General features: G+C 63.6%; 98 protein-coding genes and 1 tRNA gene (2 of these 99 only partly in view). 62 read left to right on the forward strand and 37 right to left on the reverse strand.

Features of this window, described 5'->3' with window-relative positions:
- Both U1R88_RS01585 and U1R88_RS01590 read left to right on the forward strand, forming a co-directional pair.
- A protein-coding gene (locus tag U1R88_RS01585; RefSeq protein WP_322429692.1) for a polyamine ABC transporter substrate-binding protein crosses the window boundary here: on the forward strand, positions 1-616 show its 3' portion. Its footprint begins 461 nt before the window's first position; the window shows 616 of its 1,077 coding nt (coding positions 462-1,077); the start codon falls outside the window, past its left edge; the stop codon is at positions 614-616.
- Positions 617-644: 28 nt separating this feature from the next.
- Positions 645-1,499, forward strand: coding sequence for a MurR/RpiR family transcriptional regulator (locus U1R88_RS01590; protein ID WP_322429693.1), 855 nt, complete (start codon positions 645-647; stop codon positions 1,497-1,499).
- 141 nt (positions 1,500-1,640) lie between these two features.
- Here the strand turns inward: U1R88_RS01590 and parE are convergent, their stop codons facing one another.
- Entirely contained in the window at positions 1,641-3,740 is a 2,100-nt protein-coding gene (gene parE / locus U1R88_RS01595) for a DNA topoisomerase IV subunit B (RefSeq protein WP_322429694.1), read from the reverse strand.
- 377 nt (positions 3,741-4,117) lie between these two features.
- Here parE and U1R88_RS01600 point away from each other — a divergent pair, with 377 nt between their 5' ends.
- The 4 genes from U1R88_RS01600 to U1R88_RS01615 all read left to right on the forward strand — a co-directional run bounded on the left by U1R88_RS01600 (position 4,118) and on the right by U1R88_RS01615 (position 7,036).
- The gene (locus tag U1R88_RS01600; protein WP_322429695.1) at positions 4,118-5,020 is read left to right on the forward strand and encodes a cell envelope integrity EipB family protein; all 903 of its coding nucleotides are present in this window, start codon (positions 4,118-4,120) and stop codon (positions 5,018-5,020) included.
- A gap of 103 nt (positions 5,021-5,123) precedes the next feature.
- Positions 5,124-5,936 carry a phosphatase PAP2 family protein gene (locus U1R88_RS01605; protein WP_322429696.1) on the forward strand — a complete coding sequence of 271 codons (813 nt, stop codon included), beginning with the start codon at positions 5,124-5,126 and terminating at the stop codon, positions 5,934-5,936.
- 13 nt (positions 5,937-5,949) lie between these two features.
- Positions 5,950-6,699, forward strand: coding sequence for a glycosyltransferase family 2 protein (locus U1R88_RS01610; protein ID WP_322429697.1), 750 nt, complete (start codon positions 5,950-5,952; stop codon positions 6,697-6,699).
- Positions 6,689-7,036 carry a lipid-A-disaccharide synthase N-terminal domain-containing protein gene (locus U1R88_RS01615; RefSeq protein WP_068295489.1) on the forward strand — a complete coding sequence of 116 codons (348 nt, stop codon included), beginning with the start codon at positions 6,689-6,691 and terminating at the stop codon, positions 7,034-7,036. Before U1R88_RS01610 ends, U1R88_RS01615 begins: the two co-directional genes overlap by 11 nt.
- Before the next feature lie 241 nt (positions 7,037-7,277).
- Here the strand turns inward: U1R88_RS01615 and metC are convergent, their stop codons facing one another.
- On the reverse strand, positions 7,278-8,468 hold the full coding sequence (gene metC / locus U1R88_RS01620) for a cystathionine beta-lyase (protein ID WP_322429698.1): 1,191 nt from the start codon (positions 8,466-8,468) through the stop codon (positions 7,278-7,280).
- Positions 8,469-9,192: 724 nt separating this feature from the next.
- Here metC and U1R88_RS01625 point away from each other — a divergent pair.
- From U1R88_RS01625 to pip, 7 genes are all read left to right on the forward strand, one after another.
- Positions 9,193-10,206 (forward strand): amino acid ABC transporter substrate-binding protein, encoded by a 1,014-nt coding sequence (locus U1R88_RS01625; RefSeq protein WP_068295485.1) that lies wholly within the window; start codon positions 9,193-9,195, stop codon positions 10,204-10,206.
- Between the two features lie 110 nt (positions 10,207-10,316).
- A complete protein-coding gene (locus U1R88_RS01630; protein WP_068295483.1) occupies positions 10,317-11,330 on the forward strand; it encodes an amino acid ABC transporter substrate-binding protein in 1,014 nt (337 codons plus the stop codon).
- Between the two features lie 113 nt (positions 11,331-11,443).
- Complete coding sequence (locus U1R88_RS01635; RefSeq protein ID WP_322429699.1) at positions 11,444-12,457, forward strand: amino acid ABC transporter substrate-binding protein; 1,014 nt, start codon at positions 11,444-11,446, stop codon at positions 12,455-12,457.
- A 206-nt stretch (positions 12,458-12,663) separates the two neighbouring features.
- Positions 12,664-13,854 (forward strand): amino acid ABC transporter permease, encoded by a 1,191-nt coding sequence (locus U1R88_RS01640; protein ID WP_322429700.1) that lies wholly within the window; start codon positions 12,664-12,666, stop codon positions 13,852-13,854.
- Between the two features lie 4 nt (positions 13,855-13,858).
- The gene (locus U1R88_RS01645) at positions 13,859-15,016 is read left to right on the forward strand and encodes an amino acid ABC transporter permease (protein WP_322429701.1); all 1,158 of its coding nucleotides are present in this window, start codon (positions 13,859-13,861) and stop codon (positions 15,014-15,016) included.
- Positions 15,017-15,024: 8 nt separating this feature from the next.
- Positions 15,025-15,795 carry an amino acid ABC transporter ATP-binding protein gene (locus U1R88_RS01650; RefSeq protein WP_068295475.1) on the forward strand — a complete coding sequence of 257 codons (771 nt, stop codon included), beginning with the start codon at positions 15,025-15,027 and terminating at the stop codon, positions 15,793-15,795.
- A 237-nt stretch (positions 15,796-16,032) separates the two neighbouring features.
- Entirely contained in the window at positions 16,033-17,034 is a 1,002-nt protein-coding gene (pip, locus tag U1R88_RS01655) for a prolyl aminopeptidase (protein ID WP_322429702.1), read from the forward strand.
- A gap of 13 nt (positions 17,035-17,047) precedes the next feature.
- On the opposite strand, the gene galE is transcribed toward pip, so the two are convergent.
- Positions 17,048-18,028 (reverse strand): UDP-glucose 4-epimerase GalE, encoded by a 981-nt coding sequence (gene galE / locus U1R88_RS01660; protein WP_322430482.1) that lies wholly within the window; start codon positions 18,026-18,028, stop codon positions 17,048-17,050.
- Positions 18,029-18,263: 235 nt separating this feature from the next.
- Here galE and U1R88_RS01665 point away from each other — a divergent pair, with 235 nt between their 5' ends.
- The 3 genes from U1R88_RS01665 to U1R88_RS01675 all read left to right on the forward strand — a co-directional run bounded on the left by U1R88_RS01665 (position 18,264) and on the right by U1R88_RS01675 (position 21,740).
- Positions 18,264-19,544, forward strand: a complete 1,281-nt coding sequence (locus tag U1R88_RS01665) for a DUF3422 domain-containing protein (protein WP_322429703.1) — start codon at positions 18,264-18,266, stop codon at positions 19,542-19,544.
- A gap of 1,262 nt (positions 19,545-20,806) precedes the next feature.
- Positions 20,807-21,310 carry an ABZJ_00895 family protein gene (locus U1R88_RS01670; RefSeq protein WP_322429704.1) on the forward strand — a complete coding sequence of 168 codons (504 nt, stop codon included), beginning with the start codon at positions 20,807-20,809 and terminating at the stop codon, positions 21,308-21,310.
- 181 nt (positions 21,311-21,491) lie between these two features.
- Positions 21,492-21,740, forward strand: coding sequence for a hypothetical protein (locus tag U1R88_RS01675; RefSeq protein WP_322429705.1), 249 nt, complete (start codon positions 21,492-21,494; stop codon positions 21,738-21,740).
- Positions 21,741-22,161: 421 nt separating this feature from the next.
- On the opposite strand, the gene U1R88_RS01680 is transcribed toward U1R88_RS01675, so the two are convergent.
- Together U1R88_RS01680 and U1R88_RS01685 are read right to left on the reverse strand one after the other, a co-directional pair.
- Complete coding sequence (locus tag U1R88_RS01680; protein ID WP_322429706.1) at positions 22,162-23,166, reverse strand: cupin-like domain-containing protein; 1,005 nt, start codon at positions 23,164-23,166, stop codon at positions 22,162-22,164.
- Positions 23,167-23,786: 620 nt separating this feature from the next.
- Positions 23,787-23,862 (reverse strand) — tRNA-Lys (locus U1R88_RS01685).
- 178 nt (positions 23,863-24,040) lie between these two features.
- On the opposite strand from U1R88_RS01685, the gene U1R88_RS01690 reads away from it, so the two are divergent.
- Entirely contained in the window at positions 24,041-26,356 is a 2,316-nt protein-coding gene (locus U1R88_RS01690) for a xanthine dehydrogenase family protein molybdopterin-binding subunit (protein ID WP_322429707.1), read from the forward strand.
- Between the two features lie 132 nt (positions 26,357-26,488).
- Here U1R88_RS01690 and U1R88_RS01695 read toward each other — a convergent pair whose 3' ends face one another.
- Both U1R88_RS01695 and U1R88_RS01700 read right to left on the reverse strand, forming a co-directional pair.
- The gene (locus tag U1R88_RS01695; protein ID WP_322429708.1) at positions 26,489-26,917 is read right to left on the reverse strand and encodes a VOC family protein; all 429 of its coding nucleotides are present in this window, start codon (positions 26,915-26,917) and stop codon (positions 26,489-26,491) included.
- 70 nt (positions 26,918-26,987) lie between these two features.
- A complete protein-coding gene (locus tag U1R88_RS01700; protein ID WP_425545373.1) occupies positions 26,988-27,686 on the reverse strand; it encodes an AraC family transcriptional regulator in 699 nt (232 codons plus the stop codon).
- 363 nt (positions 27,687-28,049) lie between these two features.
- Here U1R88_RS01700 and U1R88_RS01705 point away from each other — a divergent pair, with 363 nt between their 5' ends.
- Entirely contained in the window at positions 28,050-28,661 is a 612-nt protein-coding gene (locus U1R88_RS01705) for a helix-turn-helix domain-containing protein (RefSeq protein WP_068298698.1), read from the forward strand.
- Here U1R88_RS01705 and U1R88_RS01710 read toward each other — a convergent pair.
- The 4 genes from U1R88_RS01710 to U1R88_RS01725 all read right to left on the reverse strand — a co-directional run bounded on the left by U1R88_RS01710 (position 28,651) and on the right by U1R88_RS01725 (position 32,515).
- A complete protein-coding gene (locus U1R88_RS01710; RefSeq protein WP_322429710.1) occupies positions 28,651-29,757 on the reverse strand; it encodes an S-adenosylmethionine:tRNA ribosyltransferase-isomerase in 1,107 nt (368 codons plus the stop codon). The genes U1R88_RS01705 and U1R88_RS01710 overlap by 11 nt on opposite strands.
- Positions 29,754-30,473 carry an SDR family NAD(P)-dependent oxidoreductase gene (locus tag U1R88_RS01715; protein ID WP_322429711.1) on the reverse strand — a complete coding sequence of 240 codons (720 nt, stop codon included), beginning with the start codon at positions 30,471-30,473 and terminating at the stop codon, positions 29,754-29,756. The genes U1R88_RS01710 and U1R88_RS01715 overlap by 4 nt, the downstream gene beginning before the upstream one ends.
- Positions 30,474-30,576: 103 nt before the next feature.
- Positions 30,577-31,662 carry a DNA polymerase IV gene (dinB, locus tag U1R88_RS01720; protein ID WP_322429712.1) on the reverse strand — a complete coding sequence of 362 codons (1,086 nt, stop codon included), beginning with the start codon at positions 31,660-31,662 and terminating at the stop codon, positions 30,577-30,579.
- 241 nt (positions 31,663-31,903) lie between these two features.
- Positions 31,904-32,515, reverse strand: coding sequence for a TetR/AcrR family transcriptional regulator (locus tag U1R88_RS01725; RefSeq protein WP_322429713.1), 612 nt, complete (start codon positions 32,513-32,515; stop codon positions 31,904-31,906).
- Between the two features lie 172 nt (positions 32,516-32,687).
- Here U1R88_RS01725 and U1R88_RS01730 point away from each other — a divergent pair, with 172 nt between their 5' ends.
- Positions 32,688-34,211: an FAD-dependent monooxygenase gene (locus U1R88_RS01730; RefSeq protein WP_322429714.1), complete on the forward strand. Its 1,524-nt coding sequence runs from the start codon at positions 32,688-32,690 to the stop codon at positions 34,209-34,211.
- Between the two features lie 36 nt (positions 34,212-34,247).
- Here the strand turns inward: U1R88_RS01730 and U1R88_RS01735 are convergent, their stop codons facing one another.
- On the reverse strand, positions 34,248-35,657 hold the full coding sequence (locus U1R88_RS01735) for a helix-turn-helix domain-containing protein (protein WP_322429715.1): 1,410 nt from the start codon (positions 35,655-35,657) through the stop codon (positions 34,248-34,250).
- 172 nt (positions 35,658-35,829) lie between these two features.
- Between U1R88_RS01735 and U1R88_RS01740 the strand changes: the two genes are divergently transcribed.
- Positions 35,830-36,063 (forward strand): hypothetical protein, encoded by a 234-nt coding sequence (locus tag U1R88_RS01740; protein ID WP_068298726.1) that lies wholly within the window; start codon positions 35,830-35,832, stop codon positions 36,061-36,063.
- An 87-nt stretch (positions 36,064-36,150) separates the two neighbouring features.
- Entirely contained in the window at positions 36,151-37,449 is a 1,299-nt protein-coding gene (aceA, locus tag U1R88_RS01745; RefSeq protein WP_322429716.1) for an isocitrate lyase, read from the forward strand.
- Between the two features lie 151 nt (positions 37,450-37,600).
- Here the strand turns inward: aceA and U1R88_RS01750 are convergent, their stop codons facing one another.
- Both U1R88_RS01750 and U1R88_RS01755 read right to left on the reverse strand, forming a co-directional pair.
- Positions 37,601-38,974, reverse strand: a complete 1,374-nt coding sequence (locus U1R88_RS01750) for a sigma-54-dependent transcriptional regulator (RefSeq protein WP_322429717.1) — start codon at positions 38,972-38,974, stop codon at positions 37,601-37,603.
- Between the two features lie 166 nt (positions 38,975-39,140).
- On the reverse strand, positions 39,141-40,973 hold the full coding sequence (locus U1R88_RS01755) for a sensor histidine kinase (RefSeq protein WP_322429719.1): 1,833 nt from the start codon (positions 40,971-40,973) through the stop codon (positions 39,141-39,143).
- A 245-nt stretch (positions 40,974-41,218) separates the two neighbouring features.
- Between U1R88_RS01755 and U1R88_RS01760 the strand changes: the two genes are divergently transcribed.
- On the forward strand, positions 41,219-42,541 hold the full coding sequence (locus U1R88_RS01760; RefSeq protein WP_068298826.1) for a dicarboxylate/amino acid:cation symporter: 1,323 nt from the start codon (positions 41,219-41,221) through the stop codon (positions 42,539-42,541).
- A 95-nt stretch (positions 42,542-42,636) separates the two neighbouring features.
- Here the strand turns inward: U1R88_RS01760 and U1R88_RS01765 are convergent, their stop codons facing one another.
- Positions 42,637-43,695 carry an Ntn hydrolase family protein gene (locus U1R88_RS01765; protein WP_322429720.1) on the reverse strand — a complete coding sequence of 353 codons (1,059 nt, stop codon included), beginning with the start codon at positions 43,693-43,695 and terminating at the stop codon, positions 42,637-42,639.
- A gap of 449 nt (positions 43,696-44,144) precedes the next feature.
- Here U1R88_RS01765 and U1R88_RS01770 point away from each other — a divergent pair, with 449 nt between their 5' ends.
- Positions 44,145-45,428 (forward strand): OmpP1/FadL family transporter, encoded by a 1,284-nt coding sequence (locus U1R88_RS01770; RefSeq protein ID WP_322429721.1) that lies wholly within the window; start codon positions 44,145-44,147, stop codon positions 45,426-45,428.
- 152 nt (positions 45,429-45,580) lie between these two features.
- On the opposite strand, the gene U1R88_RS01775 is transcribed toward U1R88_RS01770, so the two are convergent.
- Together U1R88_RS01775 and U1R88_RS01780 are read right to left on the reverse strand one after the other, a co-directional pair.
- Positions 45,581-46,429: a fumarylacetoacetate hydrolase family protein gene (locus U1R88_RS01775; protein ID WP_322429722.1), complete on the reverse strand. Its 849-nt coding sequence runs from the start codon at positions 46,427-46,429 to the stop codon at positions 45,581-45,583.
- 447 nt (positions 46,430-46,876) lie between these two features.
- On the reverse strand, positions 46,877-47,302 hold the full coding sequence (locus U1R88_RS01780) for a DUF2852 domain-containing protein (protein WP_322429723.1): 426 nt from the start codon (positions 47,300-47,302) through the stop codon (positions 46,877-46,879).
- Positions 47,303-47,539: 237 nt separating this feature from the next.
- Between U1R88_RS01780 and U1R88_RS01785 the strand changes: the two genes are divergently transcribed.
- The 3 genes from U1R88_RS01785 to U1R88_RS01795 all read left to right on the forward strand — a co-directional run bounded on the left by U1R88_RS01785 (position 47,540) and on the right by U1R88_RS01795 (position 50,588).
- Positions 47,540-48,400, forward strand: coding sequence for an undecaprenyl-diphosphate phosphatase (locus U1R88_RS01785; protein ID WP_322429724.1), 861 nt, complete (start codon positions 47,540-47,542; stop codon positions 48,398-48,400).
- A gap of 298 nt (positions 48,401-48,698) precedes the next feature.
- Positions 48,699-49,514, forward strand: a complete 816-nt coding sequence (locus U1R88_RS01790) for a UDP-2,3-diacylglucosamine diphosphatase (RefSeq protein WP_322429725.1) — start codon at positions 48,699-48,701, stop codon at positions 49,512-49,514.
- A gap of 9 nt (positions 49,515-49,523) precedes the next feature.
- Complete coding sequence (locus U1R88_RS01795; protein ID WP_322429726.1) at positions 49,524-50,588, forward strand: glycosyltransferase family 4 protein; 1,065 nt, start codon at positions 49,524-49,526, stop codon at positions 50,586-50,588.
- A 52-nt stretch (positions 50,589-50,640) separates the two neighbouring features.
- Here the strand turns inward: U1R88_RS01795 and U1R88_RS01800 are convergent, their stop codons facing one another.
- Together U1R88_RS01800 and U1R88_RS01805 are read right to left on the reverse strand one after the other, a co-directional pair.
- Positions 50,641-51,282, reverse strand: a complete 642-nt coding sequence (locus tag U1R88_RS01800; protein WP_322429727.1) for a LysE family translocator — start codon at positions 51,280-51,282, stop codon at positions 50,641-50,643.
- A gap of 194 nt (positions 51,283-51,476) precedes the next feature.
- A complete protein-coding gene (locus U1R88_RS01805; protein WP_322429728.1) occupies positions 51,477-58,631 on the reverse strand; it encodes an apolipoprotein A-IV repeat region-like domain-containing protein in 7,155 nt (2,384 codons plus the stop codon).
- Here U1R88_RS01805 and U1R88_RS01810 point away from each other — a divergent pair.
- From U1R88_RS01810 to dgcA, 3 genes are read left to right on the forward strand one after another with little or no spacing between them, the layout of a single operon-like run.
- A complete protein-coding gene (locus U1R88_RS01810) occupies positions 58,621-59,022 on the forward strand; it encodes a hypothetical protein (RefSeq protein WP_322429729.1) in 402 nt (133 codons plus the stop codon). The two genes, U1R88_RS01805 and U1R88_RS01810, sit on opposite strands and share 11 nt — an antisense overlap.
- Positions 59,023-59,030: 8 nt before the next feature.
- Positions 59,031-59,351, forward strand: a complete 321-nt coding sequence (locus tag U1R88_RS01815; RefSeq protein WP_068298777.1) for a 2Fe-2S iron-sulfur cluster-binding protein — start codon at positions 59,031-59,033, stop codon at positions 59,349-59,351.
- An 8-nt stretch (positions 59,352-59,359) separates the two neighbouring features.
- The gene (gene dgcA / locus U1R88_RS01820; RefSeq protein WP_322429730.1) at positions 59,360-60,343 is read left to right on the forward strand and encodes an N-acetyl-D-Glu racemase DgcA; all 984 of its coding nucleotides are present in this window, start codon (positions 59,360-59,362) and stop codon (positions 60,341-60,343) included.
- Here the strand turns inward: dgcA and U1R88_RS01825 are convergent.
- Positions 60,313-61,515, reverse strand: a complete 1,203-nt coding sequence (locus U1R88_RS01825; protein ID WP_322429731.1) for an MFS transporter — start codon at positions 61,513-61,515, stop codon at positions 60,313-60,315. The genes dgcA and U1R88_RS01825 overlap by 31 nt on opposite strands.
- 127 nt (positions 61,516-61,642) lie before the next feature.
- Between U1R88_RS01825 and U1R88_RS01830 the strand changes: the two genes are divergently transcribed.
- A complete protein-coding gene (locus U1R88_RS01830; protein WP_322429732.1) occupies positions 61,643-62,932 on the forward strand; it encodes a hypothetical protein in 1,290 nt (429 codons plus the stop codon).
- Between the two features lie 103 nt (positions 62,933-63,035).
- Here the strand turns inward: U1R88_RS01830 and U1R88_RS01835 are convergent, their stop codons facing one another.
- The 4 genes from U1R88_RS01835 to U1R88_RS01850 are packed head-to-tail and all read right to left on the reverse strand — an operon-like array spanning position 63,036 to position 67,144.
- Positions 63,036-63,662: an ABC-type transport auxiliary lipoprotein family protein gene (locus tag U1R88_RS01835; RefSeq protein WP_322429733.1), complete on the reverse strand. Its 627-nt coding sequence runs from the start codon at positions 63,660-63,662 to the stop codon at positions 63,036-63,038.
- Between the two features lie 16 nt (positions 63,663-63,678).
- Complete coding sequence (locus tag U1R88_RS01840) at positions 63,679-65,256, reverse strand: MlaD family protein (RefSeq protein ID WP_322429734.1); 1,578 nt, start codon at positions 65,254-65,256, stop codon at positions 63,679-63,681.
- 56 nt (positions 65,257-65,312) lie between these two features.
- Positions 65,313-66,119 (reverse strand): ABC transporter ATP-binding protein, encoded by an 807-nt coding sequence (locus U1R88_RS01845; protein ID WP_156771811.1) that lies wholly within the window; start codon positions 66,117-66,119, stop codon positions 65,313-65,315.
- A gap of 2 nt (positions 66,120-66,121) precedes the next feature.
- Positions 66,122-67,144: an MlaE family ABC transporter permease gene (locus U1R88_RS01850; RefSeq protein WP_082980220.1), complete on the reverse strand. Its 1,023-nt coding sequence runs from the start codon at positions 67,142-67,144 to the stop codon at positions 66,122-66,124.
- Between the two features lie 294 nt (positions 67,145-67,438).
- Here U1R88_RS01850 and dgcN point away from each other — a divergent pair, with 294 nt between their 5' ends.
- The 3 genes from dgcN (at position 67,439) to U1R88_RS01865 (ending at position 69,763) form a co-directional block, all read left to right on the forward strand.
- Entirely contained in the window at positions 67,439-68,446 is a 1,008-nt protein-coding gene (gene dgcN, locus U1R88_RS01855) for an N-acetyltransferase DgcN (RefSeq protein WP_322429735.1), read from the forward strand.
- A 50-nt stretch (positions 68,447-68,496) separates the two neighbouring features.
- Positions 68,497-69,183, forward strand: coding sequence for a fumarylacetoacetate hydrolase family protein (locus tag U1R88_RS01860; protein ID WP_322429736.1), 687 nt, complete (start codon positions 68,497-68,499; stop codon positions 69,181-69,183).
- A gap of 85 nt (positions 69,184-69,268) precedes the next feature.
- Positions 69,269-69,763 carry a DUF3237 domain-containing protein gene (locus tag U1R88_RS01865; RefSeq protein ID WP_322429737.1) on the forward strand — a complete coding sequence of 165 codons (495 nt, stop codon included), beginning with the start codon at positions 69,269-69,271 and terminating at the stop codon, positions 69,761-69,763.
- A 62-nt stretch (positions 69,764-69,825) separates the two neighbouring features.
- Here the strand turns inward: U1R88_RS01865 and U1R88_RS01870 are convergent, their stop codons facing one another.
- A complete protein-coding gene (locus tag U1R88_RS01870; protein WP_322429738.1) occupies positions 69,826-70,707 on the reverse strand; it encodes an AraC family transcriptional regulator in 882 nt (293 codons plus the stop codon).
- Positions 70,708-70,943: 236 nt separating this feature from the next.
- Here U1R88_RS01870 and U1R88_RS01875 point away from each other — a divergent pair, with 236 nt between their 5' ends.
- Both U1R88_RS01875 and U1R88_RS01880 read left to right on the forward strand, forming a co-directional pair.
- Entirely contained in the window at positions 70,944-71,975 is a 1,032-nt protein-coding gene (locus U1R88_RS01875; protein ID WP_311940320.1) for an NAD(P)/FAD-dependent oxidoreductase, read from the forward strand.
- 159 nt (positions 71,976-72,134) lie between these two features.
- A complete protein-coding gene (locus U1R88_RS01880; RefSeq protein WP_068298815.1) occupies positions 72,135-72,659 on the forward strand; it encodes a universal stress protein in 525 nt (174 codons plus the stop codon).
- A 113-nt stretch (positions 72,660-72,772) separates the two neighbouring features.
- Here the strand turns inward: U1R88_RS01880 and U1R88_RS01885 are convergent, their stop codons facing one another.
- A complete protein-coding gene (locus U1R88_RS01885; protein WP_322429739.1) occupies positions 72,773-74,029 on the reverse strand; it encodes a hypothetical protein in 1,257 nt (418 codons plus the stop codon).
- 296 nt (positions 74,030-74,325) lie between these two features.
- Between U1R88_RS01885 and U1R88_RS01890 the strand changes: the two genes are divergently transcribed.
- The 4 genes from U1R88_RS01890 (at position 74,326) to U1R88_RS01905 (ending at position 77,399) form a co-directional block, all read left to right on the forward strand.
- Positions 74,326-75,483: a caspase family protein gene (locus U1R88_RS01890; RefSeq protein WP_322429740.1), complete on the forward strand. Its 1,158-nt coding sequence runs from the start codon at positions 74,326-74,328 to the stop codon at positions 75,481-75,483.
- 20 nt (positions 75,484-75,503) lie between these two features.
- A complete protein-coding gene (locus U1R88_RS01895) occupies positions 75,504-76,268 on the forward strand; it encodes a M15 family metallopeptidase (RefSeq protein ID WP_162275151.1) in 765 nt (254 codons plus the stop codon).
- 7 nt (positions 76,269-76,275) lie between these two features.
- The gene (locus U1R88_RS01900) at positions 76,276-76,785 is read left to right on the forward strand and encodes a SixA phosphatase family protein (RefSeq protein WP_322429741.1); all 510 of its coding nucleotides are present in this window, start codon (positions 76,276-76,278) and stop codon (positions 76,783-76,785) included.
- A 155-nt stretch (positions 76,786-76,940) separates the two neighbouring features.
- A complete protein-coding gene (locus tag U1R88_RS01905) occupies positions 76,941-77,399 on the forward strand; it encodes a YccF domain-containing protein (protein WP_322429742.1) in 459 nt (152 codons plus the stop codon).
- A 36-nt stretch (positions 77,400-77,435) separates the two neighbouring features.
- On the opposite strand, the gene U1R88_RS01910 is transcribed toward U1R88_RS01905, so the two are convergent.
- Positions 77,436-78,557 (reverse strand): aminotransferase, encoded by a 1,122-nt coding sequence (locus U1R88_RS01910; protein ID WP_322429743.1) that lies wholly within the window; start codon positions 78,555-78,557, stop codon positions 77,436-77,438.
- Between the two features lie 81 nt (positions 78,558-78,638).
- On the opposite strand from U1R88_RS01910, the gene U1R88_RS01915 reads away from it, so the two are divergent.
- The 9 genes from U1R88_RS01915 (at position 78,639) to U1R88_RS01955 (ending at position 85,363) form a co-directional block, all read left to right on the forward strand.
- Positions 78,639-79,181: an XRE family transcriptional regulator gene (locus U1R88_RS01915; RefSeq protein ID WP_068290971.1), complete on the forward strand. Its 543-nt coding sequence runs from the start codon at positions 78,639-78,641 to the stop codon at positions 79,179-79,181.
- A 199-nt stretch (positions 79,182-79,380) separates the two neighbouring features.
- Positions 79,381-80,856 carry a YcjX family GTP-binding protein gene (locus U1R88_RS01920; RefSeq protein WP_322429744.1) on the forward strand — a complete coding sequence of 492 codons (1,476 nt, stop codon included), beginning with the start codon at positions 79,381-79,383 and terminating at the stop codon, positions 80,854-80,856.
- Between the two features lie 4 nt (positions 80,857-80,860).
- The gene (locus U1R88_RS01925) at positions 80,861-81,886 is read left to right on the forward strand and encodes a YcjF family protein (RefSeq protein ID WP_068290969.1); all 1,026 of its coding nucleotides are present in this window, start codon (positions 80,861-80,863) and stop codon (positions 81,884-81,886) included.
- Positions 81,887-82,001: 115 nt separating this feature from the next.
- Entirely contained in the window at positions 82,002-82,421 is a 420-nt protein-coding gene (gene dksA, locus U1R88_RS01930) for an RNA polymerase-binding protein DksA (protein ID WP_068290966.1), read from the forward strand.
- A 307-nt stretch (positions 82,422-82,728) separates the two neighbouring features.
- Positions 82,729-83,157, forward strand: a complete 429-nt coding sequence (locus U1R88_RS01935; RefSeq protein ID WP_322429745.1) for a hypothetical protein — start codon at positions 82,729-82,731, stop codon at positions 83,155-83,157.
- Between the two features lie 71 nt (positions 83,158-83,228).
- Positions 83,229-83,714, forward strand: a complete 486-nt coding sequence (locus tag U1R88_RS01940) for a copper chaperone PCu(A)C (RefSeq protein ID WP_322429746.1) — start codon at positions 83,229-83,231, stop codon at positions 83,712-83,714.
- 14 nt (positions 83,715-83,728) lie between these two features.
- Entirely contained in the window at positions 83,729-84,325 is a 597-nt protein-coding gene (locus tag U1R88_RS01945) for an SCO family protein (protein ID WP_322429747.1), read from the forward strand.
- A complete protein-coding gene (locus tag U1R88_RS01950) occupies positions 84,322-84,768 on the forward strand; it encodes a c-type cytochrome (protein ID WP_322429748.1) in 447 nt (148 codons plus the stop codon). The genes U1R88_RS01945 and U1R88_RS01950 overlap by 4 nt, the downstream gene beginning before the upstream one ends.
- Positions 84,769-84,934: 166 nt before the next feature.
- Positions 84,935-85,363 carry a CBS domain-containing protein gene (locus U1R88_RS01955; RefSeq protein ID WP_322429749.1) on the forward strand — a complete coding sequence of 143 codons (429 nt, stop codon included), beginning with the start codon at positions 84,935-84,937 and terminating at the stop codon, positions 85,361-85,363.
- A gap of 108 nt (positions 85,364-85,471) precedes the next feature.
- On the opposite strand, the gene U1R88_RS01960 is transcribed toward U1R88_RS01955, so the two are convergent.
- Complete coding sequence (locus U1R88_RS01960) at positions 85,472-86,401, reverse strand: LysR substrate-binding domain-containing protein (RefSeq protein ID WP_322429750.1); 930 nt, start codon at positions 86,399-86,401, stop codon at positions 85,472-85,474.
- Between the two features lie 117 nt (positions 86,402-86,518).
- Here U1R88_RS01960 and U1R88_RS01965 point away from each other — a divergent pair, with 117 nt between their 5' ends.
- From U1R88_RS01965 to U1R88_RS01975, 3 genes are read left to right on the forward strand one after another with little or no spacing between them, the layout of a single operon-like run.
- A complete protein-coding gene (locus tag U1R88_RS01965) occupies positions 86,519-86,914 on the forward strand; it encodes a tautomerase family protein (protein WP_322429751.1) in 396 nt (131 codons plus the stop codon).
- Positions 86,911-87,309 (forward strand): cupin domain-containing protein, encoded by a 399-nt coding sequence (locus U1R88_RS01970; RefSeq protein WP_322429752.1) that lies wholly within the window; start codon positions 86,911-86,913, stop codon positions 87,307-87,309. The genes U1R88_RS01965 and U1R88_RS01970 overlap by 4 nt, the downstream gene beginning before the upstream one ends.
- Positions 87,310-87,320: 11 nt before the next feature.
- Positions 87,321-87,899, forward strand: coding sequence for a DUF4865 family protein (locus tag U1R88_RS01975; RefSeq protein ID WP_322429753.1), 579 nt, complete (start codon positions 87,321-87,323; stop codon positions 87,897-87,899).
- Positions 87,900-87,961: 62 nt separating this feature from the next.
- Here the strand turns inward: U1R88_RS01975 and U1R88_RS01980 are convergent, their stop codons facing one another.
- Positions 87,962-88,972: a patatin-like phospholipase family protein gene (locus tag U1R88_RS01980; RefSeq protein ID WP_322429754.1), complete on the reverse strand. Its 1,011-nt coding sequence runs from the start codon at positions 88,970-88,972 to the stop codon at positions 87,962-87,964.
- A gap of 178 nt (positions 88,973-89,150) precedes the next feature.
- On the opposite strand from U1R88_RS01980, the gene parC reads away from it, so the two are divergent.
- Positions 89,151-91,400 carry a DNA topoisomerase IV subunit A gene (parC, locus tag U1R88_RS01985; RefSeq protein ID WP_068290918.1) on the forward strand — a complete coding sequence of 750 codons (2,250 nt, stop codon included), beginning with the start codon at positions 89,151-89,153 and terminating at the stop codon, positions 91,398-91,400.
- A 77-nt stretch (positions 91,401-91,477) separates the two neighbouring features.
- On the opposite strand, the gene U1R88_RS01990 is transcribed toward parC, so the two are convergent.
- On the reverse strand, positions 91,478-92,596 hold the full coding sequence (locus U1R88_RS01990; protein WP_322429755.1) for a glycosyltransferase family 61 protein: 1,119 nt from the start codon (positions 92,594-92,596) through the stop codon (positions 91,478-91,480).
- Between the two features lie 526 nt (positions 92,597-93,122).
- On the opposite strand from U1R88_RS01990, the gene U1R88_RS01995 reads away from it, so the two are divergent.
- The 4 genes from U1R88_RS01995 to U1R88_RS02010 all read left to right on the forward strand — a co-directional run bounded on the left by U1R88_RS01995 (position 93,123) and on the right by U1R88_RS02010 (position 96,183).
- Positions 93,123-93,632, forward strand: coding sequence for a L,D-transpeptidase (locus U1R88_RS01995; protein WP_425545385.1), 510 nt, complete (start codon positions 93,123-93,125; stop codon positions 93,630-93,632).
- 131 nt (positions 93,633-93,763) lie between these two features.
- Positions 93,764-94,294 (forward strand): CDP-alcohol phosphatidyltransferase family protein, encoded by a 531-nt coding sequence (locus U1R88_RS02000; RefSeq protein ID WP_322429757.1) that lies wholly within the window; start codon positions 93,764-93,766, stop codon positions 94,292-94,294.
- Positions 94,295-94,393: 99 nt separating this feature from the next.
- Positions 94,394-95,497 carry an AI-2E family transporter gene (locus U1R88_RS02005; protein ID WP_322429758.1) on the forward strand — a complete coding sequence of 368 codons (1,104 nt, stop codon included), beginning with the start codon at positions 94,394-94,396 and terminating at the stop codon, positions 95,495-95,497.
- A complete protein-coding gene (locus U1R88_RS02010) occupies positions 95,494-96,183 on the forward strand; it encodes a P-loop NTPase family protein (RefSeq protein WP_322429759.1) in 690 nt (229 codons plus the stop codon). The genes U1R88_RS02005 and U1R88_RS02010 overlap by 4 nt, the downstream gene beginning before the upstream one ends.
- A 44-nt stretch (positions 96,184-96,227) precedes the next feature.
- Here U1R88_RS02010 and U1R88_RS02015 read toward each other — a convergent pair whose 3' ends face one another.
- Positions 96,228-98,096, reverse strand: coding sequence for a hypothetical protein (locus U1R88_RS02015; protein ID WP_322429760.1), 1,869 nt, complete (start codon positions 98,094-98,096; stop codon positions 96,228-96,230).
- 348 nt (positions 98,097-98,444) lie between these two features.
- On the opposite strand from U1R88_RS02015, the gene U1R88_RS02020 reads away from it, so the two are divergent.
- Both U1R88_RS02020 and U1R88_RS02025 read left to right on the forward strand, forming a co-directional pair.
- On the forward strand, positions 98,445-100,631 hold the full coding sequence (locus U1R88_RS02020; RefSeq protein WP_322430483.1) for an RNA degradosome polyphosphate kinase: 2,187 nt from the start codon (positions 98,445-98,447) through the stop codon (positions 100,629-100,631).
- Between the two features lie 73 nt (positions 100,632-100,704).
- Positions 100,705-102,222: a Ppx/GppA family phosphatase gene (locus U1R88_RS02025; protein ID WP_425545386.1), complete on the forward strand. Its 1,518-nt coding sequence runs from the start codon at positions 100,705-100,707 to the stop codon at positions 102,220-102,222.
- 86 nt (positions 102,223-102,308) lie between these two features.
- Here the strand turns inward: U1R88_RS02025 and U1R88_RS02030 are convergent, their stop codons facing one another.
- Both U1R88_RS02030 and rnd read right to left on the reverse strand, forming a co-directional pair.
- Positions 102,309-103,565, reverse strand: a complete 1,257-nt coding sequence (locus U1R88_RS02030; RefSeq protein ID WP_322429762.1) for a D-amino acid dehydrogenase — start codon at positions 103,563-103,565, stop codon at positions 102,309-102,311.
- A gap of 101 nt (positions 103,566-103,666) precedes the next feature.
- Positions 103,667-104,839 (reverse strand): ribonuclease D, encoded by a 1,173-nt coding sequence (rnd, locus tag U1R88_RS02035; RefSeq protein WP_322429763.1) that lies wholly within the window; start codon positions 104,837-104,839, stop codon positions 103,667-103,669.
- Between the two features lie 258 nt (positions 104,840-105,097).
- Here rnd and aspS point away from each other — a divergent pair, with 258 nt between their 5' ends.
- Both aspS and U1R88_RS02045 read left to right on the forward strand, forming a co-directional pair.
- Positions 105,098-106,915 carry an aspartate--tRNA ligase gene (aspS, locus tag U1R88_RS02040; protein ID WP_322429764.1) on the forward strand — a complete coding sequence of 606 codons (1,818 nt, stop codon included), beginning with the start codon at positions 105,098-105,100 and terminating at the stop codon, positions 106,913-106,915.
- 192 nt (positions 106,916-107,107) lie between these two features.
- Positions 107,108-109,429 carry an NADP-dependent malic enzyme gene (locus tag U1R88_RS02045; protein ID WP_322429765.1) on the forward strand — a complete coding sequence of 774 codons (2,322 nt, stop codon included), beginning with the start codon at positions 107,108-107,110 and terminating at the stop codon, positions 109,427-109,429.
- Positions 109,430-109,473: 44 nt separating this feature from the next.
- Here U1R88_RS02045 and U1R88_RS02050 read toward each other — a convergent pair whose 3' ends face one another.
- Both U1R88_RS02050 and U1R88_RS02055 read right to left on the reverse strand, forming a co-directional pair.
- Entirely contained in the window at positions 109,474-110,010 is a 537-nt protein-coding gene (locus U1R88_RS02050) for a DUF1697 domain-containing protein (protein ID WP_322429766.1), read from the reverse strand.
- Between the two features lie 62 nt (positions 110,011-110,072).
- Complete coding sequence (locus tag U1R88_RS02055) at positions 110,073-110,972, reverse strand: sugar kinase (RefSeq protein WP_311938077.1); 900 nt, start codon at positions 110,970-110,972, stop codon at positions 110,073-110,075.
- Between the two features lie 376 nt (positions 110,973-111,348).
- On the opposite strand from U1R88_RS02055, the gene U1R88_RS02060 reads away from it, so the two are divergent.
- Both U1R88_RS02060 and cls read left to right on the forward strand, forming a co-directional pair.
- Positions 111,349-111,630 (forward strand): YMGG-like glycine zipper-containing protein, encoded by a 282-nt coding sequence (locus U1R88_RS02060; RefSeq protein WP_105862901.1) that lies wholly within the window; start codon positions 111,349-111,351, stop codon positions 111,628-111,630.
- Between the two features lie 187 nt (positions 111,631-111,817).
- On the forward strand, positions 111,818-113,269 hold the full coding sequence (gene cls, locus U1R88_RS02065) for a cardiolipin synthase (RefSeq protein ID WP_322429767.1): 1,452 nt from the start codon (positions 111,818-111,820) through the stop codon (positions 113,267-113,269).
- On the opposite strand, the gene U1R88_RS02070 is transcribed toward cls, so the two are convergent.
- Both U1R88_RS02070 and U1R88_RS02075 read right to left on the reverse strand, forming a co-directional pair.
- Complete coding sequence (locus tag U1R88_RS02070) at positions 113,253-114,440, reverse strand: MFS transporter (protein ID WP_322429768.1); 1,188 nt, start codon at positions 114,438-114,440, stop codon at positions 113,253-113,255. The two genes, cls and U1R88_RS02070, sit on opposite strands and share 17 nt — an antisense overlap.
- Positions 114,433-115,026, reverse strand: partial view of a DeoR/GlpR family DNA-binding transcription regulator gene (locus U1R88_RS02075; protein WP_322429769.1) — the 3' portion only. 192 nt of this gene lie beyond the right edge of the window; the window shows 594 of its 786 coding nt (coding positions 193-786); the start codon falls outside the window, past its right edge; the stop codon is at positions 114,433-114,435. Before U1R88_RS02075 ends, U1R88_RS02070 begins: the two co-directional genes overlap by 8 nt.

Genomic DNA, 115,026 nt, shown 5'->3' on the forward strand with positions numbered 1-115,026 from the left:
CAAGGATGTCACCGGCTGGAAGGATCTCATCGCCACCGTGAAGGCGAAGGGCCTGAAATTCACCTTGCTCGACGACATGCGCGAAGTGCTCGCGGTCGGACTGATCCTCAACGGCCACAAGGTCAACTCGACCGATCCGGCCGAATTGCAGCAGGCGGCCGAGACGGTGATCGCCATGAAGCCGCAGGTTGCCGCCTTTACCTACGACGCCCGCCCGATGGTGGGGGCGGGCGATGTCGCCGCGGCGCATTTCTTCATCGGCGCGATGATCGATGTGTTCGGCAATCCCAAGGATCTCGGCTTCGTGATCCCGGAGGAGGGGGCCACCATGTATCAGGAAGACATCTGCGTCCTCAAATCGGCGCCGAACAAGCAGAATGCCATCAAGTTCCTGCAGTTCTACACTCGGCCCGAGATCGCGGCGCTGAATGTCTCGCAGCAGACCAACGGCACGCCCAATCTGCCGGCCCGGCAATTGACCCCCGACAACATCAAGAATAGCAAGGAAATCAATCCGCCGCAGGAAACCATGCAGAGGCTGCAGATCTTCCAGGATCTCGGCCCGGGCATCCGCCAGCTGGACCGCGTCTGGACCAAGGTCAAGACGGCCCAGTGAGGCCGACGACACGCCCTGGGGAGGTGATGTGGCGCAACGTATCCTCAAGCTCCTGCAAGACGAGGCCTTGCGGCGGTCGAAATCCGACAAGCTGATCGCCAACTATCTCGAACGGAACATCGCCGATCTTCCGTTCGAGACGGCCAAGTCGATCGCCGAACGTCTCGAACTCTCGCCGATGACGGTGGGGCGCTATCTTAGGCGCATGGGGTTCGACGGCCTCGACCAGCTCAAGCGCGAATTGCGGCGCGGCAGCTCCAATCCGGCTTGGCAGGTGAAGGGGCCTGTCGACCGGCTGCGCGAGGATATTAGCGGCGGCAAGCTGCTGGCCGGCCTGATCCAGCAGCAGATCGACAATCTCGGCATGATCTATGGCCTGACGACCTCGCCCGAATGGCACCAGACCATCGAGGCCCTGGTCGGCGCCAGCGAGGTCTATGTCGCCGCCTACCAGAATGTGCGGGGCATCGCTCAGTATTTCGCCAGCCAGCTTTCCTATACGCGTCCGCGCGTGCAGTTCGTGGATGGGTTGAACGGCACCTATGCCGAACTGCTCGATGGTTCGGTGAGCGGCAGGCTGCTCTTCCTGCATGATGTCCGTCGCTTCGCCTCCAAGGCACGGCCCCTGGCGATCGAGGCGCGCCGCGCGGGCGTGAAGGTGGTGCTGATCACGGACGAGTTCTGCCCCTGGGGTGCGGAGGTATCCGACATCTGCCTGGTGGTGCCCGGATCCCACGGCCCGCTCTGGGACGGGGCGGCGACGATCACGGCCGTGCTCGACCTGATGCTGAGCAATATCATCGTCGTGCTGGGCGAGGAGGTCAGCGAACGCGTCGAGGCGCTGACCCGCCTCCAGGACGTCTTCGGCGATTTCGAGACCTGAGCCTCGCCGCAGCGAATGTCCGGGGGAGCGGATGTCTCATCCGCTCGTGGAAACACTTCGTTTGCAGAGAAAAGGCGGACGGGACGTTCGCGCACCCGGAGAAGTGCTGCCCCGCCGGGAGCACTCCAGTGCTACTCGGTCTCAGATATCCACCAGTTCGCCGGCGAAGGCGGCCTGTTCCTGGATGAAGGCAAAACGGGCTTCGGGCTTGTTGCCCATCAGCCGTTCGACGGAAATCGAGGTCTCCGCGCGTTCCTCGTCGATCACCGTGACCTTGAGAAGCGTGCGCTTCTTGGGGTCCATGGTGGTTTCCTTCAACTGCGCCGGCATCATCTCGCCCAAGCCCTTGAAGCGGCCGATCTCGATCTTCTGATTGGGCTTGAAGGCCGATTTCACCAATTCATCCTTGTGGGCATCGTCACGCGCATAGAGCGATTTGGTGCCTTGGGTCAGGCGATAGAGGGGCGGGGCGGCGAGATAGAGGTGGCCCCGCTCGATCAGGCGCGGCATCTGGCGCCAGAAGAAGGTGATCAGCAGCGAGGCGATATGGGCGCCGTCGACGTCGGCGTCCGTCATGATGATGATCTTCTCGTAGCGCAGATCATCATCGCGGTACTGGGTGCCCATGCCGCAGCCGAGCGCCTGTCCCAGGTCCTGCAGTTGCTGGTTCTGGGCGAGCTTGTCCTTGCCGGCATTGGCGACGTTGAGGATCTTGCCGCGCAAAGGCAGCACCGCCTGGTTGGAACGGTCGCGCGCCTGCTTGGCTGAGCCGCCGGCGGAATCGCCTTCGACGATAAACAATTCAGAGCCTTGCGCGGCGTTGTTCGAGCAATCCGCGAGCTTTCCGGGTAGGCGCAGCTTGCGCGTGGCGGTCTTGCGGGCCACGTCTTTCTCGGCCCGGCGGCGCAGGCGCTCCTCGGCACGTTCCACCACGAAATCGAGCAGCTTGGCGGCCTGGGAGGGCATGGAGGCCAGCCAATGGTCGAAGGCATCCTTCAGGGCCTGCTCGACGATGCGGCTGGCTTCCGTGGTCACCAGCTTGGCCTTGGTCTGGGACGAGAATTCGGGTTCGCGGATGAACACCGAGAGCATGGCCGCCGTGCAGGCCATCACGTCTTCGGTGGTGAGCTGGTTGGCGCGCTTGATGCCGATACGCTCGGCGTGGTCCTTCAGGCCGCGCAGCAGGGCGATGCGCAGGCCCGCCTCATGGGTGCCGCCTTCGCGGGTGGGCACCGTGTTGCAATAGGAGGAGACATAGCCCTCGTCCTCGGCGAACCAGCCGATGGCCCATTCCACCGAACCATGTCCCTCCGGCTTGGGTACGCGGCCGGAGAACATCTGCTCGGTGACGAGTTCGAGGCCCTCGCTGGCCGAGCGCAGATAGTCCTCCAGGCCGCGCGGGAACTTGAAGCTCTCCTCGGCCGGCACGTCGCTATGGCCGACCAGCAGTTCGGCTGCGCATTTCCAGCGGATCTCGACGCCGCGGAAAAGATAGGCTTTCGAGCGCGCCATCTTGAACAGGCGCTTGGGATCGAAGGCGATACCGTGCTTGAAGATCTCGATGTCCGGCTTGAAGCGCACCCGGGTGCCGCGGCGGTTGGGGGCGGCACCGATATGCTCGACGGGGCCGAGCGGCACGCCGCGGGCAAAACGCTGGCGGTGGAGTTCGCGCCCGCGCGCCACTTCCACCTCCATGAGTTCCGACAGGGCGGTCACCGCGGTGACGCCGATGCCGTGGAGACCGCCGGAGGTCTGGTAGGCGTCGGAGTTGAACTTGCCGCCTGAATGCGGCCTGGTCATCACGACCTGGAGGGTCGACTCGTCCGGAAATTGGGGATGGGGCTCGACCGGGATGCCGCGCCCATTGTCGGTGATCGAGACGAAGCCGTCGGCGGTGAGCTCGACATCGATGAAGGTGGCATGGCCGGCCACCGCCTCGTCCATCGAATTGTCGATCACTTCGGCGAACAAATGGTGCAGGCCGTCGCCTTCCGGCCCGGTCGAGCCGATATACATGCCGGGACGCATGCGAATGGCTTCGATGCCCTCGAGCACGCGGATGGAGGAGGCGCCATAGCCATCTTCGCCGCCTTTCGCCGCGGCGGGCTTAGGAGCAAGTCCAGCCTTCAAGGCGGCGGCAATCGACTGGGTCGATGGTCGCTTCGCATTATCGGCCTTGTCGGCGCTCGTCTTTGATTGGGCGGGCTTGTCGCTCCCGAACAGATCGGAGGTATCACTCATGCAGTCGGTATCTCGCACAATGCGTTTCGCTGAGCGGGTTATCCTTGATCGAATCGCGGGTTCGATCAGGGATAACCCGCAAGATTTCGGACATTTGCAGAGTTGTTGCGCTTCACTCACGAGTGAGTGAAGCGCCCCCCCCCCCCCCCCCCCCCCCCCCCCCCCCCCCCACAACTCTGCTTGGCGATTCGCAGTTCGGCTCATTATGGCATGTTCGTATCGCAGCCGCGAACGGATCGTAAACGGTGTTGTTGATGAATGTGGAATGGCACGTTTTTTGGGCCTAATTCCGTCATGATTGACAGGCTCTTTGAGCATTGTGGCATCAGGGCGTGCCACTTATGGTAATGCCGATTTTTGAAACGGAAATTTGCTTCATGCGGATGACACTTCCGGTCCATCCAAGGATCGTGCTTCTTCCGGCCGTGCTCTTCCTGGCTGTGCCGGGGATGGCCTCGGCACAGGACAGCGTAGCGCCCCAGAAGGTGGCGGCGAGCGCTGCGATCCCCGCGGCGGCGACCGTTCCCTTCGTCGCGCACCGGGCCGTTTACGATCTCAATCTCGACCACCGCAAGGACCAGTCGAGCGTCGACAGCATGCGCGGGCGCATCGTGTATGATTTCTCGGGCAATGCCTGCAGCGGCTACGCGCTCAATTTTCGGCAGGTCACCGAAATCGGCTTGAGCGGCGGCGGCGTCAACACCTCAGATCTGCGCTCCACCACATTCGAGGACGAGAAGGGGCGCAATTTCCGCTTCAATTCGCAGAATTTCACCAACCAGAAGCTGGATGGCAGCGTCGATGGCCAAGCCAGCCGGGCCGAGAGCGGGGCGGTCGGTGTCGCGCTGAAGAAGCCCAAATCCACCAAATTCGATCTATCCGAACGGGTTCTCTTCCCGACCGGCCAGATGAAGGCGATCGTCATGGCGGCGCGAGCCGGCGAGCACGTGTTCGAGAGCCAGGTCTATGACGGATCGGATGGCGGCCAGAAGATCTACAACACGCTCGCGGTGATCGGTGCCAAGATCGGCCCCGACAAGCCGCGCGAAGGCGTCGAGGCCAAGGCCAAGCAACTCGACGGCGTCGATCGCTGGCCGGTGACGATCTCCTATTTCGACCCGACCAAGAAGGCCGTCGGCGAGGAGACACCCGTCTACACCATGTCCTTCGAACTCTATGCCGATGGCATTTCAGGTAGCCTGACCCTGGATTATGGTGATTTTCGCCTGAAGGGAACGATGGTGTCGCTCGATTTCCTGCCGCAGACGGAATGCAAGTGAGCGACATGATGCGGTGGGCCGGTCTTCGGGCCGGCACGGACGGCGCCAGCCGTGCCAAGCTTGCGTCTTCGCTCGATGGTGCTGCACAGACCGGCACTGCGTCATGAGAAACGCCATTCGTCAATGGTCGCATACGCACAATTGGCGCGCGCTCGGCCAGCGGCTGCGGGCGCCGGCGCGCGTGCCGGCACGGCCGCTGTTCGGACGGGTGGCGACGCCCGCCGCCATCGCCTTTGGCGGCGTACTGGTCATCGCCCTGATGGTGCTCGCCGATCCGGCTTCCTTGCACATCTTGCCCGAATGGCCTCGCCTTGTGGTGCGGCTGGCACGTTTCGTTACCTATCTCGGTGATTCCGGCCTTTATCTCATTCCGCTCGGCGTGGCGCTTGTCCTGCTCGCCGTTGTCGATCTGGAGTTGCCGCCGCGGCTCGATGCCGCCCTGCGCCAGCTCTGGCTGCAGCTTGCCTTCGCCTTTGTCGCCATCGCCGGAACCGGGCTCGCCGTGAATGTCGTCAAGCGCGCGATCGGCCGCGTCAGGCCCCTGCATGTCGAGGCAGGCTCGAGCTGGAGTTTCGAGCCCTTTTCCTGGCGCGCCGCCAATGCCAGCTTCCCCTCCGGCCATGCCACCACGGCCTGGACGGTGGCTGCGGTAATCATCCTCCTCTGTGGGGCGCGCTGGCGCCCCTGGCTGTTCGCGCTGGGCGGGCTGGTCTGTCTCAGCCGCGTGATCCTCGGTGCCCATTATCCCGCCGATGTGGTTGCCGGCGCCCTGTTCGGCTGGTTCGCCACCTTCTGGTTCGCCGACTTTCTGGGCCGTCGCGGTCTTGTTTTCCGGCAAAACCACGACGGTGCTCTTGCGTTGCGGGGGCAAGACGCGGCAAAGACGCTGATCGAGGCGTGGCGAGCGCGCCGCTGAGGTTCGACTCTTCATGTCATCACAAGACAATGCGCCTGAGATCAGCGTCATCGTTCCGGTCCGCAACGAGGCCGGCAATGTCGAGCCGCTGATCCGGGAGATCGCCGCGGCCCTGGCCGGGCGCCGTTTCGAGATCGTCTATGTCGACGATGGTTCGAGCGATGCGACTCCGACAGAACTGGCCAGGTTGAAGGGCGAACTGCCCTACCTGCGCAGCCTGCGCCACGAGGCATCCTGCGGCCAGTCCTGCGCCGTGCGCACGGGCATTCGCCATGCCCGCGGCCGCCTGATGGTCACCATCGATGGCGACGGCCAGAACAACCCGGCCTATATTCCCGCCCTGGTCGACGCCCTGATCGCTGGCGGCGCCGCGACCGGCATGGTTGCGGGGCAACGGCTCGGGCGCAAGGACACCGGCTTCAAGCGCTGGCAGTCGCGTACCGCCAACAAGGTGCGGGCCTCTGTTCTCAAGGACGGCACGCGCGACACCGGCTGCGGCCTCAAGGCCATCCGCCGCGACGTCTATCTGGCCCTGCCTTATTTCGATGCGCTGCATCGCTTCATGCCGGCCCTGGTCAAGCGCGAGGGCTTCGAGGTCGGCCATGTCGACGTGGTCGACCGGCCCCGGCTGACCGGCGTTTCCAATTACGGTTTCTTCGACAGGCTCTGGGTCGGCATCCTCGATCTCGTCGGCGTGTGGTGGCTCATCCGCCGGCGCAAGCGCGTGCCCGATGTCAGCGGAGGGGGACAGAATGCTGATTGAGTTGTCGAACGCCCTCGGCGGCTATCTCCACAATGTCTTCTACACCAATTTCGACTTCTGGCTGATCCTCGGCCTGTTCGCGCAGGCCCTGTTCACTGCCCGCTTCGTCATCCAGTGGTGGGTGAGCGAGCGGGCGGGCAAGAGCGTCATCCCCTTCAGTTTCTGGATCCTGTCGATCGGCGGCGGCGGCCTGCTCTTCCTCTATGCCTTGGTCAGGGCCGACCTCGTCTATATCATCGGCCAGGGCTCGGGCCTGGCGATCTATATCCGCAACGTCTCGCTGGTGCTGAAGGAAAAGCGCGAGGCAAGGGAGCAGGGGCAAGGCGCCTCGAGCTAGGACGGCGGCTGTATCGGTGCCAGGACGTTATCGTCGCAGCAAAAGGCGCGGCAGTGCCGCAGTGCAATTCACTGGAGCGTCTATGTGGTTGCTCGGCCTTAGTCATGGCCGGGCTTGACCTGGCAATCTGGTGCGAAAGCCAGCATTCCGCGTGCGGCTTCTGGATAGCCGGGCTTGGCCCGGCTATGATAATTCGGAGCGTTTCCTTCTTGAATGAACCGCAATGCAGCGGAGCTGCGTCCTATCCCCTTGCGGCCCTGAACCGCGCCAGGCCCGCGTCGAGATCGGCGATCAGGTCGGCGACATCTTCCAGGCCGATATGAAGGCGCACGCAGGGGCCACCCGGATCCCAGCTGGTGGCGCTGCGATAGGTCTTGCAGTCGAAGGGGATGGCAAGGCTCTCGTAACCGCCCCAGGAATAGCCGAGCCCGAAGAATTTGAGATCGTCCAGGAAGGCACCGATGGCCTCCAGCGGTGCCGGCTGCAGCACGATGGAGAACAGGCCGGATGAGCCCTTGAAATCGCGCTTCCAGATGGCGTGGCCCGGATCGCCCTCCAGCGCAGGATGCAGCACGCGCTGCACCTCGGGGCGCTTGGCCAGCCATTTCGCTATCCGTAGCGCGCTTTCCTGATGCTGGCGCAGGCGCACGCCCATGGTGCGCAGCCCCCGCATCGCCAGATAGATGTCGTCGGGCGCGACGCATTGACCTGAATCGCCGTGGAAGCCCTTCAGCGCCGGCCAAGCCTTGCGCGAGGCCGAGACCACGCCGAACATCGCATCGGAATGGCCAACGATATATTTGGTGCCGGCCTGGATCGAAAGGTCGACGCCATGCCCGAAGGCGTCGAAGAACAGGGGGGTGGCCCAGGTATTGTCGAGCAGTACGGTGGCACCGTGCCGGTGCGCGACCTCGGCGATCGCAGGCACGTCCTGCATCTCGAAGCTCTGCGATCCCGGGGCTTCCAGATAAACCGCCTTCGTATTCGGGCGGAGGAGCATTTCGATGCCGGCGCCGATCAGCGGATCATAATAGGTCGTCTCGATGCCGAAACGGCCGAGCACCTTGTCGCAGAGCTGCCGGGTGGGCTGATAGGTGGAATCGACCATCAGCAAATGGTCACCGGCCGAGAGGCAGGAGAGCAGGGCAGTCGACACGGCCGATAGGCCCGAGGGACACAGCACCACGCCGGCGCTGCCGTCGAGCGTCTTCAGCGCCTCTTCCAGGGCGTCGCTGGTCGGATTGCCGCGGCGACCATAGCTGTAGCGCGGCGTGTGGTCGATGAGATCCTTCGTCGTCGGGGCGAGAACGGTGGAGCCGTGATAGACGGGCGGATTGACGAAGCCGTGATATTCGGATGGTTCGCGCCCGCCGATAACCAGACGCGTATTTTCACCGAAAGTCGCGATCTCGTCCTTGCTGATCTTCTTCATGATAGATTCGATTGGGTCCTGAAACGGTTACATTCGACCCCGGCCGCCCCTGCGTCAATCTCGAAGGTCGCGACATCTTCCACAGACCAGTTTTGTGAATATTCGGCCGCTTTTCGCGAATTCCGCTTGACGTGGGCAGCCAAAGCGCTTGCAATCGGCGGCAAGGCACGGGTCGTAACCGGCGAGAACAAGCTGGGCGCTTTTGCCGCGGGACAGATCGATACGGGGGACCTTGCAATGACCGCTTCAGCACGCACGGCCGGCAGGTCGTTTCTCATCTCCGGCGAGGCATGTCCGGATCGTTGAGCTCGTCATCATACCTCCTCGACGGAACGCCCGTTCCTCCCGGCCATCGCCGGGAACGCTCGAAACATCCATTCGCGAACGCAGGAAGAGGTGGCGGCAGTTCAAAAAATCACGACGTTTAGCAGTCTGGCGATGGTTTCGGACCTCGCCCTGTCGTCGATAACAAAGATGTGGTTCAAAATGCGTTCCGTCTAGGCGTGTTTTGTCCTAAAGCGTTGAGGGATTTGGCGGATACGCCGAAGATCGCCACGACGCGTCGAAACAAAGAACCGAAGTCAGAGGGCGCTCGCGATAGAACGTGCTTTGAGCTTTGGAAACGTCAAACAAGCCCGGTGAGCTGGCCGGTTCTGACGCCGCAGCCAGCCGTCCAAGGGCATTCTCGTTACACTGACAACGAAGCGAACAGGGGCCTCCATCCATGAGAAAGACACTTCTTACCGCGGTAGCCGGTGCGGCGCTGGCGTTGAGCGGGTTCGGCGCGCACGCCGATACGCTCGATACCATCAAGCAGCGCGGCCAGGTGATCTGCGGCGTCAACACCGGACTGCCGGGCTTCGCCGCGCCCAATGAGAAGGGCGAATGGACCGGCCTCGACGTCGACTATTGCCGCGCGATCGCCGCAGCCGTGCTGGGCGACGCGACCAAGGCCAAATTCGTGCCGGTCTCCACCAAGGACCGCTTCACCGCGCTGCAGTCCGGCGAGATCGACGTGCTCAACCGCAACTCGACCTGGACGCTCGGCCGCGACACCGCCGGCATGCTCTTCGCCGGCGTGAATTTCTATGACGGCCAAGGCTTCCTGGTGAAGAAGTCACTCGGCGTCAAATCGGCGACCGAACTCTCGGGAGCCTCGATCTGCGCCCAGCAGGGCTCGACCGGCCAGCTCACGATCTCCGACTACATGCGGACCCACAACCTCCCCTACAACATCGTCAGCTTCGATACGCCGGAAGAAGCGGCAAGGGCCTATGAGGGCGGGCGCTGCGACGTCAACACCGACGACGCCTCCGGCCTCTATGCGGTGCGCGTCAAGATGGCCAATCCCGACGACCATGTCGTGCTTCCCGAAATCATCTCGAAGGAGCCCCTGGCCGCGGCCGTGCGCCAGGGCGACGATAAATGGTACAATGTGGTCAAATGGGTGCACTACGCCATGCTTTCGGCTGAAGAGGCCGGCGTGACCCAGGCCAATGTCGACGAGATGGTCAAGTCCGACAAGCCGGACATCAAGCGCCTGCTCGGCACCGAGGGTGACTTCGGCAAGCAACTCGGCCTCGACAACCAGTGGGCCTACCGGATCGTCAAGCAGGTCGGCAATTACGGCGAGAGCTTCGACCGCAATCTCGGCCCCAAGACCGTGCTGAAGATCGATCGCGGCCTCAACAATCTGTGGACCAAGGGGGGCCTGCAATACGCCCCGCCGATCCGTTGAGAATTGCGGAATAAGTCCTGAGGGACCGTTGCGGAGCGGAATTCGGAGGGCGGTTGACAGCGCTTCTCCGGCCCCGCTCCAAATCAGCCACTGACGAAGGGATTTCATTCATGAAGAAGCAATTTTCTCTGGCGATTGCGGGTGCGTTTGTCGCCTTGGGGGTTGCGGCCGCGAATGCCGGTACGCTCGATACTATCAAGCAGCGCGGCCAGCTCATCTGCGGCTCGAATGCCGGCCTTGCCGGCTTCGGCATCCCCAATGAACAAGGCAAATGGGCGGGCTTCGACGTCGACTATTGCCGCGCTCTTGCGGCCGCCGTGTTGGGAGACGCCGAGAAGACCAAATATGTGCCGCTCTCGGCAAAGGACCGCTTCACGGCGTTGCAGTCCTCCGAAATCGACGTGCTGCCGCGCAACACGACCTGGACCCTGTCGCGCGAGACCGGCGGCTTCCTGTTCGCCGCCACCAATTACTATGACGGCCAGGCCTTCATGGTGAAGAAGTCGCTGGGCGTGGCGTCGGCCAAGGACCTCGACGGCGCTACGATCTGCGTGCAGCAGGGCACGACCCAGGAACTGAACCTCTCCGACTATTTCCGGAGCCTCGGAAAGAAGTATCAGATCTTGACAGTCGCCACGATCGGTGAGGCGCAAAACGCCTATGAAGGCGGGCGCTGCGATGCCTTCACGTCGGATTCGTCCCAGCTCTACGGCGTGCGCCTCGCCCTGAAGAACCCGGACGAGCATGTCGTGCTGCCGGAGATCATCTCCAAGGAGCCGCTGGCGATCGCGGTCCGCCAGGGCGACGACCAGTGGTTCAACATCGCCAAATGGGTCTACTATGCCCTGGTCCAGGCCGAGGAATCCGGCGTGACCCAGGCCAATGTCGACGAGATGCTCAAGTCGGACAAGCCGGACATCAAGCGCCTGCTCGGCACCGAGGGCGATTTCGGCAAGCAGCTCGGCCTCGACAACCAGTGGGCCTATCGCGCGATCAAGCAGGTCGGCAATTACGGCGAGATCTTCGATCGCAACCTCGGCTCCCAATCCAAGCTGAAGATCGAGCGCGGCCTCAACGCCTTGTGGACCAACAAGGGCCTGCAATACGCCCCGCCGATCCGTTGAAATCGACAAGATCTGCCCCGGAGATTTGTCTCCGGGGCGAAAACGCAGACATGGCGGCACGGCACTTCGGTGGCGGTGCTGTTGAGCCGGACCGGGATCGAAGGGGGACATTGATGAGGCAACAACTCTGCGCGGCGACCGTTGGCGTCTTCGCCGCTTTGAGTGTTTCCATGGCAGGTGCGGCTACGCTCGACACGGTCAAGCAGCGCGGCCAGTTGATCTGCGGCGCCCATCAGGGCCTGGCGGGCTTCAGCATCCCGAACGAGCTGGGCAAATGGGCGGGCTTCGACGTCGATTACTGCCGAGCCCTCGCGGCTGCCGTGCTGGGCGATGCCGACAAGACCAAGTTCGTGCCTCTGTCCGCCAAGGATCGCTTCACGGCCTTGCAGGCCTCCGAAATCGATGTCTTGCCGCGCAACACGACCTGGACCCTGACACGCGAGACCGGCGGCTTCCTGTTCGCCGCCACCAACTACTATGACGGCCAGGGCTTCATGGTGAAGAAGTCGCTAGGCGTGAAATCGACCAAGGAGCTCGACGGCGCTACGGTCTGCGTGCAGCAGGGCACGTCGCACGAGCTCAATCTTTCCGACTATTTTCGCAGCATCGGCAAGCCCTACCAGATCCTGACGCTGGCCACGATCGGCGAGGCGCAGAATGCCTATGAGTCCGGCCGCTGCGACACCTTCACCACCGATGCCTCCGGGCTCTATGGCGTACGCCTGGCCCTGAAGAACCCGGACGAGCATGTGGTGCTGCCGGAGATCATCTCCAAGGAACCGCTGGGAATCGCGGTCCGCCAGGGCGATGATCAATGGTTCAACGTGGTCAAATGGGTCTATTTCGCGCTGCTTCAGGCCGAGGAGTCCGGCGTGACCCAGGCCAATGTCGACGAGATGCTGAAGTCGGACAAGCCGGACATCAAGCGCCTGCTCGGCACCGAGGGCGATTTCGGCAAGCAGCTCGGCCTCGACAACCAGTGGGCTTATCGCGTCATCAAGCAGGTCGGCAATTATGGCGAGGTGTTCGATCGCAATCTCGGCGCGAAGTCGCCGCTGAAGATCGAGCGCGGTCTCAATGCCCTGTGGACGAACAAGGGGCTGCAATACGCGCCGCCGATCCGTTGAGGCGGAACGGTTCCGGCAAGACGCGTTCCGTGTTGGCGGGGTGGTTTTCTGAGGCGTTTGGCGATCGGGCGAAGGCAGCCAAGATCGCAACGACGCATCAAGGCAGAAGGTGGAGCGGATGAATATTCAGCCTTGAATGCACTCTGCTCCAGAGGAATCCGTAGAAAAAGGGTGAGGACTATCTGCGTGTTGGGGAGAATGAGACAATGACGTTGGCAGTCGACCGGGGAGACGGCGGCGGGCGTACCCACTGGTTCAACAATCCGAAGTTACGGGCGGTTGTCTTCCAGATCTTGCTGCTGGCAATCGTCTTGCTCATCATCTTGACGGGCGCTTGGAACGCCGTCGAAAACCTGGCCAGGCAGGGCCGTACTCTCGGCTTCGATTTCCTGGGACGCACGGCGAGCTTCGATATCGGCCAGACCCCGATCGAATATACCTCGCTGTCCACCAATGGCCGGGCGCTGCTGGTCGGCATCACCAACACGCTGATCGTCGCCGCCCTCGGCATCATCCTCGCGACGATCCTGGGCTTCATCATCGGCGTGGCCCGGCTGTCCAGCAACTGGATCGTCGCCAAGATCGCCATGGTCTATATCGAGGTCGTCCGCAACATCCCGCTGCTGCTGCAGCTGCTGTTCTGGTACGGCGCCGTGCTCAAGCCCCTGCCGGGCGTGCGCCAGTCGATCACTTTCGGCGAGAGCATCTTTCTCAACAATCGCGGCATCTTCTTTCCGGCGGCCATGCCGCAGGCGGGTTCCGGCCTGGTCGGCGGTGCCTTCCTGGTCGGCGTTCTCGGGGCCATCGGCTTCGCCATCTGGGGCAAGCGCAAGCAGATGGAGACCGGCAAGCGGCCACCGGTGCTGCTGGTCAATCTGGCGCTGGTCGTCGGCCTGCCGCTGCTGGCCTTCCTCGCGGCTGGCATGCCCTTCACCATGGATTACCCCAAGGTCGGCGGCTTCAACGTCACCGGCGGCTTCCGGCTACAGCCCGAATTCGTGGCGTTGCTTCTGGGCCTGAGCATCTACACGGCTGCCTTCATCGCCGAGACGGTGCGCTCGGGCATCCGCGGCGTGCCGCATGGCCAGACGGAAGCTTCCGGTGCTCTCGGCCTGCGCTCGAGCCACAATCTGCGCCTGGTGGTGATCCCGCAGGCCATGCGCATCATCGTGCCGCCGCTCGCCAGCCAGTATCTCAACCTGACCAAGAACTCGTCACTGGCGGTGGCCATCGGTTATCCCGATCTGGTGCAGGTGTTTTCCGGCACAGTGCTCAACAATACCAACCAGGCGATCGAGTGCATCGGCATCACCATGGCGGTCTATCTGATCATCAGCCTGTCGATTGCGGGCTTCATGAACTGGTTCAACAAGCGCGTTGCGCTGGTGGAGAGGTAGGGCCATGAGCGACGCAACTTCCCCCGCCGGCAGCCCGGCCTTCGTCTCGACCAAGACCTTCGAGCCGCAGCCGCCGCCGGCTGCGACCACCGGCGTACTCGGCTGGCTGAAAAAGAACCTGTTCTCGTCCGTCACCAACTCCATCCTCACCGTTCTGGCAGTGCTGCTGGTGATCTGGGTGCTGCCGGGCGTCCTGCGCTTCATGATCTTCGATGCCGTCTGGACCGGCACCGACCGCAATGCCTGCCTCGAGGCCAATGTCGGGCGGCATGTCGGTGCCTGCTGGCCCTTCGTCGAGACGCGCCTGCAATATTTCATCTATGGCCAATATCCGGTCGACGAGCGCTGGCGCGTCAACCTCACGGGCCTGTTGGCCGCCATCGGCGTCCTCTGGCTGCTCTGGCCAAGGATCGGAGCGAAGGGCTGGGGCATCCTCTACTTCTTCGTCGTCTTCCCGCTGCTGGCCTTCTGGCTGCTGGTGGGGGGCTTCTTCGGGCTGGTGCATGTCCCCACCAATCTGTGGGGCGGCATTCTCGTGACGCTGGTGATCGCTGTGGTCGGCATCGTGGCGTCCCTGCCGCTCGGCGTACTCCTGGCACTCGGGCGGCGCTCGAGCATGCCGATCGCCCGTACCATCTCGGTGATGTATATCGAGTTCTGGCGCGGCGTGCCGCTGATCACGGTGCTGTTCATGGCCAACGTCATGCTGCCGCTGTTCCTGCCCGAAGGCTGGCGCCCGGATTCGCTGCTGCGCGTGCTTGTCGGCGTGGCGCTGTTCTGGTCGGCCTATATGGCGGAAGTGGTGCGCGGCGGCCTGCAGGCCATTCCCAAGGGCCAGTATGAAGGGGCCCAGGCCCTGGGCCTGAACTATTCCTACATGCTGATCTTCATCATCCTGCCGCAGGCCCTGCGCCTGGTGATCCCCAGCATCGTCAACACCTTCATCGCCCTGTTCAAGGACACCACGCTGGTGGCCATCGTGGGCATTTTCGATTTCCTGAAGACGATCGAGGCGTCCATTCCCGATCCGAACTGGGCGACGCCCGTGACCTACTATACGGGCTATGCATTCGCCGCTATCTTCTTCTGGATCTGCTGTTTCTCGATGTCGCGCTACTCGCAGGGCTTGGAGCGTCGTCTCGATACCGGTTACAAACGTTGAGGGGAAAAATGGCTAACGCCGCTCAAAACACTGCTGGGGAACTCAGCCCGATCGCCGTTCAGATCACCGATATGAACAAGTGGTATGGTGAGTTCAACGTTCTCAAGAACATCAACCTCACCGTGAAGCGGGGCGAGCGCATCGTGATCTGCGGGCCGTCGGGCTCGGGCAAATCGACGATGATCCGCTGCATCAATCGCCTGGAGGAACATCAGAAGGGTTCGATCGTCGTCGACGGCATCGAGCTTACCAACGACCTCAAGCGCATCGACGAGGTGCGCCGCGAGGTCGGCATGGTGTTCCAGCACTTCAACCTGTTCCCGCACCTGACCGTGCTGGAAAACTGCACGCTTGCCCCGATCTGGGTGCGCAAGATGTCGAAGGCCGACGCCACCGAAAAGGCGATGCACTTCCTCAAGCGCGTCAAGATTCCCGAGCAGGCCAACAAATATCCGGGCCAGCTTTCGGGCGGCCAGCAACAGCGCGTGGCGATTGCCCGGGCTCTGTGCATGAATCCCAAGATCATGCTGTTCGACGAGCCGACCTCGGCTCTCGATCCGGAAATGGTGAAGGAAGTGCTCGACACCATGGTCGGTCTTGCCAATGACGGCATGACCATGCTGTGTGTCACCCATGAAATGGGCTTCGCCCGCCAGGTCGCCGACCGCGTGATCTTCATGGATGCCGGACAGATCGTCGAGAGCAACGAGCCGAACGCCTTCTTCTCCAATCCCCAGCACGAGCGCACAAAGCTCTTCCTCAGCCAGATTCTGCACTGAGGATCACAGCGCGGCCGGCTTCGCCGTCGGCCGCAGCCACTTCCGCTGGCTGGCTTCCCCGGAGCAAAGCGCGTTCAAGTGTGAACCCCCCTTTGCTCCAACTGCGCGTTCCGACGCGTGTTTGCGATTCGAGGTGCCCCCGGGAAATCGCAAAACGCTACAGGAGCCAGCCATTTGCATTGTCGGGGCTTCTCCTCGACTATCGGCACAAACACTTCAGTACGCAGGAATTTCATCATGGCGTTTGATCGCTCGAGCGAGCCCGATGGCACGCCGAGGCGCGGGCTTTATCCCGAAATCGAGGCTTATCGCTCTGGCATGCTCGATGTCGGCGACGGCCATTCCATCTATTGGGAACTGGCCGGCAATCCGGAAGGCCTGCCGGTAGCCTTTCTGCATGGTGGTCCGGGCGCTGGCTGTTCGGCCAAGCACCGGCGCCTGTTCGATCCGCGCCATTGGAATATCCTGCTGTTCGATCAGCGCGGCTGCGGCCGCTCCCGCCCGCACGCCAGTCTCGACGCCAACACCACCTGGCATCTCGTCGCCGACATGGAGCGCCTGCGCAAGGAGGTGCTGAAGGTCGAGCGTTGGGGCCTGTTCGGCGGCTCCTGGGGTTCGACCCTGGCGCTGGCCTATGCGCAGAGCCATCCTCAGACGGTGCAGGCACTCATGCTGCGCGGCATCTTCACCCTGCGCCGCATGGAACTCGACTGGTATTATCGGGAAGGGGCTTCCTATTTCTTCCCGGACAAGTGGGAAGCCTTCCGCAAGGACCTGCCGCAGGATGCCTGGGCCGATCCGATCCTGACCTATCACCGCCGCTTGACGGGCGACGACGCGGCAGCTCGCCTGGCCGCGGCCCGATCCTGGAGCGTGTGGGAGGGGGAGACCTCGACCCTGATGCCGGAAGGGCTGGCCACGGGACACGCCCAGGAACAGTTTGCCCTGGCCTTCGCGCGTATCGAAAACCATTATTTCGTGCATGGCGGCTGGATGGAGGAGGGCCAGTTGCTGCGCGACGCTGGCAAGCTCGCCGACATTCCCGGCACTATCGTGCAGGGGCGCTACGACGTGGTCTGTCCGCCGGTCACGGCCTGGGAATTGGCCAAGCGCTGGCCCAAGGCGGAATTGCAGATGGTGGAGGATTCCGGCCATTCCTTCTCCGAGCCGGGCACGCTGCATCGCCTGGTCGAGGCCACAGACAAATATGCCCGCCTGCTGGGAGCGGCGGCGGGCTGAGGCTCCTCCCGCCTCAGCCCGGCGACTTCTCGATCCAGGCTGCGGCGCTGGCGATGATACCGTGGAGGTCGCTATTGGCCGGAGTCCAGCCCAGCGCATCGGCTGCCCTGTCGATATTCGCATAGAGGGCGGCCGGGTCGCCGCTACGGCGGGGGTGAGGCTCGACCGGTACGGGGTGCCCGGTAGCGGTTTCGACCGCATTCAGCAGTTCCCGTACGGTGGCACCGCGGCCACTGCCCAGATTGAGCGTGAGGCTGCCGCGTCCCGCCTGCAGGTGATCGAGGGCCCGCAGATGCGCATCGGCAATATCGATGACGTGGACATAGTCGCGCATGGCGGTGCCATCGGCCGTGGCATAGTCCGTACCGAATAGCCTGAAGGCGGGGCCGAGGCCCAAGGCAGCCCGGATGGCCTTGGGTATGGCGAGGCTGCTCGTCGCATGCGGCTCGCCGATCTCGCAGTCGGGGTCGGCGCCGGCCGCGTTGAAATAGCGCAGCGTCACACTCCGCAATCCATAGGCCGAGTCGTAGTGGCGGAGCGCCTGCTCACCGATGAGCTTGGAGGTGCCATAGGGGCTGACAGGCGCCGTGGGAGAGGTTTCGGTGACCGGAAGGGCGGGGGCGTCGCCATAGACGGCGCAGGTCGAGGAGAAGATGATCGGGCAATTGCCATTGTGCCGGGCTGCCTCGATCACGGCGAGCGTGCCTGCGACATTGGCCTCATAGCAGGGCGAGGGATCGGTGACTGACGACCCCACATTCGCGTAGGCGGCAAGATGCATGACCGCTTCGGGGCGATGGCGAGCGAAAACGCCGGCAAGCCAGTCCGCATCGGTAATGTCGCCCTGTTCGAGCGGCCCCCAGCGTACATGGCCTTCTCTGCCGTTCGAGAGATCGTCGCAGGCGACGGGGCTGTACCCGGATGAAGCCAGGGTCTTGCAGACATGGCTGCCGATATAGCCGGCGCCCCCGGTGACCAAGATGATACTCACGATGGCTCTCGTGCTCCTGACGGGCGATTGCGACATGCCGGTGTAAGGGCCTCAACCGTCGATGAGAAGCAAAGAATGGCCGTGCCGCGTCAAATGGAGGCGGGCGAGTGCACTTGTTCAGCCTTTCGCACTGCAACGCTGGCGTGTATTTCCTGCGGGTACAGGTGGGGTAAACCAGCAAATACTGGCCCGGAAATTGCTTCGAAAGGCTCGGCGCAATGGAATTGGAGAAATCACGATGACGGCGATCGGCGTCTCGGAAGCGAGCGAGCCCCCGTTTGTCGACCATCAGGGGCGAGCGGCCATCTATGCCGAGTTGCATGCCCGGCCGACTGAACCGATCGCAACCTCGGCCCGCATCCGCAGGATCGCCTTCATGCCGGCGGATGCCGGACCTTCGTTGGAGGAGGTGGCGCGGCGCTTCGCCCTTTTCGCTGGCCAGCCCGTGCTGCCCTTCGACGATGCACGTACACGCCACATCAAGGTGGAACGGGGAGGGCGCAAGGCCACCTTCGAACTCCACAACGAATTCGCGACCCTGACCTGGCAGTCCGATCTCACCGACCGCGAGCCCTGGCCGGAGGATATCGGCCTGGATTGCTTTGCGGGGCTGCAGCGGGTCAGCGCTACGCGTGTCGACCTGACAGAAACCCATACGATCACGGAAGCGGCGCTGGTCGGCTTCAACCCGATCAGCCTGTGCTATTCCGAGCTTTATGACGGCCGGGCCCAGGTCGCGACCGATTTCAATCGTGATCGCGACGGCTTCACCCGCTACGAACTCGCGGCCGGCCAGTGCAACGTCTTGCGCCGTGGCGTGCTTGTGCGCCGGCTTCTGGAGATTGAGACCTACAGCAATTTCGTCCTGCTCGGCCTGCCGGTGGCTCGGGCGCTCGGCTCCACGATCCGCCAGTTCGAGGGGGCTGTCAGCCAGGTGATGGGACGCGTCGGCCATACCCATTCGACCAGGGAGAACCGGGAGGCGCTGGAGAGCATCCATGCGCTGTCGGCAGAGGTTGGCCGCAGTATCGAGGAAACCAGTTTCCGTTTCGCGGCAAGCCAGGCTTATGCGGCCGTGCTCGATACCCGCCTGCGGCAGCTCGTCGAGCGACCGATCGGCGAGTTCACCACCATCGACCGCTATCTGACCAATCGGACCACACCGGCGGTAGCCACCTGCCTGGCGACGGAAAAGCGCCTGCAGGCGGTGGCAATGAAACTGGAGCGCTCGGCGGAACTCTTGAATGCCCATATCAGCCTGAGCCTGGAAACCCAGAACCAGACGATTCTCGATACCATCTCGCGCACGTCGGAAAGCCAATATCGTCTGCAGGAGACGGTGGAGGGGCTCTCCATCATCGCGATCTCCTACTATGCCCTTGCCATCATCGGCTACATGATCGAGGGCGTCAGCCATATCTGGCATGTCGACAAGGCCATTGCCATGCTGTGCGCGGCGCCGGTGGTGCTGTTCTTGGTCTGGTGCGGCATCAAGAGCCTGCGCAAGCGCGCCGCCTGAAGGGCCTATTCGAACCGTCCAAAAGGGTAAAAAGAGGCCTCGCCAGGCCCTTGGGTAACTCTGTTGCCGGTCGATGAGCGGGCCATTCGGCCGTATCGGTCGTTTTCGAGGCGGTGTGCCGGCCCCCGTCAGCCGTTGGGAATGCATTGGCCGGCGTGATTGGGACGCTGCGACGGCGGGCATACGTCAATGGTTTTGTGATGCTCCGATGTCTGGCCGACCGAGGCACTCGACACCATGCGTCGGGGATCGAACGCATCGCGACTGGCGTCGTTGATGGAGCGGTTGGGTACGCATCTGCGCCACTGATTGAAATGGAAGCCTGGAGCGCAAGCGGGGGCCGTTGCAGGAGCGTTCGCCATGGGCGCTTCTTGAGCGGCAAGCCCGGTGGGCGCAAGCACTACCAGGCACATCAACGCGGCGGGCAGCAGGAGGGGGGCTCTGGCGATCATGGAGCGGGCTCGGGTCTGATGGAGATGTGTCGAGATGCACTGCATGGACCAGTGAGATGATCCATGCGCGGCTTAGCCTGTGCCGCGGCACGGGGTTGTGCGTTTTCGCACAGGACGCGCATTGTCTCGCTCACTTCTTCCTGTTCTGGGATCAGGACAGACGGGCTCGTGTCCTCCTCGAGAGGAAGCTCAATCGCGGTTGCATCACGCAAAGGATGGATCGCCCAAAAAGGGGGGAGGCCCGGGGAGGACGCCTTGCTGAGGTTGTCATCCGGGCCTCCGGGTTCCCGGGGTGGGAACGCCCGTGAGTTAGACCGTTGAAACTTAGATAAGAATTAGACGTCAGACGCAGCTGGGCCATACATAGGTATTGGGGGTGCATACTTTAATATAGACGATATTCCTAATCTGTGCGCATGGCGAAGAACACCTGGAACACAGACGAAGCCCAAGGACATGATCCCATGGCACAATGGCCAGTTTAGCTATATCGCATCCCCGTCTCACCCTTCGGGTCATTGATCGATTGTTGTCGGCCACCCTCCGACATCGCCTCGATGACATCATTGCATCCGAAGATCCTGGCCCGGCAGGTCGTCTAGCGCCGGGCTTTTTCTTTGGCTGCATGCATCATTCGGGTGGACGCCTCGACCCGGCGTTTTGTGGGAGCAAAGGTGACCGGGAGTTTCGCCTGGAACTGCCTAGTCCGAACGTACAACTCATAACAGCAAGGAGAATCAGCTAGAGGGGCGGTCGAATGCGGGCTGAAAACAGCTTGCTGAGTTTCGTTTGAGCCTGGGGGGCTTGTGAGTGGATAGTTACGTTCCGGCGACCAATACCGTTTCATTCGGAGCAGTCGTCTTTCGCTTTTCATGGATATATGTTCTTGCGGCGATCGCCGTCGTGGTCATTGCCTTCTTGCTGGAAGCCTTCTTGCATATCGACATGAGCAAGAATTCCTTCCTGGGCGTGCTGCCCTTGATGACGGCGGGCTCGGGAACCGGGAAATACTATGCAACCCGCACCGGCATGAAGCCCAGGGGCGTCAAGGCCTGGTTGATAGCGCTTGTCGGCTTCGTGATATCGCTGGCCTTCAATCTGGCTGTGATCTTCGGCTTCATTGCCTTGACCGACAGTTGGCAGGAACTGGGCAGCCTCGGCTCGTTCCGCCTGCGCGGCGACGAGCAATGGCTGGTGCCCTTGGCGCTTGGTGGATTGTTCCTGCTCTTTGTGGCCCTGACGCGGCTGTTTCTGTGGATGGGAGCCAATCCCGTCGTGAAGAAAATGCGCAAGGACGCCACCAGCGCGTTCTGAAGCAAAACGCAGGTCGCCCCTCCGACCCGAAGGCCGGAGGGGCAGGTCGCCCTCTTCAACGGAAGTGGCGAAGGAGTGTTGTAGTCGTGGAGGAGCGGCAGGTGTGAATGCCGGACTTGCGTGATCGACATAGCTGCGTCGCAAACATCGGACTATGTTACGCAAGGGCATAGGAGATCTGATGTTCAAACTGTTTTACGACATGTCGATGCTTGCTTTTGAATCGCAGCAGGCCATTTGGCTGCGTACGCTTCGGCTGGCGCAGGGTGGAAGCCGCGCCGAGCGCGAGGCCAAGCTGATGATCAGCGAGAAAGTCGTTGCCGCGCAGAACGCCGCTGGCAAGCTGATGACGGGTGCGGCACCTGGTGCTGTGGTTCGAGACTATCGGCGCAAGGTTCGATCCAATGTGAAGCGTTTATCCAAGCCGTGACAGCCGGCGTTGGCAGCAGGGCGCAGAGATGGGTAGCAAGCGGTTTCTTCATCAGGAAATTGGCAGCGTGAATGCCGGAGACGCAGCGCGCCGAGTTCTATCACGCTCCCGTCACACCATTTGGTCTAATCATCGCATGTTGTCGGCCGTCCCAATACCGGCCCGATACGTCGCATCCGATCTTGGCCCGGCAGGTAGCGTATCGCCGGGCTTTTTCTTTGGCAGCGAATGGCAGGACCGGGGCCACCGTGCCCGCGTGGCTCTCATGTCACGCGCGTATCACGTGATATGAAATTTATCACCATCGGCTCGCGATTCAGCGAGACAGCAACCTCCTTGGCCCGGCGTTCCGACAGCGCCGGGTTTTCTTTTGGCGGTTCCGCCGATCGGTTGAAGCTCGACCGGAAGGCACGTCGACTTCTCAGGCGCTGCCTCGATGACCGGAAACTTTCTTCAGGAATTGCATGGGCGATTTCAGCCGGGTCATCGGAGAATAGACGATATCCTGGAAGGTCTTGGGATTGGGCATTTCAAGGGCTGAGACCAGCTTGGCCTTGAGGGCATCCCGCCTGGGGGAGTAACCGGGTGGTCTCGGCTTCAGCCGGAGCTGGCGCAGCATGAAATTGGCCTGATAGATTCTGGCTCGTTGCTCCAACGGACGCATGCAGAAGGAAATGCTCAGGCTTACCGAGACGTTGTTGCCGTTCTTGACCCAGTGGGGCGCCACAGGCGGATGATGCACGGCTTCGCCGGGCGTCAGCTTGAAGATCTGGCCGTGGCTCTGCAGTTCGGGCTTGTAGCTCGGCGTATTGTAGCTGCTGGCATAGAAGCGTTCGAGCTCGATTTCCGGCAGAACCTCGCGGTCTCCGGGATCGAACAGACAGACATCCTTCTCGCCCTGAATCTGGAACAGGAAGTTGGATTCGTGGTCGATATGGAAGGGGGTAGAGATCCCCGGTGAGGTCAGAATCACGGTCAAGGTCGCCCAGGTCACCTCCTGGCGGAACGGACGATCGGCATAGATCCCGATTTCGTCGATGAGTCGGGCGAGAACCTGGGCATAGTCGCGATTATAGTCCTGCGTCCGCGAAAGCCTGATCCAGGAGCCTCCCTCGCCGAGGCGTTCGATCACTTCCGTCAATCGATCGTGCTGCGTAGCCTCGGTGAATTTGCTGCTGATCGATTCCTTTCTCAAATCGAGAGCGAGAAAATCGGCTGCATTGCCACTCCCGATGATGCTGCGGGCAGTTTTGACGATCTCGGAGATCTCGAACAAGCCACTCCGGCAAAGTGTATGATGAACTTTGAAAGGTCGAACGTTGTAATTTTCTTTAAATGTTCGTTCGCTGGTTTCGAGTATGTGATCTATGTCGTCACAAATTGATGGCGGTCCTCTCTCTATTTTATTTTCGAAGGCGATGTTCATGATCAGTAACTCGCTCTTTCTGGAATGCCCCCAGTCCAGTAATGCTGATAATATCACCTGTATGAAATTTTATAAGGAGTAGGAGATAGGCAAATATTAATTCTTTAGGAGGGTGAACGTCATGCCTGCGTCATCATCTGAGATGATTAGTTTCGAAGATTGTCGCGTTGAGATCGATTTATCTCCGATATGAAGGATAGTCGGGAATTCAGATCGTGATGACGCCTGAATTCTGACCGATATACATTACGTCGCGGCATCATGTAGTTATTTTCGGCGGGCGCAATATTCATCGAGAATGGAACGGCCAGAACTATGGATGTCGTAATCGCCGGCCGCGAGTCCGGCATGTTTTCAAACAAGCTCCCAGGACAGCGCGCCGACTTTCTGTTGGGCAACGCCGCCATCATCCGGGCTCGATGACGGCATCATTCGCCGGCATCTTCCACCTCCAGGAGTTTGGTACGAGCCGCAAGCCGGCGGCCATCGCCGCGCGATCTCTGCACGTCCTGCATGGCAGGAGGGAAAACGGAGGTGCCGCGTGGGACGACTGGATTTGAAACGAAAGAAGGCGCCCCAGAGGGCGCCTTGCTTTTCGTCAGCGATATCAGGAGTTTCGATGGTGGGCGCACTAGGGCTCGAACCTAGGACCCGCTGATTAAGAGTCAGCTGCTCTACCAACTGAGCTATGCGCCCATCGAAACCACCGAAGCGCGACGCGGTGCCGCGTTCGATGGCGGCGATGTAGCAAAGCTCTTTGTGTGTGTCTAGCGTGTGACGGAAAAATTCTTCAGCTTTTTTGAAATTGCGCTCCGGCGTGCTATTCGAAGGCTCTATTCAAAAGCGCCATTCATTAAATCGCCGGAGGTCCCGTATGCCGCCCACCAAATTTGGCGTTGGCCAGGCCGTGCGCCGCAAGGAGGACCAGTCCTTCATTACGGGCACGGGCCGTTATGTCGACGACGAATCGCGTTCCGGCGTGCTCAGGGCCTATGTCCTGCGCTCTCCCTATGCCCATGCCCGCTTCAGCATCGGTGATCTCTCCGACGCTGCGGCGATGCCGGGGGTTAAGCTGATTCTCACGGCGACCGATCTCGATGGGCTCGGGGACCTGCCCTGCCTGGCCTTGATGAAGAACGCCGACGGCTCGCCGCAGCGCCCGCAGCCCTATCCGCTTTTGGCGCGGGACGTGGTGCGCCATGTCGGCGATGCGGTGGCCTTCGTGGTCGCCGATTCGCTTATCGAAGCCCGTGACGCCGCCGAGGCGATTCCAGTCGATTACGAATCGCTCGACGCCATCGTCGGTTCGGTGGCTGCCCTGGAACCGGGCGCACCGCTGGTCTGGCCCGACCATGGCTCGAACCTGGCGTTCGATGCTCAGATCGGCAACACCAAGAAAGTGGCCAAGGCCTTCGACAAGGCGGCCCGCGTGGTGTCCCTGGACGTAGTCAACAACCGCCTGGTCGCCAATTACATGGAAACCCGCGGCTGTCTGGCCGAATGGGACGGCAAGCGCTTCACCCTGACGGTCGGCAGCCAGGGCGTGCACTCCATCCGCGATACGCTCGCCAACCATGTCTTCAAGGTCGAGCCCGACAAGGTGCATGTGAAGACCGGCGATGTTGGCGGCGGCTTCGGCACCAAGGCCTTCATGTATCGCGAATATCCGCTCTCGCTGGAGGCGGCGCGGCGCCTGGGCAAGCCGGTGAAGTGGTTCGCCGACAGGGCCGAGCATTTCCTCGCCGACACCCAGGGGCGCGACAATATCAGCCGCATCGAGGCGGCGCTGGACCGGCGCTCGCGCATCCTGGCGGTGAGGATCGACATCATTGGCGATCTCGGCGCCTATCTTTCGCAGTTCGGGCCCTTCATTCCCTGGCTCGGCGCCCTGATGGCGACCGGCGCCTATGCGATATCGGCCATGGACGTCAGGGTGCGCGGCGTCTTCACCAACACGCTGCCGGTCGATGCCTATCGCGGTGCCGGCCGGCCGGAGGCTGCCTATCTCATCGAGCGGCTGATGGACGCCATTGCCTTCGAGACCGGGCTTTCGGTCGATACGGTGCGCTCGCGCAATTTCGTCAAGCCGGAACAGATGCCGTTCAAGGCGCCCACTGGCCGCACCTATGATTCGGGTGAGTTCGAGGGCCATATGCGCAAGGCGATGGAGGTTGCCGGCTGGGGTGATTTCAAGGGCCGCTGGCAGGCCTCGAAGAAGGCCGGCAAATTCCGCGGCATTGGCATGTCCACCTATATCGAGGCCTGCGCCGACGGCCCGAAGGAAGCCGCCAGCGTCACGCTCGAAAAGGACGGTACCGCCACCGTGCTGATCGGCACGCAGACCAACGGGCAGGGGCACCTGACGGCCTACGCCCAGTTCGTCTCGCAATATCTCGACCTGCCGCTGGAGCGAATCAATGTGATCCAGGGCGATTCCGACCTGATCAAGACGGGCGGCGGCACCGGCGGCTCGCGCTCGATCCCGGTGGGCGGCGCGTCCGTAGCCCGGGCCAGCCAGACCCTGGCGGAGAAGCTGAAAACGCTCGCCTCCGATGAACTCGAGGCCGGCATCGCCGATCTCGAAATCGTCGACGGCCGCGTGCGCGTGGTCGGCACCGACAAGGCCATCGACTTCGCAGCGCTCGCCCGCCTGCCCAAGGCGACGCCCGATCTGCTCAGCGCCGAGACAGACTATCAGCCCGGCGAGGCGACCTATCCGAACGGCACGCATGTCTGCGAGCTGGAGATCGATCCCCAGACCGGCGTCACCGCGATCCTCGGCTACACCATCGTCGACGATTTCGGCATGGTGGTGAACCCGCTGCTGCTTGAGGGACAGGTGCATGGCGGCGTGGTGCAGGGTATCGGCCAGGCCTTGCTGGAGCGCACGGTCTATTCGGAAGACGGCCAGTTGCTTACGGCTTCGCTCACCGACTACGCCCTGCCGCGGGCCGACGATCTGCCCTTCATCCATTTCGAGACGCGCAACATCCCCTGCAAGAACAATCCGCTCGGCGTCAAGGGAGCCGGCGAGGCCGGCACCATCGGCGCTGCCCCGGCGGTGATGAATGCGGTGATCGATGCCCTCAGGCGCGGAGTCGGCGTCACCAAGCTCGACATGCCGGCGACGCCCGAGGTGGTGTGGCGCACGATCCAGGACGCGCAGGCCAGGAAGCTGGCGGCCGAATAGGATGAAAGCAGCCGCGGCGCCGGACCCGATTTCAGCAGGGTCCGGCGCCGCAGGCCATCGTCGTCGCTGCGCGCTTGCCGAAAGCCGCTATCCACTTTCCGGCAGCTTTCGCGACTGCCGTGCCCCTGCTTTTCAGGGGGAGGCGGGCTCGGATGCCTTCGGCCAATAGGTGCCGAAAGCCCAGATATTGCCTTCCGGATCACGGCAGATGAATTCGCGGCTGCCATAGTCGCGATCGACAGGTTCTTCCTCGATCTTTGCCCCAGCGGCCTTGGCGCGCTCATGGGCGGCATCGGCGTCGTCGACGGCGATATAGATCGACTTGCCGCCGCCCGATCCCGGCGAGCCGACGATCTTGCAGAAATTGTCGTCGCGCGCCGTGCCGAGCATGATCATCGAGGAGCCGAGAGCAAGCTGGGCGTGGTCGACGATGTCGCCATCGCCGTAGCAGGCGTGCAGGGTGAAGCCGAAGGCCTGCTGCAGCCAGTCGATCATGGCGCGTGCATTGGCATAGCGCAGGGCCGGGTAGAGGCGGGGGGCTTCGGTTGACGATGGCGCCATGGGAAATGTCTCCGTTTGTGGACCGGAGCCGAGTGTGTTCCCGAGGGCGATGGGCGGTCTTGAAGAAATGTTACGCGCCGGGGCGCCACGCCGCCGGCGAACAGCCGGCCAGCGCGGTAAATTCGCGAGTGAGATGCGCCTGATCGGTATAACCGCAAGCCGCCGCGATATCGGCCCAACCCGCTGCCGTGTCCTTGGCGGCAAGGGCCTGCGCGGCGTTGAAGCGGATGATGCGAGAGACAGATTTCGGAGGCAGTCCGATTTCTTCACGGAAGCTCGCGACCAGGCGCCGGCGGCTCCAATCGAGTTTTTCCGCCAGTCTGCCGATGCGGACGTCGCCGCCTTTGCGCATGAGCTGGCGGAACGCCCAGCCGATGGCGGGGTTGGCCTGCGAAGCCTGCCCGAGGCGCGTCCCCACGAAACGCTCGGCGAGATCGAGGCGCGCTTGCCAGGAATTCAGGTCCGCGAGACGCCGGGCGAATTGGCCGATGCCGGCATCGGCCAGATCATCCAGCGCGACCATGCTGTCGGCCAGCTCGCTCATTGGCAGCCCGAAGAACAGCCGGCCGCCGGGCGGCGTGAAATTGATCTGGATGCATTCGGCCGCACCATCAGAATCCATGATGATGGGGCCTGCGAACAGGCCGGCAGCAAAGCTGCCATAGCTGTCTGCCAGGGTTGGCGCCCTGCCGAGACCGATATGGAAAGGGCTGCCGAAATTGATGATCAGCGGCACGGCCAGCGAGGCAGCCTCGGTGAGGCGCTGCATGGCAGCGCCGTTCTCCCGATAGCCGTAGATCCCGCTGACCAGCCCGCTCAGCCGAGAGGGCGGAGGCCGGTACCAAAAGACAGGCTCGCCCGAACTATTTTGCCCGTGCCCCATCGTCGATCCTGGTCGATCCTGCAGCCCGCCTGCAGGCAATCGAGCGCGCGATCTTAGGACGATCTGGCTCGCAGGGGGAGTCTTGGCCCGGGTCTAGAGCCTGTCATGGACCGTGGAGAGCTCATTGGGCGATGGACATGTATCCGAACCCGCCTATGTTTCCTATCAAAAGGCTTTTCTCCCGCACGGCTTGGCCGTATTGTCCGCCAGAACAAACGATCGTTCGTCATAACAAACGAAAGGCTGGCAATGAGTGGGTTGGACAGGCGGGGTGAACTCGATGCGGGCGCGGTTGCGCTATCGGGGCAACTCGGCAAGACGGTCCAGCGTCTGCGCAAGGCCTATAATCTCTCGCTGTCGGAACTGGCCGAGCAGTCGGGCGTCGCCAAGTCGATCATCAGTCAGATCGAGCGCAACGAGACCAACCCCACTTTGGCGACGATCTGGCGTCTGTCCCAGGCTCTCGACGTTTCGATCGAAAGAGTGCTGGGTTCGAGCGACGACGAGCCCTTCATCGAGAAGACCACCCGTGTCGATACGCCCGTGATTATTTCGGACGATGGCAAGTGCCGTCTGGCGGTGGTCGGCTGGCTGAAGACGGTGGAATGGTTGCAATGGTATGACTTCAGGGCCGAGCCGGGCGGGGTGCTCGAAAGCGACGCCCATCAGCGCGGCTCGGTCGAATGCCTGTCGATCCTGGCCGGCGTGGTCGAGGTTGACGTGGCCGGCGTGCGCGAACGGGCGGAGCCCGGCGAGACGCTCCGCTATCGCTGTGACCGCCAGCATGCCATCCGCGTGGTCGGCGACGAGCCCGTCCACGCCACCATGGTCTGCTTCATGAAGGCGGCCCTCATGGAGTAGGGGCCGCCCTTGCCCATAGGGAGGCTGCCGTAAGGCGCCCCGGCTGAACTGCGCCCCGTTCTTTTCGCTCCGGCGTCCGGCGCTCGATCAGCACGGAATCGCCGAATTCGTGGGCGCGATAGTTCCAAGCTTCCAGCATCAGGCAGACGCGGTCGAGCGTTAGGTCGTCGGCAAAGGCGCGCAGCAGTTCGAAATGGCTTTCGCCCGGCTGATGGACGCCGCTGAGAATGGCATCGACGAGACGAAGTCTCGATTTCGGCCCGATTCGACCCTGTGCCACGCCGTCGCCGGCCTTGAGGCCGCAGGGGGCTGAGGCGGCATGTTCGAGCGCCCGCACCACGCTGGTGCCGATGGCGATCACACGTCCGCCGGCGGCTTTCGTGCGCGCGATCGCGGCTGCCGTCGCCGCCGGGATGCGATAGGGCTCGTCGAAGGGAAGGCGCAGATCCATGACCGCATCGCCCGTCGAGGAAATGCCGGCGGCGTGCGTCAGGCTGGCAAAGCCGACACCGCGCCGTCGCCAGGCGGCGATCGTGCGCCAATCGAGCGCAAAACCGGCCGAGGGCGGTTCAAACGCCAAGGGTTCGGCCGCGATCGCCGTCCTCATGTCCCAAAGCGCCAGAGGCTCGGGCACATGGGCATATTGGATCGGTCGCCCATGCCGGGCCAGCCCGGCGAGGATACGCTCCGAGGGACCAGAGAAACGCAGCGTTACCAGACGGGGATAACCGTGCAGGCGTTCGACCTCGGCCATCAGCGGGCCAAGCTCGAGCTTGTCGCCGGCGAACAACTGGGGTGGCGCAGGGCGGTCCTCGGTGCGCATGCGGTGGTCACCCGCCCCGAAGACGACGGCGATGAAACGGCTGGGGTTGCCGGCCGCAACCCAGGCGGCAAGCCGGACCTCGATTGCCCTGCCGCTGTCGACATGGCTGCCGGCAAGGCTGGCGGGCAGGGTGGCTGCATCATTGGCGACGACCAGATCGCCGGAGCTGAATAGCAGCGACAAGGCACTGCGCGACAAATGACGGATCTTGCCGGTGTCGGAGACGGCGAGCAGCCGTGCAGCGCCTGGTTCGGGATTGTCGGCGGCGATCATGGCCGGGTCTCCAGGGTCAAGGCGAGGCGCGGTTGATCCAGGCCCAGGGTGCGTATGATGTCGGCTGCCGCTTCTTCCGGGCGCTTGAGCGCGGATCTGTCGGCCTCCGGAACGGCTTGCGCATGCAGGGGCGTGTCCATGTCGCCGGGATCGATGGCAAGGAAGCGCACGCCTTCTTCGCGCGCTTCCTCGGCCCAGATGGCGGTGAGATGCTGCAGCGCAGCCTTGCTGGCGCCATAGGCGCCCCAGCCGGCACAAGCGTTGACGGCCGCGTCGCTGGTGATGTTGACCACGGCAACGTCGCGCCCCTGCCGTGCCGAGGCTGTGAGGGCACCGAACAGGGCCTTGGTCAGGCGGAAAGGGCCGACCAGATTGGTCGCGAGGGCTTCCTCCAGTTCCTCGCATTGCGTATCGGCCAGCAAGTCGAGAGGAACCGGCCCGAGGCTGGAGGCATTGTTGACGAGCAGGTCGAGGCCGCTGAATTTGCCGGTGATCTGCAGGGCGATCGGATGGATATCGGTCTTGCATCCGACATCGCCGATAATGCCGAGCGCACCGGTTTCCGCGGCCACGCGCTCGACGGCCTCCCTGGTGCGGGCAACGAAGGCGACCTGCGCGCCTCTCCCGGTCAGCGCCCGCACGAGGGCCAGCCCCAACCCAGAGGTGCCGCCGGTAACGGCGACGCGAAGGCCCTTGAGATCGGTATGAACGCTCATCGATCGAAACTCCCTGAATCACTCAGGTTCGTTTCATACAAGTTCAAGTGAACTTTAAGTCAAGTGGCGAAAGGCGGACAGTCAGGGCAAGGTTTTTCGGCAATCATGGCTCCTCGAAGCCGAGTTCGAGCTGGTCGCTGTCCGAAACTTCCTCCGACGCAAAACCCGATAGAGTGACGCCGAGCAGGCGGATGCCCTTCGTCGGCGGGAACACGCTGCGGATGAGGTCCAGGCTGACGGATTGCAGGGTTTCCCGGGTGTGCACCGGTGCAGCCCGGGTGCGGCTGCGGGTGGCCTGCTGAAAATCGGCATATTTGATCTTCACCGTCACGGTGCGGCCGAAGGCTTGGGTTTTCTCGCACCAGGCCCAGACCTCGTCGGCCATGGCGAGGACGCCGGCCTCGATATCCTCGGGCTTCGTCAGGTCGTCGGAGAACGTCGTCTCGGAGCCGGAGGATTTGCGCGGGCGGTCCGGCTCCACCGGCCGGTCGTCCTCGCCCCGTGCAATCGCATGGTACCAGGCCCCGGCCTTGCCGAAATGGCGGACGAGATCCTCCAGGGGCTGTGCCTTGAGGTCGGCGCCGGTCATGATGCCGAGACGGTTCATCTTCTCGGCCGTGACCGGGCCGACACCGTGGAACTTGGCCACCGACAATGTCTCCACGAAAGCCGGTCCCATGGCGGGGGTGATGACGAACTGGCCATTGGGCTTGCGGTGATCGGAGGCGAGCTTGGCCAGGAACTTGTTGTAGGAGATGCCGGCCGAGGCGGTGAGGCCGGTTTCCTCGAGAATACGCGTGCGGATGGCCTGCGCCGTCGCTGCCGCGCTGGGCAGGCCCTGCAAATTCGCGGTGACGTCGAGATAGGCCTCGTCCAGCGACAGAGGCTCGATCAGCGGCGTGAACTCGGCGAAGACGGCGTGGATCTGGCGGGAGACGGCGCGATAGACCTCGAAGCGCGGCCTGACGAAGATGAGATCGGGGCAGTTGCGCAGCGCGGTCGAGGAGGGCATGGCGGAACGCACGCCGAAGGCTCGCGCCTCATAGCTCGCCGCCGCGACCACGCCGCGGCGTTCCGAGTAGCCCACGGCCAGCGGTCGTCCGCGCAATGAGGGATCGTCACGCTGTTCGACGGAAGCGTAGAAGGCATCCATGTCGATATGGATGATCTTGCGGGTGGGGGCGGACATGGCGACAGTCTATATCAATGGTCGTGATGTTTGACTCGCACGTCATTGCGAGCGCAGCGAAGCAATCCAGTCTCCAAAGCGCGCCGCGCGTGCCTCTGGATTGCTTCGCTGCGCTCGCAATGACGGTGCCTGATCGGTCAAGTCGCAATGCCGTTGCTATTGGCAGAGCTGCAGCGGTGATGGGGAGTGCGGGCAAGGGCAGCCTGCGTTCCGACACCCCTCTGCGGAACCGCGGCCATCATCAGAACTCCTTCGCCAAAAGGCCGAAACTTTCTTCGACATAGTGGGCGAGAGGACGCGCAGCTTCGCTCTGCTTCCATCTCTCCAGGGCGAGCCGCAAGGTGCCCATGGCCACCATCGCCACCAGCCGAAGCCCGTCCCGCCGTTCGGGGGAAGGCCATAGCTCGCACATCGCCTCCAGCAGGATGCGCTCGGTCTCGACGAAGCCGGCCTCCTTGCGTGCGCGCAGGGCCTCGGTCGATTGCATCAGGCGGTCGAAAACGATGGACTCCTTGGTCTCGCGCCGGGAAGCAAGCTTGATCAGGCAGTGTTGGACGGCAGCCAGCGGGCGCTGCTCGGGGGACTCCGCCAGCATGGCCGGCTTGAGTTCTTCCCGGAAACCACCATCATGCGCGGCCAGCAGGACGTCTTCCTTCGATTTGAAATAGTAGAAGAAGGTCCGGCGCGAGATGCCGGATGCCTGCGCGATCGCCTCGAGCGTCGTGCCGTCATAGCCATGTTTCACGAACAGTTTCAGGCCTTCTTCGACGATGCGCCCGGACGTTTCTCGCCGCTTGCGCTCCCGCAGGCCCTGCGGCTTTGGCGAGAGGTCTTCCATGCGAAACGGCTCCATCGTCACCTCTTGCAAAATTACACTGAGTGTAATAAAAAATCGCACTCAGTGTAGTTTTATAACGGTATTGGTGACATGCCTCAAGCGATGATTGGGGCCGCTATGGCGCCTTTCGCCAGGGCGCTGCTGGGGTGCAGACCTGCATTCACCAGCGCGATGGAGGATCTATCCCTTGCTGTATGATGTCGTGATTGCCGGCGGAGGACCGGTCGGCCTGTTCCTGGCCTGTGAGCTGCGCCTTGCGGATCTGTCCGTATTGGTGCTGGAGCAGAACGAATATCCGCAATCCCCCCTGAAGCGGCTTCCCTTCGGCTTGAGGGGCTTGTCGGTGCCTACGGCGGAAGCTTTCTACCGTCGCGGCTTGCTGGACGATATCGCGTCCTCGCAGCCCGCGAAGGACGGTTCAGGCCGCGCTGCCCAGGCTGCTGCCCATTGGATGCAGCAGTCCCGCCGACCCGGCGGACATTTCGCCGGCATCCAGTTCTTCCATGACAACATCGATGCTTCGAAATGGCCCTATCGCCTGCCGAGCCCGGCCACTTCCGGCCTTGCGGTCACGATGGAGCATCTCGAAACCGTCCTGGCCGCGCGCGCCCATGCCATGGGCGTGGAGATCAGGCGGGGCATTGGTGTCGAGGGCTTCGATCAATCGGACGAGGACGTGGCCATTCGTGCCGGCACTTCGACTTTGCGCGGGGGCTGGCTGGTCGGTTGCGACGGGGGCCGCAGCACGGTGCGCAAGGCCGGCGGCTTTGGGTTCGCCGGCACCGACCCCGAATTCACCGGCTATTCCGTTGACGTCGAAACGGCCGATCCGGACGGGCTCAGTCCGGGCCGCCACTACACGCCGACGGGCATGTATACCTATTCACCACCCGGGACGATCGCGATGGTCGATTTCGACGGCGGCGCCTGCCATCGAAGCCAGGCGATCACGCTCGACCATGTCCAGGCGGTACTTCGGCGTGTCTCCGGCACCGATGTCACCCTGACCACCCTCAAGCGCGCCGCGACATGGACGGATCGCGCCTATCAAGCGACGGCATATCGGAAAGGGCGGGTGCTGTTGGCCGGCGATGCCGCCCATATTCATTCTCCGCTGGGTGGCCAGGGCCTCAATCTTGGGCTTGGCGATGCGATGAATCTCGGCTGGAAGCTGGCCGCCATGATCCGGGGTGATGCCCCGGCCGGTCTGCTCGACAGCTATTTCGAGGAACGGCATCCGGTGGGTGCGCGAATCCTCGACTGGTCCCGCGCCCAGGTTGCGATCATGCGGCCGACCGCCAGCACGCGCGCGCTCGAAGCCATCATCCGCGACCTCGTCGAGACGCGCGACGGCGCGACCTATTTCGCCGAACGGGTGTGGGGCGTGTCTCTGCGCTACGATCTCGGCGACAGCCATCCGCTGGTGGGCCGCAGCGCACCCGATTTCGAGCTGAGGGAGGGGGGGAGGCTTGCCGAGCTCCTCAGGGCAGGCAAAGGCATTTTCCTGGACTTCGATGCCCGGCCGCAGCGGCGAGCCCTTGCATCGCGCTGGAACGACCGGATCGACTATGTCGCCGGTGACGTCCATGACCGGCTCGGTCTGAGCGCCGTGCTGGTCCGCCCCGATGGCGTCGTCGCCTGGGCCAGCGAGGCCGGGCAGGGGCCCGAGGAGGCCTCCAAGGCCCTGTCGCGGTGGTTCGGCGCCCGGTGAGGCTCGACGTTCGTCGCATCGCTACGTCGAACGGCCTCAGATCCGCGAATAGAGGCTCTCGGCGTGCTCGTGCTCGTTCAGCACCAGCTTGTGCTCGGCGGGGGGATGGGCCCGCTGTCCGCAGTCGAGGCGCGGGCAGATGCGGCAGCCGACGCCGATCGCTACGGCCTGGGCGGAATTGGAAACATCCATGCCGTCGGAATAGACCATCTCGGCGGCATGCGAGATGTGGCAGCCGAGGCCGATCGAGAGATGGCGCCGGGGCGCATTGTGGCGATGGCCGCCCTTTGTCAACGACTTTGCAATGCAGAAATAGCGCGTGCCTTCCGGCATCTGGCTGATCTGGATGTTGATCTGTCCCGGCAGCAGGAAGGCGGCATAGACGTTCCAGCGCGGGCAGGCACCGGAATGGCGCGGAATGTGGATGCCCGAGAGCGAGAAGCGCTTGGAGATGTTGCCTGCGATGTCGGTGCGGATCAGGTGCAGCGGGATGCCGCTGTTGCCGGGGCGCTGCAGCGTGGTCATGCGATGGCAGACCTGCTCGAAGCTGGTCTTGAAGCGCCGGGCGATCCTGTCGATGTCGTAGCGCGTCTCCCGGCAGGCGGCGAGGAAGGGCTGATACGGCATGATCACGGCGCCGGCGAAATAGGCGGCGAGGGCATGGCGGGCCAGGGCCGGTGCATCGGCCGGCAAGGCGCTCTCGGTGATGAGATGCTCGATCTCGCGCGAGGCGGCGAGCAGGCCCAGGCGGTGGGCGGCCGTGAAGGTGGCGCTTTCGGGCGAGAGCACGTCCGCCGTCTCGAAGGTCTCCTCGTCGCGGCCGAGGCGCCCGGCAAGGCCTTGGGGCAGGGGAGCGAGCCGCCAATGCACGCCGAATACGTTGGAGAGGTAGAGTTTGAGGCCGGGCTCGAAGGAATCGGAGAGATTGTCGATCTCGCCGCGAATGCGTTCGGCCTGGGCCTCCAGACCCGGGAAATAGTTGGCATTGGCCTGCAGGAAGTCCGAAACCGCATCGGTGGCGACGTGATAGCCAGCCTCCTGCGCCGAGGTTGCGCCTTGATTGCTGTTGCGCAGCGAGCGGAAGCGATCGAACAGATGCACGATGGCCCGGCCGATCTGCGGGTTGGAACTGGCGAGATCGCGGACATCTTGGTTGGTGACGTCGCTGTCGGCGAAGAGGTCGTCGCCGAACAGCTCCATCAGGTCGCCGGCCAGGCGCGAATCGTCGTTCTCGGCGAGTTCGGTGGCGTCGACACCGAAATAGCTCGCCGTCTTCAACAGCAGCGGCACCGTCATGCGCCGGCGATTGTGCTCGATCAGGTTGAGATAGCTCGCCGAAATGCCGAGCGAGCTGGCGAGCTGCGCCTGCGAAATCCGGCTCTGCCGGCGCAGCCGCTGAATCTTGCCGCCGATGCGCGGATCGGCCTCTTGCATGGCGCTTGTCATCGTTCGTCCCTGGTCCCGTAATGTTGTAAATATTTACACGATTTACAACATTACAAAATTTTCTTTACAGCGCTTTTCCGGTTGACGCCCCGGAATTGCGATACGTCTTGCTTTATTGCGCCGCGGTGTCAATCATTGACTTAACACGAAACGCGGCACGGAGGAATGCGTTATGGACCAGATGCGCCAGAGCAACGAACACGACGAATTCATCACCATCATCGGCGCCAGCATGGCCGAGATCAACGCCGAGTACCACGCCCAGGGCCTGGCGGATCGGGACTTCTCGATCGTGCACAAGATCGGCCGGCATCGCTTCACCCGCGTGGGCGGCGGCGCTTCCGAACACATGTTCGACGGCCAGTCGATGATCGCCGCCACCTTCACCCGCACCCGGCGCAATTGACTTTGTTTCACCCTTCCCTGGAGGGGGAGGGTGAAGAGCACTTCCGCCGTCAATTTCTTTACACGTCTCCACGTTAGGAACTTTGTGATGCTCGATACCCAGAAGAACCGTCCCGCCGAGTCCTTCCCCGCCCCGGAATGGGCGCCGGATCGCTGGCGCAACGTCCGCCGCAACTACACGCCGCGGGACGTGGAGCGGCTCGCTGGGTCGCTGCCGATCCGCCAGACGCTGGCCGAGAATGGCGCCAGGCGCCTGTGGGAACTGCTGCACAAGCGCGACTATGTGCCGACGCTCGGCACCTTCACCGGCAACCAGGCTGTGCAGCAGGTCAAGGCAGGTCTGGAGGCGATCTATCTGTCCGGCTGGCAGGTGGCAGCGGATGCCAACACCTCGGGCAACATGTATCCCGACCAGAGCCTTTATCCCGTCGACAGCGTGCCCTCCGTGGTGCGCCGCATCAACAAGGCGCTGCAGCGGGCCGACCAGATCCAGACCATGGAGCGCGTCGACGGCAAGGGCGGCGAGCAGCTCGATTACTTCGTGCCGGTCATCGCCGATGCCGAAGCCGGCTTCGGCGGTCAGCTCAACGCCTATGAATTGATGAAGGCGATGATCGAGGCCGGCGCCGCCGCAGTGCATTTCGAAGACCAGCTCGCTTCGGAAAAGAAGTGCGGCCATCTCGGCGGCAAGGTGCTGGTGCCGACGCGCACCTTCATCAAGACGCTGAATGCAGCGCGCCTCGCGGCCGATGTGATGGGTGTGCCTACTTTGATCATGGCCCGCACGGATGCCGAGGCGGCTCGGCTGATCACCTCCGATGTCGATGAGGCCGATCGGCCCTTCATCACCGGGGAGCGCACGCCGGAAGGCTTCTATGTGCTCAAGGGCGGCTTCGAGGCGGCGATCGCCCGCGGTATCGCCTATGCGCCCTATGCCGACCTGATCTGGTGCGAGACATCCACGCCGAGCCTGCCGGACGCCAAGCGTTTCGCCGAAGCGGTGCGGAAGGTCCACCCCGACCAGATGCTGGCCTATAACTGCTCGCCCTCGTTCAACTGGGCCAAGCATATGGATCCGGCTGCGATGAAGGCGTTCCAGCGCGAGCTGGGTGCGATGGGCTACAAGTACCAGTTCATCACGCTGGCTGGCTTCCACAACACCAGCTACACCACCTTCGATCTCGCCCGCCGCTACAAGCAGGATGGCATGGCCGCCTATTCGCAGCTCCAGCAGGCCGAGTTTGCCGCCGAAGCCGACGGCTTTACCGCAACGCGCCACCAGCGCGAGGTCGGCACCAGCTATTTCGACGCTGTCGCCACCATTCTGGGCGAAGGCCAGAGCTCGACCACGGCGATGGAACATTCGACCGAGACGGCGCAGTTCTAAGGCGATCGTCACTCCCTGACGTCATGAAGGCCCTTCCCGCGCCAGCGGGGAGGGCCGTTGTTTTTCAGGGCGCGCGGGCATCCTGCCCGTTCTTGGAAACGCGGCGCACTCTGGAAGGGAAGAACGGGCAAGATGCCCGCGTACCCGGAGATTACGATTCTCCCGCCTCGAAACTCGCGCGGTTGATGCCGTATTTCACCAGCTTGTCGTAGAAGGTCTTACGCGGGATGCCGAGGGCGTCGAGGCTGGCACGCACGTCGCCCTTGTGCCGGGTGAGGGCCTCGCGGATGAGGTCTGCCTCGTAGCGCTCCAGCCGTTCGGGCAGGGAGGCACCTTGGTCCGCTGTCGGAGGCAGGACGGTCTTACCGGTCGCGGCCAGGTCGATCTCGGCCAGGCCCAGCGCCACACGCTCGGCGAAATGCACGATCTCGCGCACATTGCCGGGCCAGTCGTGGCTGGCGAGGTGGTGGCGCACGACAGGCGTCAGCATTGGCGCCTCCCGTTGGAAGCGCCGGCAGGCCCGGTCGAGATAGACGGCGAACAGCAAGGGCACGTCCTCGCGCCGCTCGCGCACGGGCGGGATGCGCAGCGTCACCACATTGAGGCGGTGGAACAGGTCTTCCCGGAAGCTGGCCTTGTGGACGGGAGAGCCGAGATCGCTCTTGGCGGCGGCGACCACGCGCAGATCTACCTGCCGGGCCGTGTTGGAACCGAGCGGCGTGATCTCGCGCTGTTCGAGCACGCGCAGCAGACGGGCCTGGGCGCTGAGCGGCATGCTCTCGATCTCGTCGAGGAACAGCGTGCCACCACTGGAATGCTCGATCAGGCCGACCCTTTTCTTCAGCGCACCGGTGAAGGCGCCGCTTTCATGCCCGAACAATTCGCTTTCCAGTACCGTCTCGGGCAGCGCACCGCAATTGAGGGCGACGAAGCGCCCGCTGCGCCTGCGGCCGAGATGGTGGAGCTGGTCGGCCACCAATTCCTTGCCGGTGCCGGTTTCACCCACGATCATCACGTCGATATCGGCATCGGCCACCGCCTTCAGCGTTTCGCGCAGGCGCTCCATCGCGGGAGCGTCGCCGAGCAGGGGCGAGGGGGCGTGGGCCTCTTCCGCCGCCTGGCGCAGGCGCCGGTTCTCCATCACCAGGGCCCGCTTTTCGGTGGCGCGCCTCACGCTCTGGATCAGCCGGTCGGAGGCGAAGGGCTTGGGGAGGAAATCATAAGCGCCCTCGCGCATCGCCTCGACGGCAGTGGCGATGTCGCCATGGCCGGTGATCATGATCACCGGCAGGTCGGGATCGCGGGTGCGCAGGGTGCGGAACAATTCCATGCCGTCGATGCGCGGCATGCGCAGATCGGTGATCACCACGCCCGGAAAGCGTTCGTCGATGGCCTTCAGGGCCTCGACGGCGGATTCGAACAGGAACGGCTCGAATCCGGCAAGCCGCAGCGTCTGCGCATTGGCGTCACGCAGGACGGCATCATCATCGACGAAGGCAACGGGAAAGGGGGGGCTGACGGTCATGGCGTGCGCCTCTCCGGAAGGAGGCTGGTCGACGAGGCGCCATTGCGAGCGCAGCGAAGCAATCCAGTCTTTCGCGGAGGGGCGAGACCGGATTGCTTCGCCAGGCTCGAAATGACGGGAGCAGGAAATCGAGCGACGTGAAATACCGAAGCGTTGCCCATGCCGTTCATCCTTCTTTCTCCGCCCGCTTCAGGGTGATCAGGAAGCGGCAGCCTTGGCCTGGCCGGCTTTCCACCTCCAGGCGACCTCCGAATTCCTCGACGATGTCCTTGGAAATCACCAGCCCGAGGCCGAGCCCGCCGGACTTCGTGGTGGTAAAGGGCGTGAACAGATTGGCCGTCACCTCGGGCGCGAGGCCGGGGCCGTTGTCGGTGACGGCGAGCCGGACCAGGTCGCCATCGCCGGCGATGCCGATCTGGATGGCTTGCTCGGGTCGTCCCTCCAGTGCTTCCAGGGCATTCTGCAGGAGATTGACGAGCACCTGCTCGAGCCGCACGCGATTGGCCACCACCCGGAGATCTTCCGCGATCGGCTCGACCTCGATCTCGGCCCCTTGGCGCCTTGCCCTGATGCCGACCAGCAGCAGTGCGCCATCGAGCACGTCCTGCAGGGCAACCGGACCGATATCGCCACTGGCCTTGCGGGCAAAGCGGCGCAGTTGCGCGATGATGTCGGCGATCCTATCGGTCAGCCCGGCAATGGTCGCCAGGTTCTGGCGTGCGGGCTGCGGCTCGCTGCGATCGAGAAAGATGGCGGCGTTGTCGGCAAAACTGCGGATGGCGGCGACCGGCTGATTGACCTCATGAGCAAGGCCCGCCGTGATCTGGCCGAGGATCGCAAGGCGGTTGGCCTGGGTGAGTTCGTCCCGCGCGGTCTGCAGTTTGGCCTCGACCTTGCGGCGCTCGTCGATCTCGGCGGAGAGGAGCGCATTGCTCTGGCTGAGGTCGAGCGTGCGCGCCTCGACGCGGTGCTCGAGTTCGATCTGGGCCTCGGTGAGTTCGGCCGTCCGCGCGATCGCCCGTTGGCGCCTATGCAGCAGGATGCCGAGCAGGACCAGCGTGGCACCGACCACGGCGAAGGTGATGGAGCGCAAGGTCGCGGCGCCGGCGGCGAGCGCTCGTGCGGCGGGCTCGAGCAGATGCAGCTGCCAATTCGTGGAAGGTACCTCGCTTACACTGGCAAGGTGCAGTCCGCTGCCGCGCAGGGAGACGAAATCCGCGCCCGACGTCGTCGCCTGGCCGCGCCGGATCGGCAAGACCGTCAGCGGCGAATCGCCGAATTGCAGCGAAGTTCGGATCTTTGCTGCTTCCTCGGCGGTGAACGAGGCCTGCGCCATGAAGCGCCATTCCGGCTGGCTGGTCAGCAGCACGATGCCCCTGGGGTCGGTGACGTAGACGATGGCGCCCGAGCGATGCCAGTCTTCCTCGACCGAGAAGAACTCCACCTTGACCACGATGACGCCCTGCATGCCGCCCGGGCCGTCGATGCGGCGAGCGATGTAAAGGCCGGGCCGCTGGCTGACGGTACCGAGAGCGAAATGCTCGGTATCACCTTTGGCCACGGCTTCGGTAAAATAGGGGCGGAAGGCATAGTTGGTGCCGACGAAGCTGATCTCCTCCTTCCAGTTGGAGGAGGCGATCGCCAGGCCCGTACGGTCGATCAGATAGATCACAGCCGAACGCGCGCCGGCGTTCAGGCTTTCGAGCTTGGCGTTCATGGCGCCGATATGGGCGGTATCCGGCGTGCTCAGGGTGGCGAGCACATCGGGATCGCGCGACAGCACCAGCGAGAGTGTGCGCTGCTTTTCCAGCTCGCTGCGCAGGACCGCGATATCCAGCGTCGCGCTGCCGGCAGCCTGGGCCCTGAGGGCATCGGCGGCCTGGCGCATGCCATAATTGCCGGCGAGCCATACGGCGAGCGCCAGGCTCGCCAGGCTGAGGGCAGCAAAAATCAGCCATTCGATCCGTCGCCTTCGCCGTCTTTGCGCAGCTCCGCTCATGGGTTTCCGTTGTCATCCTTCATATCGAACATGTGCGGAAATCCGCACATGGGCAAGGCCGATGTGCGGGACTTCGCTCAATGGGGCCGGCGTCGTCATAGGGTAAGAATTGTGGAAGGCAAGCAATATCAATAACTTGATGGATTGGCACAGGACTTGCTGTTTACAGGGCAGCCGCTAGCAGAAAGCGGCGTCGAGGAAACCCTTTGGGCCAGGCCGCCTGCCAAAGCCCCACGGAGGAACAGATGATCGCCCTCAGCGAGACGCCCAAGGCAGAAACTCCGCGCAAGCGCCCCTTCTATGCAAACCTCTATTTCCAGGTCCTTGTCGCGATCGCGCTGGGGATTTTGCTCGGTCATTTCTATCCCGATCTCGGCAAGTCCCTGAAGCCTCTGGGCGACGCCTTCATCAAGTTGGTGAAGATGGTAATCACCCCGGTGATCGCGCTGACCGTAATCACCGGCATTGCCGGCATGAGCGATCTCAAGAAGCTCGGCCGTGTCGTCGGCAAGGCCTTCATCTACTTCCTGACCTTCTCCACGCTGGCCCTGATCATTGGGCTTCTGGTCGGCAATATCGTGCAGCCGGGCGCGGGACTGAACATCAATCCGGCCACGCTGGATCCCAAGGCGGTGGCCGATTATGCCGCCAAGGCGCATGACCAGACCATCACTGGCTTCCTGATGAACATCATCCCCAACAACCCGATCAGCGCCCTGGCGGGTGGGGACGTGCTGCAGGTGCTGTTCTTCTCGGTGGTGTTCGGCATTGCGCTGGCCCAGATCGGCAGCGCGGCCGAACCGCTGATGGTCGTGCTGAATTCGATCTCCCGCGGCATGTTCCGGCTGGTGGCCATCCTGATGAAGGCTGCCCCCATCGGTGCCTTCGGCGCCATGGCCTTCACCATCGGCGCTTATGGCATCGGCTCGGTGGCCAATCTGCTGATGCTGATCGGCACCTTCTATCTGACCTCGCTGCTCTTCGTGCTGGTCGTGCTTGGCGCCGTCGCCTGGTACAATGGCTTCTCGATCCTGGCCTTGATCCGCTATATCAAGGAAGAGCTCTTGCTGGTGCTCGGCACTTCCTCGTCCGAGGCGGCACTGCCCAGCCTGATGGACAAGATGGAGCGAGCTGGCTGCCGCAAGTCCGTGGTGGGCATCGTCATTCCCACCGGCTATTCCTTCAATCTCGACGGCACCAATATCTACATGACCCTGGCGGCGCTGTTCATCGCGCAGGCCACCGGCATCCAGCTGAGCTGGGGTGACCAGATCCTGCTGCTTCTGGTCGCCATGCTGAGCTCGAAGGGCGCCGCCGGCATCACCGGCGCCGGCTTCATCACCCTGGCGGCGACGCTGGCCGTGGTGCCCGCCGTTCCCGTTGCCGGCATGGCTCTCATCCTTGGCATCGACCGGTTCATGTCCGAGTGCCGTGCTCTTACCAATCTGGTCGGCAATGCCGTTGCCACCATCGTGGTGGCTCGCTGGGAGGGCGAACTCGACAAGGCCCAGCTCGCAGCGGCACTGAGCGGCGACGACGCGCCGCAAACGGTCGCTGCTGCAGCCTGAGGTCCGACGACAGACAACACCGGAGTGGGGCGGACCAACGGTCCGCCCCTTTTTCTATGGGAATGTATTGCCCGTGTTCACCGCAAGCGCTGACGTCAGATCTGGAGCTCCAGGTCGGCGGTGACGGGTGCGGCATCGCTACGGTCCGGCGTTGCCTCATAGCCGCGGACACGCAGGCTGCCCTGGCGGGCATCGGCTTCGACGGTAAGCCGGGTGATGGCATTGCGCAGGGGTGGCTCCACCCAGGCGAAGGGCGCCATGGCCCGGCCGGCGTGGGAGGCGATCGCCAGGCGGCGGCTGGGGCTGTCGCTTTCGCTCAGCGTCCCATTGTTCCAGCTCGGCGCATTGGCCCAGTCATTGGCGGCCGCGGCCGGGCCGGGTTGGGTGACGAAAGCTTCGGGCCTGCGTTCGATCACGCAAGTCTCGGCAGGCGAAAGGCCCGTCAGCGTGAAGATCGTCTCGGCGGCAATCGGTATGCGTTCCATCAGGTCCCGCGCGGTGGCGAAATCGGGAGCCTCCTCGAAGACGCGGCGAAGCAGGTGCATGGCGGGCATCAGTCCCCGCCGCAAGCCGGACAGATCCGGCACGATCGCACCGCTGGCGCTTGCCGCGCCGGCCGGTGTCGGGCCCTTGTTGATGGTGGCGGCAAAACGGCCGGGTGCCAGGGCCGTCAGCACACCCACGGCGCCCGGCCAAGTCACGTTGAGGAATTCTCCTGCAGGGCCGCGCTGGCGGACCACTTCGACGAAGCGACCGAGACCGTCGAAATCCCAATCGAGCGTCCGCAGCAGCCGGGCTCCGCGTCCGTCCGGTGCGGCTGCCGCCAGGGTGGTGCAGCCCCATTCATAGGCTGCGTTGATCAGGAAGGCGCCGGGCATCGGCAGGAGCGCGGCGATCGCCTCGATCTCGCCGACATAGGGGGAGGGGCTGGCGAGCAGCCAGGCATGCGCGCCGCTGTCAAGTTCGGCCACCTTGCCATGGGCCTCCGCCGGCATCGAGATCAGGCAGGAGCGCAACAGCGCCCGCACGGTATCCAGGCGGGCCTGGGCGTGCAGGACCAGGCCGCTATCGCGTGCATCGAAGATGGGAATGGGCGGCAACAAGGCTGCTGGGCCTTTCTGCAGGCCGACGCGAGGAAAAGGGATGACGCTCATTGCCGAGCTCCCACCTGAAGAAGTTCTCGGCAATTATCTAAGTTTTGTGATGTATTGTCATCCAACAAGATGATGATCGAGGCGTTTGTGTTCCGCTTCTCTTCTATCGAGTCGCCGAGGCGCCCCCGGCCAGTGTGGTCGCGGACCAATGCGCATTCAGATGGTTTTTCACTCGGTAAAGCATGTTTCCTGCCTCAAGTTGACGTAAAAACCGAGTGTTACAGGAACGCAACAACCTCGCTGAATTGAGACGCGGGTGTGACGGAAACACAATGAAACGGCGACGCTGGCCGTTACGAAGTGTCGAATATTCTGGTACGAAGAATCATGAGTTCGAATGAACCGTCCGCAAGCAATACTTACTTGCCTGTGGTCAGACAAAAGCAATAGGCAGCTGAGATTACTCAGCCGGACCTGCCGTAGCGGCGGGTCATGATATGGGGGAACGAATGGCAAGGAACACCCAACTCGCATTGCTGCTGATGGCCGGCGTTTCGCTGGCCGCGAGCCAGGCCTATGCCGGCTCTTTCATGCTGCGTGAGCAGAGCACGATTGGTCTTGGGCAGGGATTTGCCGGCGTGGCGGCCGGATCGGGTGGCCTGAGTTCCATGTATTGGAACCCGGCGACGATGACCTTCGTTCCGGGCTGGCAATCGGAGTGGGTCCTCAATGGTATCTTCCCGCAATCTGACATCAAGCCATACAGTGTTGGCGGCATAACCAGGGACTGGCCCTCGACGGGGGATATCGGCCAGGATAGTTTCCTCGCGGCGGGTTATACCTCCTACCAGGTCAATGATAGGCTCTGGATCGGCCTTGCCACCAATACGCCGTTCGGCCTGGTCACCAAAAACCCCTTCAACGCGCCCGGGCAGGTTTACGCACGCACCTCCAAGGTCGCCTCCTTCGATATCAATCCCAACATTGCCTATAAGGTAACGGACTGGTTGTCGGTCGGTGTCGGCTTCCAGGCCATGTATTTCAAGACTCGGCTCGGTCAGGCGATTTCCCCGGCTCCCAACGCTCCAAATGCGACCCTTCGGGGCGATAGCTGGGGCTATGGCTTCACCGCGGGTGTCACCATCACGCCGATCGAGGGAACCGTAATCGGTATAGGCTACCGTTCCTCCGTCAAGCAGGACCTGGAAGGCAATTTGCGCACTCCGCTGGGACGGACGGGAGTCAAGGCCGATCTGGAACTCCCGGATCAGTTGACCATTGGCATCACGCAGACCGTGACGCCTGATCTCACGCTTTCCGCCGGTTTCGAATGGACGAAATGGAGCAGGTTCGGTGTAATTCCCGTCATCGCGACGTCGGGACCTGCAACGGGCCGCCAAGTGACGACCCTGCCGTTCAAATATGATGACGGCTACTATGTTTCAGTGGGTGGTGAGTATGCCTGGAGTCCGGAGCTAACGCTCCGCGCCGGCCTCGGCTATGAGTGGTCGCCGATTTCCGACTTCAATCGTGATCTGCGTCTGCCTGACAGCGATCGCATCCACGCTTCGATCGGCCTGGGCTACAAGATCAACAACAAGCTTTCGGTCGATCTTGCCTATTCGCATCTGTTCACGGTGAACGGCGATATCAAGCTCAATGCCCGCAACCCTCACTATGTGGGATTGCCCTATTTCGCCAAGACGGACTCGTCCGTCGACATCGTCTCAGCCAGCTTGACCTATCGCTGGGACGACCCGGGTGAGCCCAACCAGCCTGGCATCTTCAAGTAAGGCGCTGAACTTCCGATAAAAAAGCCTTCGCGCAGGTTCCCGCCGGCGCGAAGGCTTTTTCATGTTGTGCCGTCTCACGTTTCGACACCTGACACCCTTCCTCTCCTCGAGCGGGAAGGGCGCCAGTCATGTCGTCTGGCGCGGTGGAACGCTCAGGCGCTCCAGGCCACCGTGGTCTGGCGCTGGTCGCCGAGCTTCTCGATGCCGAGCGTCATCACATTGCCGGGCTTGAGATAGCGCGGCGGCTTCATGCCCATGCCGACGCCGGGAGGCGTGCCGGTGGTGATGACGTCGCCGGGTTCCAGGATCAGGAACTGCGAGATGTAGTGCACGATGTGGGCGACGCCGAAGATCATCGTCTTGGTCGAGCCGGTCTGGACGCGCTCGCCGTCGACATCGAGCCACATGGAAAGGTTCTGCACGTCGCCGACTTCGTCGGGCGTGACCAGCCAGGGGCCGAGCGGGCCGAAGGTCGGGCAGCCCTTGCCTTTCATCCACTGGCCGGAGCGCTCGATCTGATAGGCGCGCTCGGAAACGTCGTTGCAGACGGCGTAGCCGGCGACATAGGAGAGGGCGTCCTTCTCCTCGACATAGGAGGCGCGGCTGCCGATGACGATGGCCAGTTCCACTTCCCAGTCCGTCTTTTCCGAGCCGCGCGGAATGACGACGTCGTCATTGGGGCCGACTACGCAGGACGGCGCCTTGTTGAACAACACCGGCTCCTTGGGGATCGGCATGTTGCTCTCGGCCGCATGGTCGGCATAGTTCAGGCCGACCGCGATGAAGTTGCCGGGCTGGGCGACGCAGGAGCCCAGGCGCGGATTACCGGTCACTTCCGGCAGCGAGGCTGGCGCAAGCGCGGCGATCCGGGCCAAAGACTGTGGCGAGAGGGCATCGCCCCTCCAATCGGCGACATGGGCCGACAAGTCCCTGATCTTGCCATCCGCATCGATCAAACCGGGCTTTTCAGAGCCCGGCACGCCAAACCGTACCAGCTTCATTGTGGGGTCCTTTAGACGAAAATTGCAGCCCTTCGGCTGTCGTTGAAATTATCGATCCTGAAAGCCGGTCCTCGCGAGGCAAATGCCATCAGCCGGCCGGTGCGGACCATGCCCGATCGGGGGGGCGGTCGCAAGCATTGTGTGGGATGCCACACCAATATTTGTCGGATGAATGGTTGGCCTCATGTCGAGAAGAGGGAAGGGACCCCTCAATCTGCGGGCAAAATGCGGTGGAAGCACGCTTTGCGCAAAAAGAACGGATAGTCCTTCGCGGGTTTGGCGAAGGTTGCGCCCAGGCCTGTCGTCCCCAAGCCTCGCGAAATGACAAAGCCCGCACAGGTTGAGCTGTGCGGGCCTCGTGATCGGTTTGGAAACATTGGCGGCCTGAGCAGGGTGCGACCTGCTCGGTCTACATCGCTCCCGCCCAAACGCGTCTTGCTCTCCGCATCAGGCGGAGTGTCCCTCGCTGCCATTGCGAGCGGCATTGCGCTCGGCCATGAAGCGATCGAACTCTTCCTTATCGCGGGCACGACGCAGATTGGTGACGAATTCGGCGAAGGCGCGACCTTCTTCCTCGAGGCGCCGGCGCTCCTCTTCCAGGCGGCGCAGCGTCTCGCGGCGATAATCGTCGAAAGCGGCATTGCCGGTGGCCGACCAGCCCTGGCCGGCATAGCTGCGCTGATCACGCGAGAAGCCGGCGAATTCCGCCTTGGCCCGCTCGAAGCCTTCACGCACCTTTTCCCTGGGAAAGCGGTCGCCCCAGATGAAATAGGCCAGCGCCGCCAGGCCAAGCGGCCACCAGATCAGAAAGCCGGCGATAACCGCCACCACATGAAGCGGATGCCAGCGGCCACGCGTAGAACAAGAGGTCATTATCCTCTCCCATGTTGCAACCCAGCACCCGAGCAGTTGGGGGTGGCGACGGGTGGCTTCAAGGGTACAAGCCGAAGTTGTGTCCGATTTAATCTTGGCGACCGCGCAAGCAGCAAAGCGCTGCTCCCGCGTTTCGTGCCGCAAATTCGTTGGTGGTGATGGCCTGCCGCAAAGTTGCCGTGATCGAAAGCTTTGTGGGCGCGCGTGCTGGGCCGGGCGCAATCTTCGAGGTGTGGAATGAATGGCGCTTGCACCGAAGGCGTCGACACCGGCTTCATGACGTTGGGGGTGGCAAAGGTCGCTTTCCTCGGCGTCGTCCAGGGTATCACCGAGTTGATGCCGATCTCCTCCACGGCCCATATGCGATTGGTGCCGGCCCTGCTTGGCTGGCAGGATCCCGGCTCGGCCTTCTCCGCGGCCATGCAGCTTGCGGCCCTGTGCGCGGTGGTCTGCTATTTCTGGACGGATATCCGCTCGATCACCCTGGGATCGCTGGCGGCCGTGCGGACAGGGGATTGGATGTCCCCGAAATTTCGCCTGGCGGTGGGCGTGGTGTTGGGCACGATCCCGATCGTGCTGGCCGGCCTGCTGCTCGCGCCCTTTCTCAATCGTTGCGACAGTCCCCTGCGCGCACTGCCGGTGATCGGGTTTGCCTGCCTCGTCATGGGTGGGCTGCTCGCCGCTGCCGAACTTCTGGCTCGCCACCGGCGCCGGGTCGAGGACATGCGATTGCGCGATGCCCTGATCGTCGGGCTGGCTCAGGTCTGCGCCCTGATCCCCGGCGTGTCGCGGTCCGGCTCGACCCTGACGGCGTCGCTGTTCTGCGGCTTCTCGCGCGAGGAGGCGGCGCGCTTTTCCTTCCTTCTGGGCATTCCCGCCATTGCCTTGGCTGGCTTGCACGAAATCGGCACCCTTCTGCGCGCCCATCTCTCCCTCGAAGGTTGGCTGATCCTCCTGGTGGGCCTTGTGGTCGGGGCGATTTCCTCCTTTGCCGCCCTGTGGGGACTGATGCGCATTCTCGAGCGCTTTTCGACCTGGCCCTTCATCATTTACCGCATCGTGCTCGGGGCCGTCGTGCTGTGGATTGCCTATCACTAGAGCCGGGGGGCTCATGAATGAACGCTCGTTTGCGCCAAGTCTTTGTTTCGGCGCGCGCCCGCAAATCGAGGTGTTCTCGTCTCGGCGCAAGACGCCATAAGAGAAAAGGAGACGAAAGAGCATCGATGTCTCCTCGGACATGTCGCCTGTCATAAAACCATGAACTGAATCGTGTTTGTGACAATCAGGATGCGTCGTCGATTTCGCTGATGTCTGCAGCAAAGCGCATCAAAGCAAGCGCCATGCTCTCATGCTTCGTTTCGACGACACGTTTTTTGGGCCAGGCGAGGATGGTGCCATGAACAGCGACGGCGAAGGCACGCGCTATCGAGCGCTCTTTATCTCGGATGTGCATCTGGGGACGCGCGGCTGCCAAGCCGGCATGCTGCTGGACTTCCTGCGCGCCTATGACGCCGAGACGATCTACCTTGTCGGCGACATCGTCGATGCCTGGCAGTTGAAGAGCGGCTGGTACTGGCCACAGGCCCACAACGACGTGGTGCAGAAGCTGCTGCGCAAGGCCCGCAAGGGTGCGCGCATGGTCTATATTCCCGGCAATCACGATGAATTCCTGCGCGATTTCCCCGGACATCACTTCGGCGGCATCGAAGTCATGGAGCAGACCGTGCATGTCGCTGCCGACGGCAAGCGCTACCTGGTGATGCATGGCGATGCCTTCGACGTGGTGGTGCGACACGCCAAGTGGCTGGCCTTGCTCGGCGACTGGGCCTATGTCACGGCCCTGGGAGTCAATACCTGGCTGAATGCCATTCGCCGGCGCCTTGGCATGTCCTACTGGTCGCTATCCGCTTGGGCCAAGCTCAAGGTGAAGAACGCTGTCAGCTTCATCGGCCATTTCGAGGAAACCCTGGCCAAGGAAGCCAAGCGTTTGAATTGCGACGGGGTCATCTGCGGCCACATCCATCACGCCACGCTGCGCGACCTCGATGGCATCACCTACATCAATTCCGGCGACTGGGTCGAAAGCTGCACGGCGATCGTCGAGCATTTCGACGGCCGTTTCGAACTGGTGCGTTGGAGCGAGCTGGTCCGACAGGCCGACAAGCCGCCGGCCCTCCAGGACGAGACGCTGGTTCCTCAGCGCGCCGCCTGAGTCGGTCCCGTGAAAATCCTGATTGCCACCGATGCCTGGCGCCCGCAGGTCAACGGCGTCGTCCGGTCCCTGGAGCAGACGGCTGCGGCCGCATCGCGACAGGGCGTCGAGATCGGCTTCCTGGCGCCGGATCGCTTTTGGTCGGTGCCGATGCCCTCTTATCCGGAAATCCGCCTGGCCATGCCGCCGCTCGGTGCCATCGAGCGCCATATCGAGGCCGAGAAGCCGGACTACGTTCATATCGCTACCGAAGGGCCGATCGGCCTGCTCACGCGCCGGGCCTGCCTGAAGAAGGGGCGCCCTTTCACCACCAGCTATCACACTCGCTTTCCCGAATATCTCGCCGCACGCGCTCCCGTACCGCTCGACTGGAGCTATCGCTGGATCCGGCGTTTCCACAATGCCGGGGCGGGTACGATGGTCTCAACCCCCGCCCTCGAGCGTGAACTGGCCGGGCGCGGCTTCAAGCGGCTGATGCGCTGGTCTCGCGGGGTCGATGCCGAACTGTACCGACCAAGACCGGTACGCATCTTCGACCTGCCGGGCCCGATCTTCCTCTATGTCGGCCGGGTTGCGGTGGAGAAGAACATCGAGTCCTTCCTTGATCTCGACCTGCCCGGCTCGAAAGTGGTGGTGGGCGGAGGCCCGGCCCTGGAGATGCTGCGCTCGCGCTATCCGGCCGTTCATTTCGCCGGCATGCTGGAGGGAGAGGACCTGGCGAGGGCGTATGCGTCGGCAGATGTCTTCGTCTTCCCCAGCCTGACCGATACATTCGGCATCGTCCTGCTCGAGGCGATGGCCAGCGGCCTGCCGGTGGCAGCCTTTCCGGTGACGGGGCCGATCGACGTGATCAATACCGGCAGGACAGGCATCCTTGACAACGACCTTGCTGCTGCTGCGCGGGCCTGTCTCGACCTCAAGCCCGCGGACGCCCGGGCGGAGGCCTTGAAATATTCCTGGGACGCCTGCGCCCACCAGTTCATCGCCAATGTGGTGGACGCCTGCAGCCGGGCAAAGACCACACCTGCGCCAGCCGGTGCGGTCAAGCAGGGGCGTGCCAGCCTGCCGGTTTGACGATCAAGATTGGAGCCTGGCGCGCGGCCCTATGACCAGGCGATGTCTGGGCTTATATCCGCGATAGCAGCAGGCGGATGCCGGCCAGGCCGAAGAACAGCGCCAGCGTGGCTTCGATCCAGCGCCGTGCCCTCTGATAGAGGCGAACCATGGGCTTGGCGGAAAAGACCAGGGCGTAACCGCCGAATGTAGTCAGCCCGATCACGGCACAGCCGGCGATGATGGCCAGGGCCGTATATCCGGGAGCATCCGACTTCAGGCCGAGTGACATGATGGCGATCCAGGCCAGGATCGACTTCGGATTGGTCAGATGCAGCATCAGGCCGCGCCAGTAGAGCCGACGGTAGTCGACCGGGGCCCGTTCTTGCCTAGCCTCGTCCTGGCCGGCCTTGAAGGCAGAACGCGCCGATTTGACGGCCAGATAAAGGAGATAGAGCCCGCCGCCGATCTTGATGGCAGTGATGGCGTCGGCATAGGCGGCCAGCAGGGTGGAGACCCCGGTGGCTGCCAGCATGGCCCAGATCATCGAGCCCGTCATAATGCCGGACGCCAGCACCAGCGCCGGCAGGCGCCCCTGTCCCATGGCCACGCCCATGATGGCCAGATTGCTCGGGCCGGGGCTGGCGACGGCGACGGTGTAGAGCGCATAGACCGCCAGCAAGGCATGGAACTGATAGAACAAGGCGTCACCCATCGCAAACGTCTTACTGCAAGCCCAACTTCGGCATGCCGGCGGAGAATGGACCGACAATAGCGGCGCCCCGCTTCAGCGCAAGCCCGGCTTCGGCATGGCAGCCATCTGGCCGCCACAACGAAAAAGGCCCCGGAATTCCGGGGCCTTTTCCATGCTCAACCAGGCAGTTGAGGAAGGTCGTTTTCCAGCCGGGCTCAGGTGAGCTTGCCGGCGGCATGCGCCAGGATCGTATAGACCTTGCCGGAATCGGCGGTGAGATAGGTCCGGGCCATGTTGCCGCTGCGATCCTCGCGGTCCACTTCGGTGATGAGCTGTTCGAACTCCTGGACGTAGCGGTCCACCGTCGCCTGGAAGTCCGTGTCGCGCCGATAGCGCCGACGGATTTCCTCGAAGGCCTGCTGGCCCTGCAGCGTGTAGAGCCGGCGCGAGAAGGCGTTGCGCTCACCGCGGCGGTAGCGGTCCCAAACATCGGCGACGGCGTCGTGCTCGACCATCTTGGCGATGTCGACCGATAGCGTGTCGAGGGAGGAGGCCATCACGGCGGGCGTGTTGGCCGGGGGAGCCGGTTCGGGCTCTTCGCGCGAGGCGCGGGCCAGCACTTCCGAGAGCCAGCCGGTACCGCGACGTTCACCCCGCGAGGCGGGTGCTGCCACAGCGGTGCTGCGAGCCGGAGCGGCAGGCTTCAGCTCGGGCACCGGAGGCAGCGTGCCGGCGCGCGGCATTTCCGCCCGGCGGGCAGGGGCTTCGGCCGCCACGTCGGCGCGCTCGCGCAGCCGGAGCGGGGCAGGGATCGGCCGGTCGGTCGGCTCGGCGATATCGAGCGAGCGGCTGGAGCGGCTGACGATATCGGCGAGGTCGTTGAGAGCCTGGATCTGCTCGGCCACGACGCGGCGCATGGTCGCGGTGGAGTCCGAGGTTTCCTTCGGGATCTCCAGGAGGCCGCGCTTGAGCTCGGAGCGAGTGGCTTCCAGCTCCTGCTTCACGGTCTGGGTCATGCCGCGCATCTCCTGGGCCACTTCGGCGAAACGCTCGGTGGCGCTGCCGAACAGGCCGGAGATTTCCTGCACTGCCTGCTCATAGGTCGATTTGAGGGCCGTGGAGGTGCGGTCGCGTTCCTTGCCGGTGGTGGCGCGAATGAGCTCGAACTGGTCGGCGATGGCCTGGGCCGTGGTGTTGGCGTTATCGGCGAGCAGGCCGCTGGTCTGGCGCGCCTTGCTTTCGGCATTGGCGAGCTTTTCCTCGATCACCTCGGCGAAGGACTTCATCATCGCTTCCATCGCCTCGACCTTGCCGCCAACGGTGGAGACCAGGGCCTCCAGGGTGGCGCGGCGTTCGTCGAGGGCCTGGTCGACACGGGCCTGCGTATCGGTGAGGACCGCGGCAGCGCTGCTGAGATGGCCGCTCTGCTCCTCCAGGCGATTGGCCATGGTGCCGACATCGCTGATGACGTGGGCAGCAAGGTCGCGCAACGTCGAGACCTGGTCGCCGACGCGATCGGTCGCGCCGCTGGTCTGATCCGCCAGGCTCAGCATGGTCGACTGGAAGTCGCGCAGGCGGTCGGCCAGGCCACCCTCGATGGCATCGAGGGTCTTGGTGGAGTTGTCGAGTGATTCCTGCAGGGCGGTGTTGGTGCCGGCAACCCGATCCAGCAGCGAGGTGATTTCCTCGCGCAGGCGAGCCTGCAGCGAACCGAGATCGCCGATCGCCTGGCCGGCCTTGGTCTCGATGGACGAGGAGAGGGCCTGCGACGAAGCCTCCAGCGCCTGGCTGAGTTCGAAACGCTTGGTCGAGAGAGCCTCGACCAGGTTGCCACCCTTCTGGCCGATCAGTTCAGCGAGCTGGCCGGCGCGCTCGTCGAGCGCCTTGGCCACCGTCTCGGCGATGTCGCCGAGCTCGCTCGACATGCTGGTGCTGCGGGTCGACAGGGCGTCGACCAGGAACCGGCTGCGCTCGTCGAGAGTCTTGGCCATCGCCTCGGCGATATCGCCGAGTTCGCCGGACATGCTGGTGCTGCGCGTGGACAGCGTCTCCGCCAGGAATTGGCCGCGCTCGTCGAGAATCCGGGCGATCTCGCCGGAACGGGCGCCCAGAAGGCTGGCGAGAGCGCTGGTCTTGTCGCGCAACTGGGTGCTGACATCGCCCGAGATCTGGTTCAGCGTGTCGATCAATTGCTGACCGCGTTCGCTGAGCAGACCGGCCATGGCATTGGCGCGGGTGTCGAGCAACGCATTGATCTCCTCCGCGCGCTCGCCGAGCTTGACGCTGACGTCGCTGGACAGGCGGCTGAGGGTGGCATCGACCGAAGCCACGTTCTGCAGGAGGTCGACCGAGACGTTCTGCACCTTCTCGCTGAGCGTGTCGGCGATATGCAGGCCGCGCGAGTCGAGGGAGTCCGACAGATCCGCGAGGCGGCCGAGGACGTCCTGCTCGAAGCGGGTGATCCGCGAGTCGAGCGTATGCGCGATGTCGTCGGCACGCGTGCTGAGGGCGCGATCGATTTCGTCGACCTTGCTGGACAGCGCGTCTGCGATAGCGGTGGTCTTGCTGTCGAACTGCGCCGCAATCTCGGCCGCCTTGACCGTGAGGTCGTTGCTCATCAGCGAGGAGCGGCTGTCGAGATGCGAGGTCAGGTCCTCGGCGCGGGCGCCGAGCGTCTCGGTCAGATCGGCGCCCTTGTTGCCGAGCGCCACGACGATATCGTCGGCACGGCGCGACAGGGTGTCGGTGAGCGCTGCGCTGCGGCCGTCGATGAGCGAGGTGATCTCGCGGGCCCGCCCGTCGAGCAGGGTGCCGATCGCCTGTGTCCGCTCATCGATGAGAGCGCTGATCTGCGTGGCGCGGCCACCGAGCAATTCGTCGATGGCGCTGCTGCGGCCATCCAGGAGATCGCTGATCTGGGACGCGCGGTTGTCGAGCACGCTGCCGATGGCGGCGGCGCGGCCATCGAGCAGGTCGCTGGCCTCGCGGGCCTTGGCTTCCAGCGTGGCGCCGACTTCCTTGCCGCCTTCTCCGAGGAGCTTGGCGAGTTCGAGGGTGCGGGTTGCCAGGGTCTCGTTGAGCGAGCGGGCGCGGCTGTCCAGGCCCTGGTCGATCCGGGCGAGGCGCCCCTCGATGGCCTGTGCGACGTCGCTCGCCTTGGTGGTCAGGCGGTCATCGAGATCCGACAACTGCCCGTCCAGTGCTGCCAGCTTTTCTTCCAGCGTCTGGGCAACGGAGGCCGTGTGGGTGCCGAAACGGGCATCGAAGGCTTCGAGCTTGCCGCCCAGCAGTTCGGCTGCCTGGGCGGTGTGGCCCTGCACCTGGTCGGTGAGACGGGTACCGTGCAGGCGGATCGAGCTCTCGAAGCCGAGCAGCTTCTGAGCGAGGTCGTCGCTGAGAGCCCTGGAATCGTCGCCGATGCGGGCGACGAGGGCCTGGCCGCGGTTGCTGACGATGTCGTCGAGTTCGGAGATCTGGCGCCCCAGCGACTGGTTCACCTCGCCGATGCGATGGCTCATGCCATCCTCGAAGGCCTTGAGCTGATTGTCCAGCGTGGCGTGGATGGTGGTCGCGTTCGACTGGAACTTGGTCTCGAAGGCGTTGAGCTTGTCGGCAATCGCGCCATGGATGACGTCGGTATTGGCCGCGACCTGTGCCTGCAGCGTAACCAGGCGCTCGTCGAGCGCGTCCTGCAAGGCGGAGGAGTTGTTGAGGAAATGCGTCTCGAAGGCGCCGAAGCGCTGGTCGAGCGAGGAGCGCACCAGAGCCGTGTTGCTGGCAAAACGCATCTCGAAAGCGGCCAGGCTGTCGTCGAGCGCGGCCTGGGTGTTCTGCACGTCTCCGTTGAAGCGGCTCTGGAAATCGCCGAGACGGGCGGCGAGATCGGCCTGGTTGGCTTGCAGCGTGTCGCTGAAGCTGGCCTGGAAGTCGCTGATCCGGTTCTCGAAATTCGAGGCTGCCGTCGAGGCCATCAACTGGAAGCGGCGCTCGAAATCATTGAGGCGGGTATCGAGCAGGGCATGGGCGTCATTGGCGCTGCCGGCAAAATACTGCTCGAACTGGTTGAGGCGCGTGTCGATCCGGCCATGCGCATCCTCGGCACTGGAGCCGAAGCGCTGTTCGAATTCGCCCAGGCGCTTGTCGAGAGCCGATTGAGCGCCGTTGGCACTGGAGCCGAAGCGCAGTTCGAACTCGCCCAGGCGCTTGTCGACCGAGGCCTGGACCTGGTCCGCGCTGGCGCCGAAGCGCTGCTCGAAATCGCTGATGCGCTGCTCGATCGCGGCCTGGGCCTGATCGGCGCTGGCGCCGAAGCGCTGTTCGAAACCGCCCAGTTCGCGGCTGAGCGTGGTCTGAATGTCGCGCGCGTTGGAACCGAAACGCTTCTCGAACTCGCCCAGATGCTGGTTGAGCGTGGTCTCGATGCCCTGGGCACCGGAGCCGAAGCGCTGCTCGAACTCGCTCATGCGCTGGTCGAGGGCGGTCTGGATGTCGCCCGCTCCCGACATGAAGCGCTGTTCGAACTCGCCCATGCGGTCGGCAAGGGCGGTCTGGATGCCGCCGGCGCCCGACATGAAGCGCTGTTCGAACTCGCCCAGGCGCTGCGAAAGAGCGCTCTGGATGTCGCCGGCGCCCGACATGAAGCGCTGCTCGAAGTCACCCAGGCGCTGGCTGAGGGCGGCATGGATGTCGTCGGCACCCGCACCGAAGCGCTGCTCGAAGTCGCCCAGGCGCTGATTGAGCGTGGTGTGGATATCCTCGGCACCGGCGCTGAAGCGCTGCTCGAACTCACCCAGGCGCTGGCTGAGCGAGGCATGGATGCTGTCGGCACCCGAGCCGAAGCGCTTCTCGAAGTCGCCGAGACGCTGATTGAGCGTGGTGTGGATGGTCTCGGCGCCGGCGCCGAAGCGCTCTTCGAATTCGCCAAGGCGCTGGCTGAGCGAGGCATGGATGCTGTCGGCACCCGAGCCGAAGCGCTTCTCGAAATCGCCGAGGCGCTGGCTGAGCGCGGCGTGGATATCCTCGGCATTGGTGCCGAAGCGCTGCTCGAACTCGCCGAGGCGCTGGCTGAGGGCACCATGTGCCTGCTCGGCATTGGCATTGAAGCGCTGCTCGAAGCCCTTGAGCGTATCGTCGAGGCCCGAACGGTTGTTCTGGATATTGGTGGCGAAGCGCACTTCGAACTCACCCAGGCGCCGGTCGAGATCGGCATGGGCGAGAGTGGAGAGCGACTTGAAGCGATGCTCGAACTCGGACATGCGGGTATCGAGCCCGCTATGGATGGTGCCTGCGCTTTCGGCAAAGCGCGTATCGAAGCCCTTGAGTGTGTCGTCGAGGGCCGAATGCACCTTCTGCGCGTGGTCGAGGCTGCGGGATTCCAAGCCAGACAGGCGTTCGTCGAGGCGCGAATGCAGATTGTCCGCGATTTCCTGGCTGCGCTTCTCATGGCTGTCGAGCCGTTCGGCGAGGGCCTTGCCAAAGGCGTTGGTCTGGGTTTCGACGGTGTTCTCGAGCCGCGACACGCCGAAATTGATCTGCGAGACGGCGGCGGCGCTGCGCTCGCCGATGACGCGGGTCAGCGTGTCGCCGCCAATGGCGAGAATGCCGGAGGCGTCGCGGGCGGCCGTGTTGATGCGGGCGGAAAGCTGCGTGCCTTCCTCTTCCAGCACGGCCTGCAGGCGCTGAGCTGATGCCGTAACCGCGGCCTCGGCGTCGGTGCTGCGCTTTTCGATGTTGGCCACGATGGTTTGGCCGGTTGCCGCCAGACGGCGATCGATGTCGCCGCCGCCGACCACGATGGATTCGTGGATGCGCTCGCCGGTCTGGGTGAGGCGGTCGGCAAGGTCGCCGCCGCGGGTGGTGATGATCTCGGCGATCTGGGTGGCCGTGCTCTCGAGCTTGCCGGCGACGTCCATGCCGCGGTTCTGCAAGTCGCCGAGAATAGCGTCGCCCGTCGAGCGCAACGTGCTGTTGACGTCAGCCACGGAGCCGATGATCTGCTCGACCATCTTGGTGCCGGTTTCGCGGATGGAACTGACCACCACGTCGGTGCCTTCGGCGAAGGCGTTGGTGAGGCCGGAGCCGGTGCGTACCAGCGTGTCGTTCACCGCCGTGCCGCGCTCGACGATGTCGTCGACGATGCGCTGGCTGCTGGTGGTCAGGGTCTCGTTGAGCTCCAAGGCGCGCGAGGAAAGGGTATTGCTGATCTCGTTGGCGCGGGTCGCGAAGTTCTCGTTGACCTGGTTGGAGGTCGTGGTCAGGTGCTCGGTAATCTCGGAGACGCGGCGGTTGAGCTGTTCGGTCACCTGTTCGGACGAGCTCGACAGCGACTTGTTGACGTCCTGGGCGGTCGTCGTCATGCGGTCGATCAGCGAATTGCCGCGATCGGCCATGGCGCCGACCATGTGGTCGCCGACCTTGGCGAGCTCCGATGTGAGCTGGCTGCCGCGCTCGCCGAAGGAGCGCATCACCTGCAGGCCGGCTTCGGAGACTTCCGAGGAAATGCGGCCGGCCACCGAGCCGAGCGCCAGGGTCAGGTCGTCATGCGCGACCACGATGGCCGAGCGTACGCGGTCGGCGTTGCCGACGATGGCTTCGCGCTGGGTCGAGAGGTCATCCACCAGCGAACGAATGCGCTGCTCACTCTCCGTATAGGAGCGCTCGAGCATCGAGACCTCGTTATGCACCATGATCTCGAGTTCGCTGGCGCGGGCGAGGGCACGGTCGATGCCGTCGCCCATGGCGGCGACTTCTCGGCGGATGGCCTGGCCGACGGAGGTGACGGCCTCGGCCGCGGCTCCCTCGGGTTCGGCCAGGCGCAGGGCGACCTGCGTCATTGAACGGGTGACGAAGCGCATTTCCTGGGCGCGCCAGATCAGGCCCGCCACGGCGAAGAAGAAGAAGGGCGGCAACGCCACGGCAAGAATGCCGAGCGCGAGGCCCGGATTGGCCTGATAGGTGGAAGCCTGGAACAGATTGGCGAGGTTGAGGTTGCCGAGGATACTGAGAAGGAGGGCGCCGCCGGCGAGCCAGGCGGCGGAAAGGGCGAGGGCGGTCCAATAGGGCGTGCGCGAGGGGCGGCGCTGGAGGGCCTGGAGCAATTGGCCAACGCTGGCGCGATCGTCATTGGCGGGCGAGCGGGGTTCGCGGGCGAGCGGGCGGTCGGCAGCAGGCTTGTCTTCGGCGCGAGGTGCGGCGGCCGGCGGTTCCTGCGGCTCGGGTTCCACTTCGAAGTTGAAGCCCTCGTCGGCCTTGGGTAGCTGCGCGGGCTCCTTGTCGGGCGTCTGAGAAGCAGCCGTGCTCAGATTGAGTGCTTCCTCGATCGCAGACAGGGCGGCATCCGCCGGATCCTGCATCTTCGACTTGTTCGCCATAATCTGCCTCACGCTACTCAATTCAACGCCGCCCGCCTGGGATCCGGATGACCCCAGGCTGAAATCGCTGCACCTGTTTCAGCCCCCATTTCAGGCGAAATGGGGATCGCATCGCTCCACCTATGCGAAGGACAATGCTGCCAGCTTGAAATCCTATCCTGCACGGCTGGGAATGGAAACCGCTTCGGCACGCTTTCCAGCAGCATCGTTAACGACTTTTTTACCACGTCGAAATCGCGCGAAAATGAGGCAAATTCGAGGTTTTCCCGGGATTGAGACCGCGCTGGTGAAAAGTGGCGTGTCCGAAAAGCCCGCCACGCGCGCAATCCAGATGGGGCCGGACTGGAACCTTGCCAATGCGCTCTATATAGAACGTTTGTCAGAAAGCTGAGATGGACGATGGTCAAAATCATATTCCGAGATCACACCGGCGAAAGCCGGGAAGTGGAGGCCGAGCCGGGCTCGACGGTGATGGAGGCGGCGATCCGCAACGGCATTCCGGGTATCGTGGCCGAGTGCGGCGGTGCCTGCGCCTGCGCCACCTGCCATGTCTATGTCGACGAGGCCTTCATGCCTCTGGTCGGTGAGCCCGAGCCGATGGAGGAGGACATGCTGGACTTCGCTTTCGACGTGCGTCCGACCTCCAGGCTCTCCTGCCAGATCCGCGTTCGCGACAATCTCGACGGATTGATCGTCAACACCCCCGAAAAGCAGGCCTGATCGTCGCCATGGCCGCGCATCTTTCCATCGCCGTGGAGCGCTGGCCGCTCGCCAATGTCTTTACCATTGCCCGCGGGTCCAAGACCGAGGCGGTCGTGGTCGTCGTCGAGATCTCGCGCGATGGCCTGAGGGGGCGTGGCGAATGCGTGCCCTATGCTCGCTATGGCGAAACGGTGGAAGGCGTGGTCGAGGCGATCGAGGCGCGGCGTGAAGCAATCGAGGCGGGCCTGTCGCGTGCCGCGCTCCAGGACCTTGTCCCAGCCGGTGCCGCCCGCAACGCCATCGATTGCGCCTTGTGGGATCTGGAAGCGAAGCTCGCGGGCAAGCCCGCCTGGCGCATGGCGGGCCTCACAGAGCCCGGCCCGCTGACCACGGCCTATACGATTTCGCTGGGCGAGCCCGAGGCCATGGCTGAAGCCACGGCCAAGGCGGCGCACCGGCCGTTGCTCAAGATCAAGCTTGGCACGCCCGACGATACCGCGCGCATCGCCGCTGTCCGCCGCCACGCTCCTCGGTCGCAATTGATCATCGACGCCAACGAAGGCTGGCGGGCCGACAATCTCGTGGCCAATCTGCGCGCCTGCGCGGAGGCCGGCGTCACGTTGATCGAGCAGCCGCTGCCGGCCGGAGACGATGGCGCCCTTGCGCAGGTGGAGCGGATCGTGCCGGTCTGTGCCGATGAATCCCTGCATGACCGAGCATCGCTGCCGGATCTCAGAGGGCGCTATGACGCGATCAACATCAAGCTCGACAAGGCAGGTGGCCTTACAGAAGCCATCGCGCTGGCTGGGCAGGCGCGCTCGCTGGGGCTCGACCTGATGATCGGCTGCATGGTGGGCACGTCCCTGGCCATGGCCCCGGCATTGCTGCTTGCCGGCCAGGCCGTCGTCGTCGATCTCGACGGGCCGCTGCTGCTCGCCCGCGACCGGGAACCCGGCCTGCGCTATGAAGGCAGCACCGTCTATCCACCCGAAGCCGGGCTCTGGGGCTGAGCGCCACTCCTGCGCTCGATCATACCGGCGACGACCACCAGGCCGGTGCCGATCATGGCGATCAGGGCCATCGCGAAATAGCCATGGGCTGAAAACAGGCCGTAGAGTTCGCCGGACATCACGGTGCCGAGAGTGAGGCCGATGCCGATGACCGAAGCGACCACGCCCTGGCGCGCCGAGGGATTGCGTGTAAAGCGGGCGACCCAGCCCATGGTGGCCAGATGCACGCAGGCGAAGGAAAAGCCGTGCAGGGCCTGGAGCCCTGCCACGGCGAAGCCATTGGCGGGAGCAAGGCCCAGCAGGATCCAGCGCGTGATGCCGACGGCTCCGCCGAACAGGATCAAGCGGTAGGGACCGAGCCGCCCGGCAATATTGCTGCCGAACAGGAAGACGCTGGTCTCCAGCACCACGCCGATGGCCCAGAGCACGCCGATCTGCAGGGAAGAAAAGCCCTGATCCTGCCAGATCAGCGTGCCGAAACTGTAGAGAAAGGCGTGGGCGCCCTGCAGGCAGGCGATGCCGGCGACGAAGACGATCATCAGCTTGAGCGGCGGCGAGGTGCCTTCCGACGCCGGACGCATGACCAGCCGCCGGCCGCGGCTGCGATCATCCGGCAGGGACAGGCCGGCGAAAACCGTGAGCGCCGCCAGGATCGCCAGGATCGGCGGCACCGTGGTGATCGGCAGATGCTTCAGCACCAGGCCGGCAGTGAGGCCGGAAACGAGCCAGGCGAGCGAGCCCCATTGCCGGATCTGGCCGTATTTATGGCCATGCAGGCTGACACCGCCCAGAACGATGGTGTCCAGCAGAGGCGTGGTGGCGGCCACGAAGGCAAAGGCGATGGCCAGATTGATGGCGACTGCGGTGAAGCTCTGGGCAAAAGTGAGGCCGGCATAGCCGAAGGCCGCGCAGCACACCATGAACAGAAAGGTGCGTCGCGGGCCGAGCGGACCGTCGCCGACCCAGGCAAAGGGCGCCGAAGTCACGCGCATCAGCATGGGAATGGCGAGCAGCAGGCCCATATCGCTGGCATTGAACCCCCGCTCGACCAGCCAAAGCGGAAAGAAGGGCGTGTAGACGCCGGGGCCGGAGAGCAACAGGGCGTAGGTCACGCTGGCTGCGATCGCAGATTTGCGTGAGACGCTCCAATCCTTGAAGGAAATCAGCGACATCGGGGGAAAACAACCGCGCAGGATTGGCCCCGGGCGGGCGCTTTGGATTATATGGGGTGAGAATCAGGACAACGACGATTCGTTGAATCTCTTACGCCCGCCTGTGCCAGTTGACGAGGGCCATTTCATGCAATCGCTTTCGCCCGAACCGCTGCTCAGCGAAGAGGATTACGGCGCCATCGAAGCGGCCGTGATGGAGACCGCGCGAGGGCGCTGGTTCCTGGCCGAATATGCCCGCCGCAACCGCAATGCCGACACCGACGCCGTGCTGGCGGCGATCCGCCGTCTCGAGCGGCTGGTCCACAGTGCGGGCGCCCTGGATGCCCGCGACGAGGTCACGCGCGGCATGGCCGACATCGCGCAGGCGATTGCCGCCGCCCAATCGGGACCGCCGGTAGCCGTGAAGGGAACCGCCAACGCGGTGTCGGCGCCGACGAACCCTTCGCCCACCCTTGAGGAGCACCCCGCCGAAGGAGCCGCGGTTTTCGAAGAGGCCGAGGCGGCTATGGAGACCGACGGCATCGGGTTCGCTTCCGAAATCGGAGCGGAGGCAGTTGGAGATGCTCCCCCTCCCACGATGACCGAAACCATGCCGGTCACGTCCGAGGTAGAGGCTGCCGCGGCGGGCGAGGCGGATGCTGCGGAGATTGTGGTATTTTCGCCCTCAGAGTCGGAACAAGCGGAGCCGGAGGCCGAAACAGCGAACGCCGATTGGGGTTGGGAAGGCCTGGAACACGCAGCCACCGAGATCGCGGCCCTGGGCCTGCCGCCAGAGCTGGCGAGCCCGGAGAGCACCGATACTGTGCACGCCCAGGGAGGCGGCCAGCAGGCCGGGGGCGAGATCGCCGCCTCTGCCATCGAGCAGGGTGAGGCTGTTTCAGACCCCGCCAGCGGCCCGGCGGCGCCCGACGAACTCTTTCCGATCCTTGAGCTCGACGAGGAAGCGACCGAGGCGTTGCTGACGCTGGACGTGCCGCGCCAGGAGCTGATCCTGCCTCCCAATCACCTCGCAACCCAGCGCTGGCATAGGGAACTGGCGGCCAGCGAGGACACGGCTCAGCATCGCCTTGATAAATGGGCGGCAATCTCGGGCAAGGGCGATGACGCGGCCGGTCTTTCGATACCGGAGGGCGGGCGAGACAAGGTGCTCGACATGGTGGCCGTGGTGGAGGCAGCACTCGAGCCTGCACCTCCTTCCGGGCTGGTGACCTTCATCGATGAAGAACCGGTGGAGGAGGAGCACTCGATCTTCACCGCTCCCCTCAGGCTCGAACCTGAGGCGGCGGTGGACAAGGAAGTCGAGCTCGCCGTCGCGCAGAGGCCCGCTACGCCGAAAGCACGCGAACTCGCGCCTCGCCTGACCCTCGGCGAGATCGAGGTCATGCCGTTCACCAAGAAAGCGGCGCTGTTCAGCTGAACCGAACCTGCGGGTGGCGGAGGCTTGGTCGCCACGGCAGGCTGAGGGACGTCAAAGGATATACCCTTTATTTCAATCTATTGCGATTGAATTTTAATCAAAATTATGACGCAAGGGACGCCTTGCCCGTCGTCCAGGCCACGATCTCGATGAGCACTTTGCGCAGGGCCTGATCGAGGGCGGCGGAGGCCTGCTGACCGGTCAGGCCCCCAGCGGGAAACCGGGCGGAAAACAGATTGGCGGCGACGATGCGCCCGGATTTCTGGCTGACCACGCGCGCGGCGACCGTGACCACCGCGACGGGCGAAGTGCCGGCATCGATCTGGAAATCACGCAGTTCCGTCACCAGCAGGGCATCCGGCGTGAACTTGTCGTCGGGTCGCCCGACCATGCCGATGCGGTGGGCGTTCTCGAAGGTCTGGATCAGGCGGGCTTGTACCAGCAGGGGCAGGCGATCGGCCCATTGGGCTGCAGGCAGGTAGGAGATCTGGCTGTTGGAGCTATGCACCAGGATGCGCTCGCTGTTGATGGCCTGGAGCGCGGTCGGCTCGGCCACCATGATCTGGGCGCGGCTGTTGCCGCGCGCCTCGACATCCCGGGGAGCGCTGAGGTCGTAGGTGGCCGGTGGCGATGATCCGGCCAGCGTGGAGCAACCGGCAGCCAGCAGGGCTGCTGCCAGGGCCAGGCCCCTTATCGAATGAGCGGGCAGGGGGGGGAGGAGGGAACGCATACCGACACCACGCATATCATTTACCCTTGTAATCGGGGATATTCGATTTCGGCCCGAAAATCAGCTGTTGTGGATTGCGCTGAAGGCCGTTGAGGGTCCGCTGCAGATTCTGCAGGGTTTTCTGCCCGTCGACGGCCAATTGCCGGTAATCCCGCAAGCCGGCACCGGTGAACTGATCGAGGTTCTTCGCCAATGCCGCAGTGCGGGCGTCGAGATTGGTCGCGAATTGGCGGATGGCCTTTGCCGCTTCGGTGATCTCGGCGAACATGCCCTGACCGCCCTGGCCCGAGGTCATGGCCGTGATGTTCTTCATGATGCCGTCGAGCTGGTCGGCTGCCCGGTTGAGCTTCTTGGAAATATCGCCGGCATCGGCGACCACCTGGCGGACCTGGGCGCTGGAATCGCCGAGGGTGGTCGCAAACTTGTTCACATTGCTAACGACGCCGTCGATCTTGGCCGGATCGAGCGCGGTCGCCACCCTGTTGAAGCTGTCGAAGGCAGCGGCGAGCTTGGGCGTCATTGCCGACAGGTCGCCCGAAATCCTGCGGGCATCCTTGACGAAGGCCGTGATCTCCTCGGCGTTCTGTCCGAGCGCACCGGTGAAGGCGGCGACGTTGTCGACCACCTGGTTGACCTTCGCACTGTCGACCGCCGCGGTGATGCGGTTGATGTTCTCGAGCCCCGCATCGAGCTTGGGTGCCATCGCATTGAGCTGGGCCGTCAGCGAGGAGGCATTGGTGGCGAAGGCCTGCAGTGGTTCGCGGCTGTCGGCCAAAGTTTTGCTGAAGGCTGTGATATTGTCGACGGCAGCCTGCGCCTTGGCGGCATCGAAGGCCTTGGTGAAGGACGTCAGATTGTCGGAAGCCAGGGAAACGTTGCTGACGATATGATCGATCTTCTCGGGTGAAACAGCCTTGAGCAAGGCCTGCAGGTCGGATGTCATGCCGTTGAGGTTGTCGGCCACGCGCTTGATGCTCTGGGCAGCCTCGCCGGTGCTGTGCAAGAAGTCGGAGACATTGGCGGAATTGTCGGCGAGCGCCTTGGTGAAGGCCTGGACGTTCTGGATGGTCGCCGTGGCATTGGCTTCGTTCTGGGCGATCCAGCCATCCAGGCGGTTCATGGTGGAGGCAGCCTGGGTGATGGTGTCGCGCGCGCCGTCGACAAGGTTCTGCAGCTCCGAGCGCTGGGCCTGGATCACCGCATATTGCTGGTCGTCCTTGGGCTTGAGATCCTCCGTGTTCGGCTTGCCGCCATAGAGCTGGATGTTGGCGCCACCGGTGATGCCGGTAAACTCCAGCCTTGCCGAAGTGTCCACCTTCACGGGGGTCTTGTCGCGTACGCTGATGATGGCGATCACGCCCGAGGGATTGTTGGGATTGATCTCCAGCGTTTCGACCTGACCAACCCGGATACCGTTGAACGTGACACTCGACCCGACGGTGAGGCCTGTGACGGAACCGGCGAAATCCACCTGGAAACGCCGGACCGTCTGGCTTTCGCTGATGCGGGCGAACCAGACCACAAAGCCGAGCGCGGCGGCGACGACTGCAAGGGTGAACAGGCCGATCAGGGCATTGTGAGCGCGTGTTTCCATGGGTCAGGCACTATCCATGTTCAGCTCGATGTCCATGCTCAACTCGCTCCCCATGCTCAACTCGCTCTCTTGGCGCCGTTGCTGGCGGTCGCCAGGGCGGCACGGGCACGCGGGCCGTGAAAATAGGCGCGCAGCCAGGGATGTTCGGAAGCGAGCATGGTCTCCATCGGGCCTTGGGCCAACACGCGTCCCTCGCCGATCGCAACGATGCGATCGCAGATCGCATGGAGGCTGTCGAGGTCGTGCGTCACCATATAGACGGTCAGCCCGAGTGTCTGCCTGAGCGTGGCGATCAACTCGTCGAATTCACCGGCGCCGATCGGATCGAGGCCGGAGGTCGGTTCGTCCAGAAAAACCAGGTCCGGGTCGAGGGCCAGGGCCCGTGCCAGTGCCGCACGCTTGATCATGCCGCCCGAGAGCTCCGAGGGACGCTTGTCGGCGGCATCGGGTTTGAGGCCCACCAGCGCGATCTTCAGCATGGCCAGTTCGTCCAGCAGCTTGGGCGAGAGCTTGAGATATTCGCGCATCGGCACCTGGATGTTCTGCTTCACCGTCAGGGAGGAGAACAGGGCGCCTTGCTGGAACAGCACGCCCCAGCGCCGGGCGATACGCTGCTGTTCGCGCGGACGCAAATTGAGATAGTCCAGGCCGAAGACCTCGATCTGCCCGGAGTGGAGCGGTGCCAGGCCGATGATGGTGCGCATCAGCACCGATTTGCCGGTGCCCGAAGCGCCGACTACGCCCAGGATCTCGCCGCGATAGACGTCCAGGCTGAGGCCGTCGAGGATGAAACGGGGTCCGAAGTTCACGCGGACGTCGTGGGCGGAGATGATGATTTCGCGGGATTGGTCTGGGGGGGCCATGGTCAGAAACTGATCGATGCGAAGAAAATGGCGAAGACGCCATCGACCACGATGACGATGAACATGGATTTGACCACCGAGGCCGTGGTCTGGCGCCCGAGCGATTCAGCCGATCCCTGTACCTTGAAACCTTCGACGCAGGCGGTGATGCCGATCATCAGCGCCATGACGGGCGCCTTGATCAGGCCGACGAGGAAAGTGTGCATGGTCATCGAATCCCGCAGGTTCTGCAGGAAGGTGGTGGGCGTGATGCCGCCATAGCCCCAGGCCACCAGCGCGCCGCCGAACATGCCTGCCATCGCGGCCAGGAAGGTCAGCATCGGCAACGAAATGATCAAGGCGAGGATCCGGGGGATGACCAGGACTTCCATGGGATCGATGCCCATGACGTGCATGGCATCGATCTCCTCGCGCATCTTCATCGAGCCGAGTTCCGCCGTGATCGCCGAACCCGAGCGGCCGGCCACCATGATGGCCGCAAGCAGGAGGCCGACTTCCCGGAACATCAGCACGGCCAGGGTGTACACCACCAGCAGCGTGGCGCCGTAATAGCTCAGCTGCAGGATCATCTGCTGGGCGAGAATGGCGCCGACGAGAAAGGAGATCAGCGCGATGATCGGCACGCCGCGCAGGCCGATCAATTCGATCTGATTCACCACGGCGGCCCAGCGAAAGCGTGTACGCGCCGTGAGCAGACGCCCGATCGCGCGCATGGTTTCGCCGAGAAAGACGTTCATGTTCACGGCGTCGTGCACGATTCGGCGCATCGACTGGCCGAGATCGGCCAGGAGTTCGATGAGATGATGCGCTTCCGGCGGCTGAGGGGGCGACGTAATGTTCTGGGCCGCGATCTCCGCCAGCAGGATTGCCTGCGCCTCGGTGGCATTGGTGATCTCGAGCGTGGAGTTGCGCGCGCCGAAGGCTGCCCGGATATTCTCGATGACGACCCCGCCGAGCGTGTCGAGCTGCGAGACGCCCGACAGATCGAACTCCACCACGGTATTGGCCGGGGCGGCCTTGATCATGATCGCAGAGAGTTTTTCCAGATGCCGCGAATTGCGTGCGACCCAGGCGCCTGTTGGCGCCAGCCGAGCGGGACCCGTCTGGGTCAGATCGCTATTGTCTATGTCCTGTTCGGGCTTCAAGTTACGAAACGGGCTCTTGCGGGGGAATCACTGGAGGCCATACTAATCTCTCAGGCATGATGCGCAAAAAGCCCTGTGCTGCTTTGCCAATATTTCTGCGCAGTCAATAGGATAGCGTGTGACGGCGCGACCCGGCAACCACTGCGCGCAGGTCTTCAGGAAGGTCGTTGCCCCATGCAGATCGAAAAGCCCTATCTGATGTTTGTTGGCGACGTGGCCGACCAGCTTGCCGCCAAGACCGCGGCAGGCATCGTCGACTGGCGCAGGGACTGGTGCCTCGGCCAGTTGCGGCTGCCGGGGTGCCGGGCGGATCTGGGGCTGGAGGACCTCGGCATTGGCGAGGGTGTCCGGCGTGGCGCCCGGACGCTGGTGATCGGCGTGGTCAATGCCGGCGGCGTCCTGCCGGAGCATTGGATCAGCGTGATCGTCGAGGCCCTGGAAGCCGGGCTGGACGTCGCCTCGGGCCTGCATCGCAGACTGGAGGAATTTCCGCAAATTGCCGAAGCCGCCCGGCGCCATGGCCGGCAGCTCCACGACGTGCGCATCCCGGGCCAGAGTTTCGCCACCGGAAAGGGCACCAAGCGCAGCGGCTTGCGGCTGCTCACCGTCGGTACCGATTGTTCGGTGGGCAAGAAATATACCGCCCTTGCCCTGGAACGGGAGATGCAGGCTCAGGGCCTCGATGCCGATTTCCGAGCCACGGGGCAGACCGGCATCCTGATTTCCGGACGCGGCGTGGCCGTGGATGCGGTGGTGGCCGATTTCATTTCCGGCGCCGCCGAATGGATCAGCCCCGATGCCGATCCCCGGCATTGGGACGTGATCGAGGGGCAGGGCAGCCTGTTCCATCCCTCCTTTGCCGGCGTGACCCTCGGGTTGCTGCATGGCGCCCAGCCCGATGCCTTCGTCGTCTGCCACGAGCCGACCCGCAGGACCATGCGCGGCGTGCCGGCCGCGCTGCCGAGCATCCGCGCCGTCATCGACGGTACCATCACCAATGGCCGCCTCACCAATCCCGGCATTCAATGTGTCGGCATCGCGGTCAACACCCAGGCGCTGGACGAGGCGGCGGCACGGGCCTGCCTGGCCGAGATCGCCGAAGCCGAGGGGCTGCCGACGACGGACCCTGTCAGGTTTGGCGTCGCCGACATCGTCAAGCGGCTGAGGGAGGTGTTTGGCTGATCGAGGCCCATCGGGGCGACGAACCTCCAGATAGTCAGGAAGATATCGCGATGTACTATGTCATTGAACCAGCGCCGCAGCCCTTCGTGGCAGTCGCTGGCGAAACCGGGGCCTTTCCGGTGCGCCGCATCTGGTGCGTCGGGCGCAACTATGCCGATCATGCCCGGGAGATGGGGGCCGATCCCACGCGCGAGCCGCCCTTTTTCTTCGCCAAGCCCGGTGATGCGGTCAATGCGGGCGGCCTGCTGCCGTTTCCGACGCAGACCGCAGACCTGCACCACGAGATCGAACTGGTGGCCGCCATCGGACGGGGAGGGCAGGACGTTCCCGTCGAACGGGCGCTCGAGCATGTCTATGGCTATGCCGTCGGCCTCGATATGACGCGCCGGGACATCCAGGCCGAGGCGAAGAAGCTTTCCAGGCCCTGGGAGCTTGCCAAGGGCTTCGACCAGTCATGCCCGATCAGTGCCATCGTGCCGGCCGCGCGCATCGGCCACCCCGACAGGGGCAGGATCGAGGTAACGGTCAACGGCAAGGTGCAGCAGTCCGGCGACCTGTCGCAGATGATCTGGTCGGTGCCGGAGGCCATTGCCTATCTGTCGCGCTATGTGGCGCTGGCGCCCGGCGATCTCCTGATGACCGGCACACCGGCCGGCGTCAGCTCGGTGAAGCCCGGCGACACGCTGCGTGGCTATTGCGAGGGGATCGGCGAGATCGTCCTGAGGTACGAGGGCTGACCGGGCTGCGGCTCATTTTCCATGAGAACGACGATGCCCTCGAGGAGGGCGATCGGTTCCTTTTCCTGTCAAGGAGTTGTTCGAAATGTCCTCTCCCTCTCTCGACGGATTGCCGGACGTACAAAAGGGAATCCGCACCAGGCCTCTGTTTGTGATGACACTGGACGTCGCCAAACCGATCGGCTTCGGGACGACGCCGAACGGGGATCGGCGTGTCGGCGTCGTCGCCGGCGGCCGCTTCGAAGGCGAGCGGCTGTCCGGCGAGGTGCTTGAGGGCGGTAGCGACTGGCAGATCGCGCGGCCGGATGGCAGCACGACGTTGGATGTGCGATTGATCCTCAAGACCGCCGATGGCGCTCTGATCGGCATGTCCTATCGGGGCCTGCGGCACGGCCCTCCCGACGTCATGGCGGAACTGGCGAAAGGCGGCCGGGTCGATCCGGCCGACTACTATTTCCGCGTCACCGGGGCCTTCGAAACCGCTTCGGCGAACTATGATTGGCTCAACCGTGTCCTTGCCATCGGTGTCGGCGACCGACAGCCGGGAGGGCCGGTCTACAGCCTTTTCGAGCTGCTCTGACGCTTGTTCCGGTACGTCTTTCGTTCCGCCCCGTGGCAAGCTGCCCCGGCCGCGAGAGGACGCTACTTCAACGGCAGGTTCACCGCCGTCAGCCATTCGGAAGGTGGCGCACTGCGGGGATCGTTGAGATATTCCTCGAAGCAGGGCGCATCGCCCGGCTGGCGCCCGGAATGCGGCAGCCAGCTATGATAGAGAAAGGCATAGGCGACATCGAGATCGGCATAGGGACCTTTGTGCACCAGCCGCGCCACCGGACCGCCACCGACCTCGCGCCAGACCATGTCCGGGCCGAGCGGGCTGTCTTCCGGCACCGCTAGGCCTGCCTCCGAGCGCAGCTCCGCGACGGGCTTGCTGTCGGGATCGTCGTAATAGATGCCGATCATCCGCGCGCCCGGGCGCAGCAGGCCGTGTCCGCCTGCCCAGGCAAGCAGGCGCTCGAAACTGGCACCGATCTTCTGGTAATCGCCGCGATGGGGCAAAGTCACCAGCCTGAGTTTGGGCACGGTCTCGATGGTGACATCGTAATGCAGGGCGGAGCGCAACGCGGTCGCACGGGTCATGGCTTGTGATCCTGATTGCGGGGATACCGGGCGCAGATCCTGCCCGGCGCGCCGATAGGCGGCCGGTGGCGAGCCATAGGAGGCCGCAAAAGCGCGGGTGAAGGCCGCCACCGATCCGTAGCCTGCCCGGCTGGCGATGCGGGCCAGCGCGTGCTGGGAGCGGTTGAGCTCGACGGCAGCGCGATGGAGGCGCAGCCGCCGCACAGCCTCTGCCACGGTTTCTCCCGTGACCGCGACGAAGACGCGGTGGAAGTGGTAGGGCGAGAAGCAGGCTATGTCGCTGAGATCGTCGAGTTCGAGCCGGTCGTCGAGGTGCTCGGCGATATGGCTCATCACCCGCTCGATGCGAGCGGCATAGGCGAGGCTGGTTTCGTGTCGGGTCATGATCTGTCTCCGGTGGCCTCACCCTAGCTGCGCTGATTTGATCATGATTGCGGAGTTGACGAGGGCATGCGCTTCGTTGACTTTGGTCAGCCTTGCTGCCCTAGAGCAAAGCGCGTTTAGGCGGAAACGCCGCATTGCTCTCACTCTTTGATTGGACGCGTCTTTGCGATTCTTGGCGATTCCGCCAAATCGCGAAACGCTTTAGAAGCTGCTGTGAACCACCTATCGGACAGATCATGACTGAGATTATCAAGACCGACGTGCTCATCGTTGGCGCCGGGCCTGTCGGCCTGTTCTCCGTATTCGAACTCGGTCTGCTCGATATCAGGGTGCATGTGGTCGACATTCTCGACAAGATCGGCGGCCAGTGCGCCGAGCTCTATCCAGAAAAGCCGATCTACGACATTCCCGGCTTCCCGATCGTGACGGGGCAGGAACTCGTCGACAATCTGCTCAAGCAGATCGAGCCTTTCTCGCCGGTCTTCCATCTGTCGCGCATGATCTCGACGATCGAGCGCATCGGTGATCCCTTGTTCCGGGTTACCACGGATGCCGGCGACGTCTTCGAGACCAAGACCGTGGTGATTGCCGCCGGCGGTGGTTCCTTCCAGCCCAAGAAGCCGCCGATCGAGGGCATCGAAGCCTATGAAGGCAAGTCGGTCTCCTATGCCGTCAGGCAGATGGAAGCTTTCCGCGACCGCTCCGTGCTGATCGTCGGCGGCGGCGATTCCGCTCTCGACTGGACGCTGAACCTGCAGCCCATCGCGAAGCGCGTGACGCTGATGCATCGGCGCGATGCGTTCCGGGCCGCCCCCCACTCGGTCGAGAAGATGCGAGCCTTGGCGGCAGAGGGGGCGATGGACCTGAAGTTCGGGCAGGTCGTCGGCCTGGAAGGGGCGGATGGGCAGCTTTCGGGCGCCGTGATCCGCGAGGATTCCGGCACTGTCTATACCTTGCCGGTCGAGCACATGCTGCCCTTCTTCGGCCTGACCATGAAGCTCGGCCCGGTGTCGAGCTGGGGGCTCGATCTGCACAATGACGAATTGGTGCTTGTCTCCACCGAGACCTTCGAGACATCGCAGCCGGGCATTTTCGCCATCGGGGACATCAACTGGTATCCCGGCAAGCTCAAGCTGATCCTCTCCGGCTTCCATGAAGGCGCGTTGATGGCGCAGAAGGCTTTCCGTTACATCTACCCGGAGAAACGCCTGACCTTCCAATACACGACCTCATCGTCTTCCCTGCAAAAAAAACTCGGTGTGCTCTGAACTTTTCGGCATCCCAAGCGTTTGCAATTCGTCAGGGGGCCCTATATCGATTAGGTACAGCCGTCCAAGGACGGCTGGGGCGTGCTCTTTCAACTGAGGCGTGACGCCATAACGTCTATTCTGTTCTGTGCGTCAGCTCGGCCAACGGGAGTAGACAAGATGTTCAAGTCGATCGTCGTTCCTGTCGATATTGCAGATCTGAAACTGGCCAGACTCGCCATCGACAGCGCAGTAAAACTTGCCGATACCGCCGGCGCGACGCTGACCCTGGTCCATGTCGTGCCGATCATGCCCCTGATGATGCTGGATACGGTGCCCGTGAGCTTTGAAGGCGAGGTCGCCGAAAAGGCCAAGGGCTCGCTTGCCGATCTTGCTCGCACGGTGTTGCTGCCGGGCGGCCAGGTGCAGAGCGTGGTGCGGATCGGTGGCATCTATCATGAAGTGCTGGCCATTGCCGAGGAACAGCAGGCCGATCTCGTGGTGGTCGGTTCTCACCAACCGAGCGTCGCGACCTATCTGCTCGGCTGCAATGCGAGCGCCATCGTGCGCCATTCCGGCTGCTCTGTACTGGTCATTCGCGAGGAAAAACCACACGCCGAGGAAAGCACCGACGATGTCTCGCCGCATTTCGCCTCGGTCGATGATGCCATGCGGGCAGCGTGGGAAGCCGACAAGCTGCATTGAAGCGCGAGATAGCGCCGTTTCCTGAAAGGCACGGTGCTCCATCTGAAAAGGCGCAACGAGGCCGGGAAAGGCACGCTATTGCTATGGCCGGGCTCGTCCCTGCCTGCGGGCTTTCAGGCCCCGCAGGACGCCATGGCGTCGTCGAGCGTTTTCGAGGCGTCTTCGGTGGGGATGGCTTCCGACCGACCGACCGGCTCGCCGGCCTTGTTGAGCACGGCGACGGTGAGATTACCGCTTCTGCGCAAATCCCTGACATCCTTGGCAGCGAGCAGGGCGGCGACGCTCTGCTCGCCATTGCCGGCCGCCTCTACGCTGTCGATCGCAACCTGACGCCCGGCAATCCTGAGCGCGCGCGCCGAGACGGCAGCGGCCCGCATGCGTTCGAGGTCGAGCGGCGCCAGGGCCTTGAAGGATAGTTCGAGCCGCGCCGTCTTGCTGTCGCGGCAGGCGAGGGCGACGCGGAACTGCTCGCTGGCAAATTCCGCGGTTGCCGGCAGGCCCACGGCTTGGATGAGGGTCCAGCGGCCGTGGCCGGCCGGCGGCGTGCCCGGCGAGGCCTTGAGCCCCACGCTCGGCTTGGCGACAGCGGCCATTGGCTGGTCGTTCCCCCTGCCGGTGAGCAGGCTCGAGGTCGTAACGGGTTCATCGGAGGCCGGCAGCAGGGTCGTGGCGACCCCAACGGGGATCCACTGGCTTTCGGGCAGGACGTCGAGACTGTTGAAGGGGGTGCGCAGGGTGGTGGTGAAGAATGCTTCGTTCACCCCTAGAGTCTTGACGAAGTCATAGACGCTGACGACCTCGCGGCCGTAATCGCGTACGATCTGACCCATCTCGCGGGCATCGAAGCTCTCGCCATCGGTAAATTGCGGTGAGAACTGATGCACACCGACCTTCGAGCCCGGCACGACGAAGCGGGCCGTGCCGCCCAGCATCACCATGGTGCAGGCCGAGAAGCAGCCGGCCTGATTGAAGACCGGCTGGCCGCGCTGAAGGCGGGCCTGGCCGATAATGGTTGTCCATCCGGCCTTGCGGATGCGCCGCCCTATGATCAGGGCAGGCTGCACCTTGCCGCCGATCGACTCGAAAGCCACGATGACCTTTGGCGCATCGTCCGGCGGCAGTTGCCCGTCCGCCGGTTCCGCCGGCAGGACGCCGCTCAATCGATTCTGCGAAAGGAAGACGGCAAAATTTCGCGAGGTTTCGTCGACGATCTGGCCCGAGGCGTTGATCACCACGCATCCCGGGCAGGATTTGCCGGAGGCAACGATATTGAACTGCATGGGCTGCGAATCGTCGCCTGCCTGAACCGTGCCGGTTGCTGCGAGCAGGGCGAGAACCGCGAGGCTGGCCGGTTTGCCCGGCCGTGGCATGAATTGTTTCGCAATGGCGGTTGCCTGGCGCAAATCCACAGCCTCTCCGATCCCGTACACAACACTTGGGTGGCAGCCTTCATGGCCGTAAGCGCTGCTTCGTTGCAAGGATGAAATCGGCGAAATTGCCGTGAATCATGAGACGGTTGGAACGCGTGACAATCCTGCCACAGGCATCGATCCCCAAATTCATGCCGGCGCCTCGATGTGCTTTTTCGCGCGTTCGATGTGTTAACAAAAGGTGATACTCTGCCAAGGTGTACAAGACCGGTCGGGCCATGATGATGCGACGTTATATGTGGGGTCTTTTTCTGCTCGCCGGCCTGCTCGTCGGGGGCGAGGCTCTGGCGGCCCAGAAGGCGGCTCTGGTGATCGGCAACAGTGCCTATCGCTCGGTGACGCCCTTGGTGAACCCGGCCAATGACGCCAACGACATGGCGGCGGCGCTGGGGCGGATCGGCTATGCGGTGACGCTGGTCAAGGACGGCGACCTGGTGGCGATGAATGACGGGCTCAGGGCCTTCCTGCGCGATGCCGATCATGCCGACAGCGTGGTGGTATTCTATTCGGGCCATGGCGTGCAGGTGAAGGGGCGCAACTATCTGGTGCCGGTCTCGGCCAAGATCTCGGACGAGCTCGATCTGGACACCCAGACCCTGTCGCTGGACAAGCTTTTGGAGCTGGTCGACAGCGCGGCGCCGAAGGTGAAGATCGTGATCCTGGATTCGTGCCGGGACAATCCGTTGACGCGCCAGTTGACGCGGGGGGCGGGCACGCGCGGGCTGGCGCGCATCGATCTCGACGCCTCCTCGGCCAAGGGCACGCTGATCGCTTTTTCGACGGCGCCGGGCTCGGTGGCGCAGGACGGCAGCGGGCGCAACTCGCCCTTCACCACGGCGCTGCTCGCCCATATGGAGACGCCCGGCCTCGACATCCGCCAGATGTTCGGACAGGTCAGGGCCGATGTCGACCAGTCGACCCAGGGCAGCCAGACCCCCTGGGTGAACGAAGCCATCATCGGCTCCTTCGCCATGGCCGGCAAGGCGGAGAACGTGCAGCCGGTCAAGACGATAACGGTCGAACCTCAGGTCGCGCCGCAACCAACCCCTCAGCCGGCTGTCGACCCCCAGGCGCAGCCTGACTTCCAGCAGCAGGCGGCAGTCGAGCCGGTGGAACCCACGCCTGCGCCCCGCAACAACCAGGTTGAATTCATCTTGCCGGATTCAGGAAGCAGGCGATTGAACTGGAACGATATTTCGGGCTTGTCCGGGGCGCAATTGCGTCTGGCCCGCAACGAGATCTACGCGCGCCGCGGCCGCTATATGAAGGACCCGCAATTGCGGGCCTATTTCTCCCAATTCTCCTGGTATCGCCCCTGGACCTGGAATATCGAGCTCAGCGCCGTCGAAAAAGCCAATGTCGCCCTGATCCAGCGCGCCGAGGCTGGTCAATGAGGAATGTCGTGCGAAGCGGAATGCTGGCCCTGGCTCTGTCGACGGTTTTTGCGTCGGCGGCGATGGCCGACCCCACCCTGGATGCTCTGGTGGCGGCCTATCCCGATTTCATTGCGGGCTACGACGCCAAGGATCTCATCTTGAAGGACGGCCAGCACATCGCGCTTTCCGACGGTGCTGCCAACAAGACGCCGCAGCAGCGCATCGAGAAGGCCGATATCCGCGACATGTTCGTCATGCCCTATACGCTCGGGGCCCATTACAAGCAGCCGGCCACGCCGGCCGATGATCCCGGCCGCGCCCGCAACCAGGCGCTGTTCGATGCGATGTATGGCGATTGCACGAAGGGGCAGGTCAAGCTCAAGACCATCCAGTGGCTCCCCGGTTTGGGCGGCGGCACGCTGCGTGTGGCCACCGCCAATGGCGTTGCCGATCGGCTGCAGTCCGTCTCGCGTGACCTCGAGGCCCTGCCGGCCAAATTTCATGTCTATCTCAAGCCTTCGGCTGGAACCTTCAACTGCCGCGTGATCGCCGGCACGTCACGCATGAGCATGCACGCCTACGCCGCGGCGATCGACATCAATGTGAAGTTTACAGACTATTGGCGCTGGGGCGGCGCCAAGAAGGAGACGGACAAGGTTTCCTACAAGAACCGCATCCCGATGGAGATTGTCGAGGTTTTCGAAAAGCACGGTTTCATCTGGGGTGGAAAATGGTACCATTATGACACCATGCATTTCGAATATAGGCCTGAAATCATAGCTTTGGCAAAGAATTCTAAGTGATCGATTGATGAAGCGCCTGATATTGCTGCGGCACGCGAAATCGGACTATCCCGACGGTGTTTCCGATCACGAGCGTCCGCTTGCGCCGCGGGGGCAGCGGGACGCCTCGCGCATGGGAAGGGAGATCGCCCGGCGCGGTCTGCTGCCCGACCATGTGATCGCCTCGACTGCACGTCGCACGCGCGAGACGCTGGCCCTGACCGAGGGCAGCCTGGGGCCGCACACGCTGCATTTCGAGCGGGCGATCTACGAGGCGCCGCCGGAAACGATATTGCGCGTCATCCGGGCGGTGGCGCCGGAGGTGCAGACGCTGCTGATCGTCGGCCACAATCCCGGCCTGGAACAGATCGCGGCCTTCCTGACACGGGGGGCGGGGACGGCAGCCGATCCGCTCAGCGGCAAATTTCCGACCGCCGCCCTTGCCGTTCTCGACTTCGAGCTCGATGAGTGGGCCGGGATCGCCGGTCATCAGGCGACGCTGGTCTTGTTCCTTTCGCCGAAGATGTTGGATCACTAGAGCAAAGCGCGTTTAGACGGAAACGCTGTTTTGCTCTAACTCTTTGGTTCGACGCGTCTTTGCGATGCTTGGCGATCCCGCCAAATCGCAAAACGCTATAGCGTTCGTTTTCAGCTGATTATCGCGCCAATGCAGACGATTGTAAGGAATAGCTGATGCGATTGATCGGAAACCTGATCTGGTTCGTCTTCGGCGGCATTTTCCTGGGCATGGCCTGGTTTCTGCTCGGCTTGCTGGCTTTCCTCACCATCGTTGGCATTCCCTGGGGGCGGGCCTGCCTGACGATCTCGAATTTCTGCTTCTTTCCGTTCGGGCGCGAGGCGATCAGCCGGCGCGAACTCTATCAGAGGGACGACATCGGTACCGGCGGCCTCGGCCTGATCGGGAATGTGATCTGGTTCGTCTTTGCCGGCCTGTGGCTGGCGATCGGCCATGTCTGCTCGGCGCTGTTCTGCTTCGTCACCATCATCGGCATTCCCTTCGGCATCCAGCACCTCAAGCTCGCCGGCATCGCCATAGCGCCGATCGGGCAGACCATCGTCTCCAGGGAGGTGGCCGAGGCTGCCCGGCGCAGCAGCGCGCAGGCACGGGTCGAGACTCTGCGGCGCCGGTAGAAGGAAAATTCTGATAGTACCCTGTTTAACAGAGTGTTAGTCGAACTCTTTCAGAAATTGGCTTACGCGGTCCAGACCCTCGCGCAGGACGGTGCTGCCATTGGCATAGCCGATGCGCAGATATCCCTCCATTTCCATGGCGCTGCCGGGCGTGAACAGCACGCCGGTACGCTCCAGCAGGCGGATGCAGAAGGCTTCCGAAGCGATGGGAAGATCGTATTTCAGGAGGGCCGTGGTGCCCGAGCGGGGCTTGATATAGCTGATCCGAGGCTCGTCCTTGACCCAGGCGTCGAGGATGGCGAGGTTGCCGCGCACGATCGAACGGCTGCGGGCCAGGACCTTGTCGCGGTTCTCCAGTGCCATGGTGGCGAAGTGATCGTCGATCATGCCGACGCTGATGGTGTTGTAGTCGCGATGGATGGAGACGGCGTGGATCAGGTCCACGGGACCTGCGATCCAGCCAAGGCGCAGGCCTGCGAGCGAATAGGCCTTGGACATGCTGGCGGTGCTGATGCCCTTCTCGTAGAGATCCGCCATGGAAGCGGTGAAGCCGTCGCCTTCCTGGTCTATGCCGCGATAGACCTCGTCGCACAGCACATAGGCGCCGCAGGCGCGGGCGATGGTGGCGATCTCCCTGAGAAAGGCCTCGTCCATCAAGGCGCCGGTCGGGTTGTTGGGATTGTTGATGGCGATCAGCTTGGTGCCGGGCAGGGCGAGGCGGCGCAGTTCTTCCAGATCGGGTAGGAAGCCGTTCTCCTCGCGCAGTTTGAGGATCTGTACGTCGGCGCCGTAGCTGGCGGGAATGGAGTAATGCTGCTGGTAGGTCGGCAGCACCGAGATCACGCGGTCACCCGGCTCGACCAGGGTTTCGTGCACGAGGGCATTGGCGCCGATGGCGCCATGGGCCACCACGATGTTCTCGATCTTCTGGCGGGCATAGGTCGCCGCAATGGCGGCACGCAGCCGCTCGCTCCCCTCGATGGCGCCATAGGTCATCTTCATGGCCAGGAGATCGTCGAGGGCGCTCGGGGCCTTGCCGGCAATCTCCAGCAATTGCGCGATGGTGAGCGATTCGACGCAGGTTTCCGCCAGATTGTGCGAACAATGGTTCTCATACCCGTTCATCCAGATCTCGACGCCGAAATTGCGAATCTTCATGACCGATTGCCGCCTTGCCTGTTGCGCATTATATTGCCCATCCATATGTGCATTATATTGCGCAGTCAAGGATGAGATGGAATGGCGGATGTACTCGTCCATGTCGGGGCCAATGTCAGGCGCTTGCGCGCCGAGGCGGGATTGAGCCAAGCTGCTCTCGCCGAGGCGAGCGGCCTCAGCCGGCGACTGATCGTGGCGGTGGAGGCGGGGGACGCCAATATCTCCCTGGCCAATCTCGACCGGCTGGCCGGCGTGCTGGGCGTGGATTTCGGCGCGATCGTCCGCGATCCAGGCCAGGCCGGCAACCAGCGTGTCGACCAGCTCGGTTGGCGCGGCACCCATCCGGACAGCCATGCCGCTTTCCTGGGGGCCGCACCGGCGCGGCGGGCCGCAGAGCTGTGGAGCTGGAGCCTGGGTCCCGGCGATCGCTATGACGCGCTGCCCGATGCCGAGGGCTGGCGCGAAATGCTCTACGTCGTCGAGGGCGTGCTGATCGTCGAGACGGCCGGCGGCGGCGAGGTCGTCGCGGCCGGCGATTTCCTCATCTTCGACAGTTCGCAATCCTATAGCTACGTCAATGCGGGGCAGGGCATCGTGCGCTTCGTGCGCAACGTGGTGTCGTGACGGAAGCGAAGAGGCGGACGAGACGTCCGCGGTCCCAGTCTCGGCGCTACCCTCGTGAACCGAACAAGGTTTGCGCAAGAACCTCCTCGGCTGGGACCGCGGACGTCTCGTCCGCCTCTTCGCCTTTAACGGTTGTCGTTGCAGGGTTTCAGGACGAGTGCTGGAATTTTGCCGCGCTTGCCCTTAAGTGATGCGGACCATGCCGCCACAAGCCTCCTCCTGGATGTCCGTGTTCGACGAAGCGCTGATTGCGGCCAAGAGTTTGGCGGGCTTTGCCGCGTCGAGCTTCAATCCAACCGTTCGCCTCGGGGTCACCGGTCTTTCGCGCGCCGGCAAGACCGTGTTCATCACCGCTTTGGTGCAGGCCCTGGTCGAGGGGGGGCGCCTGCCGGTGTTCCGTGCCCAGGCCGAGGGCCGCATTGCCGGTTCCTCGCTCTCGCCGCAGCCTGACGACACCGTGCCGCGCTTCGACTATGAAGTTCATCTGGCCGATCTGGCCGGCCCGGCCCGGCGCTGGCCCGATTCGACGCGCCAGATCTCGGAACTGCGCCTGGTCATCGATTTCCAGTCCAATCGGCGCTTTGCCGCCGGCATGTCGCGCCTCACCCTTGATATCGTCGACTATCCCGGTGAATGGCTGCTCGATCTGCCGCTGCTCAACATGAGCTATGCCGAGTGGTCGGCACAGACGATCGCCGCCAGTCGTGAGGGATCTCGTCTGGCCATTGCCGGCCCCTGGCATGAAATGCTGGCCAGGCTCGATCCGGCGGCTCCCGAAAACGAGGCCCTGGCGCGGGAAGCCGCCGCGCTGTTCACCGCCTATCTCAAGGCCGGACGCGACGAGCGTTTCGCCCTCTCGACCCTGCCGCCGGGACGCTTCCTGCTGCCGGGCGATTTGGAGGGGTCGCCAGCCCTGACCTTCGCGCCGCTCGATCTCTCCAAGGCCGGCGATCTCAGGGCGGGTTCTCTCCACGCCATGATGGAGCGGCGCTTCGAAGCCTATAAGCACAAGATCGTGCGTCCCTTCTTCACGCATCACTTTGCCAGGCTCGACCGGCAGATCGTGCTGGTCGACGCGCTCTCCGCCCTCAATGCCGGTCCACAGGCGGTGCATGATCTCGAAACTGCGCTGACTTCGGTGCTGTCGGCCTTCCGCGTGGGCGCGAACAGCTGGTGGTCGGCGATCTTCCGGCCGCGCATCCAGAAGATCCTGTTCGCCGCGACCAAGGCCGATCATCTGCATCACACCAGCCATGACCGGCTCGAGGCGATCCTGCGCAAGATGGCGGATGGCGCCATCGGCCGGGCGGCCTTTTCGGGCGCCAGCGTGGATGTGGTCGCGCTCGCCTCCATCCGTGCCACCAGGGAGGCCAGCGTCAAGCAGGGGCGGGAAAACCTGCCTTGCATCATCGGCACGCCCATGGCTGGCGAGCGCTCCGGCGATGAGGTCTTCGACGGCGAGGCCGAGATCGCCGTGTTCCCGGGCGAACTGCCCGAGGATCCCAATACCGTGTTTTCGGGCACCGGCTTCAACGGCCTCGAAAATCTGCGCGAAGGCGGGGTCGACTACCGTTTCATCCGCTTCCGTCCGCCCAGACTGGAAGATGGCCAGATCTTTCCCCATATTCGCCTGGACCGGGCGCTCGAATTCCTGATCGGCGACAAACTGGCGTGAGCGAATGAATACGGAACCCCGCAAGCCGCGTGCCTTCCGCCTCGACGATCCCAATGTAGTGATGGCCGATACGCCGGTTGCGGCGGCGATGCGGCGCGGCCATGTGGTGGTGACGCCCGAACCGGAGGCTTTCGAGCAAGAGGCCGCCGAAGTCGCGCCGCAGCGGCCTCGCCGTTCGCGCTGGGGCACCTTGTTCTGGTCGGCCGTGGGCGGGCTGGTTTCCCTCGCCATCGGCCTGTCGCTGACCAAGCTGATCGATGACCTCTTCTCCTATGCCGGCTGGCTGGGCTGGCTCGGCGCCGCCCTGACCGGGCTGGCGGTGCTGGCTTTTGCCGTTATCGCCATCCGGGAGGTCATCGGCCTGATGCGCCTGTCGCGCATCGAGCATCTGCACGATCGGGCATTGCTGGCCATTGCCAAGGATGACCGGGATGCGGCGCGCGGCCTGTCGCGCGATCTCGTCAAGCTCTATGCCGCCAATCCTCGCATGGCCAGGGCTCGCGCCGCAGTGGAAGCGGCCGCCGGCGATATCGTCGACGGTGCGGATTTGATCAGGGTCACCGAGCGCGAACTGATGGGACCGCTCGACGCGGAAGCCCAGCGCATCATTGCCGATGCGGCCAAGCGGGTGTCGCTGGTCACCGCCGTCAGCCCGCGTGCCCTGGTCGACATGTTTTTCGTGGGCGCGGAGACGCTGCGCGTGATCCGGCGGCTCGCGACCCTCTATGGCGGGCGTCCGGGCGGACTGGGCATGATGCGCCTCCTGCGCCATGCGCTCGGCAATCTTGCCATCACCGGCGGCATGGCTGCCGGTGATTCCCTCATCAGCCAGGCTCTCGGCCACGGCCTGGCCTCGCGCATATCGGCCAAGCTGGGGGAAGGCGTCCTGAACGGCATCCTGACCGCGCGCCTCGGGCTTGCGGCCATGATGGCGAGCAGGCCGATGCCCTTCGACGCCTTGCCGAGGCCGGGCGTGACGGACGTCGCCGGAGGCCTCATTCTAAAGGGCAAGGAGGACACGGCCGGCTAAGCCATGTGCACAACTTTATCGTTTTCAACGAATCGGTGACAACGAAGATCATTGTCGTGGCGCGTCACTGAGACTATAGACCTCTCGCCCAGTAGCGGAGTGTTGGGATTCTTACATGACTTCATTGAGTGTAGATACCAATTATCGGCCGACTGACGACGAGCCTTTCATGAACGAGCGTCAGCGGGACTATTTCCGGCGCAAGCTCAATGCCTGGAAGCTCGACATCCTGCGCGAAGCGCAGGATACCATCGCCAATCTGCAGGCCGAGAACGAGAACCACCCCGATCTAGCCGATCGTGCCTCTTCGGAAACGGATCGTGCCATCGAATTGCGGGCCCGGGATCGTCAGCGCAAGCTGATCTCCAAGATCGAGGCGGCACTTGCCCGCATCGAGGACGGGTCCTACGGCTTTTGCGAGGAAACGGGTGAACCGATCTCGCTCAAGCGTCTCGATGCCAGGCCGATCGCGACCTTGTCGCTGGAAGCCCAGGAGCGGCACGAGCGCCGTGAGCGCGTCTATCGCGACGACTAGAGCCTTTGCGACTTGGTGAGGCCCACCGAGACACGCAGGGTTTGTCGAAGCGAGGAGGTGGAACTGGGAAGCGTTTCCAAAGAACGCGCCTGGCTCCGGAGATCTTTGACGACTGCCGGCCTTCCCAGCCCCATCGAGAGATGGAGTTGAGAAGGCCGGCATTTTTGTTTCGGCGAGTCCTGCGGACCGGCGCTCCCTGAAGCATTTTGCGATTTGGTGGCATCACCGGGAATTGCAAAGACGCATGGGAACAGGGCGTTGGAGCAAACGCCTCCATGCTCGAACACGCTTTGCCCCAGGCGATTCCATGCGCCATGGCGCCGCCTTGACTTTCGGCAGTGGCTCGGCTGCATATGCGGCCATGGTCCTGTCCCGCCATCTCCCATTGCTGCGGCAATGCCTGGCCGCCTTGCTTGCCCTTGGGCTGATGCTCAACGGCATGGGCGGTTCGCTCGCGAGCGAGGAGGAGCGGGGAGGCAACGCGACCGTCGTCATTGCCGGCACGATCGTCACCGTGTGCCAATTCGGCGATGCGGATGCCGGCGGCAAGGCCCATGGCGGCCATTCCTGTGATCAGTGTGCACTTCGTCTGGCGCCGGCTCTGCCGCAGGTCTTGGCGGTCGCCAGCATCGTCCGCTTTCCGCGGATCGTCAGGCTCCGCGCCTCGCAGGACTTTTTCGCGACGATCCGGCAGGATCACAGGCCCACCTGGCCACGCGGACCGCCGACAGGCTGAACGGTTCACCGCCTTCACCCTTCCTTCCCCGCAGCCTGTGCAAGGCTGCTCGATTCCGTTCAGGTTTTTCCATGAAACTCGTCCCGTTTTTCGGTGCTTTCGCGCTCGCCTCCACGCTCGCCACTGCCGCCTTCGCCCATGACTACAAAGCCGGCACGCTCCAGATCGCCCATCCCTGGACCAGGGCCACGCCGCAGGGGGCACCGGTGGCAGGCGGCTATACCGTCATCGAGAACACCGGCGATCAGCCCGACAAGCTGATCGGCGGCAGCTTCTCGGTTTCCTCCGGCTTTTCGATCCACCAGATGTCGAACCAGGATGGCGTCATGAAGATGGCGCCCGTCGAGGGCGGGCTTGAAATTCCTGCCCACGGCAAGGTTGAACTCAGCCCGTCATCCTTCCATCTGATGTTCACCGGGCTCAAGCAGCAGCTCAAGCCCAACCAGTCCATCGACGGCACGCTGGTGTTCGAGAAAGCCGGCACGGTGCCGGTGAAGTTCAAGGTCGAGGCCATCGGTGCCAAGCAGCCGGCCGAAGCCGACCACAGCAACCATTGAGGCGGGAGGTGTTCATGACCCTCAAATCCAATCGTCTCCAACTGGTGGTTCTGGTTGCTCTGCTCGCCGTGCTGGCGGCCGCCGGCGTGCTCGCCCTGCAGAGCATGGGCGGCAAGCCGACGGCCCAATCCAGCTTCATCGGCGGTGATTTCAGCCTGACCAACCAGGACGGCAAGCCGGTGACGCAGGCTACTTTCCTGGGCAAGCCGACGGCCTATTTCTTCGGATACACCAACTGTCCGGATGCCTGCCCGACCACGCTGACCGACATGACCGACCGCCTCAAGGCGCTCGGGCCGGACGGGGACAAGTTCAACGTCGTCTTCGTCTCGGTAGATCCGGCACGCGATACGCCGCAACTGCTCAAGACCTATCTGGAGAGCTTCGATCCGCGTATCACGGCCGCCACCGGCACGCCCGAGCAGGTTGCCGACATCATCAAGAAGTTCCGCGTCTACGCCAAGAAGGTCGGGGAGGGGGACGGCTACACCTTCGACCATTCCACCGCGGTCTACATGATGAACGCCAAGGGTGAACTGGTGACGCTGATCGACTACCAGGCGCCTCGTGAGGAGGCGTTGGAAAAGATGCGCCGCGCGCTCGCCTCGTGAGCAGGATTGTCTGGTTCGGCCTGGCCGCGGCACTCGGTGGTGTCGCGGTCGGGACCTTCATTGCCTTGCGCTCCGTCGGCGAGGTCGCGTCGCCTCCGCCGCCCACCCAGGCCGTTGCCGATATCAGACCGCCGGAGGCGACCTTCGAGCCGGTGTTCGAACCCTGCGCCCACTGCCACCAGATCGGGCGCGGGGCGCGTTCTGCCACCGGGCCGCTCCTTCAGGGGCTCGGGGGCCGCAAGGCCGGCACGCTGCCGGGCTATCCGTTCTCGCCGGCCATGCAGGCGAGCGGCCTGACCTGGGACGCCGCAACGCTCGATCGCTTCATCGCGGCACCCCAGGCCGTGGTGCCGGGCACGCGGATGATCTATGCCGGAATGGACGATGTCGATCGGCGCAGGGCTCTGGTCGAGTTCATTCTGAAAGCCGGCTCGGGCTCCTGAGGGCTCGATCCGTAAATCGATTCACCGAATGGTTGCATTTGAACCAGCCCCTTGCGCGATGGGCGTGCAGACGCCATCATCATGGACGGGGCTGGTCGTCCCTTGTCGGGATTCTCCCCCAAGATCAAGACGCTGCAGGCGCACGTTCAGTCTGAGGAGAGTACCCATGACCGTTGCACAGATCCTGAAGGGCAAGGGCCGCGACATTGTCGCTCTGTCGCCGGACGCCACCATTGCCGATGCTTCCCGGATGCTCGCCGAAAAGCGCATCGGCGCAGTATTGATCACCAACAAGAACGGCAGCATCGCCGGCATCCTGTCGGAGCGCGATATCGTGCGCGCACTGGCCAAGGCCTCGGCCGAGGGGTTCGAACATCCCGTGTCCAAGCATATGACGGCCAAGGTAGAAACCGTTCACGAGCAGGACACCATTCCCCACATCATGGAGAGGATGACGGCCGGCAAATTCCGTCATATGCCGGTGGTCGAAAATGGCCTGCCAGTCGGCATCGTCTCGATCGGTGACGTGGTGAAGTTCCGCTTGGCCGAAATGGAGGCGGAAGCCAAGGCGATGCGTGAATATATTACGGCCTGATCTTAAAGTGTTTTATGAGCCGGCGCCGTTGCATGTAGCAAAGGCGCGATGGCGTAAGAAGTCAGGGTAGAGAGCGTTCCGGCGTGGACGCGCTTTGCTCCGGGAGTGTCAGGCAACCTTCTTGGGCAGGAGAGGCTGGCTCAGGCTCTCCCGCATGATCTCGCTCAGCCGGTCCGTGGCCGCATTGTGCTGGCTCTGCGTGCGATGCAGCAGCAGCGGCAATGTCGGCAATCGCGTCGGCAAGCCGCTTTCCTCGCCAAGCACGGCAAGATGGCTCGGCAGGCCGATCTCGGTGCGCAGGGTCACGCCCAGCCCGCTCGATATCGCGGCCCAGAGACCGGCGAGACTGGTGCTAGTCACCGCGATGCGCCAGGCGATACCGGCGCGGTCGAGCATCTCGGTCGCGACGCTGCGGAACAGGCACGGGGCTTCGAACATCACCAGTGGCACCGGTTCTTCCTCCGGCTTGGATTGCCGATCGCTGGAGCGCTGCCCGGGCAGGCCATCACGGGGGCCGATCCAACGCATCGCGATATCGGCGAGATGCTCGCCGGCCATGGCGGCCGGAGCCTGTCTCGTCTGGTCCCCCCAGGCGATGGCGAGGTCGAGTTCGGCGCTGGCGATACGTTTCAGCAGATCGGCATTGCGGGTAAGGCGGGTTTCGATGCGGGTCTTCGGATGGGCGCGCGCGAAGCGGCCGAGAATTTGCGGCAGCAGTGTTTCTCCTAGATCCTCCTGCACGCCAAAGCGGACATGCCCGGCAAGATCGGCCCCGCTCAGAGCGGATACCGCCTCGTCGTTGAGAGCGAGCAGGCGGCGCGCATAGGTCAGCAGCGTTTCGCCCGCTTCGGTCAGGGCCAAGCCGCGACCGGCCCGGCGGAACAAAGCGGTTCCCGCCTGTTCTTCCAGCTTCTTGAGCTGGGCGCTGACGGCGGAAGTGGACCGGCCGAGATGGTCCGCGGCGCGGGCATAGCTGCCCAGTTCCATGCCCGTGACGAAGCTGCGCAGGACGTCGATGTCGAAATTGACCAGGCGCATAAATATCATCCTGTTTTTCAGGATTTAAAGTCAAATATTTCCTGACTTTCAGGATGAATATGCGGTGACATGATGGATAGGTCAAGGCAGCAGGCCTTGCCATCGAGGACATCAGTCATGCCTTTCGCCCGCATTTCACTTCGCAAAGGAAAATCCGCTGACTATCTCCGCGCTCTGTCGGACAATCTGCACCGTGCCCTGGTCGAAGCCTTCGAGGTTCCGCAGGCCGACCGTTTCCAGATCATCGAACAGCTCGATCCGCAGGCACTGGTCTACGACCGCGGCTATTTCAGCGGTGAGCGTTCCGACGATTTCGTGTTGATCGCCATCACGGCGGGGCGTCCGCGCAGCACGACGGTGAAGCAGCAATTCTACCGGCGTGTGGTGGAGTTGCTTGCACAGGCGCCGGGCCTTCGGCCCGACGATGTCATGATCGTCGTCACCACCACCGAGCGCGACGGCTGGTCCTTCAGCAACGGCCTCACCCAGATGGTGGAAGAGGTGCCCGCATGAGCGGGCCGGGCCTTCCCGGCGAGATGACCGTGATCCGGGCCGGCAAGGCGATAGAGACTGCGCCCGAGGGCATCGCGTCCGCTCCCTTCCGGGTGGAGCATCTGATCACCGGTGGGCGGGATGGCGAGCCTACGGCCATGCGCGCCCTGCTGGATCCGGGCGTGCGCACGCATTGGCACAGCCATCCCCGCGGACAATTGCTGCTGGCGGTGAGCGGCAGAGGCCTCGCGCAGAGGCGCAATGGCCCGCTCATCGAACTCGCCCCCGGCGATGCGGTCTGGTTCGCGCCCGGCGAGTTGCATTGGCATGGTGCGGGCGAAGCCGATGCCTTCGTCTATGTCAGCGTCCAGGCCCTGCAGGATGGCCGCGCCGTGCAGTGGCACGAACCGGTGTGAGGAGAGCTCCAATGGAAGCGATGCACTATGCCATCACCCTGCCGGCCGATTACGACATGGCGATCATCCGCGCGCGGGTGGCCAGCAAGGGGCCCTTGCTCGACGAGTTTCCGGGGCTGGGGCTCAAGGCCTATCTGATCCGGGAAAAGGGTGTTCAGGGCTCGGCCGTCAACCAATATGCCCCCTTCTATCTGTGGGCCTCGCCCGAAGGCATGGGCCGGTTCCTGTGGGAGGGCGGGGGCTTTGCCGGCCTCGTCGCCGCCTTCGGCAGGCCGTCGGTGCGGCGCTGGGCCGGGGTCTCGTGTCTGTCCGGCACTACGCCCTTGTCGGAGGCACGCTTTGCGACGCTTCGAGAGCAGGGGATGGAGGCCGAGATCGATCCGGCCGGCGACATTGCGCAAGCGCGCAAGCGCTTGGCTCTCGAAGCGGCCAGGGATGGGAGCTGCCTGTCGACCCTCGCGGTCGACCCCACGGATTGGACGCTGGTGGTCTTTCAACTGTGGGCGTGCGAGCCGCCTGAAGAGGCAGGAACCGTCTATCAACTGCTGCATCTGTCCCGTCCCGGCGTCGACGGGTTGATCGCACCCTGATGACGACGACCGTCCTCCAGGCGTCGCGTTGAGATCCAGAGGCTTGTGCGGGATGGAGGGCGCTATGCCAGCGCTTCCATGGTCTCCTTGATGTCGTCGAGAGACTTCAAGGCGGCCTCGGCACCCATGTCGATCGCCTCGGCGGCACGATGGAAGTCGAAGGGCGAGATGCGTCCGAGGCGCGGCCCGATCGAGACATCGGGCGGATCGCCGGCCAGCCGCGAGCGGGAGATGCGGTCCTGGGTGATGTTGAAGGCCTCCATCATCACCGTATGGATGCCGGGCGAGTTGCGGCGTTGGCGCGTCTCGCGCGATCTGGCGAAACCGAAGCGACGCCGGACCATCGAGGTGGCGGCACCGAGGCCGTTGCGCTTGGGCACGGGCGGATCGTCCATTTCCATCGAGGTGGCGCCGAAAGTATGGATGACGCCGCCGCGGCCGGTCAGTTCGCCATTGAGATTGACGGCGATTACCGCCCGGGCGCCGAGGGCGCGTGCGGCGGAGACGGGCACGGGATTGACCAGTGCACCGTCCATCAGCCAGCGTCCGCCGATGCGTACGGGCTCGAAAATACCGGGTAGGGCATAGGAGGCGCGCATGGCGGTGACCAGATTGCCGCGCGTCAGCCAGATCTCATGGCCCGGCCCGATTTCGGTGGCGATCGCGACGAAGGGAATGCGCAAACTTTCGATCTGCACGCCGTCCAGGCCGTTCTGCAGGAGGAGGGCCAGTTTGGTGCCGGACATCAGGCCGCTGCCGCCGAAATTCAGATCGAGAAAATTGAGAACGCGGCGCTTGGTGAGACTGCGGGCCCAGTCCTCGATATCGTCGAGCCTGCCGGCAATGTAGCAGCCGCCGACCACCGCTCCGATCGAGGTGCCGGCGATCACGTCGATGTCGTAGCCCGCTTCCACCAGTACGCGGATCACGCCGATATGGGCGAATCCCCGTGCGGCACCGCCACCGAGGGCAAGCCCCAGAACCGGGCGCGGCGGCTTGACGACTTCGTTCTGCGGAGGCGGAGGCAATTCCGCCACGTTACCCTGACCTCGCCACGGCAAACTCTGAAACATGATGCATTCCTGACTCGAGAAATACGCCACTGGACCTAATAAGGATATGGGCAATCCATCCGGATAGAACAGGGACGGAACTCTTAATGGCGCTACAATAGCACGTGATCGGGGGATTGGCCTGTATCATAAGGTCTACGACTTGCTCCGAATCAGGCATTTTCGGTAAGTCAACCGCATGGATGAGATGGACGATCCGCCGGAAGGCGATGGAGTCAGAACGGTCAATCTGCGCGCCGAGCTCGAGCAGCGCTACCTTGCCTATGCACTCTCGACAATCACGCAACGGGCCTTGCCGGATGCGCGCGACGGCTTGAAGCCCGTGCATCGGCGCATCCTGCACGCCATGCGCCTGCTGCGCCTGGATCCCGACCAGGCCTTCAAGAAATGCGCCCGCGTGGTGGGCGACGTCATCGGTAAATTCCACCCCCATGGCGACCAGGCCGTCTACGACGCGTTGGTGCGCCTGGCGCAGGATTTCGCCCAGCGCTATCCGTTGGTGGACGGGCAGGGCAATTTCGGCAATATCGACGGCGACAATGCCGCTGCCTACCGTTACACCGAGGCGCGGCTGACCGAGGTTGCCACGCTGATCCTCGAAGGGATCAACGAGGACGCGGTCGATTTCCGTCCGACCTACAATGGCGAGGACGAGGAGCCGGTGGTGATGCCCGGCGCCTTCCCCAACCTGCTCGCCAATGGCGTGCAGGGCATTGCCGTCGGCATGGCGACCTCGATTCCGCCGCACAATGCCTACGAGCTCTGCCAGGCGGCACTGCACCTGATCGAGAACCCCAAGGCGTCGACGCCGGACCTGCTGCAATTCGTCAAGGGCCCGGATTTCCCCACCGGCGGCATCTGCGTGGAGAGCGCCGGCTCGATCGAGGAAAGCTATCGCACCGGCCGTGGCGGTTTTCGGGTGCGCGCACGCTGGCACAAGGAAGATCTCGGGCGCGGCACCTGGGTGATCGTGATCACCGAGATTCCGTGGGCGGTGCAGAAGGGCCGCCTGATCGAGAAGCTGGCCGAACTGCTCGAAGAGCGCAAGCTGCCGCTGGTCGGCGATGTGCGTGATGAATCGGCCGAGGACGTCCGCATCGTCATCGAGCCGAAGTCGCGCAATGTCGACGAGGCCGTGCTGATGGAATCGCTGTTCAAGCTCTCTGAGCTCGAAAGCCGCATCCCGCTCAACATGAACGTGCTGGTCGATGGCCAGGTGCCGCGCGTGCTTTCGCTCGGCGAGGCGCTGCAGCAATGGCTCAGCCATCGCCGTGTCGTGCTGGTCCGCCGCTCCAAATACCGCCTGGCGGCCGTCGAGAAGCGCATGGAGGTGCTGGCCGGCTATATCGTCGCCTATCTCAACCTCGACGAAGTCATCCGTATCATCCGCTATGAGGATGAGCCGAAGGACGAACTGATCAAGGCCTTCGACCTGACCGACGTGCAGGCCGAGGCGATCCTCAACATGCGCCTGCGCAATCTGCGCAAGCTTGAGGAGATGGAGCTTCGGCGCGAGCACGACGATCTCGCCAAGGAGAAGGCCGGCATCGAGAAGCTGCTCGCCTCCGAGGCGCTGCAATGGAAGACGGTGGGCTGGCAGGTCAGCGAAGTCGCCAAGAAGTTTGGCCCGGACACACCGCTCGGCAAGCGTCGCACCGACATCGATGCCTCCAAGGCGGGCACCATCGATCTGTCGGCGGTGGCCGAGGCGATGGTCGAGCGCGAGCCGATCACCGTGATCGTTTCCGAAAAAGGCTGGATTCGGGCCCAGAAGGGCCATCTCAGCGACCTCTCCGGCCTCAGTTTCAAGGCCGACGACCGGCTCAAGCTCGGCTTCCAGTCCGAGACGACGGCCCGGCTCCTCATCCTCGCCACCAACGGCAAGGTTTACACGCTGGAGGCTTCCAAACTCCCGGGTGGCCGCAGCATGGGCGAGCCGATCCGTCTGATGGTCGATATCGACGAGGGCGCCGATGTCGTCGACGTGTTCGCCTATCAGGGCGGGCGCCGGCTGCTGATTGCGGCGACCGACGGTCGTGGCTTCCTGGTGCCCGAGGACGATATCCTCGCCAATACCCGCAAGGGCAAGTCGGTGCTGAATGTCGATGCGCCGACGGAAGCCAAGCTGATCGTGCCCGCCATCGGCGATACGGTCGCGGTGATCGGCGAGAATCGCAAGATGCTGGTCTTCCCGCTGCACCAGATCACCGAGATGTCGCGGGGCAGGGGCGTCAGGCTGCAGAAATACAAGGACGGCGGCCTCTCCGACGTGCGTGTCTTCGACAAGGCGCAAGGGCTGACCTGGAGCGATTCCTCCGACCGGACCTGGACCGTTACCGACCTTGTCGAATGGACTGGCAATCGCGCCGACGCCGGGCGCCTGCCGCCCAAGGGCTTCCCCAAGAACAACCGGTTCACGGGCAAGTAGCAGCGGAGCGGCTGCTTGTGGAGCGCTTTGCGATTTGACTGGATCATGTCAAGTCGAGAGGCCTGAATTCGAGGGCCTCAGTCCAGCAGCGATGTCACGCGATCGAGAAAGCTCTCGATGTCGTCCTGGCTCGCGTCGATGGACATCGGCCTGTCCGCGGTGGGCCAGAGGCATCCGCGGGTGAGGTAGACCCCTTGCTGCTCCAGCACGTCGCTCAAGCGCATCTGGACGGCGTTCCAATGCCCGATGCAACCGACGACGGTGCCCGGTCCGGCAAAGACGGAGCCGTGCAGCGCCGAGCCATATTCGCCGAGGAGTGCATTGGCCTGCGACAGCGTTGCGATCTGCTCAGGCAGGTTCAGTTCCTCGGGGCGGATGACCTCGAAACCGCGTCGCCTGGCCTCCTGCTCGAAGAAGTCGCGCTGCCTGAAAGGCCGGTTGGCCGAGGGGCCGGGACCGCCTCGTGAAAGACAGAGGCGTCGGCCGGCCGGCACTGAAGCCGGTACCAGCGACCGATAGAATTCGCGCAGATAGGGATGGAAGGTATATTCACCGGAAAAGCAGAATGTCGGTACCACCGCGCGAGCGAAGAGCAATCGCTCCCGCCCCGGTGTGTAGCGCAGGATTGCGTCCGGCCGGACATTGCAGGTCGACAGCAGCAAATCCTCGACCCAGGAAGGCGTATCATGGGGCAGGGGGATGACCCACTCGTCGCGGAGCGATGCCAGGGACTGGCTGGCAATGGATACCCGCGGCAGGAATTCGACCAGCCAATGGCCCCAGATGGCGCATCCCGGGCCAGCCACGACGAGAGCGGGGCGGTCTATGTGTCTTGCCGCCGCCCCACTGAAACGCGAGGCAAAATTCGCGTCGGCGCGGGCCATGGACAGGGCGACATTGGTCGACAGATTGGCATCATCGACGACCTGGCCGCCGTGGACGAGGATCCCGGGACGCCAGACCTCGACGTCGCGCAGCAGGAAGCAACCGATCGGGTCGACTGTGGCTCGCGGCTTTTTCCAATGCAGAGCGTGGACCCAATCGTCTTTACCGCCTTCGCCCAGCATATGGGCGGGACGGGCCGACGCCGCTTCCCGGGAGGAGCGAAATTCGAGAAAGCCGCTCCACGCCTGCGCGGCCGCCCCGTCAGGATGCGAGGTGGCCAGGGCGGATATCGAAACCGTGGCAAAGCTCATGATGGGCTGTCCTCACGGCAAGGAAGTGGCCTTGGATGACGAATTCACGGCGAAGGACAAAAGGTCTCTTTCCGCAAGGACGATCAATCCGATCTGAATGCATGCTGAACAAAGGGTTAAAAAATAGCGACTTTCTGCCGCTGTCTCTGCCACAATTACGCCTGTCGTTTCCGGGATTGTCGCAGCCATCTTGCCTTGCATTGCCCTGCAGGGCGCAACCCCGGGCGTTCTTCCGGGACGTGTGGTTCTCGACATGACGATTGCAAGAAAAGCACTTTTACCCGTCCTCGCCCTCCTGGTGATCGGAGGGACGGCCCAGGCCCAGGAGTGGGGCTACCCTCCGGATGACGGCTATTATCAGGACGATGGCCTCTCCCGTCCGCGCCAGTGGCGGGATCCCCAGCCAACCTACCGGGCGGATCGGAGCTTCGAGGAGCCTTACGATTATCAAGAGGATCCCTATGGCTATTATGGCGACCAGGATGGCGATGCGACGCCAGGCCGGCGCCCGCAGCGCCAGGCTTCGATCGATCCGAACAGCGTCTCGCCCAATCTCGATTCCGGCACCAAGGACGATGGGCAGGCCATGCTGGCGCGGTCCCCGATCCCGCGCACGGTGGTGCCGTTCTCCGGCTACAGCCCCGGCACCATCGTGATCTCGACCAAGGAGAAGCGGCTCTACCTGGTGCAGGACGACGGCACGGCGCTCCGGTATGGCATTGGCGTCGGCAAGCAGGGCTTCACCTGGAAGGGCACGGAAACCATCAGCAGAAAGGCCGAATGGCCGAGCTGGACGCCGCCCAAGGAAATGATCGCCCGCCGTCCCGAATTGCCCGATCATATGGAGGGCGGCCTCAACAATCCGCTGGGCGCGCGTGCGCTCTATCTGGGATCCACGCTCTACCGCATCCACGGCACCAATGAGCCGAATACCATTGGTCGGGCGGTTTCCTCCGGCTGTATTCGCATGGCCAACCCTGATGTGATGGACCTCTACCAGCGGGTGGGGGTCGGCACCACGGTAGTGGTGCTCTGACGCCTTGTTCGGACGTGTCGCGGCGATGCCTGACGTCACCGTCGAATCGCTGGACCTCTGGACGACCGCCGAGGATGCCGGCGAGCCCGCCCATACGTGCCTGCGCTCCCGCGGTTTGCTACGATCCGATCATGACGATACCGAATCTGATCACCATCCTGCGATTTTGCCTGGTGCCGCTGGCGGTGTTGTGCATCACCTCGGGGACCTGGGGCTGGGCTTTCGTCGCCTTCCTGGTGGCCGGCATTTCCGATGGCGTCGATGGCTTCATCGCCAAGCGCTTCGACATGCGCAGTGAATTGGGGGCCGTGCTCGACCCCCTGGCGGACAAGGCCCTGCTGGTTTCGATCTTCGTCACGCTGGGGATCGTCGGTGTGGTGCCGGCCTGGCTGGTTATCCTCGCCGTGTTCCGCGATTTCATGATCATCGGTGCCGTGCTGGTGTCCTGGGTCATGAGCCAGCCGGTGCAGATCGCGCCGCTGATGCTTTCCAAGCTCAACACCGCGGTACAGATCGCTTTCGTGGCCCTCGTGTTGTTCGCCAAGGGCACAGGATGGCCTTTTCCTTTCTTGATCGAAGTGGGTTCCATCCTGGTCACGCTCTTGACCATTGCCTCTGCTGCCGCCTATCTGCGCCAGTGGCTCAACCATATGGCCGGATGAATATTCCGGCCGCGGAAGGCCATCCGCCATCTCAGCCGTCCCGGACGAGGTTTGCTTGGCCGGGGAGAACGGTGTGGATCGAGCTTCAGGAGCGAATGGATGAGCCTCCAACGGCAGGTATTCTTCTGGCTCGGTGCGCTGGCTTTGTTCATCGCGCTGATCTGGCTGCTCCAGGGCATGGTATGGCCCTTCATCGCCGGCCTGGTGATTGCCTATTTCCTCGATCCCGTCGCCGACAGGCTGGAGAGGCTGGGCTTGCCGCGGTGGGCGGCCGCCTCGGTGATCCTGCTCGGCTTCATCTTCCTCATCGTGCTGGCGATCCTCCTGCTGGTGCCGATGCTGGGCGAGCAGTTCAACGGATTGCGCGAGAGGCTGCCAAGCATCGTAGCCTCCATGCAGCGCATTCTGGGCGAACTCAACCAGAGCTGGCTCGGGGGCCTGCTCACCGAACGGCTGCAGGACATCCAGAAGTCGCTCGGCGACTATGTCGGGCAGGGTGCCCAGGTGCTTGCCACCTTCGTCTCCTCGCTCTGGTCGGGCAGCCAGGCTGTCATCGGGGTGGTCAGCATCCTGATCGTCACGCCGGTGGTGGCTTTCTACATCCTGCTCGACTGGGATCATATGGTGGCGCGCGTCGACAGCTGGCTGCCGCGTGACCATGCCGATGCCATCCGCGGCATCTTCCGCGACATCGATGCCGCCATCGCCGGCTTCGTGCGCGGCCAGGCGACGGTCTGCTTCCTGCTCGGGCTGTTCTACGGCTCCTGCCTGACCTTTCTCGGTGTCAGCTTCGGCTTCCTCATCGGGCTGTGTACGGGTCTGGCCTCCTTCATCCCCTATGTCGGTTCCATTCTCGGCTTCGTGGTCAGCGTCAGCGTGGCGCTGGTCCAGGTCTGGCCGGACTGGCATTTGCCGGTCTATGCCGCCCTGGTCTTCGTGGCGGGACAGATTCTCGAAGGCTATGTGCTCTCGCCACGCTTGGTCGGCGGTTCGGTCGGGCTGCATCCGGTCTGGCTGATGTTCGCCCTGCTGGCCGCTGGCAGCCTGTTCGGCTTCATCGGCCTCCTGGTTGCCGTGCCGGTGGCGGCGGCGATCGGCGTGCTGGTGCGCTTTGCCTTGTCGCGCTACCTCGCCAGCCAGTATTATACCGGGCATGTCGACCAGGATCAGGCTGCGGCACTGCCATCGGACCCTTCGTCGTGACGCTTCCCCGCCAATTGGCGCTCGATCTGCCGTTGCAGGCCTCGTTTGCCCGCGAGGATTTCCTGGTCTCGCCCTCCAACGAGGCCGCCTATGCCTTCATCGAGCGCTGGCCCGACTGGCCGTCCCGCCGTGCCTTGCTGATCGGCCCGAGCGGCTCGGGCAAGAGCCATTTGGCGGCGATCTGGTCGGATGCGGCTGGCGCGGTCACGCTGGCGGGCGAGGCACTGCGGGACGACAATGTCCCTGTCTTGGTCTCACACAAGGCGGTGGTGATCGAGGATGCCGGGCGCGGCATCGACGAGACGGCGCTTTTCCATCTGCTCAACCTCACGGGCGAGGCGGGCGCTTCCCTGCTGATCACCGCCCACGAGCCCCCTGAGCGCTGGGGGCTCGTGCTTCCGGACCTCATCTCGCGGCTGCGGGCCATGACGGCCCTGACCATCGCGACGCCGGATGACGGTCTGTTTCGCATGCTGCTGGTGAAGCTTTTTCTCGACCGCCAGCTCATCGTCGACAGCACGCTGGTCGACTTCCTCGTCAACCGTATCGAGCGCTCCTTCGCCGCAGCGCGCCAGGTGGTTGCCGTACTCGATCGCGAAGGCCTGTCACGCGGCCGCCGGATCACCCGGGCCCTTGCGGCCGAACTGCTCAAGGAAGTGCTGGCGTCGCCAATCGACGAGGAGTGAAATCGATCGCGCCTCGTCGCGATCGGCTCATCATGATGCGAGCTCTATCGCAAACGGACGCACTGGCCGACGGTGTTCATCTGAAGTTGGCCTCCGGCGAAAGACGCCACTCCGACGATATGGACAGGGGAACTCTGCGTTTTCGCGGTGAAGTCGAACACGAACGGACCGACCCCCCGAATTTCCCCGCCCGACCATTCGCCGGTTTCCATGAACATGCCTTGTCCGGGTGCAATCGGCATCGCGGTGGATTGGGTACTAAAGGCCCCCTGAAAAGCTCTAACCTTCGTCCCGCCGGCCGGCAGGAGCTGTAGTTGGGCGTGGCAACTCCAAACGCCCGGCGCGAGAGAGAATGTCCCGATGTCGCGTACAACCCGGTCGCTCATGTCGACCGGCGGCGGCGATGTCTGCACGAGTTCGCCGGGGAGGCCTTGATAAAGAGCCGATTGGGCATCCGAACCGGCCCATGAAAATGCATTGGATGGCGGCGGTCCGGGTTTGAAGAATTCGGTGAAGAGATTCCCGGCGACCACCACCCCGCTGGTGCCGGCGGTCTTGACGATCAAGGCCGCCGAGGTCTTCAAGCCCCGATATTCGATCTTGTTGTTACGGATCTGCACATCCGATGCGCCGGCTCCGGTCGGAATACCGCAGGAGTCGGTGGTGACGTTGATGAGGGAGCGAACTTCGAGGGGTTGGGCGTTGTTGGAAATCCAGGCTCCTTCAAGGCGTACCGTCGAGGCTCTGCAAAAATTGAAGAAGTTCTTGCCGGCGGGCGTCCAGAATCCCGCGGCTGGGTGGATCAGCCAATTGCCGCCCTTGATGGACAGATGCGAGACTTGTCGTGCATCGACATGGCCTTCATAGGCGTCGCAAGAGAAATTATCCGCCACATATTGGAGCGGGGAGTAGCCCTTATAGTCGGAATCGATCTGGATGCAGGTGCCGACTTCCCCGGCGGCCGAATTGATCAGGCTCTGATCCTCGAGCCCCAGCATCCTCGGGGGATTGGTCGACTGGAAACGATAGCCGGTCCTGTAATATTGGGTCAGCGTGTTCTGGATACGATTGACGAAGGTATTCGTCCCGCGAAACCAGATACCGGTTCCCGTGCTGGCCAGGCCTTTGCGCGATGGTCCGGCAGTGATCATGCCGCCCTCGATCATAGTGCCGGCCGAGTTGACCAAGATCATGCCGGTGTTGAAATTTTCGAGAGCGAAGTTGGAATAAGTCCCGTTGACGCCGGGCGTAAACCTGGCGTTGATTCCGATCGTGCTCCTGGAGGCAGTATCGTTGGATTGGAATTTGATGCCCTGGAGCTCCAGCTTGTCTCCCTTCGGGGCGCCTGTCCCGCAGTGATCCCAGCCATTGCTGGCGCCGAAGCGAAATATGGTGAGTTTCGGTCCGGCTCCCTCGAAGCGAATGCTTTTGCCGCAAGCAGAGATGATCGGCGTGGAGAAACGAGCGGTCAGGGGACCCAGGCGGAACTTCAGGGCGCTCGAATTCGTCTGGATCAGCGAATTGATGACGACGCCGTCGATCTCGTCCGAAAGAGAGCGTGCCGCCGGGAGTATCGCCTGCCATTGCACCAGGGACCAGCCTGCGGTGCTGCGACCGTTGAGAATGGTAATGCTGGACAGCGGATGGCTCTCTCCGTCGCCGCGAAAGCCATAGGATCTGAGGACGCGCTCGTCGATATCCTCACGGTTGCGCAGATTGGACGGAAGCTCGAAAGCACCCGTCATCGGATTGATGCAACCGATGAGGGCGCCTCCATTTTCGCTTGGATTGCGGGTATCCTGCACCGAAACACACCCAGAAGCGCCGGATCGATCGGTCTGGAGCACCCGAGAAGCATCGGTCTGGGCTGCGACATGTGTCAGTTGGGCGAACAGGCAGGCCAGGATAATCATGGGAACAACTGGGAACCTGCACATGCCTGATTTGCTCCTGGAGCGGACTGGTCGTTTCGTCCGTTGGGGATGAGGGGCTCGAGGGTCGCATGGAAGATGCCTCATGCGGTCTGCCTGGGTCCAGCTCGTTGAGCGCGCCAGCGATGGTTCCACAGGCGACGGGGCGAAGTTTTGCGAATTTTCCCCAGCACGACCATTTTATGTGACAGCATTGTCATATAGGCGGCCTAAGCAGGCTTCCCCATGACGGGCGACGATTCCGACTGGCGGGATGGGGAACGGCAGCCTGGGACATAGCGAGCGGCATTGACGACCATGACCAGCACGGCACAGACGGCGGAGAGCGCGATGCAAGGCGATGAGATACGGGAGGCGGCACGTGACGTGGCTCCCGCTCAAAACTCGATCGCGCTACGCGTCAGCCCGGACCGCTTCATCAATCGCGAGATTTCCTGGCTGCAGTTCAATCGCCGCGTGCTGGAGGAGGCGTCCAACAAGAGTCATCCCCTGCTCGAGCAGCTGCGCTTCCTGTCGATCTCGGCCAGCAATCTCGACGAGTTCTTCATGGTGCGCGTCGCCGGCCTGATCGGCCAGGTGCGCGAGGACGTCACGGCGCGCAGCCCCGATGGCCTGTCGCCGGCCGAGCAACTCGTCAAGATCGGCGAGGCGGTGTCCAAGCTCGCCACCGACCAGCAGAAACGCTGGAACGAATTGCGTGACGACCTGCTGCTCGAAGGCATCGTGATCACTGAACCGCGCGACCTTTCCAAGGCCGAGCGCGCCTGGCTGGACGATTATTTCCTCAGCTACATCTTTCCGATCCTGACGCCGCTCGCCGTCGACCCGGCTCATCCGTTCCCGTTCATTCCCAATCTCGGCTTCACTATCGCGCTACAGCTCAAGCGCATGAGCGACGGGCGCATGCTGAATGCCCTGATCCGTGCGCCCCACAAGGTCGAGCGTTTCATCCGCCTGCCGGACTTCGCCGAAACCGGGGCAGCCCGCTACATCACGCTGGAAAATCTGGCGGTGCTGTTCATCGCCAAACTGTTCCCCGGCTATACTGTGAAGGGGCAGGGGTCTTTCCGGGTCATCCGTGACTCCGACCTCGAAGTCGAAGAAGAGGCGGAAGATCTGGTGTTGCTGTTCGAGACGGCGTTGAAGCAGCGCCGGCGCGGCGTGGTGATCCGCCTCGAGATCGAAGCCGGCATGCCCGACAGCATCCGCCAGTTCGTGACAGAGGAACTCGACGTTGCCGACGACGCGGTGTTTCGCGTCGAGGGCATGCTCGCCCTCAACGAATTGTCGCAACTCGTCGGGCTCGACCGTCCGGACCTCAAATTCAAACCCTATTCGCCACGCTCGCCCGAGCGTATCCGCGATCATGGAGCCGATGCCTTCGCCGCCATCCGGCAGAAGGACATCCTGGTGCACCACCCCTACGAATCCTTCGATGTGGTGGTACAATTCCTCAACCAGGCAGCGCGCGATCCGAACGTGGTCGCCATCAAGCAGACGCTGTACCGCACCTCCTCCAACAGCCCGATCGTCAAGGCGCTGGCAGAAGCCGCCGAGGCCGGTAAATCGGTCACGGCACTGGTGGAGCTGAAGGCGCGGTTCGACGAGGAAGCCAACATACGCTGGGCGCGCGATCTCGAACGCGCCGGCGTGCAGGTGGTGTTCGGTTTCATCGAACTGAAGACCCACGCCAAGCTTTCGCTGGTGGTGCGGCGCGAGATGGGCCAACTCGTGTCCTATTGCCATGTCGGCACCGGCAACTACCATCCGATCACGGCGCGCATCTACACGGACCTGTCCTTCTTCACTGCCGACCCCGTGATCGCGCGCGACGTCTCGCGTATCTTCAACTTCATCACCGGCTATGCCGAGCCGGCGGCTCTGGAGCGCATGGCGGTCTCGCCCGTCTCGCTCAAGCAGCGCATCCTCGACCACATCAATGCCGAGATCGAGCACGCAAAGGCCGGCCGGCCGGGTGCCATCTGGTGCAAATGCAACTCGCTGGTCGATACCATGATCATCGACGCGCTCTATGCCGCCAGCCAAGCGGGCGTGCAGGTCGATCTGGTGGTGCGCGGCATCTGCTGTCTGAGGCCGGGTGTTCCCGGCCTGTCGGAAAATATCCGCGTCAAGTCCATCGTCGGCCGCTTCCTGGAGCATGGCCGCATCTATGCCTTCGGCAACGGCCATGGCCTGCCACACCAGAAGGCAGCCGTCTACATCTCCTCGGCCGATCTGATGGAGCGCAATCTCGACCGGCGCGTCGAGGCGCTCTGCCCGATCCTCAACCCGACGGTGCATGAGCAGGTGCTCGACCAGATCATGATCGCCAACCTTATCGACAACCAACAGAGCTGGAGCATCTTGCCCGACGGGACCGCCGAACGCATAGTCCCGCAGCCTGATGAAGAGCCCTTCAACGCCCACAAATATTTCATGACCAATCCCAGCCTATCGGGACGAGGCAAATCTCTTGAACACAACTCTCCCCGAACGCTCCTCAGCCGCCGACGCTGACACGCTGCCCCATGTCCAGGCTGCCGACGCGGCGGGGCCGGGGACGAGGCAGCCCGGTTTCGCACAGGGGCGCATCTGCCAGGGGCCGCCGATCGCGACGATCGATATCGGCTCAAACTCGGTTCGTCTGGTGGTCTATGAGGGGCTGACGCGCGCTCCGACGGCCGTCTTCAACGAGAAGGTGCTGTGCGGTCTCGGCCGTGGCGTGATGACTACCAAGCGCCTTGATCCAGCGGCCGTCGCCAAAGCCTATGCTGCCCTGATCCGCTTCCGCGCCTTGTGCGATACCATGGGCGTTAGGGAACTCTACGTGCTGGCCACGGCGGCGGCACGCGATGCCGAGGACGGCGAGGAATTCATCGCCCGTGCCACGGCGATCTGCCGAACCGAGATCGAGGTCCTGTCGGGCAAGCGCGAGGCACGCTTGTCGGCCTATGGCGTGATCTCCGGTTTTCACATGCCGGACGGCGTGGTCGGCGACATGGGCGGTGGTTCGCTCGAACTCATCGAGGTGCACGGCCATCGCGCCGGTTCGGGCATGACGACGCCGCTCGGCGGCCTGGCGCTGCAGGACACCTCCGGCCAGTCGGTGCGCAAGGCGGCCAAGATCGCCCAGGACAAGCTTTCCAAGGCGGACCCGCTGAAACATCTGAAGGATCGCACCTTCTACGCGGTCGGCGGCACCTGGCGCTCGCTCGCCAAGCTGCACATGATGCAGCTCGGCTATCCCCTGCACATCATGCATGGCTATAGCGTGCCGGCACGGGAGATGCTCGATTTCTGCAAGCTGATCATGCGGGTCGACAACACCACCTTGATCGGCAAGGACACCGTTTCGACAGGACGCCTGCCGCTGCTCGCCTATGGCGCGGCGGTGATGAGCGAGGTCATCAAGGCTGGCAAGCCGCGCGATGTGGTGATCTCGGCCCAGGGCGTGCGCGAAGGCCTGCTCTATTCGCTGCTCGACGAGGAGAGCCGCAAGCTCGATCCCCTGATCACGGCAGCGAGCGAGCTCAACATCCTGCGTTCGCGCTCGCCGCGGCATGGCGAGGAATTGGTGCGTTGGAGCGACCGCTTCACGGCATCGACGCACCTCGACGAAACTGCCGACGAAAAACGCCAGCGCCATGCGGCCTGCCTGGTGGCCGATATCGGCTGGCGTGCCCACCCCGATTATCGCGGCGAACAGAGTCTCAACATCATCGCCCACGCCGCCTTTGTCGGGGTCGATCATCGTGGGCGTGCCTATATGGCGGTGGCAAACTATTTCCGCCATGTCGGCCTGAACGAGGAGGAACTCTCTCCGCGTATCCGCGAAATTGCCACTGCGCGTATTCTCGACCGGGCGCGCATTCTCGGGGGGCTGATGCGGGTGGGCTACATCCTGTCCGCCTCGATGCCGGGCGTGCTGCCGCGCGCGCCGCTCTATGTCAGCCATGGCAAGTTGTTGCTCGATGTGCCCCGTGATCTGGAGGGGCTGGTGGGCGAGCGGCTCAACGCCCGCATGAAGGCGCTCGGGCGCCTGATCGGCCGCGAGGCCGTGATCCGCATCCTCGATCCGCAGGAGACCGTGACGGCGGCGGCTGAATAGAGTGAGACGGGCTGGCAGCGGCCTTCAATCCCCGCTGCCTGCCGCCAGCGGGGTGTGGCCCTTGCGAGGATGAAGGACCGGAGCGTTTAGGCTCCGTAGCGGTTCAATCCGAGGTCCGAAACGTCGATCTCCGGCTTCTTGCCGCTGACGATATCGGCCATCACCCGGCCGGAGCCGCAGGCCATGGTCCAGCCCAGCGTGCCGTGGCCGGTGTTGAGCAGGAGGTTCTTGTAACGGGTTCGTCCTATCACCGGCGTGCCGTCAGGCGTCATCGGGCGCAGGCCCGACCAGAAGCTCGCGGCCGCGAGATCGCCCGAACCGCCGAAGAGATCGCTGACCGACTGGGCCAGTGTGTCACGGCGAGCCGGCGGCAGGTCCTTGCTGAAGCCTGAAATCTCGGCCATGCCGCCGACGCGGATGCGATCACCGAGCCGGGTGATCGCGATCTTGTAGGTCTCGTCCATGATGGTGGAGACAGGCGCGCGGCTCTCGTCGACAATCGGAATGGTGAGCGAATAGCCTTTGACCGGGTAGACCGGCACCTTGAGGCCGAGCGGCGCAACGAAACCGGGCGTATAGCTGCCGAAAGCCGCGATATAGGCATCGGCCTTCTCCACGCCCGTGCTCGTCTCGACGCCCTCGATCCTGTCTCCGGCGAAGACAAGCTGCTTGACCTCGACACCGTAGCGAAAGCGCACGCCGAGCGTTTCAGCCAGACTGGCCAGCGCACCGGTGAATTTGTAGCAGTCGCCGGTCTCGTCATTCGGCAGGCGCAGGCCACCGCGGATCAGGGAACGGACATGGGCGAGAGCCGGTTCGGCACCGATACAGCCATCCGCGTCGAGGACCTCGAAAGGAACGCCATCGCGCTTGAGCACCTCGACATCCTTGCCGATGCCGTCGAGCTGCTTCTGGGTGCGGAAGAGCTGCAGCGTACCCTGCATGCGCTCGTCATAGCGGATGCCTGTGGCGGCCCTCAGCTCGATCAGCTTGTCACGGCTGTATTCGGCGAGGCGCACCATGCGGCTCTTGTTGATGGCATAGCGCGCGGAGGTGCAGTTGGTGAGCATGCGCCAAACCCAGGCCACCATCGCCGGATCGGGACGGGGTCGCAGGATCAGCGGGGCATGCTTCATCAACAGCCACTTGATCGCCTTTTGCGGGATGCCGGGGGCAGCCCAGGGCGAGGCATAACCGGGCGAAACCTCGCCGGCATTGGCGAAGCTGGTCTCGAGAGCCGGGCCGGGCTGGCGGTCCAGCACGACGACTTCATGTCCGGCCTTCGCCAGATAATAGGCGGAGGTCACTCCGATCACGCCGCTGCCGAGAACCGCGACCTTCATTTTATGCTCATACTCCTGCCTGCGATGCGCCAAAAGGGCCGGCGAATCGAACGATTCGCCCAGCCTTCACCCGGCTCATAGCGCAAGTCAATTACAGCCAGCTATCGGCTAATTGCCGCGACCTTGCCGCGTTCGATCGCCAGAGCCAGCTTGCCGTGCTTGAGGGCGAGCGCCTTCTCGCCGAACAGTTCCCGGCGCCAGCCATGCAGGGCAGGGACATCTGCGGTATCGCTGTCGGCGATCATGTCGAGATCGTCGGTGGTGGCGATCACCTTGGCGGCGACGCCCTGGCTTTCAGCCACCATCTTCAGCAATACCTTGAGCAGTTCCACCGTCGCGCCGGCGCCATTGCTGGCGATCCGCGGCGGCGCCTGGCGTGGCAGGCTCGCGGGGTCTCGAGCCAGACCTGCCTTCACCGCTTCGATCAGGTCGAGGCCGGGGCGGGAGCGTTCCCATCCCTTCGGAATCATGCGGATACCGGCCAGCTTCTCCGGCGTGTCCGGGGCCTGCAGAGCGACTTCGGTGATGGCGTCATCCTTGAGCACACGCGAACGCGGCACGTTCTTCGACTGAGCCTCGCGCTCGCGCCAGGCCGCTACCTCGACCAGCACGGCAAGATCGCGCGGCTTGCGCACGCGTCCGCTCACCCGCCGCCATGCATCCTCCGGGGCCTGCCGATAGGTATCTGGCGAAGTCAGAACAGACATTTCGTCGCCGACCCAATGGCTCCTCTTTCTTTTCTCGAGCGACGCCGCAAGCTTGAGATAGACGTCGCGCAAATGGGTGACGTCCGAGACGGCGTAGTTGATCTGGGCCTGGGTAAGGGGGCGCTTCGACCAGTCCGTGAAACGGGACGACTTATCGATATGGGCGTTGGTGATGCGCTGGACCAATTGGTCATAGGCAATGGAGTCGCCATAGCCCAGCACCATGGCGGCGACCTGCGTGTCGAACAGCGGCGCGGGAATGAAGCCGGCAAGGTGCCAGACGATCTCGATATCCTGCCGGGCGGCGTGGAAGACCTTCAGCACCTTCTCGTTCCGCAACAGCTCGAACAGGGGGGCTAGATCGAGGCCCTCGGCCAAGGCATCGATGACCACGGCTTCTTCGGGGCTGGCGACCTGCACCACGCAGAGCTTGGGCCAGAAGGTGGTTTCACGCAGGAACTCCGTGTCGACGGTTACGAAGGCATGAGCGGCGAGACGGGCGCAGGCGGCTTCGAGGTCCTGGGTTGTTGTGATGATGGCGGCGGCATGAGCGGAAGATTGTGGCATGAATATGCTTATCGGGCACGCGGCGTCACATGGCAAGGTTTTCGGCCTTGAATGCATGTCTGGGCTCGTTCGACACCGAACAAGACAAGCTCAACCTTGACGACGGCGGTGGCGTTGGGGTCTATGACCTCAAACTCCAGAGCAAAGCGCGTTTTGGCGAAAACGCATTTATACTCTGGCACCATCATTTGACGCCGTCTTTGCGATTCTCGGTGATACCGTCCGATCGCAAAACGCTTTGTCCGGAAAGACACGCCTATGCACCGTTATCGCTCTCACACCTGCGCCGATCTTCGCCTCGACCATGTCGGGCAGGACGTGCGGCTTTCCGGCTGGTGCCACCGCATCCGCGACCATGGTGGCCTGCTGTTCATCGACCTGCGCGACCATTACGGCCTGACCCAGTGCGTGGTCGATCCGGATTCGCCGGCCTTCAAGGTGGCGGAGACCCTGCGCTCGGAATGGGTCGTGCGCGTGGACGGCAAGCTGCGCAAGCGCCCCGAGGGTACCGAGAACCACGAGATGCCGACGGGCCTGGTGGAAATCTACGTCACCGAGATCGAGGTGCTCGGCCAGGCTGCCGAACTGCCACTGCCCGTGTTCGGTGACCAGGACTATCCGGAAGAGACGCGCCTGAAATACCGCTTCCTCGATCTCAGGCGTGAGCGCATTCACAACAACATCATGCTGCGTGGCAAGGTGGTGGACGGCATGCGCACGCGCATGAAGGCCGCGGGCTTCAATGAGTTCCAGACGCCGATCCTGACGGCCTCTTCGCCGGAAGGTGCGCGCGACTTCCTGGTGCCCTCGCGCATCCATCCCGGCAAGTTCTACGCTTTGCCGCAGGCGCCGCAGCAATATAAGCAGCTGTTGATGATGGCCGGCTTCGACCGCTACTTCCAGATCGCCCCCTGCTTCCGCGACGAGGATCCTCGCGCCGACCGCCTGCCCGGCGAGTTCTACCAGCTCGACCTCGAAATGAGCTTCGTCACCCAGGAAGACGTCTTCGCTGCCGTCGAGCCGGTGATTACAGGCATTTTCGAGGAGTTCGGCAAGGGCAAGAGCGTCACCAAGAGCTGGCCGCGCATTCCCTATGCGGAGGCGCTGCGTAAATATGGCTCGGACAAGCCGGACCTGCGCAACCCCCTGATCATGCAGGAGGTTTCCGAGCATTTCCGCGGCTCGAACTTCAAGGTCTTCGCGCGCATGCTCGAAGATCCCGCCAACCAGGTCTGGGCCATCCCCGGACCGGGTGGTGGCCAGCGCACCTTCGCCGACCGCATGAACTCCTGGGCGCAGAGCGAGGGACAGCCGGGCCTGGGCTACATCCTGTTCTTCGACAAGGCGACCGACGAGACGACGAAGCAGGCCGATCCCAATGCCGAAGGCATCGGCGCGCGCGGACCGATCGCCAACAATATCGGCCCGGAAAGGGCCGAGGCGATCCGGTTGCAGCTCGGCCTGAAGGCCGGCGATGCCGCCTTCTTCGTCGCAGGCGATCCGAACAAGTTCTACAAGTTTGCCGGCGCGGCCCGTACCAAGGTCGGCACGGACCTCAAGCTGGTGGACGAGAGCCGTTTCGAGCTCGCCTGGATCGTCGACTTCCCGATGTTCGAGTGGAACGAGGACGAGAAGAAGGTCGATTTCTCGCACAACCCCTTCTCCATGCCGCAGGGCGGCCTCGATGCGCTCAACACCCAGGATCCGCTGACGCTGAAGGCCTATCAGTACGATATTGCCTGCAACGGTTTCGAGATTGCCTCCGGCGGCATCCGCAACCACAAGCCGGAAGCGATGGTGAAGGCCTTCGAGATTGCCGGTTATGGCGAGGAGACGGTGATCGAGCGTTTCGGCGGCATGTATCGGGCTTTCCAGTATGGCGCTCCGCCGCATGGCGGCATGGCGGCCGGCGTCGATCGCATCGTCATGCTGCTGGCCGGCGAACAGAACCTGCGCGAAATCTCGCTATTCCCCATGAACCAGCGCGCCGAAGACATCCTGATGGGTGCCCCCTCGGAGGCGACGCCAAAGCAGCTGCGCGAACTTCATATTCGTCTGAACGTCCAGGAAAAATAACAGTCTCGGGGCTGGCGGCCGTAATGGCATGCGCTAAAACGAAGAAAGCCTGGGCCGCGCAAGGCCCCGGACTAGAGCGTTTTACGATTTGAGGGACTACCGAGAATCGCAATGACGCATTGAAACAAAGCGTTAGAGCAAAGCGGCCTTCGACGATTGCGCTTTGCCCTAGCCAACAGGACGGGAAACGCAATGTCAGATGTCCAGGCCGGCTCGACAGCCCCCACGAATTCCTCGACCATGTCCGAGGATCTGCGGACCGGGGCACTGATCTACCACCGCTATCCCAAGCCGGGAAAACTGGAGATCCAGGCGACCAAGCCGCTCGGCAACCAGCGTGACCTTGCCCTGGCCTATTCGCCCGGCGTGGCGGCGGCCTGCGAGGCCATCCATGCCGATCCGCTCGAGGCGGCCAATCTGACGGCCCGCTCCAATCTCGTCGCCGTGGTCTCCAACGGCACCGCCGTGCTCGGCCTCGGCGATATCGGCCCGCTCGCCTCCAAGCCGGTAATGGAAGGCAAGGCCGTCCTGTTCAAGAAGTTCGCCGGCATCGACGTCTTCGACATCGAGATCGCCTCCAGGTCGATCGAGGAGATCGTCACCGTGGTCGCGGCGCTTGAACCGACTTTCGGCGGCATCAACCTGGAAGACATCAAGGCGCCCGAATGCTTCGAGGTCGAGCGCCTCCTGCGCGAGCGCATGGAGATCCCGGTCTTCCACGACGATCAGCATGGCACGGCCATCATCGTCGGCGCCGCCGTCCGCAACGGCCTGGAACTCGCGGGCAAGGCGATCAGCGAGGTCAAGATCGTGGCTTCGGGCGCCGGCGCAGCGGCGCTCGCCTGCCTCAACCTTCTCGTCTCGCTCGGCGCCAAGCGCGAGAACATCTTCATCTCCGACATCAAGGGCGTGGTCTATAAGGGCCGCACCGAGCTGATGGATCCCTGGAAAGATGTCTATGCACAGGAGACCGAAGCGCGCACCCTCAACGACATCATCGAGGGGGCCGATATCTTCCTTGGCCTCTCCGCCGGCGGCGTGCTCAAGCCCGAGATGATCGCGCGCATGGCGCATAATCCGCTGATCATGGCGCTTGCCAATCCGTTCCCGGAGATCATGCCGGAACTCGCCAAGGCGACCCGTCCGGACGCCATGATCTGCACCGGCCGTTCGGACTTCCCGAACCAGGTCAACAACGTCCTGTGCTTTCCCTACATCTTCCGCGGTGCCCTGGATTGCGGGGCTACCACCATCAATGAGGAGATGAAGCACGCGGCCGTCGAGGCGATCGCCGCCCTTGCCCGCGAGACGCCCTCGGATGTGGTCGCCCGTGCCTATGGCGGCGAAAGCCGTCGCTTCGGCGCCGATTCCCTTATTCCTTCGCCCTTCGATCCGCGCCTGATCCTGCGCATCGCTCCTGCCGTGGCGCGGGCCGCCCAGGAAACCGGCGTCGCGACCCGTCCGATCACCGACCTGGAAGCCTATGCCGAAAGCCTGACGCGTTTTGTCTTCCGCTCCGGCTTCGTGATGAAGCCGCTCTTCGCCGCCGCCAAGGCCGATCCCAAGCGCGTGGTCTATGCCGAAGGCGAGGACGAGCGCGTCCTGCGCGCCGCCCAGGTGGTGCTGGAAGAAGGGTTGGCCCGCCCGATCCTGATCGGGCGCCCCTCCGTGATCGAGACCCGCATCCAGCGCTTCGGCCTGACGATCAAGCCAGGGCATGATTTCGAGGTGATCGATCCGGCGGACGATCCCCGCTACAAGGACTACTGGTCGCTCTATCATCACCTGGCCGGGCGCGGCGGCGTCACCCAGGACACGGCACGCACCATCGTGCGTTCGAATACCTCGGTGATCGCCGCCCTGGCCCTGCATCGCGGCGATGCCGATGCGATGATCTGCGGTCTGGAAGGGGCCTATATGCGCCATCTGCGCTATGTCCGGCAGATCATCGGCCTGGCGCCGGGGGTGCGCGATTATTCGGCTTTGTCCCTGGTCCTGACCGCCAAGGGCGCCTTCTTCATCTGCGATACCCAGGTCAAGCCCGACCCTTGCGCGGAAGAGATCGCCGAAATGGCGATCCTGGCGGCCGAGCATGTCCGCCGCTTCGGCATCGACCCGAAGATCGCCCTGCTGTCGCATTCCGATTTCGGTTCCTACGACACCGATGCGGCCCGCAAGATGCGCAGGGCCCTGGAACTCCTGGTCGAACAGCGTCCCGATCTGGAGGCCGACGGCGAGATGCAGGCGGATACCGCCCTGTCCGAAAGCCTGCGCGACCTCAAGCTGAGTTCCTCGCGGCTGCGGGGCGAGGCGAATGTGCTGGTGATGCCCAACCTCGATGCGGCCAACATCGCCTTCCAACTCACGCGCATGCTGGCAGATGCCTTGCCCGTCGGCCCGATCCTGATCGGCGCCGCCAAGCCGGCCCACATCCTCAACCGGGCCGTGACCGTGCGCGGCGTGGTCAACATGACGGCGGTGGCCGTGGCTGAGGCGCAAGCCGCACAGGGCTGAGAAAACCGGAGCGCCGGGAGCGTGATGGCTCCCGGCGTCCCGCGTCAGGCCAGCATCTGGCCGAGGCCGCGTATGGTGTTCCAGTTGCGCGCGGTGCCGACGCCGAGCCGCCTCGTTGAAAGGGCGCCGGCAAGGCGGCTTTCGCTCGGGCGCCCGGCGAAGGCAATCCACAGATCCCCGCCGACCAGGGCAAGGCGCTCACCCCTATCGCAATAACGCTCCAACCTGAGCAGGGTGTCGTCGCTAAGGGGGACCCGCATCAGGCGGGCGATGACGAGGCCGCCGTCACGTTCGGCCTCGGCCGGGAACGGATTGCCGGCAACTGTGCTGCGCCAGTCCTCCGCGCTCCGCACGATGATGTCGACATGTTTGCCGTAATGGCTCAGGAAGCCGGCTTCCAGCCGGGTTTCGAGCGCGGCGATGTCCTGTTCGGGCGTCTCGAAGACGAGGTTGCCGGTCGAGGCCAGAGTGCGGGGACGGTCGCAGCCGCATGCGGTTGCGATCGCGCGCAATTCCTCCATCACGACCCGCCGCTGCGGCGTCAGCACGATGCTGTAGAGGAGGGCGACATAGCCGGCCATGGCGAAGGGCTCGTCGGGGTGGTCCGGTGTGGGCCACGACGGGCCCGCCGGCTCATAGGGCTCTAGGAAGCGGCGACGGGCTGGAACCGCGTTTCGATGGATTCTACATCCGCCCGGGTCGGCAGCTTGGCTTCGTTGCCGAGGAACTGGATCGCGTGGGTGGAGGCGCCGCGCGCGAAGCGGAAATGCTCCTCCCAGCGTGACAGCGGGCGGCTGAGATAGGAGTACATGTAGGCGCCGTGGAAGATGTCGCCGGCGCCGTTGGTATCGACCACTGAAGCCTTGGGCACGTTGAGGGCCGGCAGGCGCTGGACCTTGCCGCTCTCGTCATACCACAGCATGCCGCGCTCGCCGGCGGTCACCCCGGCGATCTTGCAGCCCTTGCCCTTGAGATAATCGAGCATCTCGGTCTCGGTCAGGTTCATCTGCTCGCACAGGCGCTCGGCCACCACGGCGACATCGACATAATTGAGCAATTCGTCGGTGTTGGAGCGCAGGCCGCCGCCATCGAGCGAAACCAGGCGCCCGAGCTTGCGGAATTCCTTGGCATAGTAGAGCGCGGCATCGGCCAGATGGCCGTCGAGGTGCAAAGCGCGGCAATTGCCGAGATTGAGATGCGGATAGGGATGCAGGTAGTCGTCGTCGCGCGCACGCACGATGGCGCGCTTGCCATCCTTGGGCATGATGAAGGAGAGCGAGGAACGCTTGACCTTACGGGGGTGGACGGAGATGCCGTATTTCGCCGCCATGTCCATGAACATGCGGCCGAGCCAGTCGTTCGAATTGGTGGTGATCAGGTCGGGGATCACGCCAAGCTTGGCGCAGCAGAAAGCAGCAGTCGTAGCGTTGCCGCCGAACGCGACAGCATAGTCCTTGGCAACCGACTTTTCATCGCCGCGCGGCATGTCATCCGCAACGAAGGTCACGTCGATATAGGCATGGCCGATGAAGAGCGCTTCCATCGCTTATCGCTCCAAACTATCTAGATTTCCGGACATTCCCGCTTAATCGTCATGAAGCGCTGGTGCAAGCGGCCTTTTCGCAGCTGCGAGAGAAGTGTCGTTCGAGGGTGCTTTCCGCTCCCTCGAAAGGCACCGGTACACGGAAGGGAACTTGTCTTCGCCGTAGAAGTTTGTATGTCGGTGACATGCGTCATTTCGGTTGAGTCGGTAGTGAAATGCTCCGGCTTTGCCAGAAAGCGATGGCATCTGAAGCACGAGCTGTCCTTACCTAGTCATTCATCTCCGGTTCATGGTGTGCATGATGTAAGAATCGGGCTTTGCTCTCGGTTGTATCTGTATATGATCGATACGGATCGGCATCCACGGAGGATCTCCCATGAAGAAGCTTTTGATCGTTGCAGCTGCAGGGCTTTTGCTCGCGGGCTGCTCGGAATATTCGCGCGGTGACCGCGCGCTCGGTGGCGCTGCCATCGGTGCCGGCGGCGGTGCGCTGATCGGCGGCCTGGCCACCCGTTCGGCTGGCGGCGCCATCGTCGGCGGCGTGCTCGGCGGTGCTGCCGGTGCCATCGTCGGTGCCGAAACCACGCCGCGTGCTTGCACCCGTCGTTACTATGATTATTACGGCAACGTGCGGTATCGCCGCGTGCAGTGCCCGTAAGGGGTGAGATCCTTTAGAGCGAAGCACGTTTTCACGAGAACGTATCTTGCTCTAGCTCCTCGCTTGGATGCGTCTTTGCGATGCTTGACGATTTCGTCAGATCGAAAAACGCGTTGAGGATCGCCATCTGACGCAAGTCACACCCACGCAGTCCGCTGCGTGGGTTTTTTTCATGGAAAGGCCCAGCTTGTCGTTCTCCGATCTGACCTTGCCAGGTTTGAGCGTATTGGCGTGGGCCTATTTCTATTCGGAATGGGCCGTACGCCTCGTCATGATCGTCGTGGTGCCGTTCCGGCGCAACTCGGACGCGGCACGAAGCTGGCTGCTGCTGGTGATGTTCCTGCCCTGGCCGGCCCTGCTGCTCTACCTCCTGATCGGGCGCGCCACCTACCCGCGCTGGCGGCGCAAGCGTTTCGAGCGCCTTCCGGATATCTTGAACCTGTCCGCTGATAAGATCCGCGAACTGACCGAGGTCGCGCGCGAGCGGCTGCCCCGGCGCTTCACGCGCGCTGCGGTGCTGATCGAAAGAGTGGGGAAGCTGCCGGTCGTGGATGGGGCGAGGGTGGACTTCCTCGGCGACTATTCGCGAATGATCGATCGGCTGATTTCCGATATCGACGCCGCCCAGCATCATGTCCATCTGCTGTTCTACATCTTCGCTGACGACGAGGTGGGGCAAGAGGTGATGCAGGCTCTCGGCCGTGCCCAGATGCGCGGTGTGAAATGCCGCGTGCTCATCGACTCCATCGGTTCTCGGCCATGGGCGCGCAGAGTGCTGACGACGCTCGTCGAATATGGCGTGGAGGCACGGCTCATCCTTCCGGTTAGCTTCTTTCGGCGCAAGTCTGCGCGGGCGGACCTGCGCAATCATCGCAAGATTGCCGTGATGGATGGGCGGGTGGGCTATGCCGGCTCCCAGAACATCATTGCGGCCCGCACGGTGCTCGACATCTCGAACCAGGAACTGATGCTGCGTATGGAAGGGCCGGTGGTGCTGGAGTTGCAGGCCGTCTTCATCGCCGACTGGTTCCTGGAGACGGAGGAAGCGCTGCCGCTCGACAGCGTGATGTCGCCGACGCCGGCCTGCGGTACCCTCGCGATGCAGGTCCTGCCGAGCGGGCCGGATTACCGGGTCGGGGGTATCGAGAGCCTGATCGTTACGGCCATTCATTCGGCCTTGCAGCGCGTGGTGATCGTCACGCCCTATTTCATTCCCAGCGAGGCCGTTCACAAAGCGATGCAGATTGCCGTGCTGCGCGGCGTCGCCGTGCATCTGGTCGTCCCCAAGGTTTCGGACCACCGGCTCGTGCGTTTCGCCCAGCAGTCCTATTATGGCGGATTGCTGGCTGCCGGGGTGAGCATTCATCTTTTCCGCGACAAGTTCCTGCACGCCAAGAACGTCTCAGTGGATACCGACGTCGCTTTGATCGGCTCGAGCAACATGGATATGCGCTCCTTCGTGCTGAACTCGGAGGTCACGGTCGTCATCTATGACCGCGAGGTCACGTTGCAATTGCGACGCATGCAGGATGACTACATCGCCAACAGCGATAGGATGGACCTGGACAGATGGCGCCGGCGCCCCTGGATCCGCAAGGTCGCCGAGAATCTCGCGCGGCTGGTCAGCCCACTTCTATAGCCGGGCACCCGGAGTTGCCGCGAGGAGCGCAGACGGGCGCCAGCAGTGCAATGATCACGGTGAACACCGCCGCCACGTAGAAGATGCCGGCGAGCGACGACACATGGGCGACGGTTCCGAGCAGAGGCGGGGCGACCAGCAAGCCAGCATAGCCCATGGTCGATATCGTTGCGATCTGCACTTCCGGGCGCGGCATGGCCCCGGCGGTGCTGAACAGGACCGGCACCACATTGGCAAAGCCGATGCCGGTCAAGCCATAGCCGAGGATGGCGACATAGACATTGCCCGAAAGCGGTCCCATCAGGAGCCCGATCAAGGCGAGCAGGCAGCCGCCTCGAACCAGATGAACGCCATCGACGTGACGTCGGATAGGGTCACCCAGGAAACGCACGGTTGCCATTGCCCCGGCGAAGGCGGCATAGCCGACATTCGCCAATTCCTGGCCGGCTCCCAATTGTTCGCGCAGGAAGACGGCGGCCCAATCCAGCACGACGCCCTCTCCGCTGAAGGCGAGCGCGGCCATCAGGCCGACCACGACGGCGAGAAAGGCCGGGCGCAGGGAGGGCGATTTGCCGGTGCCGGCGTCGGCCGTTGCCGCGACCTTGCCGGGAGCGAGGCCTCTCTGCCCCCAGGCAAAGATAACGGCCAGCACCACCGTCACGATGAGCGCCTGGGTAGCGCCGTCGGTCCAGCGGAGCATGAGGGTGGCGATACCGGCCCCGGTCAATCCGCCCAGGCTCCACATGCCGTGGAACGAAGACATATAGGGCCTCCCAACCTGCTTCTCGATCCTGGCGGCATCGGCATTCATCGCCACATCCATGCAGCCGCCGCTGGCGCCGAACAGGAAAACGACGGCGGAGAGCAGCCAGACGTCCGGCATAAGGGGGATGGCGGGCAGCAGGGCCAGGAAAATCACGCCGCTCAGCCGAATGAGAGCCGCGGTACCGAGGCGCTGAATGATCCAGCCGCTGCCGGCCATGGCGAGCACGGCCCCGGCGCCGAGCATCAGCAGGATGACGCTCAGCACGATGGGATCGAGCCCCAGCCGCTCCTTGGCGAGAGGGATCTGCGTGGCCCAGACACCGTAGAGAGCGCCATTGACGTAGAAGGTCGACGCTGTTGGATGCCAGACCCGCCAGCCGGGCCGATAGGGGGACGTTTTAGACAAGATGGATCTCCACGCCACTTCCGCTGTAGCGCTGCAGGATGGTGTTCGAGCTCGCATTCTCGGTGACCATGCGGTCGAGGCGAGCGAAGGGCATGACCTGATAGGCCGAGCATGTGTCGAGCTTCTCGGCGGTGACCAAGGCCATCGTCGAACGGGAGGCCGCGACCATGGCGCGCTTGAGGTGGGCGTCGTCATGATCGACCACTGTCACGCCCTCGATCGGGTCGACGGCGCAGGCGCCCAGGAAGCACAGGTCGGGCTTGAGATAGGCGATCTGCTCCAGCGCTCCGGCACCGCTGGCGCTGCGCGACTGGGGATCGACCTGCCCGCCGATCAGCACCAGCTTGCCGATGCCGCGATCGAGCGCGGCGACGGCAATGTCGGGCGAGGGGGTGATAACGGTGAGGCCGGCCTCGACCGGAAGCTGGCGGGCCAGCATCAGATTGCTGGTGCTCTGGTCGAGCAGGACGACCATCCCCGCCTCGACGAAACGCAGGGCATAGGCCGCCAATTGCTTCTTCTGCGCCTCGTTGCTGATCAGGCGTCGATCAAATCGGTGTGAAGCGCGGGACTTGCGCAGGGCGCC

Origin of the sequence: Labrys sedimenti (assembly GCF_034424805.1) — a bacterium.
GTDB lineage: Bacteria > Pseudomonadota > Alphaproteobacteria > Rhizobiales > Labraceae > Labrys > Labrys sedimenti.

Coding starts and splice junctions, on each gene's coding strand:
- U1R88_RS01925 (WP_068290969.1), top strand. CDS start 80,861: ATGAATACGGAACCCCGCAAGCCGCGTGCCTTCCGCCTCGACGATCCC.
- U1R88_RS01735 (WP_322429715.1), bottom strand. CDS start 35,657: ATGACAAGCGCCATGCAAGAGGCCGATCCGCGCATCGGCGGCAAGATT.
- parE (WP_322429694.1), bottom strand. CDS start 3,740: ATGAGTGATACCTCCGATCTGTTCGGGAGCGACAAGCCCGCCCAATCA.
- U1R88_RS01765 (WP_322429720.1), bottom strand. CDS start 43,695: ATGAGCGTCATCCCTTTTCCTCGCGTCGGCCTGCAGAAAGGCCCAGCA.
- U1R88_RS01865 (WP_322429737.1), top strand. CDS start 69,269: ATGTCCTCTCCCTCTCTCGACGGATTGCCGGACGTACAAAAGGGAATC.
- U1R88_RS01890 (WP_322429740.1), top strand. CDS start 74,326: ATGTGGGGTCTTTTTCTGCTCGCCGGCCTGCTCGTCGGGGGCGAGGCT.
- U1R88_RS01605 (WP_322429696.1), top strand. CDS start 5,124: ATGAGAAACGCCATTCGTCAATGGTCGCATACGCACAATTGGCGCGCG.
- U1R88_RS01860 (WP_322429736.1), top strand. CDS start 68,497: ATGTACTATGTCATTGAACCAGCGCCGCAGCCCTTCGTGGCAGTCGCT.
- aspS (WP_322429764.1), top strand. CDS start 105,098: ATGCACCGTTATCGCTCTCACACCTGCGCCGATCTTCGCCTCGACCAT.
- U1R88_RS01910 (WP_322429743.1), bottom strand. CDS start 78,557: ATGAAGATTCGCAATTTCGGCGTCGAGATCTGGATGAACGGGTATGAG.
- U1R88_RS01695 (WP_322429708.1), bottom strand. CDS start 26,917: ATGGCGCCATCGTCAACCGAAGCCCCCCGCCTCTACCCGGCCCTGCGC.
- metC (WP_322429698.1), bottom strand. CDS start 8,468: ATGAAGAAGATCAGCAAGGACGAGATCGCGACTTTCGGTGAAAATACG.
- U1R88_RS01705 (WP_068298698.1), top strand. CDS start 28,050: ATGAGTGGGTTGGACAGGCGGGGTGAACTCGATGCGGGCGCGGTTGCG.
- U1R88_RS01935 (WP_322429745.1), top strand. CDS start 82,729: ATGCGCCATGGCGCCGCCTTGACTTTCGGCAGTGGCTCGGCTGCATAT.
- U1R88_RS01940 (WP_322429746.1), top strand. CDS start 83,229: ATGAAACTCGTCCCGTTTTTCGGTGCTTTCGCGCTCGCCTCCACGCTC.
- U1R88_RS01870 (WP_322429738.1), bottom strand. CDS start 70,707: ATGACCCGACACGAAACCAGCCTCGCCTATGCCGCTCGCATCGAGCGG.
- U1R88_RS01600 (WP_322429695.1), top strand. CDS start 4,118: ATGCGGATGACACTTCCGGTCCATCCAAGGATCGTGCTTCTTCCGGCC.
- U1R88_RS01780 (WP_322429723.1), bottom strand. CDS start 47,302: ATGACCTCTTGTTCTACGCGTGGCCGCTGGCATCCGCTTCATGTGGTG.
- U1R88_RS02060 (WP_105862901.1), top strand. CDS start 111,349: ATGAAGAAGCTTTTGATCGTTGCAGCTGCAGGGCTTTTGCTCGCGGGC.
- U1R88_RS01900 (WP_322429741.1), top strand. CDS start 76,276: ATGAAGCGCCTGATATTGCTGCGGCACGCGAAATCGGACTATCCCGAC.
- U1R88_RS01965 (WP_322429751.1), top strand. CDS start 86,519: ATGCCTTTCGCCCGCATTTCACTTCGCAAAGGAAAATCCGCTGACTAT.
- U1R88_RS01880 (WP_068298815.1), top strand. CDS start 72,135: ATGTTCAAGTCGATCGTCGTTCCTGTCGATATTGCAGATCTGAAACTG.
- U1R88_RS01990 (WP_322429755.1), bottom strand. CDS start 92,596: ATGAGCTTTGCCACGGTTTCGATATCCGCCCTGGCCACCTCGCATCCT.
- U1R88_RS01980 (WP_322429754.1), bottom strand. CDS start 88,972: ATGTTTCAGAGTTTGCCGTGGCGAGGTCAGGGTAACGTGGCGGAATTG.
- U1R88_RS01955 (WP_322429749.1), top strand. CDS start 84,935: ATGACCGTTGCACAGATCCTGAAGGGCAAGGGCCGCGACATTGTCGCT.
- dgcN (WP_322429735.1), top strand. CDS start 67,439: ATGCAGATCGAAAAGCCCTATCTGATGTTTGTTGGCGACGTGGCCGAC.
- U1R88_RS02055 (WP_311938077.1), bottom strand. CDS start 110,972: ATGGAAGCGCTCTTCATCGGCCATGCCTATATCGACGTGACCTTCGTT.
- U1R88_RS01905 (WP_322429742.1), top strand. CDS start 76,941: ATGCGATTGATCGGAAACCTGATCTGGTTCGTCTTCGGCGGCATTTTC.
- U1R88_RS01630 (WP_068295483.1), top strand. CDS start 10,317: ATGAAGAAGCAATTTTCTCTGGCGATTGCGGGTGCGTTTGTCGCCTTG.
- U1R88_RS02015 (WP_322429760.1), bottom strand. CDS start 98,096: ATGATTATCCTGGCCTGCCTGTTCGCCCAACTGACACATGTCGCAGCC.
- U1R88_RS01650 (WP_068295475.1), top strand. CDS start 15,025: ATGGCTAACGCCGCTCAAAACACTGCTGGGGAACTCAGCCCGATCGCC.
- U1R88_RS02050 (WP_322429766.1), bottom strand. CDS start 110,010: ATGGCCGGCTATGTCGCCCTCCTCTACAGCATCGTGCTGACGCCGCAG.
- U1R88_RS01750 (WP_322429717.1), bottom strand. CDS start 38,974: ATGACCGTCAGCCCCCCCTTTCCCGTTGCCTTCGTCGATGATGATGCC.
- dgcA (WP_322429730.1), top strand. CDS start 59,360: ATGGCCGCGCATCTTTCCATCGCCGTGGAGCGCTGGCCGCTCGCCAAT.
- U1R88_RS01875 (WP_311940320.1), top strand. CDS start 70,944: ATGACTGAGATTATCAAGACCGACGTGCTCATCGTTGGCGCCGGGCCT.
- aceA (WP_322429716.1), top strand. CDS start 36,151: ATGCTCGATACCCAGAAGAACCGTCCCGCCGAGTCCTTCCCCGCCCCG.
- U1R88_RS01755 (WP_322429719.1), bottom strand. CDS start 40,973: ATGAGCGGAGCTGCGCAAAGACGGCGAAGGCGACGGATCGAATGGCTG.
- U1R88_RS01645 (WP_322429701.1), top strand. CDS start 13,859: ATGAGCGACGCAACTTCCCCCGCCGGCAGCCCGGCCTTCGTCTCGACC.
- U1R88_RS01775 (WP_322429722.1), bottom strand. CDS start 46,429: ATGAAGCTGGTACGGTTTGGCGTGCCGGGCTCTGAAAAGCCCGGTTTG.
- U1R88_RS01790 (WP_322429725.1), top strand. CDS start 48,699: ATGAACAGCGACGGCGAAGGCACGCGCTATCGAGCGCTCTTTATCTCG.
- U1R88_RS01680 (WP_322429706.1), bottom strand. CDS start 23,166: ATGAACATCGCCTTCGAAAATAAAATAGAGAGAGGACCGCCATCAATT.
- U1R88_RS02000 (WP_322429757.1), top strand. CDS start 93,764: ATGACGATACCGAATCTGATCACCATCCTGCGATTTTGCCTGGTGCCG.
- U1R88_RS01615 (WP_068295489.1), top strand. CDS start 6,689: ATGCTGATTGAGTTGTCGAACGCCCTCGGCGGCTATCTCCACAATGTC.
- U1R88_RS01915 (WP_068290971.1), top strand. CDS start 78,639: ATGGCGGATGTACTCGTCCATGTCGGGGCCAATGTCAGGCGCTTGCGC.
- U1R88_RS01635 (WP_322429699.1), top strand. CDS start 11,444: ATGAGGCAACAACTCTGCGCGGCGACCGTTGGCGTCTTCGCCGCTTTG.
- U1R88_RS01895 (WP_162275151.1), top strand. CDS start 75,504: ATGCTGGCCCTGGCTCTGTCGACGGTTTTTGCGTCGGCGGCGATGGCC.
- U1R88_RS01760 (WP_068298826.1), top strand. CDS start 41,219: ATGATCGCCCTCAGCGAGACGCCCAAGGCAGAAACTCCGCGCAAGCGC.
- rnd (WP_322429763.1), bottom strand. CDS start 104,839: ATGCCACAATCTTCCGCTCATGCCGCCGCCATCATCACAACAACCCAG.
- U1R88_RS01825 (WP_322429731.1), bottom strand. CDS start 61,515: ATGTCGCTGATTTCCTTCAAGGATTGGAGCGTCTCACGCAAATCTGCG.
- U1R88_RS02020 (WP_322430483.1), top strand. CDS start 98,445: ATGCAAGGCGATGAGATACGGGAGGCGGCACGTGACGTGGCTCCCGCT.
- U1R88_RS01715 (WP_322429711.1), bottom strand. CDS start 30,473: ATGAGCGTTCATACCGATCTCAAGGGCCTTCGCGTCGCCGTTACCGGC.
- U1R88_RS02045 (WP_322429765.1), top strand. CDS start 107,108: ATGTCAGATGTCCAGGCCGGCTCGACAGCCCCCACGAATTCCTCGACC.
- U1R88_RS01785 (WP_322429724.1), top strand. CDS start 47,540: ATGAATGGCGCTTGCACCGAAGGCGTCGACACCGGCTTCATGACGTTG.
- U1R88_RS01840 (WP_322429734.1), bottom strand. CDS start 65,256: ATGGAAACACGCGCTCACAATGCCCTGATCGGCCTGTTCACCCTTGCA.
- U1R88_RS01960 (WP_322429750.1), bottom strand. CDS start 86,401: ATGCGCCTGGTCAATTTCGACATCGACGTCCTGCGCAGCTTCGTCACG.
- U1R88_RS01970 (WP_322429752.1), top strand. CDS start 86,911: ATGAGCGGGCCGGGCCTTCCCGGCGAGATGACCGTGATCCGGGCCGGC.
- U1R88_RS01885 (WP_322429739.1), bottom strand. CDS start 74,029: ATGCCACGGCCGGGCAAACCGGCCAGCCTCGCGGTTCTCGCCCTGCTC.
- U1R88_RS01725 (WP_322429713.1), bottom strand. CDS start 32,515: ATGGAGCCGTTTCGCATGGAAGACCTCTCGCCAAAGCCGCAGGGCCTG.
- U1R88_RS01845 (WP_156771811.1), bottom strand. CDS start 66,119: ATGGCCCCCCCAGACCAATCCCGCGAAATCATCATCTCCGCCCACGAC.
- U1R88_RS02005 (WP_322429758.1), top strand. CDS start 94,394: ATGAGCCTCCAACGGCAGGTATTCTTCTGGCTCGGTGCGCTGGCTTTG.
- U1R88_RS01835 (WP_322429733.1), bottom strand. CDS start 63,662: ATGCGTTCCCTCCTCCCCCCCCTGCCCGCTCATTCGATAAGGGGCCTG.
- U1R88_RS01805 (WP_322429728.1), bottom strand. CDS start 58,631: ATGGCGAACAAGTCGAAGATGCAGGATCCGGCGGATGCCGCCCTGTCT.
- U1R88_RS01800 (WP_322429727.1), bottom strand. CDS start 51,282: ATGGGTGACGCCTTGTTCTATCAGTTCCATGCCTTGCTGGCGGTCTAT.
- U1R88_RS01770 (WP_322429721.1), top strand. CDS start 44,145: ATGGCAAGGAACACCCAACTCGCATTGCTGCTGATGGCCGGCGTTTCG.
- U1R88_RS01690 (WP_322429707.1), top strand. CDS start 24,041: ATGCCGCCCACCAAATTTGGCGTTGGCCAGGCCGTGCGCCGCAAGGAG.
- U1R88_RS02030 (WP_322429762.1), bottom strand. CDS start 103,565: ATGAAGGTCGCGGTTCTCGGCAGCGGCGTGATCGGAGTGACCTCCGCC.
- U1R88_RS01710 (WP_322429710.1), bottom strand. CDS start 29,757: ATGATCGCCGCCGACAATCCCGAACCAGGCGCTGCACGGCTGCTCGCC.
- U1R88_RS01625 (WP_068295485.1), top strand. CDS start 9,193: ATGAGAAAGACACTTCTTACCGCGGTAGCCGGTGCGGCGCTGGCGTTG.
- U1R88_RS01665 (WP_322429703.1), top strand. CDS start 18,264: ATGACGGCGATCGGCGTCTCGGAAGCGAGCGAGCCCCCGTTTGTCGAC.
- U1R88_RS01830 (WP_322429732.1), top strand. CDS start 61,643: ATGCAATCGCTTTCGCCCGAACCGCTGCTCAGCGAAGAGGATTACGGC.
- U1R88_RS01945 (WP_322429747.1), top strand. CDS start 83,729: ATGACCCTCAAATCCAATCGTCTCCAACTGGTGGTTCTGGTTGCTCTG.
- parC (WP_068290918.1), top strand. CDS start 89,151: ATGGATGAGATGGACGATCCGCCGGAAGGCGATGGAGTCAGAACGGTC.
- pip (WP_322429702.1), top strand. CDS start 16,033: ATGGCGTTTGATCGCTCGAGCGAGCCCGATGGCACGCCGAGGCGCGGG.
- U1R88_RS01675 (WP_322429705.1), top strand. CDS start 21,492: ATGTTCAAACTGTTTTACGACATGTCGATGCTTGCTTTTGAATCGCAG.
- dksA (WP_068290966.1), top strand. CDS start 82,002: ATGACTTCATTGAGTGTAGATACCAATTATCGGCCGACTGACGACGAG.
- U1R88_RS01920 (WP_322429744.1), top strand. CDS start 79,381: ATGCCGCCACAAGCCTCCTCCTGGATGTCCGTGTTCGACGAAGCGCTG.
- U1R88_RS01975 (WP_322429753.1), top strand. CDS start 87,321: ATGGAAGCGATGCACTATGCCATCACCCTGCCGGCCGATTACGACATG.
- U1R88_RS01700 (WP_425545373.1), bottom strand. CDS start 27,686: ATGCAGCGCCTCACCGAGGCTGCCTCGCTGGCCGTGCCGCTGATCATC.
- U1R88_RS01640 (WP_322429700.1), top strand. CDS start 12,664: ATGACGTTGGCAGTCGACCGGGGAGACGGCGGCGGGCGTACCCACTGG.
- U1R88_RS01740 (WP_068298726.1), top strand. CDS start 35,830: ATGGACCAGATGCGCCAGAGCAACGAACACGACGAATTCATCACCATC.
- U1R88_RS01850 (WP_082980220.1), bottom strand. CDS start 67,144: ATGATCAAGGCCGCCCCGGCCAATACCGTGGTGGAGTTCGATCTGTCG.
- U1R88_RS01815 (WP_068298777.1), top strand. CDS start 59,031: ATGGTCAAAATCATATTCCGAGATCACACCGGCGAAAGCCGGGAAGTG.
- U1R88_RS01610 (WP_322429697.1), top strand. CDS start 5,950: ATGTCATCACAAGACAATGCGCCTGAGATCAGCGTCATCGTTCCGGTC.
- dinB (WP_322429712.1), bottom strand. CDS start 31,662: ATGTCCGCCCCCACCCGCAAGATCATCCATATCGACATGGATGCCTTC.